Source organism: Flammeovirga sp. OC4, from assembly GCF_000812565.1.
Lineage (GTDB): Bacteria > Bacteroidota > Bacteroidia > Cytophagales > Flammeovirgaceae > Flammeovirga.
In genome coordinates this window covers 1-86,602 of record NZ_JTAM01000043.1, presented here as the reverse complement: position 1 = coordinate 86,602, position 86,602 = coordinate 1, and the positions used below count along the sequence as shown (strand labels likewise).

Genomic DNA, 86,602 nt, shown 5'->3' with positions numbered 1-86,602 from the left:
AATCTCCTGATTTCTAAAAAACACAAATATTCAAAAACTTAGTTTACTGCGAATTAATTCTAAATAATAAATGGTCATTTCGATCTAAATTTTAGTTTTTCCATTAAAATTAATCTTAAAGTTTTGTAATGAATAATTATTCATCTATAATTGTATCGTAAACGATATAAATACAAGCGATATAAATTATGCAACAGGTAAAAACATCTACAGTTCAAAACGTTTTTAGAGTATTATTAGGTATAGCCATGCTTTATGCAGGTATAGGTCATATGACTTTTCGTAGAATTGCATTTCAAGCACAGGTTCCCACTTGGTTGACAACAGATGAAAGTTTTATAGATTTTGTAGTATTAGCTTCAGGTGTGGTGGAAATAGCTTTTGCTTTATTGATGATTTATGGACGAAATTTTAAAGTACAAACAGGTATTGCATTAGGAATTTTCTTTATTTTGATTTTCCCCGGTAATATCAATCAATATGTCAATCATATCGATTCTTTTGGTTTAAATACTGACACAAAACGTTTTGTTCGTTTATTATTTCAGCCATTGTTAGTCGTTTGGGCATTATGGTCTTCTGGAGGATGGAAATATTTGAAAGAGAGAAAAAGCACACAATAAAATGGAGCAATTAAAACTAAGTAATCAATTCTGTTTCCCATTATATGCGGCATCTAGGTTTATTACTCAACAATACCGTCCCTTATTGGAAAAATTGGAGGTGACTTATCCCCAATACCTTGTACTTTTGGTGCTTTGGGAAGAGGATGGAATACCCATCAAAGAAATTACTGAAAAGTTACTTTTGGAAACGAACACATTGACTCCTTTACTAAAGAGGATGCAAACCAATGGATTAATTGAAAGAACACGATCAAAAGAGGATGAGCGTATTGTAACAATTTCTCTCACTGAAAAAGGAAAAAAGCTTCAGGAAAAAGCGGAAGAAATTCCGAATGATTTACTCCAGACTTTAGAATGCTTAAATATTGGGAAAGAAGATATGCTAAAAGTTAAAGAGGTTTTAGAAAAAATGCTTTCCAATGTATAAACTAAAAAGAGGTTAGCATTCAATACAAAAAAATCCTGATCAGAAATATACACCAACTTCTGATCAGGATTTTGAGTTTATGATACTTCAAAAACTATTTTACTTCATCAAGTAGAACAAGTCCATTCAGTAACGTTTCACTAACCGGCTTATATTTTTCAAGAAGGTTTTGAGAAGTATAAGTGATGAATTGTACAGTGCCATTTTCATCTGAATAGTAGTATCCAAAGTAAGAGAATTTAATACCTTGCATAGTACCATTCATTTGGAGATGAAGAACCTTCAAACCGTTGATATCTCTGTATTCTTCTTTTACAATTCTTAAATCAGGAGCAATCGACTTCGCATTGTCAAATGCAATACCTTTCATTGTGGCAAGTGGAATTTCAACTTGCTCAGAAATGATCATACCATAGAGGTCACCATTTTTTAATTTGAACTCGTACTCAGCTTCTGGATTTTCTTTACCTTTACTGAAAGACCAAACTTTTGGATTGATCCAATAACCCACATTGAGACTTTGGCTTTTAATGAGGAAAGTAGACTTTTTATCTTTCTTATATTTTTTAGGATTGGTCGCTATTTCAGTTTCTTTTAAAACATTTTCGTCTTGGTACTTCCATGTTCCATCATCATATAGAAAAACTTCTTCGCCAGTTTCAGTAACAGCCTTTTGCTGAGCATGAAGAAGAGTTACACAAAAGAGGGACACCAATAACATTATTACTTTTTTCATCTTATAGTTTGTTTAAATTATGTAGCACTTCTACTAATAAAAAATCAAAATAACACACTTTTTAGCGTAGATATATTGTATCACAAAAATACGAACTTATTCTTAAAAAGACCTTGAGGAGGGATTAAGTATTTTAGCTTTAATGCCTCTTAAATGGATTGAAAAAAATTATAAACGAAATACATAGCGGAGTAAATTATAGTTTTACTCAACCCAGACCTATGCTTTACAGTTAATGTATTTCGTTTGCCTTATGGAGTTACAATTTAACATCCCTAAAGCAAACTGTACTTTAGAAGATTATGACAAAACATTTTATTCGTAATCAGAGAACCATATAGTAATACGCCCCTTGGCTTTGAAGGTAAACCCTATAAAAGCTGCTAGAAAGATGGATTGGGAGTGAACGACAATGCATTCAATCCCTAGTTCTTCCACTAATGACCATTAATATATCCTGACATTTGATATAGAAAAAGGCCAATACCAGCAATGACCAAATACCAATTAACGGCTTTATAAAAAGCGGGGAATTGTTTGTTTTGTCTTGAAAAGGTAATGATCAACACAATCGGTATTAAGGCAACAATCTGCCCGATTTCTACACCTAAATTAAAACATAGAATCTTAGCTAATAAATCCTCTGTTCCATTTTCAAAAGATTGTAATCGGGTTGAAAGTCCAAAGCCGTGTATTAACCCAAAGATGACAACCATTAAGAGGAGATGAGGTGATTTGATATTGAGTTTTTCAAACCCACCTAAATTCTCAAAACCTTTATAGAGTACACTCAAAGCAATTACTGCATCAACCAAATGTTCGTTGGCAGTGATACCCAAATAGGTCGCACCAATCAGAGTAATACAGTGACCAATTGTAAATGCTGTAATAAACTTGACGATATCCTTAAAACCTTTCAGATAAAAGACTACACCCGCTAAAAATAGTAAGTGATCATACCCTGTCAGCATATGTGTGGCACCTACTTGGATATAAGCCCACAATCCACCATTACGTAAAATCTCTTGATCAGCACTTGTCACATCATGAGCAAAACCAAAAACTGGAATTAATATAAATACCAGTAAGAGAATTCTTTTAAAATTTGATCTCATGATTAATCCTTTTTTGAGAAGAATACAAATAAGACTCCAATCACCAAAATACTACCCAATACAAAAATCCAAGTTGGTATTTCTTCCTCATCATCATGATGGTGGTGATCATGAGAGTGTGCCTCATGCTGATGTGTCACTTCAAAAGTCAAAGTGGTCCATTTTGATTCATGTGTGAAAGCATCGTTTCCTTCTACTTTTTCCATGTGTATAGCACGGAGATAGTAAATTCCATCTTCAGGCAAATCGACAGTGACTATACCTTCTTCATTGGTACGTAACTTTTGTCCATTTGTATGAGTGTGATCATGATCATGGCTATGATGTGCATGTTCATGATCATCATGATGATGATGACCTTTGTGACTATGTCCATGAGCACTTTGGATATGATCAGCATAAACCAACTGATTTGCTAATGGTTTACCTTCCAAAACTAATCGGACGTCTAGTGTTTGTCCGCTATATTTTTCATAAGGGTTTGAAACAGGAATAAATTCAATTGGATAACCAAAAACAGTATTCCAGTCCTCCGTTTTCACATCACCAACTTGGTAAATCGCTTTTACATGCTTTTGGTAACTCTCAATCACACCTTGATCTAACAGATTGTTTTCAGTTCGTTCTTGAAGCATATCCAAAACACCGTCATGCTTAAGGTAATTATTGAAATCGTCGGCAGATTGTTTTAGGCTTCTTGCTTTAGTAGAAACACCTGCGACATAAGTGCCGGCTTCACCTGTATTGAACACCACTTGAGTGATGGTACTGTCTTGATCTTTCCATTGCTCAGCGTTAATAGCTACTCTTTTTCCATGAGAAACAAAAGATGCGTCTTGAATGCGGTCGCGTGCAATTGTATTTTCACTTTCCTCGAAAGTACCATTATATAAGCTAAAAATGGCTTCTTGATTTGGTTTCAAGAAGTAGGTTTCCATCTTTATGTATAAATCATGACTACACAATAATACGACTGCTGATAACAGATAAAGTGGTCTAACCATCTTGTTTTTAGAAGTCATATGAATGACTTTTGGAATGAATTTCATATTTCGATGTTGAAGTTTGTTCTATTTGTGAAAAGTTACTTTTAGCTATCGCCGCAAAACTAAAAACTTTTATTTATTAATGAGAATAACATTGTAAATTCTTTAATTGGCCTCTTGTCTTATGTTGTTTTTTTAGAGACTTGTATCGTTTTTAGAAAGCAGAATAACACAAAATGCACATGGATTGGAACAAATCGTTCATAAGGTCATTTTAGCAAAAAACTGATCATTTCGTCTTTAGCGTTAACATCTTGTACAAATAACTTTGTGGATAGATCATTCAATGTCTTTACTAAAATATTGGATGGATGAACTGTATTCATCTGACTACAAACCATTAAAAATGAAATACCAATCAATTCTATTTGCAGGGCTACTTATCTTTATCTTGAAAGCTGAATCTTTCACCCAAAAGACCGTGTTAGAAATTCATTCTAAAGACTATGCATTAGCAGAAAATAAAGCCTCTGCTAGTACTATTTTTTTACAGATGATAAAAGATGCCAGGACAAAAGGTGCTACAAAAATAACGATTGAAAAAGGAGTTTATCACTTGTACCCTAGTAAGGCAAAAGGTATGATGTGTGCTATTACAAACCACGATAATGGCATCCGCTATACCACTTTTCCTATTCTAAATTTTGAAAATCTAGAGATCGATGCCAATGGTGCTGAGTTTATATTCCACGGACACATGCTCCCATTTATGATTCAGAACAGTAAAAATATTAATATTAAAAACGTGAAAATCGATTGGGAATTGCCTTATGTTTCAGAGATGGAAATTATTAATGTCAATCAAGATGAAAAATATATTGATGTGAAAATTGGAGAAAATACTCCTTACACCATCAAAGACAATGCTTTACGTTTTATCAAAGAAAATGGCTACTCTCATAATTTGGACGAGGCGATCATTTGGAATAAAAAACACCATAGAATTGCATATAATGCATCTAAAGTGACACCATTGCATAGCAAGAAAAAGAACCGTCTTCAATACATGGACACTTTTGAACATTTCAATACACCATTCGACAGGATGGATTATCAAGTGAAGTTGCTTCAAAAATCAGATAGAATCACTGCAGAAGAATTGAAAGAGGGAATCGTAAGAATTAAAAATTTAAAAAGAAAATTACCTTCTGTAGGGCAAATTTTGGTGGCTAAAGGTGAAATGGGAAGTAACCGAATTGCGCCAGCATTTTGGATCAATCAGTCTGAAACTACTCGAATCGAAAATGTGACTATTCACTCTTGTATTGGCATGGGAGTATTGGGAGAGGCAAGCAAAGACATCGCTTTGAACCATGTGAACATTCATACTCGAAGAGGAAGTCAACGTATGGTTTCTACTTTGGCAGACGCGACACATTTTGCAGGTTGTAAAGGACAAATTGTATTAGAAAATTGCAAATTTCAACATATGTTGGATGACGCCACTAATATACATGGAGTATACATGCAAGTGGTTGATCGCATTAATAATTATCAATTGGGAGTCAGCATTGGGCATCCTCAGCAATTAGGATTTCATTTTGCAGAAGTGGGAGATGAGGTGGGTTTGGTAGAACCATCTGCCTTTCATCCTTATTTCAAAGGGCATATTTTGGAAATGGAAAAAGTAAATGAGGGGTATTATGTTCTTACTTTCAAAGAGGAACTTCCAGCGTCAATTTCTGATAAAATAATGGTAGAAAATCTTTCTGCTCAACCTACATTTATTGCTAGAAACTGCACACTGACGGATAATAGAGCAAGAGGTTTTTTACTTTCGACAAGCAAAGGAGCAATTGTTGAAAATTGTACTTTTAGCAATATGATGACCTCAATACTTATGGTCAATAAGTTTGATTTTTGGTATGAATCAGGGTTTGCTGAAAATGTAAAAATTGAAAATAATACTTTTTTAGATGCCTGTTATGGAGGAGGCAATGTACCTGTCATTTGGTGCTTGACAAGTAAAAAAAGAAGAGTAGATTTAATTACTGACCCTAAAATTAGAACTACCAAAAACATTTCGATTACCAATAATCATTTCAAGACTTTTGATGCTTGGATTATGGGAGCAAATGCCTCTTCGGATATTAATTTTAGTCATAATATCATTGAAAAATCAGAAGAATATATTCCTTTATATCCCAACCATCCAACATTAGAATTCATCAATACAGAAAATATTAAAATTGAACACAATGATTTTAGACTAGAAAAAGCAACTGTATCTGTTGATGGAATTACGGAGAAAACCTTATCCTTAAAAGAGAATCGTAATCTTTTTGTGACCAATACTGATATGGAAGAAAAAGAAATTCAAACCAAGTTATAGCGTGTTGTGTTTATTGTTATGAGGTTTTAGGAAAACGTAAGACTGTTTTTTCTAGAAAAGACAAGTGGGTTTTAGTATTTAGTCTTGAAAAATTGTTTAACTTTCGTCATGCAATTTTTTTAGACTGAAGTATGAAGTCACATTTTTCTAAATATTCTATTCATCTACTCGTATTTTTTATCTTTATCCAAAATGCATTTGCCAACCTTATTCCCGTAAAAGGTTCGGATGTTTTTATGCACTCTGATGTATTGTCAGTGGTACAAGATCATGAAGGTTATATGTGGTTTGCCTCTTTTGATGGTCTATACCGATACGATGGAAATGAGATGAAAGTCTTCAAACATGTAGAAGGAGATAGTCTTTCATTGGCCAGTAATCGTTTGATTTCTTTAGCAATAGACAAAAAAGACAGAGTCATAATTGGCACTGAAGCAAATGGCTTATGTATATACGACAAGAAAAAAAATCAATTTCAAAACATACCATTCAATGGTGATCAACAAGTTACAATTCATCAAGTGTTTTGTGATAAGTCGGGCAATATTTGGGTAGGTTCTGATTATGGGTTAAGCAAAATAAGAGAGGATGAAGAGGGTAATTATCACATCCTTAGTATTATAGATTCAAACATCAGGGTTAGAAAGATCATTGAAGGAAAGAATGAATTACTTTGGGCATTAACCAGTAAAGGTTTATATACAATTCACCCGAATACCCTTCAAATTGTACATCATATTCTCCGTATCAACAAAGAGCACATTACAACTATTTATGTAGATAAAAAAGGAACTGCATGGGTGGGTACTTTTGGAGGATTATATCAAATTAATCGACAATTTAAGCCGAAGAAAAAGTATATCAATGCTTCCATTTTATCTATTTATAGGGATAAAGAAAATACACTTTGGGTGGGAACGAAGAATAAAGGTTTGATGTATTCTTCTGATCAGGGAAACAAATTCATTCCTTATCAACCTTATACTTCCATTCATCCTTTACATAATAACAAAGCGATCACTACTTTTTGTGAGAGTAGAGAAGGCATTTTATGGTTGGGATCACTGTCTAATGGGGCATTTACTAATGAAAAAAGTTTTAGGTATTTGGAGCAATTTAAAAACCCTTATGAAAATAATCCCAATACACTTTTTTCTAGTTATACTTTTTACCAAGATCAAGATTCAATTTTGTGGGTAGGAACATTAGGCCAAGGACTCGGTATTTTTAATCGTAAGACAGGAGAAGTAGTAGATTATAGCACTCATAATCCTGTCTTTAAAAACTTGAAAATATCGAAGATTTTACCCCTACCTGATGCATCGATTTATTTGTTTTCGAATCAGAATACCTATCACCTCACAAAACAGGATCAAAGCGATTTGATCAATGGTAAAAAAATAAAGCTAAAGCAGGTAAACCCGATAGCACCTTATCCTAAAGCGAGTATTACTTATGCGAGTATCGATGAAGATCAACACATGTGGTTGAGCACCAATGCAGGGTTGTACGAATACATTCCTTCAAAAAATGATTATTACAAAGGTAAGGTAAACAGATATCGTACGCACGGCCAATTAGGTTTGACGCATAATACGGTGAAATATGTTGTGACTCATCGAGAGGGGCACATAAAATACATCTGGATTGGAACTAAAATAGGTTTGAATCTTCTGAAAGTTGATGAAAAAAAGAAAGAAAAAAGCATCGCGAAGTTCTATAAAGGAAACGGGGCAATTGATCTACCTTCCAATTTTATAGCGTCATTGATTAAAGGGAAAGATAACACACTCTGGATTGGTTGTTTAGGTGGAGGATTAGTAAAAAGTCCTATTAATCCTGAGGATATCAATACTCCTAAGTTTACAAAATACACGGAGAAGGATGGCATTATCACTAATCAATTAGAACAGCTACAGTTAGATCAAAAAGGGCAAATATGGATGAGTGGTTATGGGTTGTCAAAGTTTAACCCTTCTACATTAGCTGTAGAAAACTATGAATTTAATTCTGCAATACGTCAAAATTATTATAAAATAAGAAGAAGTTATTATTCACCGAGCAATGAGCTGTTTTTTGGTAGTGATAATGGTTTTATTCTTTTTAAGCCATCAAAATACCATGCTTCTACAGAAAACTATACACCTAGTTTTACCACGTTAAAAGTAGATGATCAAGAGATAAAAGTAGGAAAAAGTTATAATGGAAATGAAGTGTTAATGCACCCTTTGGAAGATGGCTCACTCATTACTTTAGCACCGCATCAAGACAATATTGAAATAGGTTTTACAGGCTTTTGTTTTCACTCTCAAAAGGATGTGACCTATAAATATAAAATGTCTGAAGTTGATAAAGATTGGGTAGAATCTTCTGATGGATATGCTGTTTATAGGAATTTGCCGTATGGAGAGCATACTTTCGAGCTACTGACTCACAATGGCAAGTGGATGGAAGAGCCTGTTAAACTCTATATTCACCTCAAAGCCCCATTTTACCTTACTACATCAGCATATATTGTCTATTTTTTACTTTTGGTAGGAAGCATCTTTACTTATTATCATTGGAAGAGAACAGAATTGGAGCGTACACATGAGCAGGAAATTGTTGAATTGAAGGAGCAGGAAACTGAAAATATTCAAAAAGCAAAATTGGATCTTTTCACTTTCATCTGTCATGATATGAAAACGCCTTTGACATTAATTTTAGATCCCATACAGGACTTGATCTACAAAAAGGAATTGAAGCCCGAAGTGCATCATGATTTACAAGTGGTGAGAAAGAATGCCGTGAAGCTTCAGAAGTTGGTGTTGGAATTGATGGATTTCCAGAAGTTCGAAAATAAAGAAATGAGAATATCTCCTCAAGAGGTAGAACTGAATACATTTGTACATCAGACTATTCATCATTTTCAGATTTTAAGTGAGAAAAGAAACATAAAACTATCACTAGACTCAGACCAAGAAGAAATCATCGCTTTTGTTGACACTGTTCAGTTTGAAAAAGTGATATTTAACTTGGTGAGTAATGCATTGCAATATACTCCTCAAAATGGTGAGATTACTATAGGGCTTAAAGAGCATAAAGAGAGTATTGAGATAACGGTTAAAGATACGGGTGTTGGGATTAATAAGGAGGTGATTAACAACGTTTTTGATCCTTATTTCCAACAGAAAACATCAGGTAGAGGAAGTGGAATAGGGCTAGCGGTAACGAAGTCGATAGTGGAGCAGCATAGTGGAAAAATAACAGTACAGAGTGAGAAAAATCAAGGGAGTACTTTCACTATTCAGCTTCTAAAAGGAAATGGTCATTTCGATAAAATTTATACAGATCAAGAGCAACTTTATATTGATGAAAACTCCCCGATTGTTGAGGAGGCAAATGCTGAAGTTGACACCTTAGAGGTAGATGAAGAATTGAAAGGAGCTCATATCCTAATCGTTGATGACAACGAAGATATTACTCAGTACCTGAATATTAAATTTTCTGCTTTATACAATGTTTCCATCGCGAATGACGGTACAGAAGCACTCAAAATCGTCAATAAAAAGCCAGTTGATTTAATCATTTCTGATATTACCATGGATGAAATGAATGGTCTAGAATTTTGTAAAAGCATCAAAGAACAATCTCATACATCGCATATTCCAGTTATTTTCTTATCAGCAAAAGATGACGTACAAACGCAATTGACCACCTACAATATGGGGGCTGATGCGTTTATATCAAAACCTTTTAGTTTTGATATATTATCAGCAAGAGTTAAAAACCTCCTTTCTTCAAATGGTGCTCCATCTTCTTTTGAGGTGTCACCTTCTGCCATCGAAATCAGTTCAAAAGATGAGCAGTTATTGGAAGAGGCGATGATGTACATAGAGCAAAATTTAGAAAATTCAGATCTGAATGTTGAACATCTTTGCAAAGAACTAGGAGTGAGTAGGTCACAACTGTATAGAAAAGTGAAGACAATGACGAACATGTCGATTAGTGAGTTTATCAGAACAATACGATTGAAACGGGCAGCACAGATTCTTCAGGTAGATGGTTCTTCTATTTTGGATGTCATGGATAAGGTTGGTTTTAATAACCCTTCCTATTTTACAAGAACTTTCAAAAAACAGTTTGGCGTTAGTCCTAAAGAATACTCAAAGCAGTTTTCAAGTAAAGGCTAATTATATTGTAAACTAAATTAACGTCAACTTCTTACCCATCTTTCTGCCAACTTTTATAGGGCCTACTTTCAAATTTCCTTCTTCTTCATTTTTGTCTTAACACAAAAACGAAGCAAAAAATTCAAGGCTTAGAACGCAAAAGCTAAATTTCACTTCTCTCGTCTTGAAAGGATAACTCGATCAAAACTTCATCGTTTTGAGATGCTCAAACAGCAAAATCATTTTCAACGGCTCAATTCATGAAATTCTTAACACTTTTCCCTTCAATGCCGATTTAGATACTAATAAATGAATATCTAATTATAGGTCAAAAGACGAGAGTTTTATAATTATCTTCTAAATGCAGTTGTGTTGGGGGTTTTAGTATAACGTTCTCACGAATCATCAAAAATCACCATTTGCTATTCATATTTGCAACATGCAGAAGGAACTGCTTAATTTGCCGTATGAATCAAAATTTTGAAAACGAATATTTTGGAATTGGTATCCAAAATGGAAAAACACCTGAAAATCTCGGTGTCTTGTGGCGTTCAGCCCAAAACTTTGGAGCCAGTTTTATCTTTACTATTGGAAATAGATATGCTAAACAAGCTTGCGATACCCACAATGCGGTAAAGTCCATTCCGTATTATCATTATGATACTTTTGATGATTTCCTTAAAAACATACCAGTAGGGACACGTATTGTTGGAGTGGAACTTTCGGAAGAAGCAGTCGAATTAGAGACTTTTCATCACCCCAGAAGGTGTGTTTATTTGCTAGGAGCAGAAGACCACGGACTTTCAAAACAAGCTATGGAGAAAAGCCATTTTCTTGTAAAGTTTGATACACCTAAAAGTTTGAATGTTTCTGTGGCAGGGAGTATTGTATTGTACGACAGACAGAGAAATAAAGATAGATGTTAGCTTGATTGAACTGATTATCATAAAGCAACATAGTTTATATAAAAAATGATGAGAAGGTAATCTTACCTTCCCATCAAAAATTGTAATTAAGAACTTAATAAATATTTTGACCATTGAGTGGAATGAAATGAATGCTCAATGATGCTATTATTGTAAGTCCCGACCGTGTAAATTTAAGCAGATATGAAACCATTCAATTTGAAATAAGTCTCATGAGCTACAGTATTAATTAACTAAAGTGTTATTAATTAAAATAAACTATTTTCCGTCCAATGTTAAGTGATCAGTAGTCACTTCAGTAAGTTCAAATGCATCAATATGTACCTCTTTCTTTTGCCATTTATTTGTAAAATAAATGTACGTTTGATTGGCAAAATCACCTGTTGTAAAACAAATGCTTTGACGGTACCATGAGTTTTTAAAGAATTTGATAATTGGCTGTTGCCCTTTCTTACCGAAAGCCTTAACACCCAACCAACCATTTTGCCAGATCGTATCCATATTTGTCATAGGTGCTCTAGCCGTTGCAGATAAAATATAGGTCGTGTTTGGCTTAAGTTTTACTGTTCTAGAAATTGTAGCTTCCCTTCCAGCACTTAGCTTCACATAATTCTTCCCGGATTCGTTTTTTCCTTTTCCAGCTACTGCTTTTACCTTTCCTTCAATATTCCATCCTTCCAATCCATTATTAAAATCATTGTTTTCAAGGATGTTTTCAGGCATTTCACAAGCCATATCACTAGAAGGTTTTCTTTGCCAAACTCTTACATAGTCGACTAAAAACTCTACTCCTTTTTCCGTGATATCTTCTTTTTTAGGGTTGACTTTCCAAGGGAAAACCTCATTGTCTACCCATACTTTTTGTTCATTGTGCATTACCCATTTATCACCAAGTTCTTCCTTGGTTACGCAGCGGATCAGTTTACCATCAATGTAAAGTTTCAAGAAGTCTTCACCCCATTCACAACCATACACATGATAGTCGCTAGCTAATCTAAACGGAAGTTGTGTTTTATTATCCCAACTTGTTTTTCCCCATAGTGGATCTTTACGGTCTTTTCCCCAATCATGGAAAGAAGTATGATAAAGCTTCTCAACATGTTTATCTTTTGGATATTTACCAAAGATTTCAAACAAGTCCAATTCACCACCTTTCCCTGTAAACCAAAAAGCACTAGAAAGAGGAGCATCAGCAGGCTTACATTTGATTTCCATGTAACCTGTCTTAAATTTCTTTTTTGTAATGATGGCACCTGTTGTGATATTTTCAAACTTGTAGCCTTTATGTTTACCTTTGATAAAGTTAAAATCCGGCTCCCATCTAGTCGTTATCACTAATTGACCATCTCTTACAGAGACCGCATGAGGTGCAAATTGAGAAGGTGCTCTACCCTTAAAATTATTCTCATAGTGATCATTTTCACCCTGTACAATCCACTTATCTTTGTTGATTTGATTCCCTTCAAATTCGTCACTTACATCCTCATTAAGTGTCCAACCTAATTTGTTCTCTGGATCAGAAGCTGGATTTTGAGCCATTACGGCATTGCTACTTAATGTTGCTACTAAGAGAGCTCCTAGTGCCATTATTTTATTTTTTCTTTTCATTTCAATGCTTGTTGAGTCACAAAAAAATTCGCTGATTAAATGTTGTGAGTGCAATTTGTAGGTTTATTTTTTTGTTGATGTTTTTATAGGTAAATAAAGTATTACTCTCCGTAAAGGGAAGATTTTTAAGGTTTTAATCGCTATTGATGATTCTTACTTCAAATTTAAAATAAAGTATTCATTGGCTTTTTTATTTAAATAATAATACATCATTAGGTTTATAGGAAGCAAGAAATCAAACAAAGGCTATAAATACAAATAATCTCCGTTTTTGATGAATTTAAACGAGTTTATTGACCATTTTATACATTGACAACTCTCGGAATTATACCCATTTTTTCATTTTTCAAAAAAATTGTTCTAACGCTTAGTTACATCTTATTCACTCAAAATCACGCCTCAAAAAGACAATCAAAATAAATTTGAAACTGTTAAATGTTGTTTTTACATCTATTTAAAATGTATTAATCAGACAACTATGAAATGAATTTAATGAAGTCTACTGACAGATAGCACTCTTTTTTTGATCTTATAAAAATGCAGTCCTGCATATTCCTATTACAATAGAGACACCAAAGACCGACAGGGGTTAGGACTAATATTATAACGCTCAGAAACGAAATATCTGCCAATATTTTCACATCAAATCTTAATTAATAACGAATGGGTAGGTACTTCTATACCCATAAACAAACGTATAGTATGAAAAGAAGCGAACTTTTTTTAGGCGTCTTGTTAGTCTTTATGACTAATCTACTCTTTGCACAAGACAAGCCTAATATCTTAATTATTCACACTGACGAACATAGTTTCAAGACTGTCAGTAAATACAGAGAATTGGACATGCATAGTGGCAATTTGACCAAAGAGGAATATTATAATCCTTGGAATGCCACTGATCAGGTTGCAACACCCAATATGGACCGTTTAGGTACAGAGGGTGCAGTAAGTACAAAACATTATGCATCTTCTCCAACGTGTACACCTTCAAGAGCCTCTTTCATTACATCACTTTATCCTGGTTCTACAGGTGCAGCTCGTAATGATAGACCTATGCACGATGAAATGAAAACTTGGGCTCACGTATTACAAGACAATGGCTACAGCACTTCTTATGTAGGTAAGTGGCACTTGGAAGGTAAAGATGACCCTGCGACACAAGTTTGGGGAGCAGGCAGAAACTTTGGTTTTGACAATATCGAATGGCGTATTGAAAAAGAACACTGGACATGGTTCAATGAAGATGGTGTTCCTCCATATGATTGGGGTGAGCAAGGGAAGCCAAGCGGTGATTGGATTTATGCTACAGAGTTTTTTACAGACAAGGCCATTGAAATTATGGAAGATGATATTGACGCTGAGAATCCATTCTGTTTGATGATCTCTATTCCAGATCCACATACACCTAACCACTCTGCACCAGAGTATCATGATTGGTGTAGAAATGTGAATTTCACAGCTCCATATACTTACGATTTAACGTACGATATAGAAGGCTCAAGACCTAACTGGGCTGACAAACAAAACAATAATGACGTTCACCCAGAATCTGATAGATATAGCTCTTTTGATGAGTTTTATATGCAAGAATATTGGGGTATGGTGAAAGCGGTTGACGATAACATTGGTAAAATGTTACAACTTTTGGAAGATAAAGGACAATTGGACAACACGATCATCATTTATACAGTGGATCATGGTGATATGCTTTTCGAGTACAGTCGTATCAACAAAGGGGTTCCTTATGAAAGCTCTGCAAAAGTGCCGTTTATGATTCGTTACCCTAGAAAAATTCCTAGTGGAAAAATTGTAACAACACCTCATGTCAATGTAGACGTTGGACCTACGATTTTAGGTTTGGCAGGTCTTCCAGCAATGAGTGATGTACATGGTAAAGACCAATCTCATTTATATACAAGTGATGATTTAATGGTCACTGAAGATGATACTGTTTTCATTACAGAAGATGCAGGATGGTGGGTTTCCGCAGCAACAACACGTTACAAGTTAGTGTTAAGCAACAAGGATGATGCGTATTTAATTGACCTTGAAGTAGATCCATTAGAAACAACCAATCAATTGGCTGATACTGATGGAGAAAACTATGCAATGTACATGGAAAAGGCTTTAGAATTAGAAGCTAGTTTGAAACAAAAAATGCTTGAGACAAACGAATTGTACGGTGCAGGCACGAAGTTTTTACAATGGATGACATCGGGTCCTGAAATCCCAGCGCCACCAGCAGTTGAAGAAGCGGAGTTACCATTAAATCCTGAATTATTTGGCTTTGAAGGTACAGCCGTAGTGGATGGTACTGCAAAGAGATGGTCAATGGGAGCTAGTAATGATTTTTCAATCTCTGACGAAATGCCTGCAAATGGAAACTTAAGCTTAAAGTTCCATCATACAGCAGCATTAACTGGTAATGGAGGGGCAGCTCACGCACCTGCAGGTATGGTAAAATTATCAGCTGGTAAATACAAGTTCAAAGCGAAAGTCTATGTAGAGGAAGGAAGTGCAGCCACTCGTTTTAGAATTTTCATGAAGAACCCAAGCGCAAACTTAGATCCTTTTTACTTACCCACAACAACCGGAGAATGGGTGGATGTAAGCTATGATTTTACAATGGCAAATGGTACGTCAAATGAAGGTACATTCTCATTAGTAATTCAGCCAGGTGATGCAGCAGCCAACGGTGGTACAACTTCAACGGTTTATTTTGATGATATTGAAATAGAAGAAGTAATTCCAATAGAATTTAAAGGTTTAGATCCTGTTTTATTTGGTTTTGAAGGGAGTCAATGGATTGATAACGAAGAGAAGAATTGGTTCTTCGGTACGAATGCAGGCTATTCTCAAGATGAAAAAGCTTCAGGAAGTAGAAGTTTGAACATGTCTGATGTTTCATTGGTATCTGGAAATGTGGCATTAGCCGCTCACTCGCCTATCAAGTCATTGTATATGAATGAAGGTGACTATGAGTTGTCATTAAAAGTAAAAGGCAAGGCCAATAATAAGATCAAATCTTTTGATGTCATCTTGAAAGATAATAAAGCACAAAGTTTATTTATTGTCAACTCTTTTGATATTTCAGCCCTTACAGAAGAAGAAGGCTGGGTCACTTTAAAGAGAAGTATTAGCTTTGGTAAAGACAGTGACCCCGAAAATGGTCAAGTGACAATCAGAGTAAGAGAAGTAGACTTAAATCCTGATGGTGAGGGCTTCTTATTTATCGATGATATTAAGTTAGAAAAGAAGACAAGTGATGTAGTAGACGGTGGTACAGATCCAGCAGATGAAACACCGAAAGACGTTCCGAATGACCCCTCAGATATAAACTATTTGAACTCTCATTTATTTGGTTTTGAAGGTCCAACACTCATTGATCTTGGAAGCGGAAAAGTAAGAGTTAGATGGACAGGGGATAGCGAGTTTGGTATTGTAGATTTGAACGGAAATCCTCACGGAAAAAGAGTGATGCGTTTTTCGAATGATGGTGTTTTAAATAAAACGAAATCAGTTTATGTAGATAAAAACTCAGCCCCTCTTCCAACTGATCGCAACCTTGAATTCTCTATGAAAGTATTCATTGAAGAAGGAAGTACGATCAACAAAGTAAGAGTTGCAGACTTGACTTCTCCAGTTACTCAATTTGACCTAACAGGTATTCCTCAGGGTGAGTGGGTAGTATTGAAAAAAGAAATTACACCAGATGAGTTAAATGATTTCAAGAGAATCAAATTACAGATTCAAGTAGCAGATGCAGGTGAAAAAACTTCAATCTACTTTGATGATATTAGGGTGACAGATGTTCAAGAGGAAGTAGTTGCTGATGGTTGTATGAACAATCCAAACTCATTGATCAACTCGTGTGCTTTTGGTTTTGAGGAAAATACAACGAGTGCGGATTGGGCGACCAATGCTATTTATTCTATTACAGATGAAATGGCTTGGGGTGGATCTTCTTCATTAAAAGTTCAAATCGATACTGAAATTGCAAGTGGAAATTACAATCGAACGCCTAAGAGTGGTTTACAGTCCAATGTAACAATTGAGGAAGAGCACATGATGGTTTCTTTTAAATTATACATTGATGCTGCAGCAACATTAAGCCAAATCTCTTTACTTTCTAAGTTCAATAATACAGCACCACAAGTATTGGCTGTTGACATTTCACAAATGGAAAAAGGGAAATGGTTAACAGTGGAGCAAGAGGTAGCCGTGAAAAACTTCTCTGAGTCCGCGTTACTGAACTGGGTCGGTTTCCGTTTCAATAACAATACTGATGGAACAGGAGTACTTTATATTGATGATGTAAAAGCAGTGGTAAAGAGTGTATTTGTAGGAGATCAAGAGCGTACAGTTCTTTTTAACGTAAAGGATGAAAATGATGCTCCAATTGAGGGTGCTGTTGTAAAAGTATCAGGTTTTGATGATCAAACTACAGATGCAGATGGTAATGTATCATTGATGTCTTCTAATATTGAAGGCAAAGCTTATACAATTGAGAAAGATGGTTTTAATATAAAAGAAGGACAATTCTCAGTATATAATGCTGATGTTGCAGTGAATGTAATGTTGAAAACTTTCGTTCCTGAAACGTATAGCTTTACGATTTTACTAAAAGATGAAAGCGGAAAACCAATGCCCGGTGTAGTGGTAACAAATACTGACAATGCCGAAACATTTACCACTGACGTAAGAGGTGCGGTTGTGTTTATGGGATTGAGCGAATCAGACATTATTAACTATTCTGTAGAGGTAGAGGGTTTTGATGAGATATCCAATACCAAAACAATTGGAACCGAAAACACTAGCGTAACGGAAACTTTAGTAAGAAAACTATTTGCTCCTGATGCGATGTTTACGGTCAATAGAGTAACAGGTGACAAGCCACTAACAGTAAGCTTTAAAGATGAATCAGCACACTTACCAACGGCTTGGTTATGGAATTTTGGTGATGGAGGAACTTCAGTAGATCAAAATCCATTCTACACTTATCAAACAGCCGGTGTATATACAGTATCATTAAAAGTAACCAACGATACTGGAGAAGATGAGCTAATTAAAGAAGATTACATTACTGTAGGTATCTTACCAACTGCAGAATTTTCAGCTAATGCTACGCAAGTAGATGAAGGAACAGCAGTACAGTTTACAGATGAATCTACAACGACGATTACATCTTGGGCATGGGATTTTGGAGACGGTACAACTTCCAATGAACAGCATCCATCTCACACTTATGCTTCAGTGGGACAATTTACAGTCAAACTAAAAGTAACCAATGAGGATGGTGAAGATGAGCTAGTAAAAGAAAACTACATTACTGTAGTAGCAGTGCCTGAGTTGGAAGCTACTTTTGTTTATAATGTAGTAAGCTTTGATGATCCAAAGACTATTAAATTCATGGATACATCAGCAGGTGAGGTCACTTCATGGTTATGGGATTTTGGAGACGGTGTTACATCAAACGAACAAAACCCTGTACATACTTATGCTGAAGGAGGAACTTATCAAGTTTCATTGAAAATCGCTAATGATAAAAAAGAAGCAACATCGACTCAATCGGTAGAAGTTTCAGCTGTAACTTATGATGTGGTATACAACAATAACTTCTCCGAATATGATGTAAACGCCGCTTTATTAGAAGAGGAAAGAACGGATGCACGTAAATTCCATTATGTGGCTTTCCAACAACCTGACCTACCGAGAACGTTGACTGTATTGGAAGAGGAAGGCAATCAATATATGCAATACGGAGATGGTGGTGCTTCAGCATCGGCAAATGGTCAGATTAGAACAAATACCGTGATTGAATTCAAAGCGGGTAAAAAGTATATTTTATCTGTAAGAACAAGAGGTGTAGCTATTCACTTCCCATTAATCATGGATGTTGAATCCAATGCTCCAAGAGCCAGGGGTGATCAATACAAAGACGGAACAACTTCGGATTGGTACACACATACGCTTGCTTTTGAAGCTACTGAAGACTTTAATGCAACCATAGCCATGGCCAGAAACTGGTACGGTACGTTGGATATTGATGATATCGTGTTATTGACAGAGCATGTTGATGAACCAGAAGTACAAGCGAACTTCACCGCATCATCGATGGAAGTGACATTGGGTACTGAAATTCAGTTTACTGATACCTCTGAAGGTGCACCTACTGCTTGGGCTTGGGATTTCGGCGATCAAACTACTTCTGATGTACAAAATCCAGCACATACATATACAGCAGCAGGAACTTATACTGTAACACTTACAGCATCTAATGCTTCTTCGTCAGCTGAGAAAGAAATGACAATCACTGTCAACCCTCAGCCAGTGCTTCCTGTAGCTGCATTCTCAGCGGATAAAACAGCAGTGGAAGAAAACGAAACAGTAACGTTTACGGATGCCTCCACTGATGCGACTTCATGGTCATGGGATTTTGGTGATCAAACTACTTCTGATGAACAGAATCCAACCCATGCCTATACTACAGCAGGTACTTACACGGTGACTTTAACTGTAACAAATGCAGATGGACAGGATGAGGAAGTAAAAAATGATTATATCACTGTTACTGAAGAAGTGGTTTCTGTATTACCAGTAGCTGATTTCACGGCGTCGAAAACAGAAATTATTTTGGGAGAAGCGATTGTATTTACAGATGTCTCCACTGATGCGACTTCATGGTCATGGGATTTTGGTGATCAAACCACTTCTAATGAGCAAAACCCATCACATACATACACTTCTGAAGGTACATTTACAGTGACCTTGACAGTAATGAATGGTGAAGCATCTGATACAAAAACATTAGATATTGTGGTGAATCCAGAGAATGTAATCAACATGCCGGTAGCCTCATTTAATGCAAGTGTGACCGAGGCAAAAGTAAATGAAGAAATCACATTTACAGATGTTTCAACGGATGCGACTTCATGGTCGTGGGATTTTGGTGATGGTACTACTTCTGATGTTCAAAACCCAACGCATACGTATGCAGCTGTAGGTATCTACACGGTAGCCTTGACAGTAAGCAATGAAAATGGTTCTGATACTTCATCTCAACAAGATTTGATCACAATCACAGAAGCAGATCCAACAAACATTTCTTTAGAAGGTACAGATATCAAGGTATATCCAAACCCTGCTTCTTCTGAAGTAAATGTAGTCTCTGATGAGGTCGTTAATGTAACGATCGTGACAGTAACAGGACAATTGATCCAATCTATTGACAAAACTACAGCTTCAATCAAAATCCCAGTTGAAGGGTGGACTAGTGGATTATATCTATTCAAGATGACCACCAAAAACGGAAGTCAATACACAACAAAAGTACAAGTGAAATAATATTAGAATAGAGTAAATAATAGGACGGGTGGTGAGACCAAGTGGTTTTGCTACCCGTTTTTTTGTGACTTTACGCAGACCCATAATTGAAATGTTTCGTGCACCATAGTTAAAACTATGGGCAGGTGATACTGTAACCTTATCAAGATTGAAGTCTTGAAGGTTAAAAAATACGGAGTCAACACTTCAGTGTTGGTGGAGTCAGTATCACCTGCCCATGACTTTAGTCGTGGTGCACGAAACATTTTAAGTTAGAGCAGTAGTAAGCGACTCAAAATAATCAAGTTCAGCATCTAAACTCAACTTTTCATGTTTCTCCCATTGAGTACTAATATAAGATCTAGTAGAGTTAATAAATCTAGGACTCACAGAAACTGCAAAGTAGCCAATACCCCATTGGAATTTATCCTTAAAGAATTCACTTTCATTAATTAAGAAAGAACTTTTACCTTTCAAATGTTTCACGAGTGTAGATAGTGAAACGGAGTTAGGAAGTAATAATAGACAATGAATATGATCCTTATACCCATTTATAGCATCAATTTGATAACCTTCTTTGATTGCAATCTCTTTTATCAGTGGTAATATCTTATTGTCTAAAATACCTTTAGTAAAAAAAGGACGTTTTTCTTTTGTAGACCAAACTAAATGAATCCATAAGTTATTATTGGAGTGAGACATATTGAATCGTAGCTTTAATTATTGAGAATAGTTTCCTTAGTAATTGAATATACTTGAAAACGAGACTTTTTCAAAAATTAGTTTTTATGTTTCGTGCACCATAGTTAAAACTATGGGCAGGTGATACTGTAACCTTATCAAGACTGAAGTCTTGAAGGTTAAAGATACAGAGGCAACACTTTAGTGTTGGTGGAGTCAGTATCACCTGCCCATGACTTTAGTCGTGGTGCACGAAACACAAAAAAGCCACCTCCGCAAAGCAGAAGTGGCTTCAAAAATCTATATATTAACTATTACTTTGTTTCTTTTAGAAAATCGAATTCAGGATTGATGCATCGCTCCCCGTAACGTTCAAAAACAGCTTTCAACTGCTCTTGAGATTCAGGGTATTGCCCTTTATCATCTGTCTCTTCAATCCATTGTTCTAAAGTCTTTCTATGATGCATTAACTGCTCTTGATAATCAGGGTTAGATGCTAAATTATGTAGTTCATATGGATCTTTTTCAAGGTCATACAACTCTTCAGCAGGGCGAGTGTCAGAAAGCCAATCATTGCTAAATTCTACACCGTTTTTATAGGCTTCCATCACTGCAATCGTACTTTTCTTATGCGATCTGTATTGCAATTGCATCAGTGGTCGGTCAGTCATAAAGTTCTTGATGTATTTGAATTTTTCAGTTCTCACCGAACGAATACGGTCAATCGTGAAATCACAACGGTCTCTCGCTCCGATTACAAAATCTCTATGATAATTTTTATCAAAAACATTTTGACTTTCCATGTATTCGGGTACTTCAATATCCGCCAAATGTAAAGTTGTAGCCGTTAAATCAAGTAAGCTCATCAGGTCCTCTCTTACACCACTTTGTTTTAATAAATCAGGGTTGCCTGGAGATGAAATAATCATAGGCATATGAAGTCCTGCATCATATAAAAATTGCTTGTCACGCAGGAGGTTATAACCGTTATCAGAGAAGAAGATAATGATGGTATTTTCATACAAGCCATCCTTTTTTAATTGCTTGATTAACTCCCCAATTTCATTATCCGTCACTTTAATCTGGTTATAATGATCTGCAATTTGCTTTCTGATAGATGGAATATCTGGGTAGTAAGGCATTACTTTCACCTCCTTAGGATCAACTAAATGCTCCGGCTTCTTTTTATTCTTTCCACCATAAAGCTCAATTACCCCAAAGAAAGGTTGCCCTTCTTTTCTATCGTTCCAGCTTCCCGTTCCTGTTTTACCAAAATGCTTTTTCTCAGTATAACTTCCCGTCCAGTAATCATTCCAATCATAAGACCAGTTGAAGTCATCTTTTCCTTCACTAAAAGTATGGTACCCTTTTGCTTTGAAAAGCTCAGGAAGTACTTTTACATGTTCCGGTAGTGGTTTGTTGACCATTCGTCCTGCACGATGGTTATGAGTACCAATAGTTGTTGGCATCGCTCCTGTAAAAATCCCCGAACGAGCTGGTGAACATACTGGAGACATCGAAAAACAATTGGTAAAAGTTACACCATTTTGAGCTAGGAAATCGATATTTGGTGTTTGGATAGTTGAGTCACCGTACACGGGCATCCAAGGGTCAATGTCTTCCCCGAAAAGCCATAGAATATTCACTTGTTTTTTCTCTTGTTGTGCTGTATTCATTGCACATTGTGAAAACAAAAAGATAAACAAGATGAAAGTATAATTAATGTATTTCATTTTTTATTGATGATTTTATGGTTTTTGCACCATAGTTAAAATTATAAGTAGTCGATCTTAATTCATTAAATGTTTCTGGTTTTTAGAAATCAGGAGATTTCTGATGATCCGTGGGCACGAATGACGCTCACGCTTAACATTCGCGCCAGTGCACTACTTCTCCCTAGCGCAAGAGTTAAGCGCTAGCGTCTCTTGTGCTTAAAAGATCTTTAGAAGTCTCTGACTTCTATCAAAAACGTTTGTATTTGTTCGGGTTTTAATTGACTGGCGGATCCACCTTCTCCCAAGTAGAATACACTTCATTTTCCCAATCCAATAAAGCTTCTTCCAACTCCTTCGCCACCTTTGTTTCTACCATATACAGATCATTTTTCTCGGATTGATCCAAAGCGATATTGAATAAAGTTTTCTTCCCGCTATGGTATTTCACCATCTTCCAATCGTTTTGAATAACAGAAGCATATTGATCCTCATAGCTTCTCATAAAGTAGAGGTTTCTATCCTTTATTTTCTTTTTTCCGTTGATAGTAGACCACAAACTGACCCCTTGAATCCCAGTATTTTTATATTTCTTTTGAGAGGCGATTTCCATTAACGTAGGAAAGATATCAATCGTAGAAACCGGAGTGTCGATTTCTTTTTTGTGGCTAGAAGGGTCAGGCGTATGGATCAACATTGGTACTCTAGCACCACCTTCACCCAACGTATTACCGCCAATTTTACCACCACTTAATGGAGCTTGAGAGAAAAATCCACCCTGATCAGAAGTCAGAATAATGATCGTATTTTCATCCAAACCTTTCAATTTTAAAGCCTCTCTGATCTGCCCAACAGATTCATCAACCGCAGTGACCATAGCCCCATATTGTTGTTCCCTTTTAGGTAAACCTTTGTATAGATCAAGGTGCTCTTTTTTCCCTACATGTGGACCATGCACACCATAGTACCAAAGCGAGATCATAAAAGGCTGTTCCTTATCGTAATCTTTAATAAAAGAAGTGGTTTGATTGGTGAGGTTATCCGTTAAGAATTCCCCCTCTTTCATTTCACCAAATCCCGACTTAAAATAAGGTGGGTAATAGCTTTTCGGATGTCCCCAGTTGGTTGTTCCGTTTTGCTCATCAAACCCTTGATGAATGGGATGATAAGGTGCATGACCAAGGTGCCATTTTCCAAAGAAAGCATTATAATAACCGTATTCTTTTAAGGCTTCCGCATAAGTCACTTCTTCTAAGGGAAGGTAATTAATGGATGGACGTTGTACAGGATCTTTTTTCCAAAAACTGAATTTATCATCATTCGATCCATCAGGATTAGAATGTACAATATGTCTCACCATTTGCATACGAACAGCTTCTTTTCCTGTCAAAATCGATGCTCTACTAGGACTACAAGTGGGAGTGGAAACATACGTTCTCGTAAACTCCATACTTTCTTCCTTCAGCTGATTTATATTAGGTGTGACATATTTATTATTGCGGTAGCCAACATCCATCCACCCCCAATCATCTACAAAAAGTAAAATGATATTGGGCGGTTCTTTGGCGTAGGTACTAATATTTAATAGAAAAAATAGGAGGAAATGTCCTATATAAAAAAGTTGTTTGATCATATTCATTTCAATCGTAAAATTAGATTTTGTATTATTTCCTTTCATTTCGAAGATAGGAGACAATAATCAGTTCCAAGTGACACTATCGTTTAACATTTGAAACATGGTTTTTAATACCATTGACAAGGTCATTTTTTTCTCTAAAATAGGGGTGGTTTTGCGTTTTTAATATGTATGTTTTAGTCAATTCAGCTTTTTCATTTAGGATTAATTATTGGTCTGAATCTATGTAAAACCCTTATTTTTAATACTGTCAGCTAGGTTGTACTGTATCTGATAGAAAAGTCGTACGTAAAAGGACTGATCATGTACGGAGAACAACATCAAATTTTTATTATTCATTGATATTTGGGTAGTGACATCGAATATTTTGAATGAAATGAGATAAAAATGTTGAAGCTGATAGGATTAAATATTGTACTACTTATACTGTCATTTCAAGCCCTTGGAAGTGATAGAGTGAACTTTAATAGTTCTTGGAAATTTGTAAGAGAGGAGGCCCCACTTAATGTAGATAAACTTCATAAAATAGATTTTGATGATAGTCAGTGGGAGGAAGTCACCTTACCACATACTACACGATTAGAGCCTTTGGTAGTGAATGATCAATGGCAGGGAATTTCATGGTATAGAAAGAAATTTAAAGTGCAGTCGAACCCTGCAGAGAAAAGAATTTTTGTGGAGTTTGAAGGGGCGATGAACATTGCTGAAGTGTGGGTCAATGGGCAATATGTCAAGAAACATTTTGGTGGTTATTTGCCGTTTGTCGTTGATATGACAGATTACGTTGCTCCTCAAAAGGAAAATGTGATTGTGGTGAAGTTGGATAATACAGATAGTGAGATTACGGGGCCGAAACCCTTAAAAATATTAGACTTCAATACCTATGGTGGTCTTTACAGAAATGTGTGGTTGATCGAGAAAAATCCAGTGCATATTACGTTTCCACTGTTGGAAGAGAAAGTAGCTGGAGGTGGTATTTTCGTCAATTATCCTGAAGTAAATGCGAATAAGGCGTCATTAAAAATTAAGACAGAAGTAAAGAATACGACTTCCAAAGTACAGGAAGTAAAAGTGTCGCAAACGCTTTACTTTAAAAATAAAAAAGTGATGAAATTCCAAGGCTCAGCTTTTGAACTTTCATCTAATAATACAAAAACAGTTACACAAGATTTGAGTGTAAAGAAACCAAAACTTTGGGATACGCACTCACCTAATTTATATCAATTGATGACGGAAGTGACCGTTGATGGTAAAGTGGTGGATCAACAGCGAACGACAATTGGTATTAAGAAAGTGGAGTTTGTAGGGACTGAATTGTATATCAATGGACAGAAAAGATATTTGAGAGGAACAAACAGGCATCAAGAGTATCCTTTTGTGGGTTATGCATTGTCTGAACAAGCAGAAATCCGTGACGCAAAATTGATCAAAGAAGCCGGTTTTGATGTCATTCGTTTGTCGCATTACCCACATTCAACAGCATTTATGAATGCTTGTGATTCATTGGGTTTATTGACAATTGATGCCATTTTAGGATGGCAATATTACAAACCAACGGATGGTTTTAGAAATCAGATTTTCCAAACGGCAAGAGATTTAATCAGGAGAGATAGAAACCATGCGAATGTATTGCTTTGGGAAGTTTCTTTGAATGAGACAAAAATGCCGTTGGAATTTAGAAAGAAATTAAGTGCGATTGTAAAGGAAGAATATCCAATTGGAACATCATACTCAGCAGGTTGGATGAACGAGGGGTATGATGTGTTCTTCCAAGCACGCCAACACCGTATTTTACATCCTGACGATCAGGAGCACTGGAAGGGACCTTACTTTGTTTCTGAGTATGGTGATTGGGAATATTACTCAAAAAATGCAGGTCTAAATCAACATCAATTAGACAAACAAACACGATATGAAACGTCAAGCCGACAAGCGAGAGCCTACGGTGAAAAACGATTATTACAACAGGCTTACAATGTTCAAGAAGCATTAAACGACAACTTACAAACGACTGCTTTTGGAGACGGGTATTGGGTGATGTTTGATTACAATAGAGGCTACCATAAGGACATCGAATTTTCTGGGATCGCAGACATTTTTAGGATTGAGAAATTCGCTTATTATTTTTATCAATCTCAAAAAGACGCTTCTAAAAAAGAAGATGCCATGGTAAAAATTGCTTCTTATTGGGATGAAAACTCCCCTTTATCCCTGAAAGTATATTCTAATTGTGAGCAAGTAAAACTGTATCTTAATGATCAATTGATTGGTGAGCAAAAGCCAGATCAAGACCAAAAATCAACAAATCTTTCACATCCTCCATTTACTTTTGCCTTGGAAGAATTTAAGAAAGGAACGCTAAGAGCGGAAGGGTATATCAAAGGAAAAAAAGTAAGAGAAGATTGGGTGAAAACACCTGAAAAAGCACATCATTTATCAATTGTATTGGCAGATAGAGCAGTGCCTTTAGCTTCCCAAGATGTGGTTTTTGCCTATATCAAAGTGGTGGATGAAAACGGTACTTTGGTACACGATCACCAAGAAGAAATTAATGTGTCACTAGAAGGGGATATTCAATTAATGAATACAGAAACGCTCACAACGGATGCCGGTATCGCAACAGCTTTGATCAAAATCAATAGCTTGAAAAAAGACATCAGTATCAAAGCAGTTTCTAAATCGGAACAATTAAAAGGAAGCCTTCAACGTAAACTAAACTAACAAACGACATGAAATTATTCATAATTCAATTTCTAATTTTGGTATTCGTGGTACCATCTTATGCGGAGAAAATTATTCCTATTCCTCGTCAAGGGGACAGGGATATGACTCCCATAATACGTGAAGCGATTGAAAACGCAAATGACAAAGAAATTAAATTGGTTTTTGAGGAAGGGAAATATTATTTCCAACCTGATTTCGCCTACGAAAAATACTGTCCTATCACCAACCATAAAAACGGAATCAAACGTATTGCTTTCCCTTTTGAAAACTTTGAAAAAGTAACCATTGAAGGCAAAAATACGGAGCTGATTTTTAATGGTCAGATGTTTCCTTTCTTGATTGAAAATTGTCAGAATGTAAGCATCAAAAACATCAAAATTGACTGGAAAGTACCTTTTACAATACAGGGAAAGGTCGTAGCCGTCAATGAAAAAGAAGAGTGGATGGATGTAGTAATGGATACAGAGGGATATTCATTCCAACTTAGAAAAGGACAATTACAGTTTCCTAATATCAAGCATTTCACTTACTCTAGTTTAGGAAACACATTGACTTTTGATCCGAAAACAAAAGCAGTGGCACACGGAGCATTGGATTTAAATGGACGACCTGAAAAAGTAGAACGCTTAGAGGGCAATAAGTACCGTTTCCATGGTCCAATGAGACAGTTTCCTACATTAAACAGTAAGATCAATTTTAAAGGACCGCATGGCGATAACCGATATGCACCCGCTTTTCAAATGATCTCTTCTAAAGATATTTCTTTTGATAATGTAATTGTTCATCATGCTCTAGGAATGGGCTTTTTGGCAGAGAGAAGTGAAAATGTAATTATCAAAAACAGTGGTGTATACACAAGTAAAGACAGCGATCGATTGATTTCATCTACTGCTGATGCCACACACTTTTGTAATGTAAAAGGAAAAGTTTTGGTGGAAAATTGTCGTTTTGAAAATATGCTGGATGATGCCACTAACGTGCATGGAACATATGTTTCTATTGATAAAGTAGTAGATAAAAGAAGTGTGATTGTGAAGTTGGAACACTACCAACAATACGGTTTTCAGTTTGCTGGAAAAGGAGATGAAATTTGGTGGATTCACCAACCAAGTCCAGACCGTCAAGCGAAAGTTTTAAAAGTAGCTTCTTATAAAGAACTCAATGAGGAATACACTCAGTTGACGTTTGAAAATGATCTTCCATCGGCACTGAAAAGTGGTGATTTGATGGAAAATAAAACATGGAATCCGGAGTTTACAATGAGAGGATGTACCATGCAAAATCATAGAGCGAGAAATATTGTACTGAAAACGCCAGAGAAAATTGTGATTGAAGAGAACTACTTTTCATCAAGTATGTCGGCCGTTTTCTTTAGAGGAGAATCATTCCATTGGTTTGAATCGGGGCAGGTAGAAGATGTATTGATTCAGAACAACACTTTTTATAATTGTGCCACAAGTGGAATGGAACATGCGGTGCTTTATATCACACCAAGATTAGGAAAAGCAACCGATAAGAAAGCAATTTATGATAGAAACATCCGCTTTATCAATAACAAAATCAACACTTTTGATAGCAGAATTGTATGGGCGTATAATGTGGATGGTTTATTGATAAAAGGAAACGAAATCATCAAAAATAATGAATTAGAAGAGATCCACCCTGATCGTCCAATTTTTGAATTCAACCACTGTAAGAATGTGGAAATTGGTAAAAACAAAATCAAAGGTTTTGAGGAAGTGATCATTAAAGAAGATGGTCAGTTGAGAGATATGTGATTTTTTGATGGAAGAAGGGGTTGGCTAAATTTCGTGCACCATGACTAGAAGTCATGGGCTTTTGGGAGGCTATCCTTCTTTTCAACTTCTATTATAAACTTTATGTTTTTTCAATGTATTTGAGTTCTTTTATCTTTCAAAATACAGAGAAGTCAAAATATATTAATCAAAAGTTGATAAATGAGATATCTTCCCAAAAGCCCATAATTTCAATTATGGGTCTACGAAGCATTGCATATCTACTTTCATAGTACTTAATTCAAGTGGTTCATGCACCATAGTTAAAACTATGGGCAGGTGATAAACAAACCTTTCCAAGACTGAAGTCTTGAAGGTTTAAAAACGGAAACATCACTTTAGTGTTGTTGGAGTCAGTATCACCTGCCCATGATTTTAATCATGGTGCACAAACCATTAACGTTATTCCCACGTAACCTACCATCATTTTAATGTGCCTGATTGTACATTCATTTTCATTGCAATAGAAACATCATTCTAACGGAAAACAACGTTCATTTTGTTATTTCAATCTACATTAGAGCCAGAAATCAATTCAAGCAGTTTGCAAACTAAGTATTGAGATCAACAGCTAGCTATAATATTGAAATGAAAATTAGAGTATTAAATAAGATACTCTGTAAATGAAATGAACAATGAATTATTCTTACAATCACATTAAGAGTAACTGGATTGGCAAGTTACTTTTAATAGGCATGACTTCGTTGTGTCTGCACTTTTCCACCTATGCTCAACGAACAGTGGGTACAACACGAGCAACTGTAGGTACTAAAAACCTCACCTTCTTTATTGATAAAGTGACGGTCAATGAGACTGTTGTGTATAGAGATGGTATTGCGACAGCTTCACAAATCAATAGTGAAATTGATCGGCTTTCTGGCCTTGGTGGAGGTGTTATCAAGTTCAACCCAGGGACGTATACTTTGGGGCAGATCAACCTTAAATCCAATATCAGAATTGAGGTTGGCAACAATGTGAAATTTATCATTGATAGAAGTGGAGGGAACAATACCTTATTTAATTTAGGTAGAAATTCTAGTACTAATCAAGCCGTGATTTCCAATGTTGAAATTATTGGTGCTTCAGAAAGTGCATCGACTTGGTTTGAGATTGATTTAAGCAATTTTGCACCGCTCGAAACAGCTACACCATTTAAGGTAGCCTATGTTAAGAATTTTGCGATTTCGAGATTTATCATCACGGATAATTACACTTTAAACCCTTCCGTGTTTTTGGTGGCCGATAGTAAATTCTTAGGAAGAGACTCCAGTGGTCGATTGAATTATGATTTATCGACATTCAATAGAATTCCTATGCAAGGCGTGGTGAAAAATGCAAAAGCAACGGGAATTGGAACAGGATATGCCTTGGTACAGCCTTTCAGTGGAAAGCGTATTTACATGGAGAATTTGGAAGGGGAGCAAGGAATCACGGTAAGACTGGAGCCGGGAAGTGGAAAAGCCAATGATGATTTGAATTTAACCCCAAATCAAAAAATGGGTTCAATTGATGATATTTACATCAAAAATGTATCGAATAAATTAGGTTTTTGCGCTTTGTTCATCAAACCTCACTCTAAGATTTGTAATAACATTTACGCTACGGATCTGTATGCAGAAAATAGTTTATCGACCCTTTACATTGCGTCAGCGAGTTTATTGCCACAATCAAGAAGAGGGAAATTTACAAATGCCACATTTGAGAATATCACTTTTAAGCAGACCATCACCAATAGAGTTTCTAATGGCACAAACAACCTTGTCGCTTCCAATTATCCGGCAGATACAGGAATTGAAGGGTTGAGATTTATGACTGAATTGGCCCGTCAAAAATTGGTGACGGTGAGAAACAGCAGATCGCCAAAACCGGGAGTGTATTCATTGATTATCAAAGATGCCGGCGGACAGCGTTATAAAACGCATCCTATCGCACCGATCATGTTTACGGCTAAATTCTCTCAAAATACAGTTGGAAATATCACGGGCCGATACAATGTAAATATTCCGAACGAATCAGCGATTACAGTACAAGGAGGAGCTTTTTCGGGAGATAAAGTAGTGTATAGAAATGAAGCCAGAGTCATTACCACCGGCGCTTCAGACGACGACTATATCTATGAATAATCTCTTAAACCTTTTAAACAAAGAAAACATGAAAAAGCTATTTTTGATTTCGCTTTTGTTGAATACAACATTTTTATTCGCTCAAAATAAAACAACCGCCTTCGATACCGATATTTTATCATCTTCTGATTATGTAGTAGGAGTTCCTTATCTCTTAGAAAATGATGGGACAGTCAATGGTATTCAATTAGAAAACAATGGAACCGAAGTAGAAGTCCAATTTGGAATTTATGCTGATGATAATGATGGTCCAGGGGAGTTGTTATTTACTTCAGAGGTAGTACAACTCTCAGAGAAAAACTTCCAATTGTCCATTCAAGATATCGAATTGGAAAAAGGAAAATATTGGATTATGACCAATTACAAGTCGGAAGGAAAACACCTTAAGGCGGATGTTTCAGACCCTTTTGCGAAGGTGTATTACATGCCGTCTCAATTCGGTCAAACCTTTCCTTCTTTGGGTTATGATTTTGAAATGTACGAAGGGCATCAATTTCCAATTAAATTATTGATGCAAACTAAAGAAGTGAAACCTCTATTTGAAGTTTTCCCTAATCCAACGGTAGGTCAGTTGCATATCAATGGCACTCAAAAAGAATACGACATTACAGTTTTCGATAGTAATGCGAAAAAAGTACTTTCGTTGAGAAGCCACGATTATAATACTGTTTTGGAAATGGAATCACTTCAAAAAGGAACCTATTATGTAACGGTTGAGGGGGAAGAGACTTTTAGAGTTTTGAAGAAATAAACAGGTGGTTCGTACACCATAGTTAAAACTATGGGCAGGTGATAGAGTAACCTAATCAAGACTGAAGTCTTGAAGGTTAAAAACGGAAACATCACTTTAGTGTTGTTGGAGTCAGTATCACTAGCCCATGACTTTAGTCGTGGTGTGCGAGCCACTAATAATACTTACGAATATGAAACGACAAACAAACTATCCATTTTTTATCCTTCTATTATTGTGTATCACATTTTCTGCACAAGCACAAGATTTAAAAGAAGCGATAGCCACCAAACAAAAAGCCCTTCAAACGCTGATTAAAAAAGCGGAGAAGAAAGGGATTGATGTGACAAAAGAGAAAAGTACAATCAGAACGGCTGAAATATGCGGTCAATTTGCTGATTGGGACGAAAAGAACATTGACAGAAACGAAGCCTTATTTAAGAAAGTAAAGAAGTATAAGGAAGAGGCACGTAAGACAGCGGAGGAATTGCCGACTTTCGAAAGAAATGAAATCTTACTGATGTTGGAAGAAGGAAAAGAAAGATTATCGTTAGCATTAAAAGGCAAAATCAGTAAACAAGAGGTGCCGATTATTGATTGGAGCAAAACGAAAATTGTCGGTGATGATGTGATGTACAATGGTCAGCCTGTTTTCTTAGCGGATTATTCATGGAAACCGAAGACGGATTACCTTACAGAGTACCATGGCAACTTAGATGGTATTTTCTTATCTACACGTTTTTTGGAAGATGAAAAGGGAACTTTAAAACAACGTTTCAAGAAAGATTTAATCAATAAACCAAGCGGTAGAATTGGTACGGCATTTATCAATCACTTAAGTCCGCCAGAGTGGTTTACAGAAAAATACCCAGAAGCATCAGTAGGGAAAAGAAGATATTTTGATTACGATATCGATCATCCTGCTTCCAAAGAATTAGTGAGTTTACTTTTTAAAGAAGTGATACCTCATACCAAAGGAAAGAAGTATAGTAGTTTGGGTTATATGCTTGCGAATGAACCCCATTGGCACACCAAAGCGAAATCATGGGATACGGGTACGGTTTCCGATTTTACACTTCAAAAGTTTAGAAATTACCTAAAAGAAAAGCATCAGAACATATCGACATTAAATCAAGTTTGGGAAACAGATTATGCTGACTTTGAGAGTGTGAAGGTGACAATCCCGATGGCAGGTGAATTACAAGGAACTGCTGTTTGGTACGATTGGATGCGTTTTAATCAATTGAGAGGAGTGGAATGGTTTCAGTTTTTATCCGATGAAATTCATAAATACGACCCTGAAGGAAATACACATATCAAAATTATGCCTCATCTCTTTTCAGAAAACACAAGAGATCATGGTATCGATTTAGAGGCTTTGACAGCTTTATCTACCGTGATTGGTAATGATGCAGGAGCAGTGTATTCAGATATGTGGCAAAAGAAAGAGCCAGAATGGGCTTCGAAATATTACTTTGATTGGAGGCAGATGTGTATGGGATATGATTTTATGAAATCAGTGAGTCCAGAAAAGTTAGTCTTTAATTCAGAAGGCCACTTTATCTCAACGATCCGTTTTAGAGAATTAAAAATGAAACCGGAGTACGCAAGAGCAACGTATTGGTTGGCAACAATGTTAGGTTTAGATGTGATTCAAACATGGTTTTGGCCAAGAGGAGAAGACGGTTCATTAAGAAAAAATTCAAAAGGCTATGCCGCTTCTTTGACACAAATGCCACGCGTATTGAATGAAATTACACTGACGTATATGGATATGAATGCCAATGCTGAGTTGTTGACTAAGATACAGAAATTAAGAAAACCGATCCGTGTATTTCACTCCGAAACATCAGCTATCAATATCGACAATCATATGGACAAAGAGTATCATGCCTATGAGCGTTTCTTGTTTGAAGGAAGAGCAGTTGGTTTTGTAACCGAAGGAATTTTGAATACACAACCTCATCAAGATTGGGATGTAGTGGTGATTGAAGAAACGCCATTTATGACCGTTGGCGAAAGAGATGCCTTGCAATCGTATTTAGATAAAGGTGGAAAAATTGTGATGGATAAAAAGAGTGTTCTGAAAGATGAATACGGTCAGTCCTTAACTGCTTTGAAAGCCGGAAAAGGAATATTAATTATTGCTCAAAATTCAGATGAAATTCAAGCCAAAACTTTAGATCTAGTAGCTCCAACTTCACTAAAGATTTCAGAAGAAAATGCAACGAGTCATAAAGGTTGCGTATGGCGTTATTTTGAAGATGAGAAAAAAGACAAGTGGGTATCTATTGTCAACGTTGGAAAGTCAGAATCAACATTGAAAATTGATCTACCAAAGGGGGAAGAAAGTATCAAAATAACAGATGTGATTACGTCAGAAACACTCCAACCAACTTTCAAGATGCAACCACTTCAGGTGTATTTACTAAAAGTAAGTGCTGATCAAAAAGGAGATTTATAAAGGTAGTATTGCAAATGTTTTCTTTGCGTCCAAATAATGTTTTTATAAGTGTCTATTTGTTGATGAATCTTGATTTTTAATACTGTTATCGATGATATTGTGAATGGAACACGTACTTAGAGTCACAATTTTTTTAATACTTTATTGAAATGAAATATCAATCTATACTACACTTATTACTTTATTTCTGCACCCTTTGCAGTACTGCTTTTGCTCAAGTTTCAGATCCAGTTCAAGAAACGGCTGACGTATTTTTTCCTGAAAAAGTAGTCTTGGCGCTGAATCACCCCTACTATAATTTCAGTATCAATGATGCTTATTTGAAAGGGATGAAATACGAATCCACCTTGGGAGAAACCGAAGTAAAAAAGTATTATAGAACAACTGTTCCGCAAGTTTCAATGATGGGGAACCCCATGGAGAATAGCGATTCGTATGAATACGAAATGAGGTCTGCCAAACTGATGGGCATTGATGGATTTAAGTTTGAATTCAGACCATTGGGAACAGACTATTATATCAAACAATTCAAGAAGATTTTTTCTGCTTATGTAAAAGTAGCAGAGGATAAAAATATTGATTTCAAATTCTCTATTGCTGTCGAGATGGACCGTACTCAAAACATACCGGTTTCATATCTTTTAATGAAAGTAGAGAATACATTGAACGAGTTGTTCAAGTCGACCAATTACTCAAAGAAATGGTTGAGAACTGGAAATAATAAAGTAATAGTCTTCACTAAGTTCACACAGAAAGTAATTGATGAAGGGTTGGAAAAAAAGTACACGAAGCAATTTCTTGAAGATCCAAGTTTAATGAAGAAAGTAGCGGATGTGTATACCTCCCTTAAGAAAGGACTGCATGATGATGTTGCTTTTGTATATCAGGGAGATTTTATTGGTAACAACCGTTTCATGCATCAGGTTTTGGATCACTTCCCAGCTATTTACACCTTAAGAGGTATTCAGAGCTATGAGGTAGGTATGGACCGTTTGGCGGAAGTGTGTAAGAAAAGAAATCGTCCTTTTATACAAAGTGTTTATTCAGATCTTCAAGGCGCCAACCGTCATAGTGTAAAGACGAACCGAATCATACAAAATACGAACATATCCGACAAAGAGACCTTTGTAAAAGCACATAATTACAAGATGACTTCAGACTTACGTAAGTTATTGGAGAAAGGCTTAAAGAGAGATGCAAATATGATGTTTGTGTCTTCATGGAACTATTATGATAATGGTTCACACTTTGCTCCAGAATTACACCATGGTTATGGATTAGGGTTGATTTTAAAATACTATAAAAACAAATGGTTGGACGGTAATTTTGAATCTCATGAAGACATGGTTTTTACTTCTTTTAAAAATTATTTACCCGGAGAGTTGAATCAAAACAATGGGGTTCAAATCAGATTTAGAAATAAAGAAAAGTATCAGTTGCAAGATTTAGACAGTGTAGAAGTAGTGACGGTTTTGAAAGAAGGAGGAGATGTCTATTTTAATGAAAAGTACTTAGGCTTTGCACCAAAAGGGATCCATACTTTTTATGTAGAAAAGGAGAAAGGTAAAATGCAGGTGAAGGTCAAAAGAGAAAAAAATACGGTGGTAGATTATACGGTACCTAAACAGATAATAGGCAAACAAGATAAAACCGATTTCATCACGTATACTTTCAGCAATTTAGACAGATCATATGCTCAGCTAAATCAAAATATTATTTTGGATAATGAAATGCATAGAATGAGAAATAGATTCTTGATTTCTAAAGATGACGAAATTAAATGGAGATTAGCAGCGTCAAAACGTTTTTTAGATAATCTTCAAGCGATGTATGACTATGGATCATCTTCGTCAAAATGCCTTGATATGCAAGAGAAGAACTACAAGAAGTACAAACAGCAAATCAAGGAAATTTTACCGGAATTTAATTATGGTATTTGGCTGGAATTGGAAGAAAGTGCAATGAACAATGAAGGGATTCCAATAGTTGAAGATAATTTAAATGAAGCCTTGAAAGGTTATAATATTCTGCCAGAATATACAAAACAGAAATAATGAATTAGAGGTTTAAAAGTGTAAATGTGTGTTTCGTGCACCATAGTCAAAACTACAGAAAGGTACTATGATAACCGGTCTTTGATTTCTCTTATGGTGCACGATATTTTTCTCTCGTTACGCTTATCATAAGGTAAACCTGAATAGGAATCACCTTTAGCAAAGGGGAAAATATAAGTGCGATTTTTCACTATACAAGAACTCAAGTTGAAGATAAGAGGATTAAAACGAAGCTACCTTTCAATAAAAAGTAGCTGTCCGTACACATTAATGGGAACAGGTTGATTCATATGACCACCAATCAAGATATTGTGATCTAAGTTTTCTGAACTACTGTTTACTTATGTCACACTATTACAACGATTGAAATGAAATACAACTTTATACTCCAATTCTTCATCTTGCTGAATATTGCTTATTCTCCAATTTTTGCACAAAATTCTGTACAAGAAACAGCGGATGTTTTTTTTCCTGAGAAATTGGTAATGGCACTGAATCATCCAAATTACAGTTACAGTATAAGTGATGCCTACCTAAAAGCAATGAAATATGAAGCTACATTTGGTGACTCCGATTCAAAAGAATATCACCGGACTACTGTTCCCTTAGTTTCTTTAATGACTAACCCCATGGAAAACAGTGATGCTTTTGAATTTGAAATGAAGTCTGCAAAGTTGATGGGAATTGATGGTTTTCAATTTGAACTGAGACCGTCTGCAGGAGATTACTATTTGAATCGTTTTAAAAAAATATTTTCTGAATATGTAAAGGTCGCAGAAGACAAAAACATTGACTTTAAGTTTTCTATTGTGGTCGATATGAAAAGGAGTAAAAAAATGCCTGTTTCATTTCTTCTGATGAAGGTAGAAAATACATTAAACGAATTGTTTAAAGCGACCAATTATTCCAAGAAGTGGTTAAGAACAGGAAATAACAAGGTTGTTGTTTTCCTTAAATACCCTCAAAAGGTGATTGATGAAGGTTTTGGTAAAAAATACGTTGAACCGTTTATTGCAAATCCCAATCTCATCAAGAATGTAGCGGAAGTATATGAATCTTTAAGAAAAGGATTGGTTGATGATGTAGCATTTGTCTATCAGGCAGATCATGTGGCAGATCCTCAACTTGTCAATCAAATTTTGGATTATTTCCCTGCGATTTATACTTCAAGTAGCACTCAAAATTACACGGTCGGTATAGATCGTTTAGCGGAAGTTTGTAGAGAAAGAAACCGTCCTTTTATACAATGTGTTTTTTCGGAGTTGAAAGGCACAAAGCGTTATGATGTTCATACCGATAAAAAGTTGTCAACCATGAACGGGAAAACATCAAAGATGGCTGATCGAGAAACTTACATCAGGGCACATAACTATAAGATGACCTCAATGCTCCGTGATTTACTAGAAAAAGGCATTGAAAGAGACGCTGATATGTTGACGGTTTATTCTTGGAACTTTTTCAATAGAGGAACTCACTTTGCACCAGAGTTACATCACGGATATGGGTTAGGAATACTATTGAAGTATTATAAAAACAAATGGCTGAACAACGACAAAGAATTGGAAAATGAGGTTGTATTACTATCGTTTAAAAACTTTCTTCCTGGTGAGCTGAATCACACTAAAGGGGTGAAAGTTAAATTCAGGGAGAAGGAACAGCAGTATTTAAAAGATTTAGATAGTGTAGAGGTAGTGACGCTATTAAAAGAGGGAGGAGAAGTATACTTCAATAATAGGTCTATGGGTTTTGCTCCCAAGGGAATTCATACATTTTATGCTTTAAAAGAGAAGGGGAAAATGGACGTGAAAGTGAAAAGAAAGAAGCAGACAATACTGGAATATACCGCACCAAAAGAGGTAGTAGGCAAGCAAAGCTATACTGATTTCTTGACTTACTCATTTTCTAGTTTAGATGATTTTTATGCAGTAGCAAATCAAAATATCATCTTGGAAAATGAGATGAATAGTATGAGAAATAGGTTCTTGATTTCCAAAGAGGATGAAGTTAAATGGAGATATGCCGCCACCAAACGTTTCTCTGATAATCTTACAGCAATGTACCAATACGGATTATCGTCTAATAAATACTTAGAAATTCGAGAGAAAAATTATAAGAAATATAAACAGCAAATTAAGGAGATTCTGACAGAGTTCAATTACAGTATTTGGCTGGAATTAGAGGAAAGTGCGAAGAAGCATGAGGGAATTCCAATGTTTGAAGATAATCAAAATGAAGCCCTGAAAGGGTACAATATTCTTCCAGAGTATACGAAACAGAAATAATTGGTAAACAGGTAACAGGTATGATGAATAGAGTGTGTAATCTGTTGGTATTCAATTTGTAAATCAACAGGTGTGATCCGCCTAGAATAATTAAAATGTATGATGAGCGGATCACAATAGATGCTAACAAACAAATTTTTTAAAGGATACGACAATGTTGTATCCTTTTTTGTAAAAGAGACTTTCAGCAACTAATTCTTTTCAGAAAACAACACCTGATTTGCTTACAATGACCAACTTCAACCTAAAATTAATTTATAAATAAAGTATGAGATGAGCGTATTAAAAGTAAACCTACTATTAGCATTATTACTCTTCCAAAGTGTGCAGTTGTATGCACAAAACAAGATCAATTTTAATGCAGATTGGTCATTCCAATTGGAAGACTCAGCGCAATTTACATTGAGCAACTATTCTACGGATCATTGGAGAAAGCTGAACTTACCTCATGATTGGACTATTGAGAAAGACTTTTCGAACGAGTTTGAAGGCTGTACAGCTTTTTCTTCAGGAGGAATTGGTTGGTACAGTAAGACCTTCGAAACTCCTACTCAAAAAGAACAGAAGTGTTTTGTGGTCTTTGATGGGGTATATAACAACGCAGAATTTTGGGTGAATGGAATGAAAATGGGAGCACATCCTTATGGTTATGCACCTATTTATTTTGACATGACAGATTATCTTCACCAGGACGGAACACCCAACCGAATAATGGTACGCGTAGATCATAGTCGTTATGCAGATTCTCGTTGGTATACAGGTTCTGGTATCTATAGAAACGTACATTTAGTTGTAACAGAAGATGTGTTGATTCCTGTTTGGGGGACTTTTGTAACGACACCTAAGGTCACTAAAAAAAGTGCAACGGTAGATGTGAAAGTAGACCTTTTGAATACAAGGAAAGAGGGAGTTAATTCCAAGATTCAATTCTCTATCGTAGATCAGCAAGGAGCAGAAGTGTATCAAACGGAAGAGGCAATCCAATTGAATGCAGACGAAAAGGAAACGTATCAACATACTTTTGAGATTCAAAATCCTCAGCTTTGGGGCATAGATCAGCCTCATTTATATCAAGCGAAAATTAAACTCTATAACAACGGAACATTAGCACAAACTGAAAACGTTACATTCGGCATTAGAAAACTGTTTTTTGATAAAGATAAAGGCTTTTTTCTTAATGATGAGCCCGTGAAAATCAAAGGAGTTTGTTTGCATCATGATGCTGGATTGGTGGGGACGGCTGTACCCAAAGATGTATGGAGACAAAAGTTGACTTTATTGAAAGAAGGTGGTTGTAATGCGATAAGAACTTCACACAACCCTGCATCTGATGAGTTTTTAGACCTTTGTGACGAGCTAGGTTTATTGGTGCAGAATGAGTTTTATGATGAATGGGATTTACCAAAAGACAAGCGTTATAATATGCATGACAAAGAGGTAGATTATATCACAAGAGGGCATTCAGAACATTTTCAGAAATGGGCGAAAACAGACCTTGAAAATACGATGTTATCCAGCAGAAATCACCCCAGTATTTTTCAATGGAGCATCGGTAATGAAATAGAGTGGACCTATCCTGGAAACAGAGGAGCAACTGGAATTTTTAAAGAAACCAATAAAGATGATAAAATTGATTGGACGCTTTGGAGAACAGAAATTCCGCCACATACTCCAGAAGAGGTGAGAGCATTTTGGAAGGCTTTTCCAGAGCAGACTTATAACATTGGGACCACAGCCAAAAAGTTAGCAGATTGGACAAGAGCATTGGACACCACAAGATACGTCACTGCGAACTGTATTTTACCTACTTCTAGTTTCGAAACAGGATATACAGATGTGTTAGATGTCGTTGGGTTTAGTTATAAACCGCATAAATATGACTACTTTAAAGAGACTTATCCTCACAAAGTGATGATGGGAACAGAAAACGTTCCGAGATGGTATGAGTGGAAAGCAGCTGTAGAAAGAGATTATATAGCCGGTATTTTCCTTTGGACAGGTATTGATTATTTGGGTGAGAGAAGAAACCGTGAATGGCCTTTAAAAGCTACACCACATGGCTTGTTAGATACAGCAGGTTTCCCAAGGGCTTCTTTTTATATGTTTAAGGCATTATGGAGGGAGGATATTCCAGTAATTAGCATGTACACGCAGTCAGCACAAAAGTCCATCTACAAAGTGAATGAAGAGGGAGCTGTAGTTGAAAAGAAAAAAGGATACTGGGAATTGGCTCCAAGAGAATGGCAGGAAGTCAACTCACATTGGAATTATGAGAAGGGAGAAAAGACTATTGTGGAAGTGTATGCCAATTGTGATGAAGTGGAATTATTCCAAAATGGAAAATCACTTGGCGTTCAGTATTTAAAGGATCAGGAAGATTACACCTACAAATGGGCAGTGGATTTCAAAAAAGGAAAGTTAGAAGCCAAAGGGAAAAGAAATGGAGAAAAGACTTCAGTATCACTTCAAACTGTAGACAAACCATTTGCTATTCAAATTACGGCAGACAAGACAAATATGCTTTCGAATAATACCGATGTTGTTAAATTAGTAGCACAATTGGTGGATAAAAAAGGAAAAGCTGTGAAATATTTAGAAGAAGAAGTTACATTTGAAATAGAAGGTCTTCATCGATTTTTAGGGACAGATGCTGGTGATACTAGAAAGATTATCAATTATAAACACCATTCTCGTGAAACCGTCAATGGACAATGTCTGATGATGTTACAATCCACGGAAAATCCTAGTACAGTAAAAGTGACTGCCTATGCTAAAAATAAACAATTAGGATCGAATGAAGTGATTATAAATATCAATCAAAATTCAACTGTAGAACAATAAATAGATCACATACGGGTGAATTTTTAGTCCCAAAAGTGTGGTTTTATGATCAAATAAAAGGAATGAACGCAAACCATCATTCCTTTTACCTAAAGTGACATCATAAGAGAAAAACAACGCTAAATTGTCCTATCAATATTTTTTTAATGAATAAATGCTAGGATAAAAGCACACAAGAAACATTACCTTGTAGGTGATCTATGATGGTTTGTGTGATGCTTTGGTTGTACAAAAAGAACTACATTAAGGTTTGAGGCTATTTTTAATCTATTGTGTAGTGGCTTTAAAATGTTCGACTATCACCTTATAGATCAATGTGATTTTGTGTTAGTATTCAACCTATTCATAGTCAAATTTAGTAGTGCGAAGAAATGAAACAAATTATTAGAAGTATAGCAGTAGCAGTATTGACGTTAGTATTAGTCAATACCTATGCAGACGACAAAAAGAAATCACCTAGACCTAATATTATCTTAATTCTAATGGATGATTTAGGCTATGCAGATGTGGGTTTTATGCCACAATCTGCCAAAGATATTTATACTCCCAACATTGATAAATTAGCAAGTCAAGGAACAGTATTTACTTCAGCATACGTCACTCATCCTTTTTGTGGACCAAGTAGAACAGGGATTATGACGGGTCGAATGCCACATGTATTTGGTGCACAGTTTAACTTGGCTGCTTTTTCAGGTTACGGAGTAGCAAAAGGGGAGACATTTATTTCTGATGTTCTTCAAAATGCAGGTTATCATACAGGGGCAATCGGAAAGTGGCATTTGGGAGAGGATGGAGATTACCACCCATTGGAAAGAGGTTTTGACTATTTCTATGGATTTTTAGGTGGTGGTCATGAGTACCATTCAAAAACTTGGATGCAGGCTTCTACTTACACTCCAGAAAAGTACTCAGTTGGAGCGTATGGAAAGGACTATAATCGTCCTATGATGAAAAATAAGACATACGTTGAAACGGAAAAAGGAAAGTACGTAACAGATGTTTTGACGGATGCTACGTTAGAATTCATTGATGAGTCGAAAGATAAAGAACAGCCTTTCTTCTTATACCTTGCATACAATGCACCTCATACTCCAATTCAAGCCAAAGCTGAGGACATTAAGGCTATGCAAAAGACGCTTGGTGCTGATGCGGCAGAAGCGGGCAGTAAACGTTTAACATATACGGCAATGATGTACAATGTGGATTATAACATCAAGCGTATTGTAGAAAAATTAGAAAAGAACGGAGAATTGGACAACACCATGATTGTTTTTATGAGTGACAATGGTGGTAAGCCAGTGGCAGGTGCTAACAACTTTCCTTTAAAAGGAAGAAAAGGAGATGCTTATGAGGGAGGTTTCAGAGTACCAATGTTTGTATACTACCCCAACAGTAAAATGAAGAAGGGAGATGTCAATGCTTACAATTTCTCTGCTTTGGACTTCTTCCCAACTTTTGCTAAACTGGCAGGGGCTCAAATTCCTAAAGATAAAATTTTGGATGGTAAAGAGGTTTCTCAAAACATCATCAAAAATACCAACCCAAGAGAGGATGAAAGTATCTATGTATTGCGTCATTATTTTGGAAAAGCTCAAAAAGCTCCAAAAGCTTTGAACAGAGTGGGTGTAGTGAGAAATAATTATAAATTATACACAGACGGAAGTGGCAAGTGGAGTCTCTTTGATTTGTCGACTGATATTACAGAGAAAAAGAACATAGCACCTCAGCATCCGTCCATTGTAAAAGAAATGAAAAATACTGTAAACGAGTGGACTTATACTTGGGAAGACAAAAGACCTGAGTTTTTCGATGGCCCTCGATATGATTTTGAATCGAAATGGAACGCTACCAGTATGCCTAATTTCAATAAGACATTTGGTAAGATGCACCAGAACAACAAAAGCAAATAATGATATAAAAGAAGGAAAGTGAAATGGCGTATGGTAGGCTATTTTACTTTCCTTTTGAAGTACTCAATACACTGTAAACGAAGCTTTCGTTACTTATGATGATTTCTTTTGATATGTAATCAGACGATCATTTAGGCGAAAGGAATGGAATTTAGCTTTTGACTTCTAAGCCTTGACTTTTTTGCTTCGTTTTTGTGTTAAGACAAAAATGAAGAAGAAGAAAGCTTGAAAGAAGATCCTAAAAAGGCTTACAGATAGGTCGATTGGGAGTTAACGGAGTTCAGCTTAATCTAACGAGTACTTTCTTAACAACACCAACAACTAACACTCATCTTCAACACACAAATAAATTAAACAGAAATGAAAAGAATTATTTTACTAAGTCTTCTCTTCACCTTACACCTCAATATTTTTGCACAAGTAAATCCACTTTCAGACCCCGAAAATGAGGGCGGTTGGATTTTAAATAAATGGGCAAGTGATGAATTCAATGGAGAAGAATTAAATAAAGGAAAATGGTGGGTATTAGGTGAAAATAACGATTATAGAGCCAAATGGAAAGGCAGAGCACCAGGGCAATTTGCAGGGCACAATGTTCGTGTTGAAAATGGTGAATTGATACTGACATCTCAATGGGAACCTGATTTTGATTACGCTTTAGAAACCAACAACGATTGCTACTATGGCGGTACTACTCAAGGCCCAGATGGCAGTAAACCAATCACTCAAGCAAGTGTGATGAGTGAAACTTTTTTCAGATACGGTTATATGGAAATCAGATGTAAGGCAGCCGATGGACCTGTTACTTCTGCATTTTGGACAACGGGGTATCATGGTGAAATTGACATGATAGAGAATTATGGTCGACGCCCAATCGGTAATCCTGAAAATCAGCCTGATGATTTAGAAAGACGATACAGAACCAACTTAATCAGTTGGGATCCTGATAAAGACCCTAATCATAAAAACTGGAAAGTAGAAGATGATATGCAACTCCGTATGGCGGAAGACTATCATGTTTTTGGTTTTGAATGGGACAAAGAGTATATGAAAACATACTTTAATGGAAAACTTCTTCGTTCAGTAACCAAAGCAGAATTATTAGCGAAGGATCAGTGGAAGTACGATTATCCTCATGAAATCTGGCTGTCTTCAGAAGTATTTTATTGGTATGGTCTTCCAAGTGAGGTGGATTTTAAAGAACCTGTTGAATTTAAAGTAGACTATATCAGAGTTTGGCAGAAAGAGGAAACACAATCGTTTTTTAATGCTAAAGGTTTTGAAGGACCGTTCCATTTTCAAGGTAGAAGTGTTCAATGGTGGAATGCTCCAAGCCATCCTTGGAGAATCAGAAATGAAAAAGCAGCAGAAGGTGAGTTTAGTTTGAAGTTTGAAAAAGAGGGTGGTTTTGATGGTAATTATTCTATCTTTTCACCTTTCGGATCATTGGACCTTCCATCAGGTGACAATGAGGTAAGCTTCCAAATTTGGATGGATGAAGATACTGAAATTGATTATCTGTATCTTACTTTATTTAATCCACGAAAATCCATACGCGTTAGCACACAAAATATTCCGAAAGGAGAATGGGTGACGGTATCTCAAACTTTTGATAGAGCTGAAGTTTCTCACCCAAGTTTGACAGAGGGAGACCGAATTCAATTGATGCTCCGTTCAAGAGATGTAAAAAGTGCAAAGGCATTGTTTTATGTCGATGATATTCAGTTTAAAAATGATAATGATGAAGGTCCAAGAGAATACCCTTTTCCAGATGATGTTTACAAGCCCGTAGATGGAGGAAATGAGGAACCAACTGGTTTAATCCCATCCGATCAACAACGTTTTAATCTCTATCCTAACCCTGCTCAAAATCAATTGATGATTGAAGGTTTGGGAAACGGAAAGGTTGAAGTGTTTTCATCACTAGGTACTTTAATGCATCAATCTGAAAAAACATCATCACATCATATTATTCCGCTAGAAAACTATGTTAATGGTATGTATTTCGTTTTGGTGAGAATGGAAGATTTGATGTATAGGTATAAGGTAATCAAACAATAAGAAGAAATGATGATGAATTTATCAAAATACATTTACAGCAGCATAATACTTCTTTTTGTGCCAATGCTGTTGTTTTCTCAAATACCCAAAATCGAAAAGAGGTCAGATGTTGGTTACCAAGGCCCCTCTTCAGCCGAAATTGATGCGATGCCGGTTGTCGCCACTATTCAACCTTCAGGCAATCCGGAAAGTGATATTCATAATTTTCAAAAAGCCATTGATAAAGCTTCAAAAATCAAAGGAGGAAGAATTATTGTGGAGCAAGGGAATTACCAGCTGAAAGATGTTCGATTAAAATCCAATGTTCATATTCGCTGTAAAGAAGGCGTGGTATTGATGCCACGTTTGGATATTGAGTCTAAAAGCCAACTCATCTTTTCAGTAGGGCGTTTTGCCAATGAAGAGATTAAAAATGTCACCTTTATTGGAGAGGGAGACTTTTCAAACCGTCCCCAATTTTACTATGACCGTTCTATCGCGGTGAAATGCAGGTCATTTACAATCGGGAAAGTGACTAACCTTTACTTAGAAAATTTCTCCGTTTTTGATGATCAGACGGTCTTTTCTACGATTTCTTTAAATATGAGAAAAAAGGGAACTTCAAAAAATGATCGCCCAAAAAACATAACGGTAAAAAACGTTTCTATCTATGATGCTTCTTACGGTTACGGCCTTGTACAAGGCAATACGGGGGAAAATGTGTGGTTGAAAAACTTACAATCCGTAGGAGGTGTGACAGCAAGAATTGAAACTCATACCGGTAGAGAGCACAATGTTGGGGTGGATAATGTGGTGATTGAAGATGTGGTTTGTACACAAGGAAAAGCGGCCGTGACATTACAACCGCACGTAGTAGACAATGGCATTGTGACGGTAAATGGTGCCAAAGCAATACGATGTGAATGGGGAGTGATGATTAAGGATGGTTTTATTTCTAAAAAACTTGATCCCAATAAAGAATGGCACAATGGCTCCTTTGCAAAAGGTTCATCCATTAAGAATGTTACAATGATTCATGGAGATGCAACTACAATTTCAAGGCAGTCTAAAGTGTATATTCCCGACAGTTTGTTGCCTTATTATAAGGAAGACAGCAGCCCCGATAAAGAAGCGAACATAGGTTGTAAGGAAGGGCCTTCAATTGCAGCTATCTTGAATTTAGCTAGTGAGGAAATGAAAATTGAGGAAGAAACCATTTCTCATACAGGAAAAATGGCCGAAAAGCGGCAATTAATTGTCACTAAAAAAGTGAAAAGAACGCACTCAAAATAATTCAATTAGAATAATTTGTGATACGAGCCTCTTGGTGTTTTTTTGTGAACCCAAGAGGCTTTTTATCTATTTGATGATGTCTTTATCTTCCAATATTTTTAAGGCTACACTACTCACATGACCACCATTGTCTGGGTAAGTAATACTAACTTTATTGTTTTCTTTTAAAACCTCTACAGGTAGATCAACATTGATTAAGGTGAAATATTGTTTTCTAAGATGCTGAGAGGCTCCCTGTATTTCTTTGGTGTAGTTTACGGTTTGACCATTGACGATAATAGAAGGAAAAGTAGAAGTGTCGTGTGGTCTCCCCATCCCAATTCGTAGTTGAGCAGTGGCAATATTACCAGACGCTAAGCCATTAAAGTGATATTCAATAGACTTATGCTGAGTGATTTCATTTAAGACCTGATCAGAATAATACTTTTTCTCGGCAACCTCCCTTTTTAGTTTTACGTCTTTTTTGAGGTCAATTTTTACAATAATAGTAGCTTCGCTTTCAATCTTAATTTCATCTTGAAGCTGTATCGAAGCATGCTCCAATTGAGGCTGATGCTCATGAAGATATAACTGTTTTGTGCTGACTGATTTGATATTTTTTTCCTTAATACCCAGTGCATTTAATTGTACCGTTTGAGGATTTCTTTTGAGATTGTTTATGATGATATAGGCCGTCTTTTGGTCAATATAAGCGTCTGTTAGGAGGTTTTGATTAGCATTAGAAGTGGCAACTCTTTGTCCCTTTACCTCAGACCAAAGTTCATAGAATTTAATCTGCTCTGTGAATACCCATTGTTTACTATCTCCTTCCAATTCAAATTCTTGGCGTAATAATCTCCATGGGTAAGGATTCTTTTTACGACCCCATTCTGCTTTTGGAATCATAAAAGGAATGGCTTTCAGGATATGATTAGGGCGTTGCATGAATTGCATCATCATAGGGCTCATCGACTTCATAAAATCCCAGTCCCTTTCCGCAAACCATGGTTTCCATTCTGTAGAATGATCACGTCCTCCATATTCAGAGATTAAAATTGGAATGACCTTATCGTATTGTTTCAAACTGTACGCTTCCATTAGATCTAAAGTAGCCTCAATTCTCCCTCCAGAATAATTAATGGGACCATCAAAAGTAGAAGGGTTGTTATCACCTAAATGGTGTTTATTAAAGTCATAAAGATGGATAGAAACGAAATCCATATGTTCCCCTGACATATCATAAAAGAGCTTCATGCGTTCATTCCATTGCCCAAAGTTTCGATCATCAAAAAAAGGAAATGCAGCGGTATAGCCACCAATCATTACGTCTTGATTATGCTTTTTGAAAGCAATGGAAGCATCGTTGTGGAACTGGAAAACTTCTTTGACTGTCTTTCTTTCACTAGGCTCTTTCACTCCATCAATTAACTCCCATAAGGGTTCATTGATAACTTCAACATATTTTGGCCTTAACGGTCCTTTTGTAACAGGTTCATTTTCATTTCTATAAAACTCATTGATGAATTGCCCCATAAAATCACCAATAGCATCACCTCCTTGGATCGTCCACCCTTTCTCAGGGTATTTGCGATTGGAAGAATGTCCAGTCCAAAAATAATGTACCTGACCTCCCACCATTTCGTCTACATGAGGTTCATATTGGTGAGTAGCCTCTCCTTTTTTACCATAAGTTTTTAATCGATAATCTTTCCCCGCCTTTTGCATATAATCGGGGTTGACATATCCTTTTTTATTAGGATCTTCAGACGAACGCTGCATTACTCCCCCCATAATTCCATTATTTCTCCCTAGGTAAACATCTAGGTCATTAATAATATAATCTTTGAGTGGCTCAAGCCCTCTAAAATCATTCTCAAGTTGTGTGGAGTGTAAGACAATGTATTTTTTTCGATCAAAATCAGAATAACCATCCACCGAATACTTGTGATCCAGTTGAACATTTACCGCTGTAGTTTGCCCAAAAATAAAAGGGGAAAATAAGTATAGAAAGAGGGTTAAAATTAGAGAAGTTTTCATTTCATTTAGTTCATTATAATTTTTTATAAAGTGTGAACACGAAAGTGTAGTTTTCCAACTCTATCAAAATAGTGAAATGTGTATGATGGATTGGTAAAAGCTAGACAATGTTGAGTTATTGTCTAGTCATTTTGAATAAAATACCTACATCTATGGACCTCTTTGTTTTTTCTGATTAAAATATTACTATGTTTCAAGTGTTAAGCGTGAGCGTCACTTGGAACCACTTATTGGCGAAGTCTCACGATTTCGGTATGAATGAAAGTGTGGTATTTCAATTCGAAGTCGTGAGACTTCGCCCATTTATCATCACAAGTGACGCCTATCGGCTTAACACTTGCGATATAAAACTTTCTCCTTCTTCACTTTTTCAGCAATGGAAAAAATGAAGAAGGAGGTAGTTCGAAAGCTGACTAAAAATCATTTTATCCTTTAGCTTCTAAGCTCACCGTCAAAAAAACAGTAAATTTTGATATTTGTAGCATTTTAGTACAACTTTGAAAGGCCAAAACTGATGATTTGACTCTATCTAAAAACACCTATAAAACTGTCTTTAATATGGATTAAGAAGGTTAAGAATAGAATTAAACTCACAATTTATTTCCTTTAAAAAGGAAATTCAATTTTACCATCTGTATTGGGCAATTCTTGAAATATCACCAAGTTCAAACAATAATTATCAAAGAAGGGGGGAAATCTTACATTTAAAGTATTACAATCATCAATAAGGTTTTTGCAAGACCTGTTTTTATCACTAACTTAAATATGATTTTATGCCTTCAGTTACTTCAGTTTTTAGCATAGATAGCTTAGCAAAATAACTTAATTAAAATGAGACAACCAGTTATACCACACAACGAAAAAGAAAGATTAAAAGACCTTAAGTCTTATGCTATTTTAGATAGCCTGAACGAAGACGATTACGATAGCCTAACGAAAATCGCCAGCGAAATTTGTGGCACTCCTATTTCGTTAATCAGTTTAGTTGATGATAAGAGGCAATGGTTCAAGTCTCATCATGGCGTGGATGCCACTGAAACGCCTAAGGAGATTGCATTTTGTGCTCACGCCATCAATGAACCTGAAGAACTATTTATAGTACCAGATTCAAGAGAGGATGAACGCTTTTACGATAACCCATTAGTAGTAAATGCTCCGAATGTTGTTTTTTATGCTGGTGTTCCTCTTGTGACCAAAAAAGGAAATGCGTTGGGCACCCTTTGTGTGATTGACCATAAGCCAAAAGTTTTGACGGAGAAACAAAAAGAGACATTGTCAATTTTAGGAAATCAGGTAATGCAATTGATGGAACTTCGCAAAAGTAACCTTAAGTTGAAAAGTACTTTGGAGGAAATGTCGACAAAGAACAAGGAATTGGAACGATTTGCTTATGTTGCGGCACACGATTTAAAATCACCTTTATGTACTATTTCTGGAATGACCAATCTTTTGAAAGATCACTACAGTAGTGATTTGGATGAGAATGGAAAAACGATCGTAGAACATATTCATAATTCTTCAGATAAGCTCAAAGATTTAATAGACGGAATACTCAGTTATAGTAAATCAAGTAGTTTATTGAATAAGGAAAAAACAACATTTAGTTTGGAAGAACTTAAGGCGGACATTGCTAAGATGTTTAACTTTGATTTTGAGATTGACTTCACTTTTAAAAGCGACATTGAAACGTTTTCTATCAATCGAACCGCTATAGATCAGATCTTAATCAACTTAATTTCAAATGCCATTAAGTACAATGACAAGGCTATCCCAAAAATTGAAATTGTGATCTCAGAAGATTCATTTTTTTACCATTTTATAGTAAAAGATAATGGGCCTGGAATTCCGATGTCAGAACAAGATAAAATATTCGAAATTTTTAATACGGCTACTGTACAAGATCGTTTTGGAGAATCTGGCAATGGTATTGGGCTTGCGACAGTAAAAAATATAATCAACTCATTGAATGGAAAAATCAAAGTAGATTCAGATGGTATAAATGGAACCCAATTTATTTTCTGTTTTAAGAAATAAGGTATACTTTGCTGTAAAATGAAGATAGGTTCAGTTTTATAACACTGTTAAATAGTGGGGTGGTAGGTTGGAATATTTTTTTGAAATTTGCCTAAAAACATGCCTTATGATCTGTTTTGGGCTATTTTGTAAGATAAGAGCAAAAGAAAGATAAAAGCAAAGCACCTTCGATAGCTTAAATAATGCAACTTGCTTTCATCAAACAAAGGTTTGCGTAATGCACCTATTTTTTACTAGAAATGAATGGAAAGAAATGAACAGAATTATAGTACTTTTTTTATTCCTTTGCTGTTATATATCATCTTACTCTCAGATTAAGAATACTCGTTTTGATAGAATATATGATATACATGGTTTAAATCAGAATACAGTAGGTTGTTTACACCAAGATAAATCAGGTTTTCTATGGATGGGCACACCTAATGGATTGTTCCGTTATAACGGTAATGAGTTCAAATCTTTCATCCATCAGCCAGGGGACGACAATACATTGCTGAATAGTAGTGTTGACCAAATTTATGAAGACCTCAACGAGTATTTGTGGTTGGTGTCTAACACTGGGGTTTCATTGTATGATTTAAACAAAGAAAAATTTAGCACTCCTAGAGGGTTCAATAATCAATTGACTACTGATGAGAAGATATTGAAAATTGAGGCTATTGATAAGGAAGAATTATATCTATTAACGACAAAAAAATTATACTTGATAAAAGTTGATAAGGATTATAATCTGAACTACAGCATTATTAAATCAGTATCAAAACCTCATCTCATTTATCGTAGCTTTTCTTCCTATAAAGGGAAATTCTATTTAATGGACTATTCTAAATTAGATGTTTTCAATATTGGAAAAGATCAAAAAATAGATTTTTTATATTCAATTACGTATCAGGATTTAAAGACGGATACTTTTTCTTCTTTTGTGATTAGTAAGGAAGAGGATAAACTATTCTTATCGACTAGGTATAACTTGATCTATGAGTATGAGTTGAACTGGGAGAAAATTAAGTTAGTAGATACTATTGATGTCAACAACTTTATAGACAATAGTCAAAAGACTCAGGAAATAAACATCTTGAAAGTAGAATTGGACCGTAATGGCATACTTTGGATGAAATTGATGACAAACGGTATTCTTGCTTTTGATATCAACTCTAGAAAATCTCATCATTATTATCATACCGACGAGAAAACCTCTATTTCTAGTAATATTGTCAATGATGTATTGTTAGATGCATCTGGTCTTTACTGGTTCGGAACAGGGCACGGTTCTATTAGCATTCTCAATCCATTCAAAAAGCCTTTCCATAATATTTCTAATAACTATTACAGAAAACAAAGTCTATCTTCTAACCTTGTGAACGCTATTTATATTGATAAAAATGAGAAGTTATGGGTAGGTCTTTTTAATAAAGGGTTAGACATCAGTCAATCCGATTATAAGTTGGAAAAATCTGAAGAAGTGAGTTTTTTCAATTATTTCTACAATGATCATGTGAGTTCGATCAAAGAAGTAGAAGATGATATCTATGTTAGTACTTCCTCTGGACTGTACAAAACAGATATTAATCATGAAGAATTTGAATTGATTTATCCTAAAGATAACGAGCGCTTTAAAAATGTATACAACATTGATATGATGGAAACAGTGGGCGATAATATTTTGATTTATGCCTATGGGAAGTTTACATTGATAGATGTTGAAACCAATGAAGCCTTAGAAATAGATAAGGAGATCAAAAATAAGCAATACCTCAACCGTAACATGGTGATTCAGCTACACTATGACGGAAAAAAAGGAGTGTATGTAGGTACTAACCAAGGACTATTTTATTTAGACCTTACCCCAGGAAACTATACTTTAACCAAAGCATTTGATATTGAGGGGGAAGACTTTAGTAAGAGTAGAGTATTTGTAATGTACCAAACAAATGATCAAAAAGACATACTTTGGGTGGGTACTTTTGGAGATGGTTTATATAAGTGTAAGGTCGAAGATGGTAAGGTGTTGGACTATGAGCTTTTTTCCCAGAAAGATGGCTTACCAGATAATGTAATTTATAGCATTGTAGAAGGAACTGACAAATCGCTTTGGGTTTCTACAGACGGAGGGATTGCCAAATTGAACCCTGATACCAGGAATGTAAAAGTATACAATACGAGCGATGGTTTATTGGCTAATAACTTTAGAAGAAATGCCTTTTATAAAATGGATGATGGCACCATATTAATGGGAAATTTAAGAGGAATAACGGCATTTAATCCATTGGACATCAAGGATGATAAAACAATTCCTAGACCTCAGATTTTGAAATTGAAGATCCGCAATGAGGAAATTAATCCTTTGAAAGAATATGAAGGGCATACTTTGCTGGAAAAGCCAATTTATAAGACAGAATCAATTACAATCCCTTATGATCTGAACCAAATCACATTGGAATTTGGAGCAATGCAATACAACGGGAAAAAAGGGATACGATATGCTTATAGAATGTTGGGGGCAGATAATGATTGGATAGATGCAGGAAAAAATATGCATGTAGCCAATTATGTGAAACTTCCGAGTGGCGATTATACTTTTGAATTGAAAGCTTTCAATAATGATGGGGTAGAGAGTGAGGAAGTCAAAAGGTTGAATATTAGGGTCTTAAAACCTTGGTATAAGACGAATATTGCCTATATCATTTACACATTAATTGTTTTAGGGATCATCTATGGTGTAGCAGTCTATCTAAAATATTTATTCCAATTAAAGCAATCTATTTTATCAGAGAAAAAAGACAAAGAACACATTCGTGAAATCAATGAGGCTAAATTAAAGTTTTTTACGAATATCAGTCATGAACTAAGAACACCATTGACATTGATTCTTAGTCCTTTAGAAAAGCTAACTTACGATAAGAAGCTTCCACCTGAATTGAAGCAATTTGTGGAAAACATTAATACAAACGGTCAACGACTATTAAACCTTACCAATTCATTGATTGATTTTAGAAAAATTGGAGAGGGTGAGATGAAAATATTCCCAGTGTTCCATGATGTAGTTCCGTTTATCACAAAAACAGCTGAGGCATTCAATGATTATGCAAAAGATAAGAATATCAGTTATCAGATAGACATCAGACATGTGCCAATTAATGGGTGGATCGATAAGGGAACTATGGAAAGGATACTTTTTAATTTACTTTCTAATGCATTTAAATATACTCCAAAGGGTGGAAAAGTAGTGTTTTCAGCGGAGAAAATTGGTGATGAACTTCAAATTCAAGTGGCGGACAATGGCGTAGGTATGGATAAAGAAGAAACGGAAAGAATTTTTGATAGATTCTACAGAGGTGAAAATGAAGACACTATTTTTGGTAGTAGTGGTATAGGTCTAAACCTAGTGCAGCAATTATTGAAGCTGCACCATGGTGAAATTCATGTAGATACTGCCAAAGGAAGAGGAAGTACATTCACAGTAAAAATACCATTATTACATCCAGAATTTGATAAATCAAAAGAACAAAAAGAAGTAGTCAAAGAGGAAGTAATTGCCGAGGAAATTACGACTGAAAAAGTATCAAATAAGCATACTCTTCTAATCGTTGATGACAATACAGAAATTTTAAAGCTGATCAAGGACCTTTTCCAAGAAGAATACAATGTACTTACCGCCGAAAATGGTATTGAAGGTTTAGAGGTAGCATTAAAAAACACTCCTGATGTAATTTTATTGGATGTCAATATGCCTAAAATGAATGGCTATGAATTGGCAGAACGATTAAAAGAAAATGTACAGACAAGCCATGTACCTATCATTTTCTTGACGGCAATGAGTGATTTGGAAAGTAGAAAAAATGCTTTAGAAAAAGGAGGACAACTTCATATCGGTAAGCCTTTTTCTCCATATTTATTAGAACTCCAAGTTAATAATATCATTAATCAGAAAAACAAGGAAAAAGAGATATTGAAGAAAAATATCATCATGAGTGCCGACAAGGAAAATGTACTCACAAAAGATGAAAAGTTCCTTCAAGATATAAAATCTATACTTGAGAAAAATTATGATAATGATGAATTTACAGTCGAGGAATTGTCGATAAAAGTCAACATGTCTTATATACAGTTCTACAGAAAATTCAAAGCGGTTACAGGAATCACAGCAAATGAATATTTAAGAGTTTATCGTCTTGAAAAAGCTTCTCACTTATTGAGTAATGATGAAAATATTACTGTTCGTGAGGTGATGTATAATGTAGGATTCAACAGTCAATCGTATTTTACCAAGGCATTCAAGAAAGAGTATGGTATGACGCCTGCTGAGTTTAAGAAAACAAGGAATAAGGAAGCGAATGCTTAACTTAAAAAGAAAATATTAGAGGTTGTAAGCTTAGAAATCAGGAGATTTCAGATGATCATTTAAGCACAATTGATGCTATCGTTTCACATTTGAACCAGTGGCCTTTCTACTCTTTTAGTTTGGTAGTACTTCCTTCGGCCATGAAGGGAAAAGCGTTAAGAATTTCATGGAATGAACCGTTAAAAATGATTTTGCTGTTTGAGCACAGCGAGTTTAAAATCATTTAGGTGAGAGGAGTGAAATTTAGCTTTTGCATTCTAAGCCTTGACTTTTTTGCTTCGTTTTTGTGTTAAGACAAAAATGAAGAAGAAGGAATCTTGAAAGTAGAGGCTATAGCATCTCATTGAAAGATTGATTAGAAGTTGACGAAAACTTTTTAGACTTTTTAAAAATAAAAAAGGTGAATGAAGGGTTAGCATTACTGCTTTCCACTCATTCACCTTTAATTATTTATAGGTTCTAATTCCTTAGAAGCTCATTTTTAAACCTACTGAGTAAGTTCTTCCGAGACCCATGTAGTAACCACTCATTGTCATGTTTCCAAGTTCGTCAACGCCGCCTTGGAGACCTTGAACAGCGTAGTCAGTATCGAAGACGTTATTCACTCTGAAGTTGAATACACCATCAAATCCACCCATTTTGAAACCGTAGTTGAAACCAAGGTCCACTAAGCTATAAGAAGGCATTTCGTAAGCACTTTGACCACTGAACTCCTCAGAATCTCTTCTTGTAGGATCATAGTCAGCGAATAAGTTACCAAAGTAGTTCCAATCAGCTGTTAATTTTAACTTAGGGAATACTTCATATTCCACGCCTAAAGCTGCAGTTGTTTGAGCAGAGTTACCTACTTCTGCACCAGCGATGTAAACGTTTACAGTATCGATCGCATTTTGTTGGTCATCGAAGATTTGAACATCCTCTAAGTCGTTCATCCATCTCCAGTCACCCAATGAAGCCATTGCTGTAAGTGTTAATTTGTGGTTCACACGGTACGACATGTCGATTTCAATACCTTTGTGCAATGCGTTTACACCTAACAAGTTAGCTGTGTAAGGAACATCATCTTCCCAAACTGTTTTCACGAAAGACTTATCTTGCCATAGTGTGTAGTAACCGTTCACGTTAGCTTTGAAACCTTTGTTACGGTAACCGTATCCAATCTCACCTGAAAGAATTTTTTCGTTTACAGCATCAGGGTTTACATCATTTTGGTAGTTCAAGAATACAGCGTTAAAGAATGGCTGTCTTGAGATATAACCACCGTTGATGAATACGTTGTGGTGATCATCGATGTTGTAGTTAGCACCTGCTTTAACAGAACCACCTAGGAAGCTTTGCCAGTCTGTAGTTTCAGTACCTGACTCATAGCTAAAGTAGTCAATTCTTTGGTAAGCTTGGTGAGAAACCGCACCTGAGAAGAATGCTGATAATTTATCTTTAGAGTATTCAACTTGACCGAATAAACCTTGCCATTGTACTCTACCGTCGTTATGGTAACCTACTTTGTCACCTACTTGTGTATGACGACCTGGCTGAGATGCCATTTGGTTGTCTACATAGTAGTCACCACCTAAAAGATCTTCTACTTGTTGGTAGTGCTCACCTAAGTAGTAACGAAGGTCTAAACCACCAGTGATTGTCCAGTTATCGTTCAATTGGTGAGTTAAAGTAGATAAAGCACCAGTCCATAAGTGGTTGTTATAACCAGCTCTGTAAGCACCTTTTGAAGAACCGTCTTCGTTTCTGTTGTTTGCTACATAAGCATCCCAGTCGATGATACCACCAGTAGAGTTGTCTCTGTAAGCACTTTCGAAGTGTCTGTCTTCTGATACAATACCAGTACCGCCACCACGACCAACAGATACGTAAGCCGAAGTTGTTATATCAGTTTTTTCATTGATTGTCCAGTAGTGGTTCAATGACATTTGAGGTTTGTGGTAGAAGTTCTCGTTTGTATTGAACTCTTGACCATTTCTATAACCCCAGTCTTTATTGTAACGCTTTCCGTAACGGTCATACTCTTCTTCAGTCACATACGATCTTCTTTGACCGTGCGTTTGAGGAGCACCAAATGTTGTGAAAGCTAATGTATGCTTGTCGTTGATTTTCTTTGAAACGTTCAAGAAGTAAGAATAACCTTCAAATGAAGTTCCATCTACATAACCGTTACCAGTTGTTTTAGATAAAGCAGTAGTTACAGCCCAACCGTTGTCCATAAGACCAGTTGATAAAGTAACACCTGTTTTTAAGTAACCGTCATTACCCATACCCATAAATACGTTACCGCCTTTTTGAGCATCAGTAGTTTTTGTAAGGATGTTGATTGTACCACCCACTGAAGGAACAGCTAATTTTGAAGCACCTAAACCTCTCTGTACCTGCATTGTTTTTGTTACATCACCTAAACCAGCCCAGTTAGACCAGTATACTTTACCGTTCTCCATGTCGTTAACAGGGATACCGTTGATCATGACAGCAACGTTTTCAGAATCGAAACCACGAAGTGAAATACGAGAGTCACCGTATCCACCACCAGCGTCAGATACATAAACACCTGGAGATGATTTTAATACTTGAGGGAATTCAGCATTACCCAATTTCATGTCAATTTGCTCAGCAGAAACAGTAGCAACAGCAACAGGAGTTTTACGATCTACTGCAATTGAAGCCATTACTTCAACTTCTTCAAGACCAATGGCGTCAGATTCCATTTTAATAGTTCCTAGCTCAAGAGTTCCACCGTTCAAAGTTACACTTTTCTCGATAGCGCTCATTCCTACGAAAGAGATAGCAACTTTTTGCTCTCCTTCCTTGTTAGACTTGAATGAGAATTCTCCATCAAAGTCCGAAATAGCTCCAGTAGTTGTACCAACAATAGATACGTTAGCACCAATTACAGGCTCTCCACTAGAGGCGTCAATTAAATTACCTTTAATGATTGTTTGTGCAAATGATGCACTTGTTAATAGCATAACGAATGCTACTAAGAAAGGTAGTTTTTTAGTCAACATTTTTAATTTTGATTAGATAAAATTTAATTAGGTTTAGATCGTAATACAAGTGCAAAACAACGCATCTTATGTTAACTAAATGTTTCTATTTAATTTCATTGAAGTTCTTTATTATATTTTAGCGTCGAGTTGTGAAACATAATGGAAAACGCTGTTTCTTAAGGTAAAATTGAATAAAATTTACATTCATAAATTAAAATAATAGGTATTAGAATTACACTTTTTAATAAATCGTAATGCATTCCGTGTAGAAATATGTCCATCCCTAAATAATCCTATTTTCACTAATAAAGTGATTTTGATGTATAGTGAGTTTTTATTTTGAAAATTAAATCTAATGTAAAATAATCTACTATTTTTCTTTTGTGTCAAAAGAGTATTGTTTGGGGTGATGAGATAAATGTCTGCATTAAAACTCATTGTAATAATGGTGTATTTTTACATATTTGTCTGACTGTCATCGATTTCTAAAAATCAAGCATTTTGGGTAGGAATATTTTGAACTTTGAAAAGCAGCTAACTATTAAATAATATTTTTATCTATGTAATGTTAACTAAACATCAACGAATTAGAAATCTTGGAAAATTGGCCTTCTTTTCAACAATAAAATGAGCTTTAAACATTGGGTTGTGTTTGCAGCTAAAGTTGAAGTGTAGTAATTCTTTAAAACAAAAAAGGTCAGATCTATGATCCAACCTCTTTCTAATAAATTAAGAACTATGATACTGCTACATCAATTACGGTGTAAACTAAATACGTTGTAAACTAAGTTTTCGAATATTTATGATTTTTAGAAATCAGGAGATTTCTGTTGATCTGTAGGACACGAATGCCGCTAACGCTTAACATTCGCGCCAGTGGCATTCTACCCAATTCGTTTGGCAGTACTTTCCTCGGCCTTGAAGGGAAAAGCGTTAAGAATTTCATGAATTGAGCCGTTAAAAATGATTTTGTTGTTTGAGCGCAGCGAGTTTAAAATCATTTAGGCGAGAGAAATGGAATTTAGCTTTTGCGTTCAAAGCCTTGAATTTTTTGCTTCGTTTAAGCGTAGGCAACATTCGTGTCCCATTGATCATCAGAAATCTCTATAACCTAGTTTACAGCCTTCGATTGTTTAGTGGGGTAATAAGTGTTTGTACTTGCCGTAAATAAAGGTGCCAAACAGTGCAAAGCATAAAATGATTGCCATGCTATATTCCCCATATCCAATAAGTATAAACATTGGAGCAGTACAACCACCTACTAATGCCCATCCCATTCCAAATGATGTTCCTCCAAGCAGGTATCTCCAAATGCCTTTTTGTTTATCGGCAATTACTATTGCATTCCCCTCGATGTCTTTTACTTTGAAACGTTTGATAATTTGGATGCACAGAACGCCCGTTGCTACGGCTGAACCAATCAAGCCATACATATGGAAGGATTCAAAACGGAACATTTCCTGAATTCTGAACCATGAAATTGCTTCTGATTTTGAGAGTATTATCCCAAATAATATTCCTAAGAATAGATATACTAATGCTTTTCCTGCTTTCATTTTTATAGCTGTATGATAAATGGAAGAATTAAGAAGGTCATAATTAAACCACCGATAAAGTAGCCGATCACTGCAATTAATGATGGTAATTGTAAATTGGATAAACCACTAATGGCGTGCCCAGAGGTACAACCACCAGCGTATCTTGCACCAAATCCAATGAGGAATCCTCCAAAGGAAAGCATCAGTATACCTTTCAAACTAAAAATAGCCTCTTTACTGAAAAGCTCAGGAGGTAATACATGGTGTGGATCACTCGTAATCCCCAATTGTTTTAAATGATCGACAGTTTGTTCAGAAACACCTGCCAGTACATCGCCTCCTAAATAATTATTGGAAATAAAACCTCCAATAATACACCCTAAGGCAAAAATTAAATTCCAGGACTCTTTTTTCCATTGGAAATTGAAAAACTCCGTATTCTTGCCAATTCCACAAGCTGTACAAATCGTTCTAAAGTTAGAGGATAACCCCAAACTTTTTCCTAATAATAAAAGTAGCCCCATAGTAGCTCCAATCATTGGCCCGCCAATATACCAGGGCCAAGGAGCGAGTAAAGTCTCCATGAAAGAATTTTGTTATAGTAAGTAAAGTGTGTAAATGTTGGGGTGTTTTTCCCCTAAATTAAATGCATTGTAAACTAAATCCTTCAAGGCCGGGGGAGTACTACCAAACTAAAATGGTAGAAAGCTCACTGGCACGAATGTTAAGCGATAGCGTCATTCGTGTCCTACAGATCATCATAAATCTCCCGATTTCTAAAAGTCACAAATAGCCGAAAATTGTAGTTTACAATGTATTAAATAGCCTTTTTGAAGGAAGTAGGACCGAAAAGGGACGTAATTAAGCTTATTTACTTTTCCCTTTTCACCCTATCTTCTTTCTTTATTGTTATGCCATAGCTGGCGATAATATATTAATCATTTTGAATGCAGTGAATCCACCTGCAATATTATGAAGGTTTGTAAAACCGTTGTGTGCTAGAATCAATGACGCCAAGTATCCTCTTAGACCTTTTGCACAAGTGATATAAATGGGCTTATCTTGAGGTACTTCGTCCAAACGCTCTCTTAATGAATCCAATGGAATGTTGAGTGCATTTTCATGAATAATTCCTGCGTTTTCTAATTCCTGAGGATTTCGTACATCAAGAATTGTAATTTCTTCATTGCTGTCAAAAGCCTCTTGTGCCACTTTAGCATTCACCTCTTTGAATAAACCTTTTTGAGCATTTTGAGCCACAAAACCTGCAACAATCACTGGATCCTTTGCAGGGGAGAACGGTGGTGCGTATGCTAAATCAAGGTTTGGTAGGTCCTCAATGGTTAATTTTGCATAGATAGCTGTTGCCAATACATCCGTTCTTTTGTCCACACCTTTTTCACCAAACAGCTCCGCACCTAATAGTGTATGCGTATCTGGCGTGTAGTAAATCTCAATAAACATGTCTTTACCGCCAGGGTAAAATCCAGGGTGAGAATTTGCAATGATAAATGTAGACTCATAGGCAATACCTTCACGTTCTAAGATCTTTGGACCAGCGCCCGTTCTTGCGATAGTATGCGAGAACATTTCCATAATTGCAGTACCATATCCACCAGGGAAAGCTTCATTTGCACCCACCGCATTGGCACCTGCAACTCTTCCTCCTTTGTTGGAATGTGTACCCATTGGGAACCAACCATCAGAATTGGTCACTACGTTTGGAATAGATGCACAGTCACCCGCTGCATAAATATCAGGCAATGAGGTTTCCATTTTGTTGTTGACGATCAAAGCGCCATTCGGTAATGCTTTTGCACCTTTAGAAGTCAACATTTCAGTGATTGGTTTCACACCGATAGACATGATCATAAAGTCAGATGGAAGTACTGTACCATCATTTAAGGTAACGGACTGCTCATCCATTTTATCCACCTTTTTTCCTAACTCTAATCGAATACCATTTTCTTCTAACACCTTTTCACCCATTTGAGCAAATTTATTATCCCAAGGTCCCAGAATATGTTGTCCTAATTCAATGACGGTCACTTTTTTTCCGATTTGAACTAAATTTTCAGCAGTTTCTAAACCGATTAATCCAGCTCCAACAATTGTAATGTTTTCAGCATCGTCTAGTGCATTTGACTTTACAATTCTATCAAAATCCTCGATCGTTTTTGCATTAGCCCAATTAGGATTATTTTCAATTCCCTCGATTGGAGGAACGATTGCTGTACCACCTGTTGCATACACCAATTTGTCATATTGATATTCCCCTTTTGGAGTGTAGACCATGTGTTTGTCAGGGTCAATGCTTGTAACAGGTTCCTCTAAATGTACGTCTATATTGAATCTTTTGCGTAGCAAATCAGGTTTGACTACTAAAAGCTTATCTCTATCTTTAATTCTCCCCGAAAATGCATAAGGGATACCACATGTAGCATAACTAATGTTGGCTGTTTTTTCAAAAAGTATAATTTCTGCATTTTCATCTGTTCTTCTTGCTTTTGCTGCTGCAGATGGTCCTGCTGATAATCCACCAATAATGATAATACGTTTCTTATTTTCCATTTTCGTTGTTTTTTTCTTTTGATACTACAAAAGTATCTAAACCCTAAATGCATAATTGTAACAATTATCACATAAACAGAATTGGTAGCTTCGTCGATTAGATTTAATATTTTAATTCCAATCACTAAGACATTAGAATAAACTATAGAAAGTGTTTGTTTGAAATTATATTTTGAAATAGGTGTTTTTTTGAAATGAATCTTCCGTTTGTTAACAAATGTAACTTTTAATAGGAAATAAAATAGTATCAGTAAGTAATACATTGTAAACTAAATTATCATCAAATTTCAATCAGCCTTTTTGCAAACATTTATAGGATCAACTTTCAAGCTTCTTTCTTCTTCATTTTTCCATTGATGAAAAACGAAGCAAAAAATCTAGGCTTAGAAGTCAAAAGCTAAATTTCATTCCTCTCGCCTAAATGATTTTAAACGGCTCAATTCATGAAATTCTTAACGCTTTTCCCTTCAATGCCAGGGGGAGCCAAACTAAAATGGTAGGAAGCTCAATGGCGCGAATGTTAAGCGTTAGCGGCATTCGTGTCCTACAGATCAGCAGAAATCTCCTGATTTCTAAACAATGTAAATAACGATAATTTAGTTTACAAAATGAGAATTCAATACGTTCTTTTATTATAAAAAATGACCCCACTCTTGAAGGAAGAGTAGGGCCTGAAAGTAGCTAGAGATTCTATGTAGAATACATCTATTTTACAATGAATTGTTTTGTTAATCTTTGTCCATCACCACATGTGATCATAGCGAAATAAGTACCCTTAGAAAGGTCCGTTATTCCAAGGCGTAGTGATGTCTCAAAAGTCTTTTGGATTCTTCTTTGCCCAATGACATCATAGACTTCTAAGGTGTTAACACCCGTATTTTTTTCTACTTTAATAGTAATAAAGTCTGATGCGGGGTTAGGATAAACTATTACTTTTTCCGCAAGTAAATCTGATGCTGTACTGTTTTGTTTTCTAGCAGAAGAATTAGCATTTTCAATTAGCATCGCATTATCAAGATAAGCGTATCCTGTACCTCCTGACGGTCGCCAGAAGTAAACAATGATTGAAGTTTGGTTAGCACTCGTTGTAAAATTAACCTCATAATATGTATAGTTTTGACCAGTAATATCTTGATGTTTCATATTTACTTTATTCTCATCATTTACACCGAAAACTACCCTTGCACTAGTAGGATTATCTACTTTTACATATCCCGATAAAGTATAATTTGTATTTGGTTTCACCACTACTGTTTGTGTACATGAGGCTACACCATCCAAACGCAATGCACTACCTTCATAGGCTTCTTCTGTAGTAGTAGTCATCCTTTGCCATGTATTCCAGAAATTAAGACCGTCTTCAAAACCACCATTTTTAAACTCAGGAATACTTGATGCACTCACTGTTACTTCTGTAGAAGCAGTGAAATTACCATCAGCTGTGGTCACTGTTATGGTGACAGTACCAACACCTTGGGCAGTGACTACACCATTGTAAACTGTTGCAATAGCACTATTGCTACTTTGCCATGTCACTGTTTTGTTAGTGGCTTCATTAGGAAGAACATCTTCAACAAGTGTAATTTGTTCTCCAACATAAAATGTTTCTGATTGTGGAGCCAAGTTTACGCCACTTACTGGAATGACAACGAATGCTTTTTCTACCAACTTAATGTTGTCAATAGTTGCAGTAGCCCCATCGCTTGCTGGTAACCATGTGTATACTTTTACCGCAGTGTTATTTCCAGATTCAAATTCTACTTCATGGTAAGTATAAACTCCTGAGTAAATATCTTTAGAAGTCATGGCATTGTTATCTTGGTCGTTCACACCAAGTACAATACGCTTTGAAGTATTGTCAATTTTGATGTATCCAGATAAAATATAAGTAGTATTTGCTTTCACATTTACCCATTGGTTTGCTGAACCTTTATCCGTGATTGTGATCGCTTGTGTTCCTTCATACGCATCAGCTGTTACTTGAGGATTGTTCCAAGTTGTCCATTCAGCACTTAAACCGTTTTCAAAATCACCATTCACTACTAAGTTTACCTCTGTTTTTACAGTAATAGAACTTGTCGCTGTAAAATGACCGTCATCTGTTTTTACAGTAATTACAGCTTGTCCATCACTTATTGCAGTGACTAAACCCGTGTTACTGACTGTGGCAATTTCAGGATGACTACTCGACCAAGTCATTGACTGAAGAGCAGCGTTACTTGGAATTACTGTAGCTGTAAGTTGAGCCGTTTCATCTACAGAAAGTACATTGCCGATAGTTGAAACACTAACTCCTGTAACTCTGATGTCATCTTTTTGAAGCTGATCATTGAAGTTATTGTCAGCACCGACATTTGGAATTAGGTTTTGAACATCTATAGCATTTCCATAAATATCTGTAGCAGTGTATAAACTGAAGTTTTCAAAAATACCTTGACCAGCCATTGGGAAAGAAGGTTCAGGAAATGCTTTACCACTATTGATAGCAGGGCTTCCTTCTTGTAATTGAAAACCATCAATATCATTATCAGATTCATTGATAAAAAGAGGATCTTTGTCAGTAATTTTGTTAGCATCCAAATCTGAGAATGCAGTTGCTACATCCCCAAAGAAAAGGTTATTGTCTACAATTAATTCACTGCCATTCTCAATATCAATTTTCACTTCTTCAGCTCCCATTTGAGCGCCATCCACTGCTTTAAAAATGTTGTTGTAGATATAAGTGTTTTTGGCATAGATAGAAACATCAGGCTTATATCCATCTTTATTTAAAAGTACTGTATTGTTGTAGATATAATTATTGTTAGAGCGTACGGGGTCATTACCTGCTCCAACGTATCCTGATACCCAAATAGAATAGCCATGATGATCTCTAAAACCGTCATTTTTACTGACATTGTAGCGGTAGGTTGTATTTTCACATTCACCTAATATTTCCACAAAGCCACCTTCAGTGTCCTCGCTGTAGTTGTATTGGAAGATAGAGTTGTTACAGTAAAAATCGACGTGCCCTGAAGCGTACGTATCACCAAATCCTCTTGCTCTATATTGTTTGTTGAATTGCACTACAACATTTCTTGTGTTCCAGATCCAACATCCTTCACCTCTACCAAATAATAAATCATTTTGATCGTATCGATCACCAAGGCCCAAGTCAATAAACGTATTTTTCTCTACGATGGCATTACAAACAGATGAAAGTACAATACCATCAGCACCAAGTTTCTCAAAGTGATTGTTACGGATAATGTAGTTCAAGTTTCTTTCCTCTTCTTCAATCGGATTATTGACCACATGCGATAAGTGACGAGTACTGAATGCAGTGGAACCTAAATTATAGAAATAACATCCTTCCACCAACACGTCATCAATGCCAACTTTTGTTCTTGGAGTCACTGAGATGTCATCTTTATCTGCATCAAGGAAAATACCTCTGGCATTATAAAAGTCTAAAGTAAAATTCCCTTCATAATCTAACATATCAATAGCATAAACATCAGTGACTTTAAGGTCTCTAAAAGTAAGTCCTTTTGAAACACCACCCCATTTGTTGGCTATTACTTTAATACCATACGCTGTATTTGTTCCCCAAGTAATATTTCCTTTGTTTTTACGATGGTTTTTAATCCAAAGTGCTTCCAAAGTAATATAACTTGTATTATTCATCTTGATTGTTTCGATGTAATCGCCCGTTGGAATATTTCCAGAACCGGAGAGGATCGGCAACTCACCAGTACCATAGCTACTGATTACAATTGGCTTTTCTTTAGTTCCAGAACATAGTATCGTGAACTGTCCTTTAAAAGTGTCTCCCTTTCTAAATAAAAGTTGATCACCAGGTTCCAAAACACCTCCATCAGAAGTTTTCTTTGCGGCCAAAGTGGCTTTCGCTAAAGTTTTCCAAGGAGCATTGATACTACCATCATTAGTATCATCACCATCAGCACTTACATAGTAGATACTGCTTTTTTCACTAACCACAATTTTGTCAATCAATACATCACTCTCAGTAGCTCCAATTGTAATCGTATTATTTCCTTCTTGAAGTACAATATCAATTGTTGTTGATTTTGCATCTCCTTGATATGCCCAGTTGGAGGGATCGAAAGTGATCGTTGCAGTAGCTTCCTCATTGACCTTTAAACTTGCATTTACGGAAGTACCATTATTAAAAGTGAACACCTCCATTTTATAATTACCAGAAGAGGTAACATTGGAAAGGACAAATTGTAAACTGCCACTGGGTGCAGCTTTTTTTAATTTTACAAAAGATCCTCCTGAAGCGTTTGTATTTGCTGAAATTTCCGTTGACCCTACTAGCGTCAAGCTTTCTCCTTCGAGTACATCACCGATTCCTTGAGAAAAGAGTGGATGTAAAGAGATCAAAGAAAGTAAGAAAAACAAGTATGTTTTCTTCATAGCTTAAGAATGTATATGTAGATAAAAAAATAGATAGTTTACTTTTGGCATTCATTTCATATATCGTGTTTTAGCCTGGAAAGTAACTACCGTAATGTTGTATCAACCTCAAAAAATGTTGATGATACGATTTATTGATGATCACAATTAAGCAACTTCTCGCGGAAGAAAGGTGCATAAAATCAACATGTAATTAGCATTTTTTGATATTCAGGTGAAATGTTCATTATTTACCTACTTACTTGTAATTTCTGTGTTATAAAATGGTGAATATTGTGGCATAGTGCTATTTGTTATGGGTTCATTTCCAAATAAAAATGGTAGAAAGTCCACTGGTGCGAATGTTAAGCGATAGCGTCATTCGTTTCCTACAGATCAGCAGAAATCTCCTGATTTCTAAATACCATAAATATTCGAAAACTTAGTTTACAATGTGCTTATATAAAAATACCCTACTTAAAGATTAAGTAGGGTATAACTAAAGTCACTTTTATTAATTGAAATTACTCCGTCTATAATACGTGTAATGACTTTAGATTCTATTACCAAAATATTACTTTATACTATTTATTATAAATATATTTATTGCACTTGCTTCAAACTTAGACCTTTGTTGGTAAAAGGAATGATAGAAATTCATATTATAGTAGCATAGATTTTAAAGGAAGATGAGTGGTAATTTTATGTCAATAGGAATACCTATTATCAGGAGATGAGTTAAAGGTTTGATAAGTAGCGTAATAAAATTGTTGTAAATATTGTTATTCGATTGATTTTAATTTTCTTTAATCAAGAAAATAGCACATATTTTCAATTAAAAATTTTTGAGGGAGTAAATGTTCTATTTCTTACGGAAAGTCACTTCTTATTTTGCAATCTGTAAAAATGAATAAAAAAGATAGATTTGAGATAATTATCTAACGATACCAAATATCCAACTATATCTCTAATGAGAGGAAATAAAAAACCGAAGTATATATATATGGTTAGGTAAAGATGAGTAATGTATAAAGTGTGAATTGAAAGCTGAATGCTATTTTCTTGAAAATTAGAATGTATCTCCAATCCACCCCGTTTTTTTAAGTGCTATTTTTATTCTTTAAAAAACTCTCGTCACATCGTTAGTGATTTACTATTTAATCAGACTTCCCAATTTTCTTAACATTGTAAATATAAGGTAGCCCTGTCAAATGGTATTAGGCACATTGTAAACTAAATTACAGCAGACTCAATTATTCTGCAGGCTTTCATGTTCTACTTTCAAGCTTCTATCTTCTTCATTTTTCCATTGATGAAAAACGAAGCAAAAAACCTAGGCTTTGAAGTCAAAAGCTAAATTTCATTCCTCTCGCTTTTCCCTTCAATGTCGGGGGAGTACTACAAAACTAAAATGGTTGAAAGTTAACGGGTGAGAATGTTAAGCGTAAGTGTCATTCGTGTCCTTTAGATCATCAAAAATCTCCTGATTTCTAAACACTATAAATAACGAAAACGTAATGCGATTTCTCTTTTATGAAGGATAAAGGGTAATGAATTGTGGTTCTGAAGGGACCTTGCAATACAATGTCCTTTCAGAACCACATTTTAGAAAATAAATATAAATAGAGAATCATTTAGTAGTATTTCCCTTGGCTTTCAAAGCCTTAACTTTTTTGCTTTGTTTTTGTGTTAAGACAAAACTTACGAAGAAGGAAGCTTGAAAGTAGGCCCTATAAAGTGGAGTAGAAATAGGGATTGAAAGCTAACGAAAACACAGTGTGCTAATGTACATGTCCATGAGCGTGATGGTGGTGATGACGATGCGGTAATTCCACAGCATAATCAAACAACATATCACTCATTTGGTGATGGTCCGCCATAGCATAATGTTCATAAAGGGTGCGAACACCTCCTTGATTAATAGCCTTAGCAAAAACACCATAATCACCACCATTAGTGGTAGAAGGGTTACTGGGAATCCTCGTAATGGTGTGTACATGATTGTAATCAGCACCGCCACCACCTAGAGCGTTTTCTGCATTATATTCAATCCATACGTACGGATTATAAATTCTATAATAAAAAGGAGACGTAGTAGAAGGCTGGTCTACTTCATCAATCCAGACAAAATAAGTATCGTCAATATTATTCATAATGTCCGTCCACCAAGCATCTGCAAATGTAGTTTCTAAGTTATAAACATACTCTTGCATCACTAAAATTAGATTGGCCTGCGTTTCGGCTGACATATCAGAGTATTTCACCCCTGTTCCTGCAAATCCAGAATAATCATAATCTCCTCGGTAAGGATCTACATCTCCCGGAGTGCTTGCCGGTCCCACTTCCATCGCATGACTACCAGAAGAGACAGCATCAGAAATTTCTGAAGAAGTTAAACCATTATATAGAGTAAGTGCTAAGTCTCTCTCATCTTTGAAGATGTCGAAGTCAGTTCCATTAAACGAGGAAACGGCAGGCTCACCACCTAAAAATGCTGGAACCATACTCACATTATCACCATGTACCAAAAAGTTGATTGCAAGGTGATGACCATCCAACTGAAAACCCCAAGAACCACTGTTTTCGGGATCACCAAAAAGATCAATAGAATAATAATCGGGACTCCAAGCCGTAGCATTTTCGGTCTCCAAAAGCCCCTCAGCCAACATCGTGATTTCATCTACCTTCTGGTAGCCGCCTTCGCTGAGAAACAACTGTAATACATTTTTGAAAAGTGTAAGCTGATCTTCTGTAAGATCACCATAAATGATACCGTCTCTTTGTGTACCGTTGGAATTGGGTGTATTGTGCCAAGTGTAGAAACGTTCATCATCTAAACAAGTTGAAGCTTCAGAAAGTAAAGAAGCCGAAAGGGAATTTCTAAATGCCAACATGGCCTGACGCATGCTTTCGATTTCTGCATTCGTAGATTGAGCCACTTCAGCAGGAGTATCACAATCAGAACTACCACTTCCGCCTGTATCGTCCGTATCGTTGCTGTTGCTTACATATCCTTCAGGTTGTTCGCAAGCTGATTGTGTTACATCAGGATTACCGAGCCCGTCATTGTCATTATCTTGATACCAAATTGTAGCAGTACAATTATTCTCACTAGCGTTGTCGCACGCCCCGAAAAAAAGTGTTCCATAGATGAAGAGTAATATAAAATTTGAAAGTCTCATTAAAAATAAAAGTCTAAGAGAATAAGAAATAATTTTATTATCCATATAAGAGCCGTTTTCAGTAGTTGTACTTATTGTTCCTGATTTTTTTATCAAGTCACTAATAAATAGATACTTATAGACGCTCTCCTTTATTCTCAAAAGTAATATTGAGGAAATAGAATCGAAAATTGAACCGCTTATGGAAAGGTTTTGTCACTCTTTACCTTTCCTAATTGTTAATACTGAAAGGAATAGGAAGCTTTTGTAATAATATCTAACACCTGAAATTGAAAGGAATGTTGGAATAAGTACCAAGAAAGAGGAAAAGCAAGAAGGGATAAAGATTATTTTATAGGGTGATTCGTGTTGTGGTTCGTGAGTCACAAGGCATTGTGTCTCTACAAAAAAATATCCTTTCAATTTAGCCACCTCAGTGAGTTGAAAGGATATCGCTTATGTTGAGACGAAATGGTTTACGTCTCACGAACCACCACATTGATATTTTTCAAAGTAAATGTGAACCCATTTAATTAGCAGTCTGAGGCTGTTATTACCTTAAAATCACAAATTACGCTACCTTTTAATTTGAGAATCAGAACTACTGTATCGGATGTTAAATGATAGCCTTAAGATCCATTATTTCTACTGACTTGTGCAATCGGCGATTCGACTTCCAATCCATCATTAGAGATTGATTCTACTTTAGTAGGTTCTACGTTTTCGTTGGTTTGTGGATCGCAGCTGAATGTAGTAGCGGCGATGCAGATGATTGCTGCAATAGTTAGCAATTTTCTCATGATACTTAGTTTTAAAAAGTGATTGATTTGTTAATTATCCACGTGTTCTAGTAATAGAACCAATCGGCGATTCAACTTCCAATCCATCATTAGAAATTGATTCTACTTTAGTAGGTTCTACGTTTTCGTTGTTTTGTGGATCGCAGCTGAAAGTAGTAGTAGCGATGCAGATGATTGCTGCAATAGTATATATCTTTTTCATTTTTAGTTAGCTTTATAATGTTTAAACACCTCCTTGATCTCTGCTTATTTGTCCAATCGGCGATTCGACTTCCAATCCCTCATTAGAGATTGACTCTACTTTTATAGGTTCAACGTTTTCGTTGGTTTGCGGATCGCAGCTGAAAGTAGTAGCGGCGATGCAGATGATTGCTGCAATAGTATATAGCTTTTTCATTTTTAGTTAGCTTTAAAATGTTCGAAATAGTTTACGGCTGGGAAGTTATGATAAAACCGTTAAATAAGAAAGTAATCATCAGACCTATTTATTTAAAAATCAATAGAAAGCATTTATGAATAGTGAATGATGATGGTTTGTAAGGACGTTGCAATGCATCGTACCTACATAACTGCAGTTTAAAAGATAATTATAAAACCCTTGTCTTTTGATCTGTAATCAGGTAATCATTTAGGGGAGAGGAATGTCCATTTTATTTTTTTGTTTTGGATTCTTTCCGGGTGATGACTGAAAAAAATGAAAGTGAAAATTTACGCAAAGAAACATTTATGCTAGATGAAGTACTACGTCATTTCCTTCCAAATCAATAGAAGAACACTAGTCATAATGTTTGCTACATCCTACTTCATTTATGCCCTATTGTCCATATGAGTGAAAATAGTCCAAACTATAGGTTAATCCGTCTATATATACTGCAAACGGTTGATTTGTAGTGTTTGTGTTTAGTTATTTATATAAAAACCATGTGATAATGAAAAGAACAACACGGTCTAATTTCTCTATTTGAATTCGGAAAATAAGCCAAATTGGACCAAAAATCAGACACAAGTGGAGATGAAAAAAGAAATAGAGTCAATAGTTATCGCATGGCAAATTGAATTTTAAAACAAATGAATAGAGGTTAATACCTAAAAGTAAAAATTGTAATATATACTGATTTATGATGGAATCTTTTTCAAAACCTAAACCACTGAAAATAGATTTGGGTGACTACTTTTTTCTTTTTTTCTTTCTTCTAGTGTCAGGTAATACTACATCTGCTCAGAATCAACAACTTGAAGAAAGAATGAACATTCTATGGCTGGTTACTGAAGATATGGGACATTATATTCCCTCTTTTGGAGACTCTACCATTGCCACACCAAATTTAAGTCGTTTAGCAGAGGAGGGGGTAGCGTATCCTAACTTTTATTCTACTTCTGGTGTTTGTGCTCCAAGTAGAGCCGCTATTGCCACTGGAATGTATCCTTCTTCCTTTGGAGCCAATCACATGAGGACCAATTCTTATACAGAAGTGACAGGCTTGCCAGCTTATGAGGCTGTTCCACCAACGGAAGCTAAAATGCTAAGTGAATTGTTAAGGGCTGAAGGATATTATTGTACAAATAATTTAAAAGAAGATTACCAATTTAAATATCCAATCACAGCATGGGATGAAAGTAGTCCCTATGCTCATTGGAGAAACAGAAAAGAAAAACAACCCTTTTTTGCCGTATTTAATTTTACCAATACCCATGAATCAGGTTTATTTGAACCCTATGGATTTAGAGCTATAGAAAACAGACATTACCATAGCGGTGATACAAGCTTCCATTGGGAAAAAGGGAAAATGACAGAAGAAGAGACCACTATTTATCTTTCAAAAGAGACTGAATTTTCAATACCACCGTACCTTCCTCAGACAGAAGTTGTGCAAAGGGATTTATGGAAGATGTATAATAATATTGCAGAAATGGATGCTCAGGTAGGGGCAATATTAGCACAATTGGAACAAGATGGTTTATTAGAAAATACAATTATATTTTTTTATGGAGACCATGGTGGACCATTACCTAGAGAGAAAAGATTGGTGTATGATTCAGGTTTGAAAACACCTTTGATTATTCGTTTTCCCAAAAAATTGAGAGCAAAACAAATCGATGCTCAGTTATTAAGTTTTATAGACCTAGCCCCTTCTTTATTGTCTTTGGTTGATGTCAAAACCCCACAATATATGCATGGGAAAGCATTTTTAGGGAGATATGCTACCCAAGAGAAGAGAAAATATATACACGCAGCTGCTGACCGATTTGATGGTTACACAGATGCCATTCGAGCAGTAAGGGACAAACAATTTAAGTATATCCGTAATTATAGACCGGAGCAAGGCTATTATTTACCCATCACTTATCGCGAAAAAATACCTTCAATGCAGGAGTTACTTCGCTTAAAAGCCAAAGGGGAATTAAACGGCATTCAACTTCAGTGGTTTCGAGAACAGAAACCTACTGAGGAACTATTTGACTGTCAAAATGATCCCTATGAATTATATAATTTAGCTGAAAATCCAAAATACCGTGCAAAGCTTTTAGAATTAAGAACAGAAATGGACCGATGGCTTACACAAATTGATGATGATCCCACGCTATCTGAAAAAGAACTCATCACAAAGCTTTGGAAGGGCGAAAAACAGCCCCAAACTCAACCACCTAAAGTTGTAGTGGAAGAAGGGATGATTCAAATTTCTTGTAGCACGGAAGGGGCTTCAATAGGCTATCGATTGAAAAACAATAAAAAGACAAATAGTTGGGCCATTTACAACCAACCTTTCTCATTGAAAGAAGGAGAAATTATTGAAGTGAAGGCACATCGGATTGGTTTTTTACCGAGTGAAGTGATTTACTGGCGAGAAACTGACTATAAATAAAGGTTTTGTAATACTAAATTAACTGATTTTGAAGAGGAGAGATTTTTTACAAAGTTCGGCTTTATTAGGAGTTGGATTAAGTTTACCATTTAGTACTGTATTAAGTTCATGTGCTGGCGGACATGGGCAAAGCAAAGAATTGAATTTTAAAGATTTTTCTTTTAATCTATTAAAAAAATGGTGTGATGGTATGATCAACGTACAGGTCGACAAACCTGAAGATCCTACCGTTCATGGTTTAATGGAATGCCCCGGAGACGGAATTATTCATGCCCGTTTACAGGATGCCGTTTATCCTATGTTTTATATGGCAAAAGCAACAGGGGATAAGAAGTATTTGAAGGCTGGAATTAATGCTTTTGAATGGGCTGAAGCCAATGTAAGCAGACCTGACGGAAGTTGGACCAATGCTTTAAATCCAAAATCATGGAATGGTACTACAGTGTTTGGTGCAATTGCATTAGCAGAAACATTGAAGCATCATTCTGATTTATTGGATAAAAAAACAAAGAAACGCTGGAGTAATCGACTGAGGGAAGCAACAGATTTTATCTATAAAAAATTCCCCAAAATCGATACAACCAATGTCAATTATGGGGGAACCAACATTTATGCTTTATACTTGATCGGGGACCTTCTAGGAGAACCAAGATATACTGAGAAAAGTAAGGTGTTAGCGAATGAAATTAAAGGTTATTTTACAACACCCAACCATCTTTTATTGGGAGAAATCAAACCTTCAGCACATAAATTGAGTGTCAAAGGATTGCCAGGTGTTGATTTGGGGTACAATGTGGAGGAAACCTTGAATAGCCTCGTGCTTTATGCTCACGAAACAAAAGACGAAGAGCTATTGGATTTGCTGCATAAATCACTAAACAGTCATTTGGAATTTATGATGCCTGACGGTGGCTGGGACAATAGCTGGGGTACCCGAATGTTTAAATGGACCTATTGGGGAAGCCGTACTTGCGATGGTTGTCAACCGGCTTTTAGTGTGATGGCCGACCGTAATCCAGCTTTTGGAACGGCCGTAATTAGAAATACAGAACTGTTGGACCGATGTACAAATGATGGTTTACTTCATGGCGGCATGCACTATGTTTCTCACGGCATCAAACCGTGTTTGCATCATACATTTACTCATGCAAAATCACTGGCGTATTTATTGGATAACTGGAAGCATTTACCTGATTTGGATACAGAAACGCCATTGCCAAGAGTAGCCGCTGAAGGGGTAAATTATTTTGAGGAGTTAGATACGGTTCTGGTTTCTAGAGGAAATTGGAGAGCAACCGTTACCGCTTATGATGCGGAGTACTACCATAAGAAAGACTTAAGGCAGGCAACGGGTGCTTCATTATCAGCCTTGTACCACAATCAAATAGGATTGGTTTGTGCTGCAAGTCTTGCGGTTTACAGAAAGATGGAACCTTTAAACCAACAAGATGCTCCTGGAAAAGATATTGCATTGACTCCTCGCATTGAAACTAACGTAGACGGTAATTGGTACACGAATTTATTTGATTTAGAGGCTTCTTTTAATACGAAAAAAGATGACTACCTTGTAGCTGTTGAGGGGACTGCCCAACTAAAAAATGAGGCAAGAGAAAAAGTTAAAGGTACTGCAGGTAATTTCAATATCAACTATCAGTTTGAGACCGATTATTTGAAGATCATAGCTCATACAGATCAAAAAATTAAAGAGAAGACAGCGTTTGTTTTACCAATCGTCTCACCTAACAATGAAGAGGTAAAGCAATTGGATGCCAACACCATTACGATCCATAAAACAGACGGAATATTAAAATTGACCTCCAATGTTCCAATGAAAATCCGCACAACGGAAAAGAAGAGAACTTTTAATATGGTGCCGGGTGTAGAAGCTGTTCCAATTGATATCTTTTTTGAGAAGAATCAAAAAACAGTGGAAGTAAAATTAGAAGTAGTATAGGCATGTTCGCACTTTGATAGAATAATATCTGCTCACATCAAAAGATTCTTCTAAAGTATGGTTCTGTAGGAGCGTTGTATTGCAATGCTCTTACGGAACCACATTTTAGATGATAATTATAAAACCTTTGAATTTTTTGCTTCGTTTGTGTGTGAATACAAAAAAAGAAGCTTTAAAATGACGATAATTTAGTTTACAATGTGTTAGCCACAGACGATTAGAACATTACTTTGTAGGCGATATTAGGAAGTATCAACACATCAGTATCATCAGTAATTGCTCCCGTTTTTTGATTATAACTATACCCATAATATTCAGGAGCCCCCAAAGCATTGATGATTTGAATAGTCCATTGAGAGGTGTATTTAGGCTTCATGATTTTATAAAGCATACTCACACTAAGAATTTTGCTGGAAGGAAACTGCTCTGAATAGGCTCTTTCATAATCATAAATTACTTCGCCTTGCTCTATTGATTCTTGTTCTTTCAGCGGGTGTCTTCGGTCTCCTCCCATTATGGTAAATTTGCCATTAACGGACAAAGTCTTATTTTTCTCTCGACCAACAGACCATTCTTTACCTCCTAAAATATTGACTACATAACGTTTGTTGAATTGGGAATTTCTCTCCACACCATCTCCGCCCACATATTTTGAGTCAAATAGGGAAGAGGTAATTGTATAATAATAGCCTTTCTTCAGAAACTGCTCAAAAGTAAGATCTAATCCAACATTTCTACCAGTACCATCATTGACCAAAGGAGCATCGACAAACCATTGATGTGTAAGGTTCAGCATGGAGAAATAACTGCCCTCGATTACTGGAATATTGAAAAGATCTTGATAGAAGATTTCTGATTTAAATCTCAAATTATTATTGATATTCCAATTATAGCCTAATACATAATGATGGGCCTTCGAGAAGTCTAAAGATTGATTTGGGTATGTCTCTAGTCCATCGACTGTTTGAGGCATTAAATAATAATGCAACGCTTCCATCTGACTATGTAATCCATAGCTGAAAGAAATTGAATGCCAAGGATTGATTTGATATTTTACAGCCGCTCTTGGTTCAATGGACAAAGCATTGGTCCCTTCAAAATATTGACCATAAACCCCAACATTCATAGACCATTTTTGTGAAAGTTGAAATTTGGATTGAGTGTAAGCTTGAACAAATAAACTATTTCCATTACCTACAGCAAAAGTCTCTAAAGGATCACCAATTTGCTCAGCCTGTTGCATATTGATATCATAATGTTTTTGAGTGATGGTCAAGCCCGTTCTATTTGTATGTTTTTTTCCAAATTTATAATGCAAATACGTTTTGTAGGAGAAATCATACTGCACATTTTTAAAATCATCTAATGTGTGATCGACCATTTGATTGTCTAATTCAGAGGAAGACCAATAAGTGGAATTTCCTGTAAAGCCGATAATATTTTTCCAATAGCCTTTTTTATTGACCGGCATTTGATAAGAAACACCAGTACCACCAAAAAGTATATTGGTAGAGAAGGTTTGGTTGGCATCATCAAATGTCCATTCCGTTGAATCTCTCGATGCATCTCTGTATTGTCTATCTGCACCACCTACGGCCCAAACATTCCATTCTCCTCCATTTTTAGTTGGGATATTAATTTTAAATGATAAATCTTGATAGCCTAAGAACCCCATTTCCTCTGGTAATATAGGTGCTAACAACGCAAAAGTAGAATAACGGTAGTTAAATAAGTAAGTTGCGTCACTTCCTTTCTTGAAAGGGCCTTCTGCTCCAAAATCAATTCCATTTATTCCTAGTTGAGCTTGGTAAGACCTCTTCTCTGAATTACCCGTTCTTAATGATAAATCAAAAACACCCGCCATTGCATTACCATAATCAGAAGTAAAAGCACCGGTATAAAAATCAGAATTATCCATCACATAGGTACTTAAAGCCGTGACACTTCCTCCACCAAATGCCACAATGTTGGACAAGTGACTAGGGTCAGGAATTGGTAAATCTTCTACTTGCCATAATACTCCTTTGGGGGCATTGCCACGTATCACCATCCCGTTGGAACCCGTAGAACCGGCCACTCCCGCAAAAGCAGTTGCCAATCTTGCCGGATCATCAAAACCACCCGCATATCGACTACTTTCTTCCACAGTAAATTGTCGACCTGAAGCGATGGCCATTGTATTTTGGGGTTCATCTTTGGAAGACTTATACACTACTTCCACTTCATTCAGTACTGTTTCATCTTCTTGAAGCGAAATACTGATATTATTTCCATAGGCATTGGGGACAGCGACTTCCTCTTGAACGAAAGACTGATACCCTAACATCTGAAACTGAAGATTATACCTACCCATCGGTAATTTTAATTCGAATTGACCGTCAATATTGGTAGTATTGGAGAGGGTTTGATCGTTATAATGTGTGAAAACTAATACACCAATAAGGGGTTGTTGTGTGTCTTTATCAATGACTTTTCCGGAAACTGTGTGCATTAAGTTTTGAGCTTGTATATTAGTAACGCAAAAGAATAGTAGCAAAAGGATATTTTTCATGTTTTGATCTCTTTTTAAAATGATGATGATTGTATTTTTCCTTTTACAAAGAGAGTGTATTTTAACTACTGATTCAATACTGAAAAATAATGATTTTTTGAATACTCATCAATTAACTTCAACTATTAGATAACTTACTTATGGAACAGCAAAAGGCAATAAATCAACATCTTACAACCGTAAAGCAAATTGAGAAATTGGGTAGTTGTGTCACTATTTTTGATTATGAAAACAAGTATCACCCTTACATTTCCAAAAACTACGAAAAGATCTTTGGATGGGATTTTAAAAGCGATGAAGACCTTCAAAAAGGTTTTATGGATAAAGAAGTACATCCCGAAGATATCCAACATCTCAATTATATGAGTGGATATTTTTTGAATTTTATGAGCGAAGGTGATATCGACTTGTTTAATCTACAGTATGTTACCGAATACAGAATTAGAAACGCAAAAGGGGAATATGTATGGGTGATTGAAAAGCATTTGGTACTAGAAATGACCGAAGATCAGAAAAACCTAAAATACACTTTGGGGATCTTGGATCAATCCATGCAGCCAAACGTCCCAAAAGTCTGTACAGCCCAACTCATCAATACCGAAACGGGTGATGTAAAAGTATTCCCCAGAGAACAGAAAAACTATGACCTCTCCAAAAGAGAAATTCAAGTACTAAAAGAAATTGGTGGTGGTCTATTAAGTAAACAAATCTCAGACAAGCTAAACATCTCCGTCAATACTGTAAATACACATCGTCAGAATATCATCTCAAAAATGGATGTGGGCAATACAACGGAGGCGGTGCAGGTAGCATTGTCGATGCAGTTGATTTAAATGAAGGAGTGTTGGAGTATTTATCACCTGCCCATGGCTTTAGCCATGGTGCACGATATTTTGTGTTTTATCAATATTACAGGTGCAATAGTTAAAACTATGGACAGGTGATAATGCGATCTTGAAGGTTGAGAATAACAGAAATACCTCATTAATACGAACATCATTAACCCATGAATTAATTCATGGGTTAATGATGTTTTTTATTAGAAGCCAAAAAACCACTTGTTTTTCAGCTACTTGGACGATTCTACATTCAAAACGGATTTTTTTTTAGACAAAAATGAACAGTTTTAATCCAATCATTTATGATAAGGTATTTCAGACTTTTTCAATTTTTTGATATGGATTTTAATAGAAATGGAATAAGATGTTGGTTGATTACTCTAGGATTAATTATTACTTTAATTACATCTTGTAATACAAATATTAAGCTGAGTGAGATCCCTGAGAGTCCACGTAGTAAATACAACTTCAATGTAGATTGGAAGTTCATCAAGGCGAACCCTGAAAATGCCGAAAAGATAGCTTTTGATGATTCCGATTGGAGCACAATCAGCTGTCCTCATACTTTCAACGATATCGATACTTTTGATAATTTCAGCAAAGGAAAACATGATGGAGAGTCGGATCAGTGGAGAGGGACGGTTTGGTATAGAAAACATTTCAAAGTCCCATCAAAAGATAAAGGAAAGAAAGTATATGTGGAATTTGAAGGGGTAAGACAGATCGCTGATGTTTATTTAAATGGAAAATATTTAGGGAAGAATCAAACGGGATTTATTCCATTTGGCTATGACCTTACACCTTATTTAGTAGAAGGAGAAAATGTATTGGCCATTAAGGTGAATAATGATAGAGGGGATCATTTCAGAGATAACTTTCCGTTGGTTTGGAATCACGAACATTGGCACCCTATGCATGGAGGGATTTACAGAAATGTATTTCTTCATGTAATGAACGAACTGCATGTAACATTACCGTTATTTGATAATCTAAAAACAGTAGGGACCTATGTTTATGCTGAAAATATAAGTGAGAAATCTGCGGAAGTAAACGTAAAAGCGGAGATCCAGAACGAAACTAAAACCGATAAAAAATTTACCATAGAGACGCACGTTTTTGATAATACAGGAAAGTGGGTTACAGCTGTTCACTCAGAAGAAGAAATAAAAGCAGAAGGCAAAAAAGCTATTCAAAGTAAAGTAGTCTTGGAGAATCCTGAATTGTGGTCGACAAGGTACCCTTATATGTACAAGGTGTTATCTGTAATCAAACAGGGCAATAAAGTACTCGATACTTACGAATCTCCACTAGGGATAAGGACTTTTGAATTTAACTCAGATTCAGGTTTTTTCAATAATGGAGAATATGTAAAACTACACGGTTGGGGACAAAAACCAACAAACAGTTGGGCAGGACTTGGTGCGGCTTTACCGGATTGGCTCAGGGATTTTACCTATCAATTGATGGATGAAGCAGGCGGTAATTTTATACGTTGGGGACATTGCGCAGGGTCACCAGCAGAAATAGCAATGGGTGATAAATACGGCTTTGTTACGCTAATGCCGGGTGTTGCTGGAGAGTCAGAAGACGAAGGTGAAACGTGGGATATTCGAATTGACGCTTTCCGTGATATGGTGGTGTATTATAAAAATCACCCTTCTATTTTCATTTGGGAAGGAGGCAACTGGGCCGAAACAAAAGAGCATTACGAAGAGATTTTAGACATCATCAATACTTATGATCCTAATGGAAAACGTCTGATGGGAAATAGACGTGCCGATCTTGCAGATCATTCTCAAGACTATGTTACGATAGAAATCGGTACAGAAGGATGGGAAGGAGAAATGGTGAACAAACCTATTATTGAAAGTGAATACTGTAGAGATGAATCACCTCGTCGTTCATGGGATAAATTCACTCCTGATGATCATTATTTTAGTCATCCTAATGTTAAAAGAAATACTTATGTGATGGCTTCTGAACGTTTTGCAGTAAGACAAGCAGAACATTGGTGGAAAAAGATGGGTGTAAAACCTTACCATAGTGGAGGAGCCAATTGGGTATTTACAGATGGTCCTCATGGTGGACGATGCCCGACAGAAGTGACAAGAGCAAGTGGTGAGGTAGATGCTGTTCGTTTACCTAAAGAAGCCTTTTATGCTTGTAAAGCCATGTGGAGACCGGAACCACAAGTACATATTGTTGGACATTGGAATTACACTTCTGAGGTAAAGAAACCCATTTATGTAATGTCCAATTGTGAAAAAGTCAAGCTGTATATCAATGATAAATTGATAGGAGTAGATTCAATTCCAGACAACGGTTACGTTTTCAAATTCGATAATGTGCAATGGGAAGAAGGAGAGATTAAAGCAGAAGCTTTTCTAGAGGATAAGTTAAAAATATCTCAAGTAAAAAGTACCGCTGGTAAGGCAGTAGGTTTAAAGTTAACGGCTATTACTGGACCAAAGGGTTGGTTGGCCGATGGATCTGATATTGCATTAATAGATGTAGAAGTGGTGGACAAAGACGGTAATCGTTGTCCTTTAGAAAAAGGAAAAGTCGACTTTACTTTCTCAGGAAAAGGCATTTGGAGAGGTGGCTATAATAGTGGTTTAGAAAACAGTACCAATAACCTTTACCTCAATGTGGAGGCCGGTATCAACAGAGTAGCTGTAAGGTCTTTACTTGAAGCCGGAAAAGTAACAGTCACTGCAAAGATGGACGGTATTGAATCAGCAGAAATTGAGTTGACTTCTAAACCTATCAATTTCAAAGATGGAATTGCTTTCCTAGATCCACAAGTTTTTGAGGTAATCGCTTCCAAAGAACCATTACCGGTTCATGTTCCGAACATTCCAGAACAAGGCACTAAAGATAGGTTGAAGAGTGCATTATTTACGAAGTTCAGTTACACTGGAGATGCAGAAGCATTACTTAGAAAAAATACTTTCTGGGGCAAAAAAGCCTATACAGACCTAGAATACAACTATACGCACATTCCAAGATACCTACATGGTTCAGAATACATAAGAATGCCCAATTCAGACGCTAAATACTGGGCAAGAGATCAACTGCAATTTGTGGCAGGTAAGAAGATGACTATTTATGTTGGTCATGATGATAGAGTACCTCTTCCAGCATTTTTAAAAGAAGATTTTACCAAAACAAAAGACACTTTTAAACTCGGTAAAGTCAAGATGTCACTCTACAAGCGTGAAGCGGAAAAAGGCGAAAGTATCATCATGGCAGGGAATAGTGATGGTGAAGTTCCAGAAGACAGCCGAATGTATGTTGTTTTTGGAAAAGGAAAATAACTAGATTAATGAACACAGATATGAGAAAGAAATTTTTTAAGAGGGGATTATTATTAATGGGCTTTTGGTCCATGCTATTAGGGTTCAATGCAAAAGCACAATCCAATAAATCAGATCAACCCAATATCATTTTTATTCTAACAGATGATCAACGTTGGAACGCGTTGGGGTATGCCGGAAATAAATATGCGACTACGCCAGAAATGGATAAGTTGGCAGAACAAGGAACGTATTTTAGAAATGCGATTGTGACCACTCCAATTTGTTCCGCAAGCCGTTCAAGTATTTTCACAGGTGTGCATGAGCGTTCGCACCGCTATACTTTCCAAACGGATGATATGAGAGAACAGTATATGGAAAATGCTTATCCTTTGGTTTTAAAAGAGGCTGGTTATTATACAGGTTTCTTTGGGAAATTTGGGGTGAAATATGCCGGCAAGGAGAAGATGTTTGATGAGATGGAGGATTATGATCGTGAGTACAAATACAAAGATTATAGAGGGTATTACAATAAAACGATCGATGGCGATACAGTTCACCTTACAAGATACACGGGTCAAAAAGGATTGGATTTCTTAGAAAATGTACCTGAAAATCAACCCTTTTCACTATCACTTTGCTTTAGTGCACCACACGCTCATGATGGCGCTCCAAAGCAGTATTTCTGGCAAGAAGATCCAGATCAATTGTACCAAGACATGGAAATGCCAGCGCCTGCACTTTCAGAGGATAAATATTATGAAGCATTACCTCAAATTGTAAAGGACGGTTTCAACAAAACAAGATGGTTTTGGAGAAACGATACACCTGAGAAATATCAGCATAGTACCAAAGGATACTACCGTATGATCTATGGAGTGGACCAGGAAATTACAAAAATCAGAAAGAAGTTAGAAGAGAAAGGACTCGCAGATAACACAGTGATCATCTTGATGGGTGACAATGGTTTCTTCTTAGGAGAGCGTCAAATCTCAGGAAAATGGTTGATGTATGATAATTCGATTAGAGTACCGATGATCATTTTCGATCCAAGAGGAAAAGAACATCATGACATTGATCAGATGGCTTTGAATATTGATATTACAGCAACGCTTGCAGATTTAGCAGGAGCAGAAGTACCATCAGCTTGGCATGGTAAAAGTTTGATGCCTTTCGTTAATGGAGAAGCAGAAACTTTTGATAGAGATACGGTACTTGTTGAACACCTTTGGGAGTTTGATCACATTCCTCCAAGTGAAGGCGTGAGAACAAGTGAGTGGAAGTATTTACGATATGTAAATGATAAGTCGATAGAGGAATTATACAATTTGAAAAAAGATCCTAGGGAGACGAAAAACCTAGCGAAGAAATCAAAATATAGAAAGATACTAGAAGAATTCCGTGCAAAAAATGATGAGTTAGGAGAGCGTTATGCTGATCAATACTCAGGAGTACCTACAGGTTTAAGTGTAGAATTAATTAGAGAACCTTCTCAAACTTTAATTGAAGACAAACAGCCGGAATTAGGTTGGATGATTCCTCAACAAGCAGGGAAGCAAAAAGGTTATCAAATATTGGTTTCTTCTTCTCGTGAAAAATCAAGAATGAATATTGGTGATGTATGGGACAGCGGTAACGTGAGAAGCAATGTTTCATCGGGTATTGAAATCGCTCAGGAATTAGCACCAAACCAATCGTATTTCTGGAAAGTAAGAATCTTCGATAAAAACAATATCATCTCAGAGTATTCTGACACTCAAGAATTCAAGACAGGTAGCCTAGAAGAAAATGTTACTTCATCTAATATTTTCCAAATTGAAAATATCGCACCATTAGAGGCGAAATCAGTGGGTAAAGATTACTATTTGATGGACTTTGGTAAGGATGCTTTTGCTGCATTAAGCTTAAAGTACAATGCTACTACACCGCATCAATTAACCATCAGATTAGGAGAGAAATTAGCAGATGGATGTATTGATCAAAATCCTGGAGGAACTATCCGTTACCAAGAAGTACTTTTGGATGTCACTCCAGAGCAAACGGAATACAAGGTGCCAATCAAAGCAGACGAACGTAACACAAATCATTTAGCGGTTGCATTACCAGATTCTTTCCCTGTTTTGATGCCATTCAGATATGTTGAAGTGGAAGGAGCAAAAGACGGTTTCAATACAGAAGACCTTACACAGCATGCCTATTTTGGCTATTTTGATGAGAATAGCAGTACTTTTTCAAGTTCTGATGAAGTGTTGAATCAAGTATGGGATTTATGTAAATATTCGATCAAAGCGACCACTTTTGCAGGGTATTATGTAGATGGAGACAGAGAGCGTATTCCTTATGAAGCCGATGCGTATTTGAATCAATTAAGTCATTATGCAATGGACAACGAATATGCGATTGCTAGAAAAACAATTGAGTATTTCTTTGAAAGCAAACCGACTTGGCCAACGGAGTGGCAACAGCATGTAGCCATGATGATGTACCAAGATTATATGTACACGGGTAACACAGAATTAATTAAACGTTTCTATGAGCGTCTGAAAGTGAAAACCCTAATGGATTTGGAAGTAGAAGACGGTTTTGTAAGTACAAAATCAGAAGCACATAATGACGAATTCCTATTGAGATTAGGTTTCCCAGATACTAAAAGAAGATTAAAAGACATTGTGGATTGGCCTCCAAAAGCGAAGAACTTCGGAGGAAAAGGCGGAGCTCAACAAGGAGAGCGTGACGGTTATGTATTCAAGAGAATCAATACGGTTGTGAATGCATTCTACTATCACAATATGAAAATCATGGCAGAGTTTGCCCGTATTATGGACAAGCCGGATGAAGCTATTGATTTTGAATTTAGAGCGATTCGAGTGAAGAAATCCATCAATGAACAATTGTATGATGAGGAGAAAGGATATTATGTAGATGGAGTAGGAACGGACCACGGTTCATTGCACGCCAATATGTTCTTGTTAGCTTTTGATGTTGTACCTGAAAGCAGAAAACAATCAGTAGTAGAACATGTAAAATCAAGAGGAATGGCTTGTAGTGTTTATGGAGCACAATATCTATTAGAAGCACTTTATGCGGCTGGAGAAGCAGATTACGCATTATCTCTAATGAACGCAACGCATGACCGTAGCTGGTACAACATGATCAAAATTGGTTCTACAATTACATTGGAAGCGTGGGATATGAAGTACAAAACTAACTCGGATTGGAACCACGCTTGGGGTGCTGCACCAGCCAACATTATCCCGAAAGAAATGTGGGGTATTAAACCACAAAATCCAGGTTTTGGAGCTGTTGAAATCAACCCTCAATTAAGCACATTAAAAGATTGTTCGATTGAAGTACCTACTGTAAAAGGAGCCATCAAAGGACATTACAAAAAGGTAAGTAACAGAGTAAAGAAATATGCAATTGAATTGCCAGCCAATATGGTCGGAGAGTTCAAATTAAATCTTTCTTCTGAAGATATTGTCACACTAAATGGAGAGACCGTAGATACGTCTTTCGGTTCCATCCGTTTAGAGCCTGGAGTGAATGAAATTAATATTAAAGTGAATTCATTCTAGTCTTATAACAATTGATAAAGGGCGTAAGGACGTTTTTAGTAGAACGTCCTTTGCCTGTTTCAGTGTGTTAAATACCAAGAACTTATAACTAATTATAATTCATAAAGATGCAAAAACTAATCATCATACTATTGCTAACAGTCATTAGTTGCACAACTCCCAAGGAGAAAGGGTTTACTATTAATGGAATAACTTCGGGTTTGTCCGATAGCACAAAAATTTATCTTTCTAATAGAGGAAAACCATTGGATAGTACAATAGTACTTGATGATAAGTTTACTTTTTCAGGAAAAATAGACAGGGAGTTTGAAAAAATGACGATTCATACAGAAAAGTATGAGCACTTTAGATCATTATGGGTAGAAAATTCAATAATGTCATTTGATGCATCGACTTCTTTCGAGGATTCTGAAATTAAGGGGTCTCGAATTCAACTACAAGCGAATGAATATATTCAGCTTACTTCTCCTTTAAAAAAAGAAATGAAAAGTTTGTATGAGAAGGGTAAAAAAGTAGAAAAAAGTGAGATTAAAGACTTGAAGGTTAAATACTTTGCACTTCAAAAGGAGAAAAAGAAAGTTGAACAAAAGTTCATCCGAGATCATCCAGATTATGAGTTAAGTGCTTACTATTTAGATTTCCTAAAACACCATTTAGATAAAGAAACTACAAGAACACTTTATAGTAATTTCACTGATAAGGTAAAAAACAATGAGTGGAGTAAAGCAATCGCCTTTTTTCTAGAGAATGCAGTTAAATTAAAAGTTGGTGATAAGGCGCCGGACTTTAAATTACCTATGATGAATGGGAAAGAAGTTGCATTGTCTGACTATAAAGGGAAATACGTTCTGTTAGACTTTTGGTCATCAGGGTGTGGACCATGCAGAAGAGAGCATCCTAACTTGCGAAAAGCTTATAATAAATATAACAAGGAAGGTTTTGAAATTTTGGCAGTGACTTTAGATAAAACAAAATCCAAATGGAATAAAGCAGTTCAGAAAGATTCAATTAGCTGGACAACTGTTGGAGATTTAGAAGGTTTTTCAGGAAAAGTTCCACTGACTTACAGCATTTTCAAAATACCAACGAATTAC

Annotated in this window: 43 protein-coding genes; 25 read left to right on the top strand and 18 right to left on the bottom strand. The window is 36.0% G+C overall.

What is annotated here, in order from left to right; genetic code table 11:
* Positions 1–188: 188 nt before the first annotated feature.
* Both PL77_RS19710 and PL77_RS19705 read left to right on the top strand, forming a co-directional pair.
* Complete coding sequence (locus PL77_RS19710) at positions 189–623, top strand: membrane protein (protein WP_044209225.1); 435 nt, start codon at positions 189–191, stop codon at positions 621–623.
* Between the two features lies 1 nt (position 624).
* A complete protein-coding gene (locus PL77_RS19705; protein WP_044209222.1) occupies positions 625–1,053 on the top strand; it encodes a MarR family winged helix-turn-helix transcriptional regulator in 429 nt (142 codons plus the stop codon).
* A 94-nt stretch (positions 1,054–1,147) separates the two neighbouring features.
* On the opposite strand, the gene PL77_RS19700 is transcribed toward PL77_RS19705, so the two are convergent.
* The 3 genes from PL77_RS19700 to PL77_RS19690 all read right to left on the bottom strand — a co-directional run bounded on the left by PL77_RS19700 (position 1,148) and on the right by PL77_RS19690 (position 3,953).
* Positions 1,148–1,789 (bottom strand): hypothetical protein, encoded by a 642-nt coding sequence (locus PL77_RS19700; protein WP_044209220.1) that lies wholly within the window; start codon positions 1,787–1,789, stop codon positions 1,148–1,150.
* Between the two features lie 437 nt (positions 1,790–2,226).
* Positions 2,227–2,904: a HupE/UreJ family protein gene (locus PL77_RS19695; protein WP_044209217.1), complete on the bottom strand. Its 678-nt coding sequence runs from the start codon at positions 2,902–2,904 to the stop codon at positions 2,227–2,229.
* A gap of 2 nt (positions 2,905–2,906) precedes the next feature.
* Positions 2,907–3,953 carry a DUF4198 domain-containing protein gene (locus PL77_RS19690; protein ID WP_253274002.1) on the bottom strand — a complete coding sequence of 349 codons (1,047 nt, stop codon included), beginning with the start codon at positions 3,951–3,953 and terminating at the stop codon, positions 2,907–2,909.
* A 283-nt stretch (positions 3,954–4,236) separates the two neighbouring features.
* Here PL77_RS19690 and PL77_RS19685 point away from each other — a divergent pair, with 283 nt between their 5' ends.
* From PL77_RS19685 to PL77_RS19675, 3 genes are all read left to right on the top strand, one after another.
* On the top strand, positions 4,237–6,282 hold the full coding sequence (locus PL77_RS19685) for a right-handed parallel beta-helix repeat-containing protein (protein WP_044209211.1): 2,046 nt from the start codon (positions 4,237–4,239) through the stop codon (positions 6,280–6,282).
* Between the two features lie 131 nt (positions 6,283–6,413).
* Positions 6,414–10,454: a two-component regulator propeller domain-containing protein gene (locus tag PL77_RS19680; RefSeq protein ID WP_044209209.1), complete on the top strand. Its 4,041-nt coding sequence runs from the start codon at positions 6,414–6,416 to the stop codon at positions 10,452–10,454.
* 398 nt (positions 10,455–10,852) lie between these two features.
* Positions 10,853–11,359 (top strand): RNA methyltransferase, encoded by a 507-nt coding sequence (locus PL77_RS19675; RefSeq protein WP_216595922.1) that lies wholly within the window; start codon positions 10,853–10,855, stop codon positions 11,357–11,359.
* 258 nt (positions 11,360–11,617) lie between these two features.
* Here PL77_RS19675 and PL77_RS30870 read toward each other — a convergent pair whose 3' ends face one another.
* Entirely contained in the window at positions 11,618–12,967 is a 1,350-nt protein-coding gene (locus tag PL77_RS30870) for a family 16 glycosylhydrolase (RefSeq protein ID WP_052444576.1), read from the bottom strand.
* A 702-nt stretch (positions 12,968–13,669) separates the two neighbouring features.
* On the opposite strand from PL77_RS30870, the gene PL77_RS30865 reads away from it, so the two are divergent.
* A complete protein-coding gene (locus PL77_RS30865; RefSeq protein WP_052444575.1) occupies positions 13,670–20,311 on the top strand; it encodes a PKD domain-containing protein in 6,642 nt (2,213 codons plus the stop codon).
* Positions 20,312–20,557: 246 nt separating this feature from the next.
* Here the strand turns inward: PL77_RS30865 and tnpA are convergent, their stop codons facing one another.
* From tnpA to PL77_RS19645, 3 genes are all read right to left on the bottom strand, one after another.
* Positions 20,558–20,992, bottom strand: coding sequence for an IS200/IS605 family transposase (gene tnpA, locus PL77_RS19655; RefSeq protein WP_044209203.1), 435 nt, complete (start codon positions 20,990–20,992; stop codon positions 20,558–20,560).
* Positions 20,993–21,285: 293 nt separating this feature from the next.
* Positions 21,286–22,704, bottom strand: coding sequence for a sulfatase (locus tag PL77_RS19650; protein ID WP_044209202.1), 1,419 nt, complete (start codon positions 22,702–22,704; stop codon positions 21,286–21,288).
* A gap of 256 nt (positions 22,705–22,960) precedes the next feature.
* Positions 22,961–24,361, bottom strand: a complete 1,401-nt coding sequence (locus PL77_RS19645) for a sulfatase (RefSeq protein WP_156152446.1) — start codon at positions 24,359–24,361, stop codon at positions 22,961–22,963.
* 345 nt (positions 24,362–24,706) lie between these two features.
* Here PL77_RS19645 and PL77_RS19640 point away from each other — a divergent pair, with 345 nt between their 5' ends.
* The 11 genes from PL77_RS19640 to PL77_RS19590 all read left to right on the top strand — a co-directional run bounded on the left by PL77_RS19640 (position 24,707) and on the right by PL77_RS19590 (position 46,576).
* Positions 24,707–27,040, top strand: coding sequence for a sugar-binding domain-containing protein (locus tag PL77_RS19640; RefSeq protein WP_044209200.1), 2,334 nt, complete (start codon positions 24,707–24,709; stop codon positions 27,038–27,040).
* 8 nt (positions 27,041–27,048) lie between these two features.
* On the top strand, positions 27,049–28,821 hold the full coding sequence (locus tag PL77_RS19635) for a right-handed parallel beta-helix repeat-containing protein (RefSeq protein ID WP_044209198.1): 1,773 nt from the start codon (positions 27,049–27,051) through the stop codon (positions 28,819–28,821).
* Between the two features lie 653 nt (positions 28,822–29,474).
* Positions 29,475–30,962: a hypothetical protein gene (locus tag PL77_RS19630; protein ID WP_156152445.1), complete on the top strand. Its 1,488-nt coding sequence runs from the start codon at positions 29,475–29,477 to the stop codon at positions 30,960–30,962.
* Between the two features lie 28 nt (positions 30,963–30,990).
* Positions 30,991–31,713, top strand: coding sequence for a T9SS type A sorting domain-containing protein (locus tag PL77_RS19625; RefSeq protein WP_172665906.1), 723 nt, complete (start codon positions 30,991–30,993; stop codon positions 31,711–31,713).
* A gap of 172 nt (positions 31,714–31,885) precedes the next feature.
* The gene (locus PL77_RS19620) at positions 31,886–34,156 is read left to right on the top strand and encodes a beta-galactosidase (RefSeq protein ID WP_044209193.1); all 2,271 of its coding nucleotides are present in this window, start codon (positions 31,886–31,888) and stop codon (positions 34,154–34,156) included.
* 149 nt (positions 34,157–34,305) lie between these two features.
* Positions 34,306–36,210: a hypothetical protein gene (locus PL77_RS19615; RefSeq protein ID WP_044209190.1), complete on the top strand. Its 1,905-nt coding sequence runs from the start codon at positions 34,306–34,308 to the stop codon at positions 36,208–36,210.
* A 368-nt stretch (positions 36,211–36,578) separates the two neighbouring features.
* Entirely contained in the window at positions 36,579–38,492 is a 1,914-nt protein-coding gene (locus tag PL77_RS19610; protein WP_044209187.1) for a hypothetical protein, read from the top strand.
* A gap of 273 nt (positions 38,493–38,765) precedes the next feature.
* Positions 38,766–41,333, top strand: a complete 2,568-nt coding sequence (locus tag PL77_RS19605) for a glycoside hydrolase family 2 TIM barrel-domain containing protein (RefSeq protein ID WP_044209184.1) — start codon at positions 38,766–38,768, stop codon at positions 41,331–41,333.
* 371 nt (positions 41,334–41,704) lie between these two features.
* Positions 41,705–43,243 (top strand): sulfatase-like hydrolase/transferase, encoded by a 1,539-nt coding sequence (locus PL77_RS19600; RefSeq protein ID WP_044209181.1) that lies wholly within the window; start codon positions 41,705–41,707, stop codon positions 43,241–43,243.
* 360 nt (positions 43,244–43,603) lie between these two features.
* Positions 43,604–45,304, top strand: coding sequence for a T9SS type A sorting domain-containing protein (locus PL77_RS30860; RefSeq protein WP_052444573.1), 1,701 nt, complete (start codon positions 43,604–43,606; stop codon positions 45,302–45,304).
* Positions 45,305–45,310: 6 nt separating this feature from the next.
* The gene (locus PL77_RS19590; protein ID WP_156152444.1) at positions 45,311–46,576 is read left to right on the top strand and encodes a hypothetical protein; all 1,266 of its coding nucleotides are present in this window, start codon (positions 45,311–45,313) and stop codon (positions 46,574–46,576) included.
* A 66-nt stretch (positions 46,577–46,642) separates the two neighbouring features.
* On the opposite strand, the gene PL77_RS19585 is transcribed toward PL77_RS19590, so the two are convergent.
* Positions 46,643–48,592 carry a hypothetical protein gene (locus tag PL77_RS19585; protein ID WP_044209175.1) on the bottom strand — a complete coding sequence of 650 codons (1,950 nt, stop codon included), beginning with the start codon at positions 48,590–48,592 and terminating at the stop codon, positions 46,643–46,645.
* 831 nt (positions 48,593–49,423) lie between these two features.
* Here PL77_RS19585 and PL77_RS19580 point away from each other — a divergent pair.
* A complete protein-coding gene (locus PL77_RS19580; RefSeq protein ID WP_044209172.1) occupies positions 49,424–50,626 on the top strand; it encodes an ATP-binding protein in 1,203 nt (400 codons plus the stop codon).
* A gap of 253 nt (positions 50,627–50,879) precedes the next feature.
* The gene (locus PL77_RS19575; RefSeq protein WP_172665905.1) at positions 50,880–54,968 is read left to right on the top strand and encodes a hybrid sensor histidine kinase/response regulator transcription factor; all 4,089 of its coding nucleotides are present in this window, start codon (positions 50,880–50,882) and stop codon (positions 54,966–54,968) included.
* A 467-nt stretch (positions 54,969–55,435) separates the two neighbouring features.
* Here PL77_RS19575 and PL77_RS19570 read toward each other — a convergent pair whose 3' ends face one another.
* From PL77_RS19570 to PL77_RS31835, 9 genes are all read right to left on the bottom strand, one after another.
* Positions 55,436–57,979, bottom strand: coding sequence for a TonB-dependent receptor (locus tag PL77_RS19570; RefSeq protein ID WP_044209166.1), 2,544 nt, complete (start codon positions 57,977–57,979; stop codon positions 55,436–55,438).
* Between the two features lie 1,115 nt (positions 57,980–59,094).
* Positions 59,095–59,517, bottom strand: a complete 423-nt coding sequence (locus tag PL77_RS19565) for a YeeE/YedE thiosulfate transporter family protein (protein ID WP_044209164.1) — start codon at positions 59,515–59,517, stop codon at positions 59,095–59,097.
* Between the two features lie 2 nt (positions 59,518–59,519).
* Positions 59,520–60,083 carry a YeeE/YedE family protein gene (locus PL77_RS19560; protein ID WP_044209162.1) on the bottom strand — a complete coding sequence of 188 codons (564 nt, stop codon included), beginning with the start codon at positions 60,081–60,083 and terminating at the stop codon, positions 59,520–59,522.
* 325 nt (positions 60,084–60,408) lie between these two features.
* Positions 60,409–62,070 (bottom strand): FAD-dependent oxidoreductase, encoded by a 1,662-nt coding sequence (locus tag PL77_RS19555; protein ID WP_044209160.1) that lies wholly within the window; start codon positions 62,068–62,070, stop codon positions 60,409–60,411.
* Between the two features lie 705 nt (positions 62,071–62,775).
* A complete protein-coding gene (locus tag PL77_RS30855) occupies positions 62,776–66,489 on the bottom strand; it encodes an Ig-like domain-containing protein (RefSeq protein ID WP_052444572.1) in 3,714 nt (1,237 codons plus the stop codon).
* A gap of 1,760 nt (positions 66,490–68,249) precedes the next feature.
* A complete protein-coding gene (locus tag PL77_RS19540) occupies positions 68,250–69,650 on the bottom strand; it encodes a DUF3500 domain-containing protein (protein WP_082026640.1) in 1,401 nt (466 codons plus the stop codon).
* Positions 69,651–70,258: 608 nt separating this feature from the next.
* On the bottom strand, positions 70,259–70,429 hold the full coding sequence (locus tag PL77_RS31845) for a hypothetical protein (protein WP_156152443.1): 171 nt from the start codon (positions 70,427–70,429) through the stop codon (positions 70,259–70,261).
* Between the two features lie 34 nt (positions 70,430–70,463).
* Positions 70,464–70,631 (bottom strand): hypothetical protein, encoded by a 168-nt coding sequence (locus PL77_RS31840; RefSeq protein ID WP_156152442.1) that lies wholly within the window; start codon positions 70,629–70,631, stop codon positions 70,464–70,466.
* Between the two features lie 21 nt (positions 70,632–70,652).
* On the bottom strand, positions 70,653–70,826 hold the full coding sequence (locus PL77_RS31835) for a hypothetical protein (RefSeq protein ID WP_156152441.1): 174 nt from the start codon (positions 70,824–70,826) through the stop codon (positions 70,653–70,655).
* 721 nt (positions 70,827–71,547) lie between these two features.
* On the opposite strand from PL77_RS31835, the gene PL77_RS19535 reads away from it, so the two are divergent.
* Positions 71,548–73,293 (top strand): sulfatase, encoded by a 1,746-nt coding sequence (locus PL77_RS19535; RefSeq protein WP_082026636.1) that lies wholly within the window; start codon positions 71,548–71,550, stop codon positions 73,291–73,293.
* 28 nt (positions 73,294–73,321) lie between these two features.
* Positions 73,322–75,247 carry a hypothetical protein gene (locus PL77_RS19530; RefSeq protein ID WP_044209158.1) on the top strand — a complete coding sequence of 642 codons (1,926 nt, stop codon included), beginning with the start codon at positions 73,322–73,324 and terminating at the stop codon, positions 75,245–75,247.
* Positions 75,248–75,464: 217 nt separating this feature from the next.
* Here the strand turns inward: PL77_RS19530 and PL77_RS19525 are convergent, their stop codons facing one another.
* On the bottom strand, positions 75,465–77,798 hold the full coding sequence (locus PL77_RS19525; RefSeq protein WP_044209155.1) for a TonB-dependent receptor: 2,334 nt from the start codon (positions 77,796–77,798) through the stop codon (positions 75,465–75,467).
* 140 nt (positions 77,799–77,938) lie between these two features.
* On the opposite strand from PL77_RS19525, the gene PL77_RS19520 reads away from it, so the two are divergent.
* The 4 genes from PL77_RS19520 to PL77_RS30850 form a co-directional block, all read left to right on the top strand.
* A complete protein-coding gene (locus PL77_RS19520; RefSeq protein ID WP_044209154.1) occupies positions 77,939–78,631 on the top strand; it encodes a LuxR C-terminal-related transcriptional regulator in 693 nt (230 codons plus the stop codon).
* Between the two features lie 308 nt (positions 78,632–78,939).
* The gene (locus PL77_RS19515; RefSeq protein WP_082026635.1) at positions 78,940–81,954 is read left to right on the top strand and encodes a sugar-binding domain-containing protein; all 3,015 of its coding nucleotides are present in this window, start codon (positions 78,940–78,942) and stop codon (positions 81,952–81,954) included.
* A 20-nt stretch (positions 81,955–81,974) separates the two neighbouring features.
* Positions 81,975–85,508 (top strand): sulfatase-like hydrolase/transferase, encoded by a 3,534-nt coding sequence (locus PL77_RS19510; protein ID WP_044209230.1) that lies wholly within the window; start codon positions 81,975–81,977, stop codon positions 85,506–85,508.
* Positions 85,509–85,615: 107 nt separating this feature from the next.
* Positions 85,616–86,602: TlpA disulfide reductase family protein (locus PL77_RS30850; RefSeq protein WP_052444568.1), on the top strand; the 987-nt coding region annotated here is incomplete at its 3' end.

What these genes read in the sequence shown, in the direction of transcription:
- PL77_RS19525 (WP_044209155.1), bottom strand. Translation starts at nt 77,798, where the DNA reads ATGAAAAATATCCTTTTGCTACTATTCTTTTGCGTTACTAATATACAA.
- PL77_RS19570 (WP_044209166.1), bottom strand. Translation starts at nt 57,979, where the DNA reads ATGTTGACTAAAAAACTACCTTTCTTAGTAGCATTCGTTATGCTATTA.
- PL77_RS30865 (WP_052444575.1), top strand. Translation starts at nt 13,670, where the DNA reads ATGAAAAGAAGCGAACTTTTTTTAGGCGTCTTGTTAGTCTTTATGACT.
- PL77_RS31845 (WP_156152443.1), bottom strand. Translation starts at nt 70,429, where the DNA reads ATGAGAAAATTGCTAACTATTGCAGCAATCATCTGCATCGCCGCTACT.
- PL77_RS30855 (WP_052444572.1), bottom strand. Translation starts at nt 66,489, where the DNA reads ATGAAGAAAACATACTTGTTTTTCTTACTTTCTTTGATCTCTTTACAT.
- PL77_RS19580 (WP_044209172.1), top strand. Translation starts at nt 49,424, where the DNA reads ATGAGACAACCAGTTATACCACACAACGAAAAAGAAAGATTAAAAGAC.
- PL77_RS19560 (WP_044209162.1), bottom strand. Translation starts at nt 60,083, where the DNA reads ATGGAGACTTTACTCGCTCCTTGGCCCTGGTATATTGGCGGGCCAATG.
- PL77_RS19680 (WP_044209209.1), top strand. Translation starts at nt 6,414, where the DNA reads ATGAAGTCACATTTTTCTAAATATTCTATTCATCTACTCGTATTTTTT.
- PL77_RS19705 (WP_044209222.1), top strand. Translation starts at nt 625, where the DNA reads ATGGAGCAATTAAAACTAAGTAATCAATTCTGTTTCCCATTATATGCG.
- PL77_RS19540 (WP_082026640.1), bottom strand. Translation starts at nt 69,650, where the DNA reads ATGAGACTTTCAAATTTTATATTACTCTTCATCTATGGAACACTTTTT.
- PL77_RS19515 (WP_082026635.1), top strand. Translation starts at nt 78,940, where the DNA reads ATGATAAGGTATTTCAGACTTTTTCAATTTTTTGATATGGATTTTAAT.
- PL77_RS19605 (WP_044209184.1), top strand. Translation starts at nt 38,766, where the DNA reads ATGAGCGTATTAAAAGTAAACCTACTATTAGCATTATTACTCTTCCAA.
- PL77_RS19585 (WP_044209175.1), bottom strand. Translation starts at nt 48,592, where the DNA reads ATGAAAACTTCTCTAATTTTAACCCTCTTTCTATACTTATTTTCCCCT.
- PL77_RS19615 (WP_044209190.1), top strand. Translation starts at nt 34,306, where the DNA reads ATGAAATATCAATCTATACTACACTTATTACTTTATTTCTGCACCCTT.
- PL77_RS19535 (WP_082026636.1), top strand. Translation starts at nt 71,548, where the DNA reads ATGATGGAATCTTTTTCAAAACCTAAACCACTGAAAATAGATTTGGGT.
- PL77_RS30860 (WP_052444573.1), top strand. Translation starts at nt 43,604, where the DNA reads ATGAAAAGAATTATTTTACTAAGTCTTCTCTTCACCTTACACCTCAAT.
- PL77_RS19645 (WP_156152446.1), bottom strand. Translation starts at nt 24,361, where the DNA reads ATGAAAGGAAATAATACAAAATCTAATTTTACGATTGAAATGAATATG.
- PL77_RS19565 (WP_044209164.1), bottom strand. Translation starts at nt 59,517, where the DNA reads ATGAAAGCAGGAAAAGCATTAGTATATCTATTCTTAGGAATATTATTT.
- PL77_RS19520 (WP_044209154.1), top strand. Translation starts at nt 77,939, where the DNA reads ATGGAACAGCAAAAGGCAATAAATCAACATCTTACAACCGTAAAGCAA.
- PL77_RS19620 (WP_044209193.1), top strand. Translation starts at nt 31,886, where the DNA reads ATGAAACGACAAACAAACTATCCATTTTTTATCCTTCTATTATTGTGT.
- PL77_RS30870 (WP_052444576.1), bottom strand. Translation starts at nt 12,967, where the DNA reads ATGAAAAGAAAAAATAAAATAATGGCACTAGGAGCTCTCTTAGTAGCA.
- PL77_RS19640 (WP_044209200.1), top strand. Translation starts at nt 24,707, where the DNA reads ATGTTGAAGCTGATAGGATTAAATATTGTACTACTTATACTGTCATTT.
- PL77_RS19630 (WP_156152445.1), top strand. Translation starts at nt 29,475, where the DNA reads ATGAATTATTCTTACAATCACATTAAGAGTAACTGGATTGGCAAGTTA.
- PL77_RS19690 (WP_253274002.1), bottom strand. Translation starts at nt 3,953, where the DNA reads ATGAAATTCATTCCAAAAGTCATTCATATGACTTCTAAAAACAAGATG.
- PL77_RS19590 (WP_156152444.1), top strand. Translation starts at nt 45,311, where the DNA reads ATGATGATGAATTTATCAAAATACATTTACAGCAGCATAATACTTCTT.
- PL77_RS19700 (WP_044209220.1), bottom strand. Translation starts at nt 1,789, where the DNA reads ATGAAAAAAGTAATAATGTTATTGGTGTCCCTCTTTTGTGTAACTCTT.
- PL77_RS31835 (WP_156152441.1), bottom strand. Translation starts at nt 70,826, where the DNA reads ATGAAAAAGCTATATACTATTGCAGCAATCATCTGCATCGCCGCTACT.
- PL77_RS19650 (WP_044209202.1), bottom strand. Translation starts at nt 22,704, where the DNA reads ATGAAATACATTAATTATACTTTCATCTTGTTTATCTTTTTGTTTTCA.
- PL77_RS19710 (WP_044209225.1), top strand. Translation starts at nt 189, where the DNA reads ATGCAACAGGTAAAAACATCTACAGTTCAAAACGTTTTTAGAGTATTA.
- PL77_RS19685 (WP_044209211.1), top strand. Translation starts at nt 4,237, where the DNA reads ATGTCTTTACTAAAATATTGGATGGATGAACTGTATTCATCTGACTAC.
- PL77_RS19610 (WP_044209187.1), top strand. Translation starts at nt 36,579, where the DNA reads ATGAAATACAACTTTATACTCCAATTCTTCATCTTGCTGAATATTGCT.
- tnpA (WP_044209203.1), bottom strand. Translation starts at nt 20,992, where the DNA reads ATGTCTCACTCCAATAATAACTTATGGATTCATTTAGTTTGGTCTACA.
- PL77_RS19635 (WP_044209198.1), top strand. Translation starts at nt 27,049, where the DNA reads ATGAAATTATTCATAATTCAATTTCTAATTTTGGTATTCGTGGTACCA.
- PL77_RS19600 (WP_044209181.1), top strand. Translation starts at nt 41,705, where the DNA reads ATGAAACAAATTATTAGAAGTATAGCAGTAGCAGTATTGACGTTAGTA.
- PL77_RS19695 (WP_044209217.1), bottom strand. Translation starts at nt 2,904, where the DNA reads ATGAGATCAAATTTTAAAAGAATTCTCTTACTGGTATTTATATTAATT.
- PL77_RS19625 (WP_172665906.1), top strand. Translation starts at nt 30,991, where the DNA reads ATGAAAAAGCTATTTTTGATTTCGCTTTTGTTGAATACAACATTTTTA.
- PL77_RS19575 (WP_172665905.1), top strand. Translation starts at nt 50,880, where the DNA reads ATGAACAGAATTATAGTACTTTTTTTATTCCTTTGCTGTTATATATCA.
- PL77_RS19555 (WP_044209160.1), bottom strand. Translation starts at nt 62,070, where the DNA reads ATGGAAAATAAGAAACGTATTATCATTATTGGTGGATTATCAGCAGGA.
- PL77_RS31840 (WP_156152442.1), bottom strand. Translation starts at nt 70,631, where the DNA reads ATGAAAAAGATATATACTATTGCAGCAATCATCTGCATCGCTACTACT.
- PL77_RS19510 (WP_044209230.1), top strand. Translation starts at nt 81,975, where the DNA reads ATGAGAAAGAAATTTTTTAAGAGGGGATTATTATTAATGGGCTTTTGG.